63 protein-coding genes and 1 pseudogene are annotated in these 82,866 nt (G+C 38.9%); 38 read left to right on the forward strand and 26 right to left on the reverse strand.

Translation table 11 applies throughout. The features are described from left to right. The first annotated feature begins 361 nt into the window (after nt 1-361). The 4 genes from AC2JBO_RS03345 to AC2JBO_RS03360 all read left to right on the forward strand — a co-directional run bounded on the left by AC2JBO_RS03345 (nt 362) and on the right by AC2JBO_RS03360 (nt 5,015). Nucleotides 362-823 carry an NHLP leader peptide family RiPP precursor gene (locus tag AC2JBO_RS03345; protein WP_496952204.1) on the forward strand — a complete coding sequence of 154 codons (462 nt, stop codon included), beginning with the start codon at nt 362-364 and terminating at the stop codon, nt 821-823. 190 nt (nt 824-1,013) lie between these two features. Next, nucleotides 1,014-1,325 carry an NHLP leader peptide family RiPP precursor gene (locus AC2JBO_RS03350; protein ID WP_496952205.1) on the forward strand — a complete coding sequence of 104 codons (312 nt, stop codon included), beginning with the start codon at nt 1,014-1,016 and terminating at the stop codon, nt 1,323-1,325. A 112-nt stretch (nt 1,326-1,437) separates the two neighbouring features. Then, the gene (locus AC2JBO_RS03355; protein ID WP_496952206.1) at nt 1,438-4,737 is read left to right on the forward strand and encodes a type 2 lanthipeptide synthetase LanM family protein; all 3,300 of its coding nucleotides are present in this window, start codon (nt 1,438-1,440) and stop codon (nt 4,735-4,737) included. 14 nt (nt 4,738-4,751) lie between these two features. After that, a complete protein-coding gene (locus AC2JBO_RS03360; RefSeq protein WP_496952207.1) occupies nt 4,752-5,015 on the forward strand; it encodes a hypothetical protein in 264 nt (87 codons plus the stop codon). A gap of 91 nt (nt 5,016-5,106) precedes the next feature. Here AC2JBO_RS03360 and AC2JBO_RS03365 read toward each other — a convergent pair whose 3' ends face one another. The 4 genes from AC2JBO_RS03365 to AC2JBO_RS03380 form a co-directional block, all read right to left on the reverse strand. Beyond that, nucleotides 5,107-5,556 carry a hypothetical protein gene (locus AC2JBO_RS03365; RefSeq protein WP_496952208.1) on the reverse strand — a complete coding sequence of 150 codons (450 nt, stop codon included), beginning with the start codon at nt 5,554-5,556 and terminating at the stop codon, nt 5,107-5,109. A 134-nt stretch (nt 5,557-5,690) separates the two neighbouring features. Then, the gene (locus AC2JBO_RS03370) at nt 5,691-5,981 is read right to left on the reverse strand and encodes a type II toxin-antitoxin system RelE/ParE family toxin (protein WP_496952209.1); all 291 of its coding nucleotides are present in this window, start codon (nt 5,979-5,981) and stop codon (nt 5,691-5,693) included. After that, nucleotides 5,978-6,208, reverse strand: coding sequence for an addiction module protein (locus AC2JBO_RS03375; RefSeq protein ID WP_496952210.1), 231 nt, complete (start codon nt 6,206-6,208; stop codon nt 5,978-5,980). The genes AC2JBO_RS03370 and AC2JBO_RS03375 overlap by 4 nt, the downstream gene beginning before the upstream one ends. Before the next feature lie 49 nt (nt 6,209-6,257). Further along, nucleotides 6,258-6,545: a hypothetical protein gene (locus tag AC2JBO_RS03380; protein ID WP_496952211.1), complete on the reverse strand. Its 288-nt coding sequence runs from the start codon at nt 6,543-6,545 to the stop codon at nt 6,258-6,260. Between the two features lie 118 nt (nt 6,546-6,663). Here AC2JBO_RS03380 and AC2JBO_RS03385 point away from each other — a divergent pair, with 118 nt between their 5' ends. Then, a complete protein-coding gene (locus tag AC2JBO_RS03385) occupies nt 6,664-8,904 on the forward strand; it encodes a peptidase domain-containing ABC transporter (RefSeq protein WP_496952212.1) in 2,241 nt (746 codons plus the stop codon). Nucleotides 8,905-9,458: 554 nt separating this feature from the next. Here AC2JBO_RS03385 and AC2JBO_RS03390 read toward each other — a convergent pair. From AC2JBO_RS03390 to AC2JBO_RS03425, 8 genes are all read right to left on the reverse strand, one after another. Next, on the reverse strand, nt 9,459-9,815 hold the full coding sequence (locus tag AC2JBO_RS03390; RefSeq protein ID WP_496952213.1) for a tetratricopeptide repeat protein: 357 nt from the start codon (nt 9,813-9,815) through the stop codon (nt 9,459-9,461). Between the two features lie 6 nt (nt 9,816-9,821). Beyond that, nucleotides 9,822-11,588, reverse strand: coding sequence for an Hsp70 family protein (locus AC2JBO_RS03395; protein ID WP_496952214.1), 1,767 nt, complete (start codon nt 11,586-11,588; stop codon nt 9,822-9,824). A gap of 111 nt (nt 11,589-11,699) precedes the next feature. Beyond that, nucleotides 11,700-12,482, reverse strand: a complete 783-nt coding sequence (locus AC2JBO_RS03400) for a nucleotide exchange factor GrpE (protein WP_496952215.1) — start codon at nt 12,480-12,482, stop codon at nt 11,700-11,702. A 52-nt stretch (nt 12,483-12,534) separates the two neighbouring features. Continuing rightward, entirely contained in the window at nt 12,535-12,831 is a 297-nt protein-coding gene (locus tag AC2JBO_RS03405; protein WP_496952216.1) for a J domain-containing protein, read from the reverse strand. Between the two features lie 46 nt (nt 12,832-12,877). Continuing rightward, entirely contained in the window at nt 12,878-15,388 is a 2,511-nt protein-coding gene (locus AC2JBO_RS03410; RefSeq protein ID WP_496952217.1) for a tetratricopeptide repeat protein, read from the reverse strand. Nucleotides 15,389-15,427: 39 nt separating this feature from the next. Beyond that, nucleotides 15,428-15,616, reverse strand: a complete 189-nt coding sequence (locus AC2JBO_RS03415; protein WP_496952218.1) for a hypothetical protein — start codon at nt 15,614-15,616, stop codon at nt 15,428-15,430. Between the two features lie 368 nt (nt 15,617-15,984). Then, complete coding sequence (locus tag AC2JBO_RS03420; RefSeq protein WP_496952266.1) at nt 15,985-17,448, reverse strand: GspE/PulE family protein; 1,464 nt, start codon at nt 17,446-17,448, stop codon at nt 15,985-15,987. A gap of 33 nt (nt 17,449-17,481) precedes the next feature. Beyond that, nucleotides 17,482-17,670 (reverse strand): hypothetical protein, encoded by a 189-nt coding sequence (locus AC2JBO_RS03425; RefSeq protein WP_496952219.1) that lies wholly within the window; start codon nt 17,668-17,670, stop codon nt 17,482-17,484. Nucleotides 17,671-18,720: 1,050 nt separating this feature from the next. Between AC2JBO_RS03425 and AC2JBO_RS03430 the strand changes: the two genes are divergently transcribed. The 13 genes and pseudogenes from AC2JBO_RS03430 (at nt 18,721) to AC2JBO_RS03490 (ending at nt 37,412) form a co-directional block, all read left to right on the forward strand. Further along, nucleotides 18,721-19,056 (forward strand): hypothetical protein, encoded by a 336-nt coding sequence (locus AC2JBO_RS03430; protein WP_496952220.1) that lies wholly within the window; start codon nt 18,721-18,723, stop codon nt 19,054-19,056. Between the two features lie 95 nt (nt 19,057-19,151). Further along, nucleotides 19,152-20,219, forward strand: coding sequence for a CHAP domain-containing protein (locus tag AC2JBO_RS03435; RefSeq protein ID WP_496952221.1), 1,068 nt, complete (start codon nt 19,152-19,154; stop codon nt 20,217-20,219). A gap of 320 nt (nt 20,220-20,539) precedes the next feature. Then, nucleotides 20,540-20,791: a hypothetical protein gene (locus tag AC2JBO_RS03440; protein ID WP_496952222.1), complete on the forward strand. Its 252-nt coding sequence runs from the start codon at nt 20,540-20,542 to the stop codon at nt 20,789-20,791. A gap of 311 nt (nt 20,792-21,102) precedes the next feature. After that, complete coding sequence (locus AC2JBO_RS03445) at nt 21,103-22,617, forward strand: hypothetical protein (RefSeq protein ID WP_496952223.1); 1,515 nt, start codon at nt 21,103-21,105, stop codon at nt 22,615-22,617. Between the two features lie 53 nt (nt 22,618-22,670). Continuing rightward, complete coding sequence (locus tag AC2JBO_RS03450; protein WP_496952224.1) at nt 22,671-23,894, forward strand: DUF1822 family protein; 1,224 nt, start codon at nt 22,671-22,673, stop codon at nt 23,892-23,894. Continuing rightward, nucleotides 23,887-26,250 carry a CHASE2 domain-containing protein gene (locus AC2JBO_RS03455; RefSeq protein ID WP_496952225.1) on the forward strand — a complete coding sequence of 788 codons (2,364 nt, stop codon included), beginning with the start codon at nt 23,887-23,889 and terminating at the stop codon, nt 26,248-26,250. The genes AC2JBO_RS03450 and AC2JBO_RS03455 overlap by 8 nt, the downstream gene beginning before the upstream one ends. A gap of 88 nt (nt 26,251-26,338) precedes the next feature. Beyond that, nucleotides 26,339-26,563 (forward strand): annotated as a pseudogene (locus tag AC2JBO_RS03460) (hypothetical protein); the annotation flags it as partial. Between the two features lie 26 nt (nt 26,564-26,589). After that, nucleotides 26,590-27,036, forward strand: coding sequence for a DUF4388 domain-containing protein (locus AC2JBO_RS03465; protein ID WP_496952226.1), 447 nt, complete (start codon nt 26,590-26,592; stop codon nt 27,034-27,036). A 190-nt stretch (nt 27,037-27,226) separates the two neighbouring features. Beyond that, nucleotides 27,227-28,420, forward strand: a complete 1,194-nt coding sequence (locus AC2JBO_RS03470) for a response regulator (RefSeq protein WP_496952227.1) — start codon at nt 27,227-27,229, stop codon at nt 28,418-28,420. A gap of 274 nt (nt 28,421-28,694) precedes the next feature. Continuing rightward, nucleotides 28,695-29,057 (forward strand): response regulator transcription factor, encoded by a 363-nt coding sequence (locus AC2JBO_RS03475; RefSeq protein WP_496952228.1) that lies wholly within the window; start codon nt 28,695-28,697, stop codon nt 29,055-29,057. Between the two features lie 258 nt (nt 29,058-29,315). Next, complete coding sequence (locus AC2JBO_RS03480) at nt 29,316-29,804, forward strand: chemotaxis protein CheW (RefSeq protein ID WP_496952229.1); 489 nt, start codon at nt 29,316-29,318, stop codon at nt 29,802-29,804. Between the two features lie 366 nt (nt 29,805-30,170). Beyond that, nucleotides 30,171-33,584 carry a GAF domain-containing protein gene (locus AC2JBO_RS03485; RefSeq protein WP_496952230.1) on the forward strand — a complete coding sequence of 1,138 codons (3,414 nt, stop codon included), beginning with the start codon at nt 30,171-30,173 and terminating at the stop codon, nt 33,582-33,584. Between the two features lie 114 nt (nt 33,585-33,698). Beyond that, entirely contained in the window at nt 33,699-37,412 is a 3,714-nt protein-coding gene (locus AC2JBO_RS03490; protein ID WP_496952231.1) for a hybrid sensor histidine kinase/response regulator, read from the forward strand. Between the two features lie 428 nt (nt 37,413-37,840). On the opposite strand, the gene AC2JBO_RS03495 is transcribed toward AC2JBO_RS03490, so the two are convergent. From AC2JBO_RS03495 to AC2JBO_RS03505, 3 genes are all read right to left on the reverse strand, one after another. After that, nucleotides 37,841-38,629, reverse strand: a complete 789-nt coding sequence (locus AC2JBO_RS03495; RefSeq protein ID WP_496952232.1) for a DUF4058 family protein — start codon at nt 38,627-38,629, stop codon at nt 37,841-37,843. Between the two features lie 635 nt (nt 38,630-39,264). After that, nucleotides 39,265-39,600 (reverse strand): XisI protein, encoded by a 336-nt coding sequence (locus tag AC2JBO_RS03500; RefSeq protein ID WP_496952233.1) that lies wholly within the window; start codon nt 39,598-39,600, stop codon nt 39,265-39,267. After that, nucleotides 39,588-39,944 carry an element excision factor XisH family protein gene (locus AC2JBO_RS03505; protein WP_496952234.1) on the reverse strand — a complete coding sequence of 119 codons (357 nt, stop codon included), beginning with the start codon at nt 39,942-39,944 and terminating at the stop codon, nt 39,588-39,590. Before AC2JBO_RS03505 ends, AC2JBO_RS03500 begins: the two co-directional genes overlap by 13 nt. 265 nt (nt 39,945-40,209) lie before the next feature. Here AC2JBO_RS03505 and AC2JBO_RS03510 point away from each other — a divergent pair, with 265 nt between their 5' ends. Beyond that, nucleotides 40,210-40,623 (forward strand): hypothetical protein, encoded by a 414-nt coding sequence (locus AC2JBO_RS03510; RefSeq protein ID WP_496952235.1) that lies wholly within the window; start codon nt 40,210-40,212, stop codon nt 40,621-40,623. Nucleotides 40,624-40,670: 47 nt separating this feature from the next. Here AC2JBO_RS03510 and AC2JBO_RS03515 read toward each other — a convergent pair whose 3' ends face one another. The 3 genes from AC2JBO_RS03515 to AC2JBO_RS03525 all read right to left on the reverse strand — a co-directional run bounded on the left by AC2JBO_RS03515 (nt 40,671) and on the right by AC2JBO_RS03525 (nt 45,908). Next, a complete protein-coding gene (locus AC2JBO_RS03515) occupies nt 40,671-43,232 on the reverse strand; it encodes a CHAT domain-containing protein (RefSeq protein WP_496952236.1) in 2,562 nt (853 codons plus the stop codon). A 315-nt stretch (nt 43,233-43,547) separates the two neighbouring features. After that, the gene (locus tag AC2JBO_RS03520; RefSeq protein WP_496952237.1) at nt 43,548-44,693 is read right to left on the reverse strand and encodes a DUF1822 family protein; all 1,146 of its coding nucleotides are present in this window, start codon (nt 44,691-44,693) and stop codon (nt 43,548-43,550) included. 18 nt (nt 44,694-44,711) lie between these two features. Beyond that, nucleotides 44,712-45,908 (reverse strand): sigma-70 family RNA polymerase sigma factor, encoded by a 1,197-nt coding sequence (locus tag AC2JBO_RS03525; protein ID WP_496952238.1) that lies wholly within the window; start codon nt 45,906-45,908, stop codon nt 44,712-44,714. 375 nt (nt 45,909-46,283) lie between these two features. Between AC2JBO_RS03525 and AC2JBO_RS03530 the strand changes: the two genes are divergently transcribed. Together AC2JBO_RS03530 and AC2JBO_RS03535 are read left to right on the forward strand one after the other, a co-directional pair. After that, nucleotides 46,284-48,020, forward strand: a complete 1,737-nt coding sequence (locus AC2JBO_RS03530; RefSeq protein ID WP_496952239.1) for a C2 family cysteine protease — start codon at nt 46,284-46,286, stop codon at nt 48,018-48,020. Between the two features lie 97 nt (nt 48,021-48,117). After that, nucleotides 48,118-48,630 (forward strand): hypothetical protein, encoded by a 513-nt coding sequence (locus AC2JBO_RS03535; protein ID WP_496952240.1) that lies wholly within the window; start codon nt 48,118-48,120, stop codon nt 48,628-48,630. A gap of 293 nt (nt 48,631-48,923) precedes the next feature. Here AC2JBO_RS03535 and AC2JBO_RS03540 read toward each other — a convergent pair whose 3' ends face one another. Next, entirely contained in the window at nt 48,924-49,196 is a 273-nt protein-coding gene (locus AC2JBO_RS03540; RefSeq protein WP_496952241.1) for a hypothetical protein, read from the reverse strand. A 45-nt stretch (nt 49,197-49,241) separates the two neighbouring features. After that, nucleotides 49,242-51,191, reverse strand: a complete 1,950-nt coding sequence (locus AC2JBO_RS03545) for a serine hydrolase (RefSeq protein WP_496952242.1) — start codon at nt 51,189-51,191, stop codon at nt 49,242-49,244. Between the two features lie 198 nt (nt 51,192-51,389). Here AC2JBO_RS03545 and AC2JBO_RS03550 point away from each other — a divergent pair, with 198 nt between their 5' ends. The 4 genes from AC2JBO_RS03550 to AC2JBO_RS03565 all read left to right on the forward strand — a co-directional run bounded on the left by AC2JBO_RS03550 (nt 51,390) and on the right by AC2JBO_RS03565 (nt 57,829). Beyond that, on the forward strand, nt 51,390-51,521 hold the full coding sequence (locus AC2JBO_RS03550; RefSeq protein WP_496952243.1) for a hypothetical protein: 132 nt from the start codon (nt 51,390-51,392) through the stop codon (nt 51,519-51,521). Between the two features lie 830 nt (nt 51,522-52,351). Next, nucleotides 52,352-53,095 carry a calcium-binding protein gene (locus AC2JBO_RS03555; protein WP_496952244.1) on the forward strand — a complete coding sequence of 248 codons (744 nt, stop codon included), beginning with the start codon at nt 52,352-52,354 and terminating at the stop codon, nt 53,093-53,095. 575 nt (nt 53,096-53,670) lie between these two features. Next, complete coding sequence (locus AC2JBO_RS03560; RefSeq protein ID WP_496952245.1) at nt 53,671-57,525, forward strand: two-partner secretion domain-containing protein; 3,855 nt, start codon at nt 53,671-53,673, stop codon at nt 57,523-57,525. Between the two features lie 148 nt (nt 57,526-57,673). Continuing rightward, on the forward strand, nt 57,674-57,829 hold the full coding sequence (locus AC2JBO_RS03565; protein WP_496952246.1) for a hypothetical protein: 156 nt from the start codon (nt 57,674-57,676) through the stop codon (nt 57,827-57,829). 185 nt (nt 57,830-58,014) lie between these two features. Here the strand turns inward: AC2JBO_RS03565 and AC2JBO_RS03570 are convergent, their stop codons facing one another. Further along, nucleotides 58,015-60,612 (reverse strand): CHAT domain-containing protein, encoded by a 2,598-nt coding sequence (locus tag AC2JBO_RS03570; RefSeq protein WP_496952247.1) that lies wholly within the window; start codon nt 60,610-60,612, stop codon nt 58,015-58,017. A gap of 58 nt (nt 60,613-60,670) precedes the next feature. Then, nucleotides 60,671-60,895, reverse strand: a complete 225-nt coding sequence (locus AC2JBO_RS03575) for a hypothetical protein (RefSeq protein ID WP_496952248.1) — start codon at nt 60,893-60,895, stop codon at nt 60,671-60,673. A 336-nt stretch (nt 60,896-61,231) separates the two neighbouring features. On the opposite strand from AC2JBO_RS03575, the gene AC2JBO_RS03580 reads away from it, so the two are divergent. Together AC2JBO_RS03580 and AC2JBO_RS03585 are read left to right on the forward strand one after the other, a co-directional pair. Continuing rightward, the gene (locus AC2JBO_RS03580; protein ID WP_496952249.1) at nt 61,232-61,825 is read left to right on the forward strand and encodes a CAP domain-containing protein; all 594 of its coding nucleotides are present in this window, start codon (nt 61,232-61,234) and stop codon (nt 61,823-61,825) included. Nucleotides 61,826-61,981: 156 nt separating this feature from the next. Next, a complete protein-coding gene (locus tag AC2JBO_RS03585) occupies nt 61,982-62,530 on the forward strand; it encodes a hypothetical protein (RefSeq protein WP_496952250.1) in 549 nt (182 codons plus the stop codon). Nucleotides 62,531-62,731: 201 nt separating this feature from the next. Here the strand turns inward: AC2JBO_RS03585 and AC2JBO_RS03590 are convergent, their stop codons facing one another. Beyond that, nucleotides 62,732-66,481 (reverse strand): two-partner secretion domain-containing protein, encoded by a 3,750-nt coding sequence (locus AC2JBO_RS03590; RefSeq protein ID WP_496952251.1) that lies wholly within the window; start codon nt 66,479-66,481, stop codon nt 62,732-62,734. Nucleotides 66,482-66,783: 302 nt separating this feature from the next. Here AC2JBO_RS03590 and AC2JBO_RS03595 point away from each other — a divergent pair, with 302 nt between their 5' ends. The 6 genes from AC2JBO_RS03595 to AC2JBO_RS03620 all read left to right on the forward strand — a co-directional run bounded on the left by AC2JBO_RS03595 (nt 66,784) and on the right by AC2JBO_RS03620 (nt 76,477). After that, entirely contained in the window at nt 66,784-67,446 is a 663-nt protein-coding gene (locus AC2JBO_RS03595; protein ID WP_496952252.1) for a peptidylprolyl isomerase, read from the forward strand. Nucleotides 67,447-67,532: 86 nt separating this feature from the next. Next, nucleotides 67,533-70,481 (forward strand): peptidase domain-containing ABC transporter, encoded by a 2,949-nt coding sequence (locus AC2JBO_RS03600; protein WP_496952253.1) that lies wholly within the window; start codon nt 67,533-67,535, stop codon nt 70,479-70,481. A 297-nt stretch (nt 70,482-70,778) separates the two neighbouring features. Beyond that, nucleotides 70,779-72,287: a beta-barrel domain-containing protein gene (locus tag AC2JBO_RS03605; protein WP_496952254.1), complete on the forward strand. Its 1,509-nt coding sequence runs from the start codon at nt 70,779-70,781 to the stop codon at nt 72,285-72,287. A gap of 97 nt (nt 72,288-72,384) precedes the next feature. Beyond that, nucleotides 72,385-74,727 (forward strand): CHASE2 domain-containing protein, encoded by a 2,343-nt coding sequence (locus AC2JBO_RS03610; protein WP_496952255.1) that lies wholly within the window; start codon nt 72,385-72,387, stop codon nt 74,725-74,727. 32 nt (nt 74,728-74,759) lie between these two features. Beyond that, nucleotides 74,760-75,542 carry a DUF928 domain-containing protein gene (locus tag AC2JBO_RS03615; protein WP_496952256.1) on the forward strand — a complete coding sequence of 261 codons (783 nt, stop codon included), beginning with the start codon at nt 74,760-74,762 and terminating at the stop codon, nt 75,540-75,542. 302 nt (nt 75,543-75,844) lie between these two features. Further along, nucleotides 75,845-76,477 (forward strand): YdcF family protein, encoded by a 633-nt coding sequence (locus AC2JBO_RS03620; protein ID WP_496952257.1) that lies wholly within the window; start codon nt 75,845-75,847, stop codon nt 76,475-76,477. A 49-nt stretch (nt 76,478-76,526) separates the two neighbouring features. Here AC2JBO_RS03620 and AC2JBO_RS03625 read toward each other — a convergent pair whose 3' ends face one another. After that, nucleotides 76,527-76,676 carry a hypothetical protein gene (locus AC2JBO_RS03625; RefSeq protein WP_496952258.1) on the reverse strand — a complete coding sequence of 50 codons (150 nt, stop codon included), beginning with the start codon at nt 76,674-76,676 and terminating at the stop codon, nt 76,527-76,529. Between the two features lie 219 nt (nt 76,677-76,895). Between AC2JBO_RS03625 and AC2JBO_RS03630 the strand changes: the two genes are divergently transcribed. Continuing rightward, nucleotides 76,896-77,897 (forward strand): hypothetical protein, encoded by a 1,002-nt coding sequence (locus AC2JBO_RS03630; protein WP_496952259.1) that lies wholly within the window; start codon nt 76,896-76,898, stop codon nt 77,895-77,897. Nucleotides 77,898-77,909: 12 nt separating this feature from the next. Further along, nucleotides 77,910-78,452 carry a hypothetical protein gene (locus tag AC2JBO_RS03635; RefSeq protein WP_496952260.1) on the forward strand — a complete coding sequence of 181 codons (543 nt, stop codon included), beginning with the start codon at nt 77,910-77,912 and terminating at the stop codon, nt 78,450-78,452. Nucleotides 78,453-78,654: 202 nt separating this feature from the next. Here AC2JBO_RS03635 and AC2JBO_RS03640 read toward each other — a convergent pair whose 3' ends face one another. Beyond that, nucleotides 78,655-78,828 carry a hypothetical protein gene (locus AC2JBO_RS03640; protein ID WP_496952261.1) on the reverse strand — a complete coding sequence of 58 codons (174 nt, stop codon included), beginning with the start codon at nt 78,826-78,828 and terminating at the stop codon, nt 78,655-78,657. 165 nt (nt 78,829-78,993) lie between these two features. On the opposite strand from AC2JBO_RS03640, the gene AC2JBO_RS03645 reads away from it, so the two are divergent. After that, on the forward strand, nt 78,994-79,605 hold the full coding sequence (locus tag AC2JBO_RS03645; RefSeq protein ID WP_496952262.1) for an HAD family hydrolase: 612 nt from the start codon (nt 78,994-78,996) through the stop codon (nt 79,603-79,605). 100 nt (nt 79,606-79,705) lie between these two features. Here AC2JBO_RS03645 and AC2JBO_RS03650 read toward each other — a convergent pair whose 3' ends face one another. After that, nucleotides 79,706-79,924 (reverse strand): Tn3 family transposase, encoded by a 219-nt coding sequence (locus AC2JBO_RS03650; protein WP_496952263.1) that lies wholly within the window; start codon nt 79,922-79,924, stop codon nt 79,706-79,708. Between the two features lie 266 nt (nt 79,925-80,190). Here AC2JBO_RS03650 and AC2JBO_RS03655 point away from each other — a divergent pair, with 266 nt between their 5' ends. Continuing rightward, entirely contained in the window at nt 80,191-80,889 is a 699-nt protein-coding gene (locus AC2JBO_RS03655) for a response regulator (RefSeq protein ID WP_496952264.1), read from the forward strand. 13 nt (nt 80,890-80,902) lie between these two features. Then, nucleotides 80,903-82,837, forward strand: coding sequence for a CHASE2 domain-containing protein (locus AC2JBO_RS03660; protein ID WP_496952265.1), 1,935 nt, complete (start codon nt 80,903-80,905; stop codon nt 82,835-82,837). The last annotated feature ends 29 nt before the right edge of the window (nt 82,838-82,866 follow it).

Consider the following 82,866-nt stretch of genomic DNA (forward strand, 5'->3'; position numbering starts at 1 on the left):
TGGGGTCAGAAACCCCATCTGAACTTACCTTCTGCCCTCTGCCCTCTGCCTTCTGCCTTCGTTCATGCAACCTTAGACCTAGATTTTTGAAAATATTTGCTTCTCAACTACCAAAAACCTTATCCAGCGGACGGTTTTGAGCATTAATTTTACCTTTATTGTAAAAAACTTTGCGATTTACTGAAACTTCTTGTCGGGTGGGCATCCCTGCCCGCCCTTATCCCTTATGTACTCCACCTAAACGGGAAGCGCTATAAAAATTTTTTCTATATAAATAGTCATCCGCCATTTACCTAGGCGCTAGAAAAGTTAGTGGCTCGATCATTTCCTCAAATACTCAAAACCAAGCTTGGATGAGGCTTTGGTAATTTCTAACCAAATATTTTTAGACAATCTGGGTTCAGGGTTGCATAAACAAGTTGGCGCCTCAGTAGTAGGAAGTAGAGAGCCAAATAAATCAAGTTTTGGCGCTCCTACTAAACCATTAATACACATCAAACAAGGATTGAATATGTCTCAATTATCTCACGACTTCCAAGCCGATATTATTGCTAAGTATTGGAAAGATGAAGCATTTAAGCAAGAGTTATTAAGCAACCCAAATGTAGCATTAAAAGCATTAGGAGTAGAGGTTTCCTCAAACATTGAAGTACAAGTTGTTGAGGAAACAGCCAATAAAGTTTACTTGGTACTACCTGTTAAACCTTCTGTTCTTGCTTCAAGAGAATTAAGCGACGAACAACTCGAAGCTGTTGCAGGTGGAAGAATGGCTGATAAAACCAGCGTAGTAACGTCGGAAGGTGTTACTAGATGTTGCTGGTAAGTAGACAATAGCTCCTAACTTTTAAGCGCTAAAACTGACCCAAATATAGATATTAAAATACGTTTGAGTCAGTTTTCTCCTTCCGTTGCATAAACAAGTTCAACCCTCAGTAGTAGAAAGTAGACAGCCAAGTAAATCAAGTTATGGCGCTCCTACTAAACAATTAATACACATCAAACAAGGATTAAATATGTCTCAACTATCTCACGATCTCCAAGCTGAAATTGTTGCTAAATCTTGGAAAGATGAAGCATTTAAGCAAGAGTTGTTAAGCAATCCAAATGCAACATTAAGAGCATTAGGAGTAGAAGTTCCCTCAAATATTGAAGTAAAAGTGATTGAGGAAACAGCAAATCAAGTTTACTTGGTACTACCTGTTAAACCTTCTGTTCTTGCTTCAAGAGAATTAAGCGACGAGCAACTCGAAGCCGTTGCAGGTGGAAGAATGGCTGATAAAACAAGTTCAGTCACATCCGAAGGTGTCACTAAATGTTGTTGGTAAGCATCAAATAGCACCAACATTATTCAATAGCAATTGACCCAGAGATTCCTTCCAAAACACCTCTGGGTCGTTTTTTCTAGCCATGCTTTCTACTTAACTATTAACGATTATCATGAAATTTTCACAGCAAGAGCTAATTCAAATTATCGCCAAAGCTAGTACTATTAGCGAGCGCCTAGGCAATGATTTTATTATTAATACCACACAAATTAACAATAAGCAAATTAATTCTCGTTTAGAAACTTGGCGCCAAGTTGTTGCTCAAGGAAATTCAGAAAAATTTGCCAAGCGTCTCGCGTGGAATGGTTTAGATATCGATACTATTGCCCCCATACTAGGCAGCATTGATTTTGCTGAAAATGCACTTTTACCTCGGTGGGCAGAAACTTTACAGGAAATTATCGAAATTGCTTCTCAAAAACAATGGAAACAGGAAGAAAGATCAAAGGTTCATCGCTGCTTTATTGCTGAAGACCCTCTTCCCTTTGAGGATATTTATATACCTTTTATTCAAGTTGCTCAAAATAAATTAAATCAGCAAATTAATGAATTAGAAGCTCAAGGATATAGCTTACAAAAGCTTCTGAGTGATAACGCTGTTAACAGCTTAGAGCATGGTTTGCTTAAGCGCGTAGCTAAATTATGTGCTGGAACGCTAGCACTAGAATTTTCAATTTTTCGTTCATTTCAACAACCTTCACTTAATCGGTTAATAGCAATAAAGCAAGGGACTTGCGGTAAAGAGCAGTATCAAAAATTTGTTGAAAAGCTTCTTAGTGATGGACTGAAGTCTTTTTTCCAAGAATATAGCGTTTTAGCTCGCTTAGTGGCAGTTGCAGTTGATTTTTGGGTTGATGCAACAACAGAATTTTTGCAACGTTTGGCATCTGACTTGCAAGACATTCAACAAACTTTTCAAGCAGGTGAAAGTGACTTGGGGCAAATTATTACCATTGAATCTGCACTTTCTGATTCGCATAATCAAGGGCGCCATGTTATTGCTTTGACCTTTGCTTCTGGATTAAAGTTGATTTACAAACCTAAAGACTTAGGTATAGAAGTTGCCTATTTTCACTTACTCGATTGGTGTAATCATCAAGGTGTTCCCTTACCTTTTAAAATAATCAAAGTTCTCAATCGCTCTACCTATGGTTGGGTAGAATTTGTCGAACACTTGCCCTGTGATTCGGAGGTAGCAGCGCAGCGTTTTTATCAACGGGCTGGAATGCTTACCTGTATCCTTTATATCTTAGCGGGTACTGACTGTCATTACGAAAATTTAATTGCTAGTGGCAAGCATCTAGTTCTCATAGACCCAGAGATGCTAATGCAACCAAGAGAACGGGAAGAAAAAGCTTTTGGGGATGGGGAAGCGCAGGCAGAATCAATTGCCAAACAGCTAGTTTTTGATTCGGTGTTAAGTACTGGTATGCTACCGCGTTGGGAATTCGAGCAAAATAACCAAGCTGCTTATGACATCAGTGGTTTGGGAGGTGTTGGCGAACAGAAGATTAATTACCGCGCGCGGCAATGGCGAGATATAAATACAGATAATATGGAACTTGTAATTAGCGAGTCGGTTTCTTTACCATCCCAAGCTAATACTCCTATTTTGAATGGTACACCTTTATCGCCAAATGATTATGTTAGCGAACTGGTGAACGGTTTTCAGTTGATGTATCGCTTTTTGATGCAAAAGCAAGCAGCACTTCTAGATAGTGAGAGTCCTTTGGCAAACTTTATTGATCAGCGCGTGCGCTTTGTGTGTCGCCCTACCCAAGTTTACACTGTTTTACTCAATCAAACCTTCGACCCAAAATATTTACGTGATGGAGCAGACTGGAGTATTGCATTGGATGTTCTCAGTCGAGGGTTTTTGGTAAGTGAGGAAAAAGCGCCATTATTGCCTATACTTGCTGTGGAAAAGCAGGCAATGGAACAGCTAGATATTCCCTTTTTCACAATTGCTTGCAATAGCGATGGAATGACTGTTGCTCCTAACCAAATTATTGAGCAATGCTTTCAAGAGCCTAGCTATAACCGTGTAATTGAGTCCATCCAAACCTTGAGCGAATGCAATCTCAATCAACAACTAGCAATAATTAAAAGTTCCCTATATTCGCGCGTTGCTAGAATTAATATAACTGCCTCTAAAGATGAGGAATTAACAGATACTATTGTCTCCTTAACTCAGGAACAATTAATTCAACAAGCAGTAAAAATTGCCAACGAATTACAACAAAGGGCTATTTATGCTGCCGATGGTGGCGCCACCTGGATTGGAATGACATACATTCATGATGCCCAACGCTTCCAGTTTCAGCCTATCGGCTATAACTTGGGAGACGGTTGTGCTGGTGTTGCCTTATTTTTAGCTGCTTTGGAAAAAATCACTCCTGGTGCTGGATTTAGGGACTTGGCACTAAGTGCTTTGCTTCCTATTCGTCAGATGTTACAAAATTCTCAATCTCACTCTGTAATTGCCAAGAAAATTGGTATGGGTGGAGCAGTGGGGTTAGGTTCTCTTATATATGCATTAGTACGGAGCAGTCAATTTTTGGCGGAACCGACTCTTTTAGAAGATGCCAAACAAGTTGCAAGTTTAATTACTCCTGACTTAATTACCAGTGACCACTGTTTTGATATTACCGTAGGTTCTGCTGGCACAATTTTAGGACTGTTAGTTTTATATGATGCTATTGGCGAATCTTCTGTTTTGGAACTAGCTTCTTCATGTGGCGAACATTTACTCAACCACCGCACCACCAGCGATTCAGGCTTTAAAACTTGGGCTACTATCAATTGCAAGCTAATAACTGGATTTTCTCATGGAGCAGCAGGAATTGCTTGCGCTTTATTACGACTATATCAAACAACCCAGCGTACTGATTTTTTACAAGCAGCTTTAGAAGCAATTGAATACGAACGGCAAGTATTTTCCCCAACCGCAGGCAACTGGCCTGATTTTAGACCTCATGCTATTGTTGACGGCAAACCAACATTTAATATTAGCTGGTGTCATGGCGCCCCTGGTATTGGTTTGAGTCGTTTGGATAGTTTAGCGATTATAGACACCTCGGAAATTCGCCAAGAAATTGAAATTGCTTTGCAAACAACGCAAAAGTGTAGCTGGCAGGAAATAGATAACCTTTGCTGTGGTAATTTGGGACGCATTGACGTACTGCTCACAGCATCACTCAAACTTAATCGTCCTGAATTACTAGAAAAAATTCACAAACAAGTTAGCTGGATTGTTAATAGAGCAGAACGAGAAGGTACTTTTTGTATTTCTCCCCAACTTCCCAGAGATGCTTACACACCCGGCTTTTTTCAAGGAGTAGCAGGGATTGGTTATGAACTCTTACGGTTAGCACATCCAGATTTACTCCCCTCAGTACTTTTGTTTAATTAGGGAGACATAAATAAATGAAAGATGAAAATCGTGCGTTATTCCGTACTGATGCAATCCGCCAGTATACTCAAAGTAAAGAAAACTCCGTACTACCGCGAATTGCCTCCCCTCGTAGCTTTATCTTTTTATGGAGTCTGTTAGGAATGTTAAGTTTGTTAGGAGTTGCCAGCATCTCGGCTTTATTTACGAAACTATCAGTATGTACTTCCGAGAATGCTGTGATTATTCCTACAAATAAAAATCAACAAACTGCTGTCGGGTGCGCGCGGCACAATTAAAGACCCCTCTCCAAACCTCTCCCCTTGATCGGGGAGAGGCTTTAAATCTGACTCGGATAATTTACTCTCCCAATTGCCGCAAAAAATGCAATTACTTCTTCACGGGTATCTGCTTGGATAGTAAGCTTTGATGGTTTTGAGTGCAACCAATTGTGTACTTTTTCAACTTCGTTCTCTCTGCCCGCAAGTGTAACTGTGTACTCATTGCTGGAGAGGTGGAGTTTTTCCAGTCATCCCAGAAGCTACCAATATCTAAAGCTTCTTCCGCCCATTTACCCATTAACCGAGCTAACCAAGCATGAACCGCAGGAGCTAGTTCTAACCACTGTTCTAAGTCATCAGCATCATAAGCCCGTACCGATGCCCATATTCCCTGACTTTTCTTGTCCCTCTCCCACTTATCCTTGTTACCCCATCGTCGGGGAGTGACGAAAATAAAGGTGGTTTCAGCAGGAAGCAGTCCTAGAGGATTCTTAACACGCTTATCATAATCATCATCTGCTTTCCCCTTAACATCTTTGTCAACTCCAAGTTCCCACACCGAATAGCCATTAGGAACAAAACTATTTCCTAATGGTGCGTCTACGATGCCATCGTAAAAAAAACAGTTAGATTCTTCTTTATAACCAAGTTCAACAATTTAGTACGTCTGCTGCACAAATTTCATTACTTTTTCTATCTACGATTTTTCCAGTATCCAGGTTCTCGACTGCAATGCATTACTGCTAAGATAAGAATATAGTCTTGCTCAATTGTGTAAAGGATTCCATACGGAAAACGACGTGCCATACATCGGCGCACATCCTCGTCAATTACAGCGTAACGTGTAGGTGACTCTCTAATTCGATAGATTGCATCCTCTATAGCGTCGATGAATGCTTGTGCCACCTCAACCCGTTGCTCTGTGTAATATTTAACATCCTCAGCATATTCTGTGAGAGCTTCGGGATGAAATACATATTTCATGGCTCTAGCAACCGCCTTACTTGAGCAAGAGCCTCTTCTCCTGAAATTGGTTGCACAGAACCAGAGCGAATTTCTGAACGCCGTTTAAGAGCTTCAGTCATCCAAGCTGCTTGGATTGTTGGTTCAGTATCAAACTCCAAGCTTTCAACTAGCTTTTGGGCTAATAACGCCCTAGATGCACTAGGAAGTGCTAGGAGTTCTTCTGTCAGTTGATCAATTGATTTCATGAAACCTCACAGCGCTCTAAGTGCTATTATACAGGATAGCAGTTTCTACTTAAATGCAGTATACAAGGGCGGGCAAGGATGCCCGCTCCACAAGAAGCTCATCTGTATCTACTTGATTGATAAATGCTAGAAACAAAAACACAGGCGCCCCCTTCCCAAAAAAACGGCTGCGGGTGAAGGCGGTCGCTTTATCGATTACTGTTGCAAAACTAAGAATAACATTTAAAGCATGTTGTCGCCAAACAAATTCACCAGTGCGAAAATCAATTTCTATTTCTTGGGGTTGTTTTCCTGTCACCAGATAAATAGCCGTCATTCCCAAACTATAAGGTTGCATAAACAAGCTGAAGCCTTAGTAGTAGAGATTAGGCAACCAAATATCCAGAGCGCGGATGTAGAAGCACGCGAAGGGTAATATTGCTGTTGCCGTTGTAAATTATGTAATACGTAAGCTTATGAAAGCTGTTGGAAATCAAAAAGTGCGCGGTCGCTACCAAAAAACTATTGCTTGGCTGAAACAAAGTTGTTCTTCGTTTTTTCAAAAAACAGGGATAAATAACCTGCTGCGTCGTCGAGTTCCTATCAGGTTGCAATTGAGCGAAGTTGAATGTGGCGCCGCCTGTCTAGCAATGATTCTTAGTTACTACGGGCGTAATACAAAGGTTGCAGAATGTTACGAGCGCTTGGGTATTGGTCGAGATGGTGTTACAGCGCGCGCAATTTCTAACGTTGCTCGCAGTTACGGTTTACGTGTTAAAGCATACTCTATAGAAACTGTAGATTTTCAATACATACAACTACCAGCTATTATACATTGGGATTTTGACCACTTTATAGTTGTAGAGCGTTGGTCATCAAAAAAGGTTGATGTTATAGACCCGTCTCGCGGACGGCGCCAGTTGAGTGCTGCTGAATTTAATGCTAGCTTCACTGGTATAGTTTTGACATTTGAGCCTGGTGTCCAATTCCAAGGACAAAGAGCAAAAAAACACTTATCTTGGAGCAACTTTCTCATCCAGTATATATTGCAAGCACCTGGCTTACTCCTCCAAATTCTTGGCACTTCACTATTATTGCAAGTTTTCGGGCTAGCGCTGCCTATTTTTACCAAGATACTTGTAGATTACATTTTGCCGCTTCATATCGCTGGTGTAATGACAATGCTTGGCATCGGCACCACTATCTTAATTTTAACTCAAGTAGTAACCAGCTATTTGCGTGCTGCACTGCTTATTCATTTGCAAGCGCGGCTTGATACCCAAACAATGTTAGGCTTCTTCGACCATTTGCTCTCACTACCATTTCGGTTTTTTGAACAGCGGACAACAGGCGACCTGTTAATGCGACTTGGGAGCAATGCCGTAATTCGTGAAACACTTACTAGTCAAACAATATCACTTGTTTTAGATGGTACTTTTGTCCTTGGTTATCTGACACTTTTACTAATTCAGGAACCGTTATTTGGTATTGCCGTCCTGGTAGCAGGATTATTGCAAATAGCTTTGTTGCTGGGGACAACACCTCAAGTACACCACCTGGTACAACGAGACTTAGTAGCGCAGTCTGAGTCCAACAGTTACATGGTAGAAGCTTTGAGGGGAATTGAAACCCTGAAAGCATCAGGTTCTGAAGAACGTGCCTTTGATTATTGGTCAAATCTATTTTTTAAACAGTTAAATGTCTCGCTACAAAAAAGCCACTTATCAGCTAAGATTGACACCGTAATGCTAGCGCTTCGTACCTTTTCGCCAATCTTTCTTTTGTGGTTTGGAGGGTTACGTGTGCTTGAAGGAACAATGAGCTTGGGGACAATGTTAGCACTAAATGCTCTTGCTAATTCCTTTTTAATGCCGCTAGCAACTTTGGTATCAAGCGGTCAACAATTACAGTTAGTTGGCGGACATTTAGAGCGATTAGCTGATGTTTTGGAAGCAGAACCAGAACAAGATATACAGGTAGTTGAAACTGCACCACCCCTCACTGGTCGAATTGAGTTACAACAGGTTAGTTTTCGTTACGACCCAAACTCTCGCGACATGTTGCGCGATATTTCAGTTATTATTGAACCCGAACAAAAAGTAGCGCTGGTTGGTCGTTCTGGTTCTGGTAAAAGCACTTTTGCCAAACTTTTACTGGGCATCTACACACCAACTCAAGGTGAAATTCTCTACGATGATATTCCTTTGCACAAATTGAACTACCGCACTCTGCGGAGCCAGTTTGGTATCGTACTGCAAGAGTCATTTTTATTTAGCAGTTCTATTCGTCACAACATTACTGCCAATAACCCTAACTTATCACTAGAAGAGGTAATGGAGGCAGCCAAATTAGCAAGCATTCACGATGACATTGTGCAAATGCCTATGGGTTATGAAACCAAAATTTCTGAGGGAGGAAGTGGATTATCAGGAGGACAGCGACAACGGTTATCAATAGCTCGTGCCTTAGCACATAAGCCAGTTATCCTTTTAATGGATGAAGCAACTAGTCATTTGGATGTGGTTACAGAAAGTTTGGTCGAGCAAAACATCAGCAATCTCTCATGTACACGAATTGCGATTGCCCACAGACTTAGTACTATTCGCAATGCTGATGTAATTTTGGTTTTTGATGCAGGTACTATTGTTGAACGAGGTTCTCATGAGGAGCTATTAGCGTTGGGTGGTCATTATGCGGCATTAGTAAATAATCAATAGTAATCACCAATCAATCTAAATTCATGCATTTAATATTCATACACCCACCGAAGCTACAGCATTAGAGTAGCCCAAGAAATAAATTATCCCGTAGGATAGGCGTCTCGCCTGTCCTAGAATACTGATGGGCAGGCGGGACACCTACCCTACAACATTTACTTTGGGATATTTTTTTAATTGGAAGACTCTTATACCCTGTTTTCTATACTATTGAGTTTTCTTAAAATTGTTGGGCGGTCGCTATCTAAAGAGCTTATTAGATTAGCAATCCCAATTGTTGCCCGCCGTAGTTCTGACCGTTTGATTCAACAATTTGCTGAAGTTTATTAAATTCCATTGTTATTTACTCTACTTGATTACTTTTATATAGTACTAAATTATGATAATATTTATGCACTAATTAGTCAACTAATTTATATCGAAAAAAGCTGTATAAAAATATGCTTCAAAGTTATTGTGTTTCAGAAATTCACATTTTCTTGTGGGGTGGGCATCCTTGCCCGCCTTTATGTACTCCATCAGAACAGGACGTTATAAGATGCTTCGTTCGCGACTCATGACATAAGTTCAATCATTTGTAGGCAATTAGAAGCGATGGCATTTTGGGGATCAAGCTTGAGGGAAAGGCGCCATTCGGAGATGGCTTCAGGAAATTTACCTTGTAATGCCGCTAATTTACCAGCTAAGGCATGAAAGTCTGCATTACTGTAATACAAAGCAATGGCGCCGTTGTTGTATGTTTGTGCTTCTGAATAATTTCCTTGTGATAGTAAATATAGTGCCTGTCTGTGATACCAGATAGCTTGGTCATGAAGACGAATTAAATCAGATAAATCTGCTTTGCAACGTCTACAAGTTGGAGATGGGGGAGATGATGGACGATAAACGGCGCCACAGACAGGACATTTCATAATTTTTTATTCTTCCTCATCGTTATTGGCATAGTAAAGAAAGTCTTCCAGTTCTTGTTGTAATTCGGGTAAATCAGTACTATTATTAGTTATTGCATCTTCAATTTGGTCTAATAAGTCTTGTAATTCTTCTGCTTGTTCTGCGTCTAGGGTTTTTAGTAGTTTTTTGGCGTCGTCTAAAAGTGCTGCTAATTCTGGGTCTATTTCTGCCTCATCGCTTACAGTTTCTGCGGAGACTTCAATAGTTTCATCACTTTCAAATTCAAATAATGACTCTAAATCTGCTCTTGCTTTCGTCAGTTCATGACTAGAAAGTTTCTGCATACCTGCATTATTGACTACTAGTGTTCCTTGTTGCCCTTTGCCTTTCTCGGTGGTGGTAACGGTAAGGATACCATTTAGGTCAAAGTCAAAGTGAACTTCGATTTGAATATCTCCTGCTGGTTTAGGTGGTAAGTTCTCTACTTTATAGGAACCAAGAGGAACATTTTCCTCAGCCATCGTATTTTCACCTTGAAAAACTTCGATTTCCACGATTTCTTGCTTGTCGGTGACAGTGGAATAAATATGGGAGCGGGAAACGGGAACAACGCTGTTGCGGGGAATAATTACACTAAAGTAACCTGGCATAATACCCATTGGTGTAGGTACAGCCGCAGCAATTCCCAAAGAGTGAGGAATTACATCTACAAGAATAGCATCTACAGATTCACCTACTAGTACCCCAGCTTGTAAAGCGGCGCCTAAAGCTACACAAAGGTCTGGTTGAATGCCATCTGTAGGAGCTTGACCTAGATGCTTCTCAATCATTTCTTGCACAAGGGGAATGCGTGTAGAACCACCAACTAGGATAATGCGGTCAATTTGTTCAGGTTCTAGATTAGCATCTGAAAGCGCGCGGTCAATTGCCTCTAAGGTTTCTTCTAATAGTGGACGAATCAATTTTTCAAAATCAGTTCGAGCGACTTCTGTCTCTAAATGTAGTGCAGTTTTGCCTTTACTACCCAAAAATGCTTCCCGAACTGTGCCAAAAGCATGGGAACTCAAGTCAATTTTTAACTGCTCTGCGGCACGAAGTAAACGCGCTTGGGTAGCTGCATCATCCGGCACATCAATATTATGCTGTTTCCGAAATAAATCTGCTAAATGAAGTTGCAAAAGCCTGTCAAAATCGTCTCCACCTAGGCGGTTATTGCCATGACTCGCTAATACTTCTGTGACTTCGCCTGTAATTTCCACAACTGACACGTCAAAAGTACCACCTCCCAAGTCATAAACTACGACCCGTTCAGTTTCTTCTGAGCGCAAATCATAAGCTAAAGCTGCTGCTGTTGGTTCATTGATAATTTGCAGTACTTCCAAACCAGCAATTTCGCCAGCAGTTTTAGTTGCTTGCCGTTGAGCATCTGTAAAGTAAGCTGGAACTGTAATTACTGCTTGGGTAATTGTTGAGTCTAAAACATTTTCTGCCCGTTGTTTCAACGCGCGGAGAATAATAGCGGAAACTTCATGAGGTAAATATTCTTTATCTCCTAAACTGGTTTTGTGTTCAGTTCCCATCCAACGCTTGATTGACTTTACAGTACGTTCAGGCGCCGCAGCGTACTGACGAAGTGCTTCACGTCCCACCAACAGCTTACCTGTATCACTAAATCCCACACAGGAAGGTAATATCAAGTCCCCATCTTCTCCAGGCAATACGCGCACCTGTCCGTTTTCGACAATCGCTACTTCAGAATTTGTTGTGCCTAAGTCAATACCAACTGCTTTCATAAGATTTAAAATTTAATTAAAACTTAAAAGTTATTTGCTTCTAGTCTTAGCTGATTCAACATTCAAATATAAGGATACAAGAGATTGACCATTAAATCGCGCGCTCAAGTTTCAAGATTGTTTCCTCATTGCTTGTGTCGCGACAATTACCTGTGCTTCTCTAAGTACAACATCGCCCCATAAATAACCTCGTACTACTTCTTGAATCACGGTATTATCTATGACATCTGCTTTTTCTTCACGACCTACAGCATACATCGTCTGGGAGTCAAAAGGTTTTCCTATAGATATGATAGGAGTAACACGGCGTTGTCGTAATATCTCCAAAAGTGAGCGTCTAATTAACTCCACTCCCTTTTGATTGCTGGTAATGATTTCGCTTAATGACTCTGATACTGGTGTTTCTTTAGCCACTTCAGACTCAGTTCCTGCCCCAAAAAACCATGTTCCAAATTTTTCCCAAAAGCTTTTCTGTTGAACATCTTTTGGCGCCGAGGAAACAGATGATGCATCTAATTCCCCTTGCCAATAAGTACAAGCTCTATCCAAAGCATCGACAATACCCAACAAATCTTTGAGTAGCTTTTCTTGCTGTTTATCAAATTGACTATTAGCCTGTTTTTGGCTTTCTTCTAGACGTGTTTGCAGTTGTTCTTTATCTGCACGAGTTATTTCCAATGCTTGCTGTAAAGCATCTTGACTAGAGCGCAATAATTTACCCTGTTGCTTGACTTCATGGCGTAAAGCAGTCCACTCTGCAACCATTTGATAGGGATCAAAGGTTGGATATGGACTTTGAGCTTCTGGTACTTCTCCTAAATATTCAGGAGATGTTTGTTCTGATTGTAGATATTCTAGAAATTTGGCAAATAAAGCTTCTTTGTCAGTTGTCATTTGTTCTTGCTAAATAATTAGTGAGAAAATTAGTTAAAAATTAGTCACAAAATTAGAAGGTGGCACGAATTAAATCATCAAGGCTAATTTCTAATTGAGCGATTGCTTTTTCTTGCACCTGCTTTAATATTTCTGGATTTAGTTGTGCTTCCAAGGGACGCATTTTCAAAAAATCATCTTGTTGATTTGTCTCTCCTTTACGAAGTGCCTCATAAGCTGCTCGAATTGCCTTAAACTCTTCTGGATACGTATGAGCAGGAAATTCGCGCAGCTTGGCATGATACGCCGCTTTAATTTCGGCGCCTGTTGCTCCTGAAGATACACCTAATCGTTCGTAGTGTGACATCATAAATCAATTTAGAATTAGCTTGATCAAAATGGTTGATTAGTTTCAGTTAAAACAATTCCTGAAAACCTCCTCTTGTTCTACCCTTCAGTTTTTTACGCTTAGGAGGTGAGTTTCTAAATATAAAATCAAAGTCATCATCGTCGTCATCGTCGTCATCTTCATCATCTTCATCAAAGTCAGGCATCCTATTTAACATCATTTGCTTAAGTTCTGGAAGCATTCGTTCAAACTCAGCTTTGGGAATTTTATTGCCAAGTAATTTTTTGAGCATCCCTTCTAACAAATCATCCATATCATCCATATCGAGATTGTCAAATTGATCTGGGTCTGGCATAGCGCTAATAGCTTCTTTATTTGAGAGATAGGCCTGTTCAGAACGAAATGCTTGTAAGGCTTTGGCATCTTGGAGGCGCCGAGCTATTTCAAATGCTTGTTGTTTAAATTCTTCGTATTTTGGATGTTCGACATCGTATGTAGTAGCTTTAGCTAATAGCAGCAAAGGATTTTGAGGTTCCCGACGCAGTGCTTCATCTAATGCAGGTACAAGGGTTCTAATTGAGCCAAAATGGCGCGCTTGAAGTTGAATATTGGAGAGCGTCGAACCTGGTTGGGGTATGGTGTCAAGGTAGCTACGTACAGGAGACTCTAGCTTTTGAGGATTATTTTCTTTAACAGCTAAGACAACTAAATAGGCAACTCTGGCTTCTGGATGTTCTGTTGATAAGTTGAACAATTTTTGTAAATACTGATTTGTTAGAGCAGCGATACCTTTTTCACGCTTGGCGAAGAGATGAATCGAAAGAGCAATTGCCTGCAATACTGGAATTTGCTCGTTTCCAGATAATTTGTTGAGAAGACTTTCCCATGCATCAACCGCTTCTTTCTGGTTTAGTAAAACTCGGCCACCAGAATTTGGCTCACTTTTGACTGCATCCATGAATATTTGACAAGCGCGTACAGCTGAGTCTTTTTGATCTTTGCCCTTGATTAGACGGCTGAATAAAGGATAACTCAATGTAGATAACGCATCTATCCAAGGTAATATTTCTACTTCTGTTTCAATTTCAAAGTCGCCGAAGTGCTTCCCAAAACGGCGCCGAGCTTCATTAAGTGCTTGTTTGTCTCCAACTTCATCCAAACAATTTAGCAAAGTTCCGTAAGCTTCTCCATATCGACACCCGCTTTCAATGGCTTGGGTAATTAGTGTAATTGCTTCGGTATAATTTTCATCCAAGGCAGCTATTAGTCCCTTGCGTGCCAATACTTCTTTTGATGTGGGACAGATGCGTTCTGCTTGTTGCAAAGCTCCTAAAGCCGCGCGACTGCGATCTAGTGCCATGTAGGCATCTGCCATCCAGCAGTGAAGATGAGCTAAGGTTGGTTTTAATCGTGTATCTGGCCATTCTTGGGGTTTTTGTTTCCCTTCCTGCTCCAACCACCGCAAAAATTGGGTTAAAACACGTGGGCGTTCTTGGTCAGAATCATTAGCGTCCAACACTTCTAACAAATTGACTGCCAATTGGGGGTTAAAGGGTTTCTCAGTTAATAAAGGGCGCCAGAAAAGTTCAGCACATTCAGTTTGTTCTTGATTAAGTGCTTGTTGACCTGCAAGAGTAAATAGTGATGAACGCAAGTTCTTTAATTCTGAGAAGCGAGTTGAGCGCTTTTCCATCTTTAGCAACACATGGGCAGCATCATGATGATTGTCATTATTAATAAGCTGTACAATAGTGAACACAGATAGTGCATCTAGACTAACTGAATTTTCTCGTTCCAAATTTCGGGGATCAAGGGGTGGTTCTCCAGTATGAGCTTGTTGGGCAATTGCCAATCGCGCTAAAATTGGGTGTTCTAGATACTTTGGTTTGCCGAAGGTCTGTTTGGATGACTCTAACCCCAAGATATTTGCTGCCGCGTTCCAATTACCACCAACTTGTTGGCTATAAACAACCCAAGCTATTGGTAAATCTCCTGGTGTAACAGGCGCCTTAATTTTTTGAAAAGATGTCAAAGCGGCTTCTGGTTGTCCATGTTTTAGGGCAAGCACTCCGCGTACCCAGTGAAGTTGGGCAGCGCTAAAAGCTATCTTGTGTTTGTTGATTAACTGCTCAACTGTGCCAATATCTCCTTTGAGCAATAGAAGTTTGAGATAACAAATGCTGTAGTCCTTGGTGAGTGTCCCTGCTTCAAAAGCATCACGGAGCAATTTCAGGGCTGCATCTAATTTATTCAACTCCAGCATACACCGGGCTTGCCAGTAGTACACCTCTTTGCGTAAACCCAATTCAAGAGAGCGTTCAAAGGATTTTTCTGCCTGTTTATAATCTTGCTTTTGGAATTCCTGCTGACCCCGCAAAAACCAAATCTCTGATTCTTTGGGACTGAATGTTAACTCAGGATGCGAACGCTGAACTTTTTTAATTTCTTCTAATGCCTGCCGATATTTTTTTTGGTTCAGCAATTCTTGTAGCTGCATCCCAAAGGATTTTTCAGTTAGCTGTGTCCCTGTACTAGATGCCTGTGGTTGTGAGCGATGTTTGGACTGATGTTTAGCCACTGGATTTTCTTCCTAATATTTTCATACTTTCCCCCTCTTTTATGAAAGGGTGGCTTTAACTGCTCTTAGTTTCATATTAGTACGATTAGTACTAAAATCGTATGAATTTTTATAGCAAGCGTATTTTATTTTTGAAATACTTACTATACATAGGCTCTGTCCATTGTTTAGTTTTATTAATAAATTTTTATAACCCATCAGGGCATCTTCTTCTTGTGGAGCGGGCATCCCGGAGCGCCTCCTTATATCTTGCACCTACACCCGCGCGTGGGTGAGACTATACGAACAAAGCCAGACGGGCGCAGGCTTAAAACGCCTGTTTATCATATTATTGATACAAGTATATGTTTATTGAAAATAGAAAAATTAAGTATTAATACGTTGGTGCAAGATGTGAGATAGTGGTTATACTTGACTGCTCCTGTATCGTTACCCAAAAAGTAATAACCAATTCCTATCTCGCGATATGCGCCAAAATATGAGGGTCGTAAAATTTGCGGGCAAACATCCAAATATTAGGACGGGCAAGGATGCCCATTCCACTCTTATGTGCCCATCCCAGAAGACAAGATGGTTGATTTAATTTTTGGAAGTTCTTAAGAAGCATTCAAAAATGCTACTTGTCCCATACGTTGCCCAGAAGCTGATTTTTTGTACAATGCGCTCTGTGGTAATACTCGACGAACTTCTTCGATGGTTGTTAAACCTGTGATGACTTTATTAATGGCGGCAATACGGAAAGATTCAAAACGGTTATCGTTGAGATGATGGTGTAATTGTGTCATTGTGCCTTCATAAATAATTTGGCGTACTGTCTCATCAACGTTTAATAACTCAATTACTGCTTCTCGTCCTAAATATCCTGAGTTAAAGCATTTAGGGCAACCTTTTCCTCGTCTCCATTGCTCTGGTTGCGCTTCATCCCAATTTATTCCTAGCACTTTTAAATCAGATTCTGTGGGTGTACATGGTTCTGCACAGTGGGGACATACTCGACGCACTAAGCGTTGTGCTACCACACCTAGTAATGCATCGCTAACTAAACCAGGGTCAGGGCCAATATCTTTAAGACGAGGAATGGCGCCAACTGCATCGTTAGTATGTAATGTAGTTAGTACCAAATGTCCTGTAAGTGCTGCACGTACTGCTGTTTCTGCTGTTTCCGCATCTCGAATTTCTCCCAGCATTATTACGTCTGGGTCTTGCCGTAAAATCGCGCGTAAACCTGCTGCAAAAGTCATTCCTGCTGCATCACAAACTTGAGTTTGGGTAATACCAGGAAGAACATATTCAACAGGGTCTTCTACCGTAACGATATTAACTGAGTCGGTAGCTATTGCTTGCAAGCTGGTGTACAAAGTGCTGGTTTTTCCTGAACCAGTTGGTCCAGTCATTATAATCATTCCTTGAGGTTGATGTAACCAGCTTTCGTAAATGGGACGAGTACGAGCAGTAAATCCTAAATCATTAATAGTTTGAAAAGAGTTTCGCTGTCTTAATAGTCGCAGTACAGCTTTTTCTGCGGGTTCACCTTTTTTGTCGCTGACACAAGGTAAAGTACTTACACGTAAGTCTAAACCTTGTTCTTGCTGCTGTTGAGTTGCATATTTTTCTCCAATTCTACCATCTTGGGGGCGCCTGCTATCTCCAATATCCATGCCGCACATGACTTTCAGCGAAACAATAACTTTGCGACTTACATCAGGTGGTAGGGTAGTAACATGACGTAATATGCCATCAATACGATAGCGAACTCGTAAACCTTCACCTGTTGGTTCAAGGTGAATATCACTAGCACGGTTACGCAAAGCAGATGAAATAATAGTTTTGATGCGCTCAATTTGGTCATCAGTACGTGAAAGATAAAGTTCAGCAATTTCAGTTATATTTTCTTGTTCGACTTCCCCTGTCAGGGGATTTATAGTATTGTCCCCATTAATGCGCTTGCTATCTAAATTTTGTAATCTATACCAATCGCTGTAACTTTTTTCACTGATAGTAATAACTTTGATGTTAGTGCCAAGACGTTGACATAGCTGTAAATAAACTTCTTTGGTGATTTTTACAGGACACCCTAAGTAGTAACAATTTTGCTAAAGTAGAAGCGGTACGATAGGAGGGATATTAGAGCGGTCTCTAATTTTACTTTTAAAACGTGAAGCAACGTCAGCATCTAGTAATTCTAGATTAACCATTCCTGATTGAACATCTATTAATGTTTGTAACGCTAATTCGATAGTAAGTTCTTTTTGCTTGAGTTTTTCTATGATTGATACGGACATAAGTACTTTCCTTAAAAGAGATTAAATGATAGTTACTAGTTAGCGATCTCTCGTAAACCTAAATACCAGGAGTCTGTGCATGTACAGCCTTCAATGGTGCAGCAAATCATAGGTTGTGTATAACCTAACTGTATTCAGAAAAGCGATAACGAAACGCACCAAATCTTTAGGAATGGTACATTATGGCTTTTAGTCTAACTTTCCCTATGTTGACAATTTACTAAAATGTATTGTATTCAGCAAGATTGAATTCAATATCAAAAAAATCAGTTTTAATTTCTTCATAAAATATTTATTGGGAATAGCTTTAAGTCAATATGAGGGTGGCACAGTTTTTTTAATTATTTGCTGGAGATATAAGATTGTGCGAGTCGCCAAGGTAGTTCTTGCAAGATAATAAAAGATTAATATCTCCGGGTATCGCGCTAAATTTTAGGTTTTTAATTTAATCATGTTAACTTACATAAGTATATTAAGTAGCAGTAAGTAACATAGATTCAGTTAAATCACATAAGTAACCAATATGAGGTTTCAAAATAAAATTTACCAAATTTTTTCTGTTTAAAAAATAAAATATAGCTATATATTCTGAAAACATACCTAATTGTGGTACTTTCCAATTTAAAAATTTTTGATATGCTCGATAACCCAAGATTTAACAAATACCTAAGTGAACTAAGCTAAAAGTAAAGAGAATTTAAGTATTACGAGCTATTAAAACTGAAATCGAGCTAAAAGTACCAAGTATACAGCTAAATAAAAATCCGAATTATTTCTCATATACAAGATTAAACACTCAGTTTATAGTCGATACATGCAAGCAAAGAGCGATGCTTTTAAACTTTCAAAACACACTGATATTTTTAAGCATGTTTGAATCTTTTTTGCAGGTAGACTGATTCTTACTTCCGCAGCGTTGCCAGCAGTATAAAAATAACTGAGTAAACGAATTAGTTCTTTATCAGGCTATGAAGATTACTCTGCTTATATATATACTAACAACAATGTTACAAGTAAATACAAGCCGATTATACCTCATAACTTTGTTATATGAAAAAAGGCTTTTTTCCGTTTAAAACTTTGTGCCTATTAATTTTATGGGCATCATCTAGCTTATTTTTTTTTACGTCGAAAGTATATGCAGGAGGATACGAAGAAGCAAAACATTCACCGGCTGATGCATCACTTCCTCCAGGTCTAACAAGTGAACAAGAATTAGCTATCAATAAGAGTCCGAAGCAACCTGTCTTGAATTGGAGCAAATGGGGACATCCATACTGGTCAAACAAAAATGTTTGCCGAGAAAACAGTGGTAACATTATTTGCTTTTATCCTCAATCTGTAAAGTACTTAAACTGGAGAATGCCTTCAAAAAGACATAAATAGTTCTTCAAAAAACTTTTTTGACAACAAAAGAGAGTTTTAAGAATCCCAGCGATATTTTCGAGCGAATTAATGAGTTATAAAGGGAGTATTGAATCGTGTTTAAAAAAGCTTTCTGCCTTGTTGCAATAGGAACAGCATCTATTGCATCTCTAATAATTAGCACACCAAAAGCTCAAGCGGCTGAAACATTTTCTATAGACAATAAGGGGTTAAATACAAATTGGAACTTCAGACGTATTGATGGCAATCCAAGAATGTCAATTTGGCAGCGTAGAGATGACGATCCCGACCAACTATTTGATCGATTGCCTGGATATCGTGGTGGTATGCTTTTAAGACATGGTTCTACTGGTAGATGCTTAAATGCCCATTATCTAAGCAACGGAGCAGAAATTAATCTTTGGCCCTGTGATGGCAACGATCCCGATCAAAACTGGAACTTAGTTGATGTTGGGCAAGGTCGAAAGTTGATTAAAAGAGCAGGTACAAACTTATGTATAGATACTCCAACACGAGATGATGGTGGCAAAGTGTATCTGTGGAACTGCGATGGTAATAATGGTAACCAACGCTGGCAGAGTAGTGCAGAGCTACCACCACCTCCACAACCAACTCCAACGCCACAACCAACTCCAACGCCACAACCAACTCCAACACCACAACCAACTCCAAATCCAGGAGTTACTCCATTACTTACACAACAACGTGCCCAATACTTCAAAGACCGTCCTCAGTTTTATACAACTGGAAATATATTTGCTCAATCCCGCTTTGGTTCAAGTCTTGTTAACAATACTGGCTTGACAGAAGGAAATTGCACTTGGTACGCTCATGGTCGTGCAAAAGAGTTAGGTGGCAATGTTAATGCTCTTAATTCAATGAGGGGTAACGCTAATCAGTGGCATACTCAGCTTTCTAATGGGGCGACTATTGTAAGCAGCAATAACGTGCAAGCTGGTGATATTGCACAGTGGATGACAGGTCAATATGGTCATGTGGCTGTAGTTGAGCGTGTCTACACTGAATTTGGTGTTAAAAGAATTGTAGTATCAGAATCTCACTACAGAACAAATTTTGATGGTGGAGGAGAAGGTACATTACATAAAATTACTTATTACACCGCGAATAATCCGACTCGATACATCAGAGTTCCTAAACGCTAAAATGCGAATTTAAGTAAATCTGGCAACAATTTAGTAGGATAGGCATCTGTCCTACTAAATTGTTTAACTAAATAATCTTAAGTAATAACACATAAAAATTTGTAATAATATGAAATAGGAATGCGACTTCATTCTTGCTAAGTATACTGATAAATAAACCTTTATAACGCAAGCTCTTAAATCGTTTGGTTTTTTTAATCAAATAGGAGCCTTATCGCAAGGGTTTGAGCTTAATCTATTTAAATTTAAAATGCATAAATAAATGTTTTTACATACTTACTCCTGATTTAAAGCGATCGTACTACCCACAAATTCTTCCTGTGCAACCTACTCTCTACCCAAAACCTTCAGCAAGTTATTCCAAGCAGCTTGAATTTCCAGATTATCTGGGTACTGAAAACACTGTTTCGCTGAAAAAGCTATCGCATAAAGGTTTGGACAATTGGAATCGCTGTGCAGCCTGTAAACTAGGTTGTTCGAGTATTGGGGCAGTTAGCTTTAAAATAGCAGGACAGATAAACTTGAATAACATCAAAGCCTTACTCATGTTTGATTTTTTACTTCCAATGTAATTACAAATTTTTGCGAATCGTATGACCTAAGTAGTTAACTGTCCAAGGTGCGTTTTAACGAAAAAGTGTCATTCTGAACGCAGTATAGTGCGTAAACGTAGTTTTCCCACAGGGTAGCATTTGCCGCAGGCTAGAATCTTAGAGATGCTTCACTACAGGACTCATGACAAAATTTTTGCTCCCGTCCTAACTCGATTTAATCAAATGTGGCAATGATTTGGGATACAGCGTTATAACTGTATTATTTATACGTTCTATTAAGTACAAACCTGTAACTAATACTGTCTGTGACACTATCCAATCAAGTCAAAATGTTTAATATCATACCTGCACTACCGTACCAACGGCGCCCTATCCACCGTTTCTTTATGTACATGGCTATTGACAATAGACTCAATCATAAAGTAATACGCTGGCAGGCAGACCCACATCTACAACGCAATTTCAATTTATATTACTCGCTGTACGAGGACTTTGCTTTATTGGTGAGTAGCTCTGATGAGCGAGGTATGGTTGAATATTGGTTGGATATGGCGTTGAATAATTTTTCGGCACGGGAAGCATGGCGCCATCTGAGCTTGTATTGTGAAGAAAGTTGTTACCGCGCGGCTTCGCTGGTTTGGAAGGAGGATAAATATAGATGCTGGGAGGAGTATATTTTTTTGGCTCGGTGTTTGGTTTATGATACTGCCAGGTTTCAGGGAATTTTGACGAAGTATAATCCCAGTGATTCGTCGCTTGATGTTTACATTACCGAGGTTTTACGGAAAACTATTAAGGATGAGGCTACTGTTGCTAAGTTTTCTAAGTGGCGCCTGTTATGCAAAAAGAGCGATAAGGAACTTCGCGAAGCATTAGTTAGGTATGGAAGGTTAGAACCGGATATTTCAAGATTTTTGTTTGCTCGCAAGTTTTTTAAGCAGGTTTATCAAGTTAACAAGATTCAAAACCCTGCTATTCAAACTCAGAAACGCTGGGTTGACCCTGATGTTATTGATTTTGGGGAAGCTGCACGGGTTTATAATTCTCAAAAGCTGCTTAAATTGGCGCCTCATCAAGTTGCAGTTGGTGCAGAAGTTTGTGGGGAAGAGGTGGAAAGGTGGATGGAACTATGTATTTCGGCGTTACAGAATTATCCAAAGTCTATTACACCAAGTGTGTCGCTGGAAGCTATGCACGCACAAGGACATGAAGTTGAGGCAAGTGGAAGTGATGTGTATGAGATGACGAGCTATATAAGTAGTTTGTGGAGGCAGACTGATACTATATTGCTTCAGGAGTTACTCAAGTTTAATTCCGAGCAGCAAAAAATAATTTATATGTACTACACTGTGGGATGGAATCAAAACCAAATTGCTGCGAAGTTTGGTGTGACTCAGGGTGCTATTGCTCGGCGCCTTCAAACTATCGAGCGCAGGTTAGTTCAGGCTATTGTTACAGTTAAACAACCTCCACAGTGGGTGAAGCAATATATTACAAGTTGGTTATATTGTAATTATGAAACTCCTGATAATTCAGATTTGATACATACGGCTTTGGTTGCTGGGATAAAAAGATTGAAGCCAGAGTTTCGGGATTTACTGAGTTTTTATTATGCACAAAGGTTAGATGTTGAGGTGGTTGGCGCCCGTTTGGGTGTTAGTTCTGAGGCTGTTGATGGTTTAATTTATCAGGCACAGTGTGAGTTAGAGGTTATTCTGCTGTCTGAGCTTGATGTTTTAATTAGGAAGTTTTTATGCGTTTGGTTGACTAAGCGGTATAAAAATATTCATGAAACTATTATGTCCAGTTGTGAGAAGCAGTTGGTGGAAGTGAGTTGTGAATAGGTTTTTATGGTATTCTTTATTTTGTGCATCAAACCATATCGATGGTGGGCTGAATGTGGAACTATGATGATTTAGAAAGGATAATTAGAAATCAATTATCTTTAGAAATTTCTAGTACGGTACAGCAGGAAGCTCGCGAGAAGTCGCAACGCCATTCTAGTCGGGTTGTACAGTTCGGTGCCTATCTTAATCGCGTTTGTTTGTATACTTTTGTAAATTACTTAAATGATTCTTTTGCACAAGGGCAACCTGTTATTTTTCCTGGTGAAGATGGGTTGTTTGAAGTTTTAGAAGTGATTAATGGTTGTGCTATTGACTTGGGTAGGCGCCGGGTAGTAATTATTCCTTGTGAGACAAGTGATTTTGATTGTTTGTGTGTTCCTCAAGAGTGGATAGATATTCCTAGTTTTGTAGGAGATTATTATTTAGCTGTAACTGTTGATTTAGAAGCGGTTGGTTCGGTGTCTATGATGAAGGTAGAGGGTTTTGCGACGCATCGACAAATTAAACAGTTTGCTAGCTTTAACGATACGGAACGTGTTTATAATTTGGCTGTAGATGAGCTTATTCAAAGTATGACGGTGATGGATGTTACTTGGGAGATGCAAATGCGTGCGAAAATTCCTGAATTACCGTCTCTTTCTACCGATGAGGCTAATAATTTACTTAATATATTAGGGAACAAAGAAATTATTTCTCCGCGTTTGCGTGTGGATATTCCGTTTACTCAATGGGGTGCTATGCTTGCAAATGATGTCTTACGTAGACAATTATATATACGTCGATTTAATAATTTTGCCTCCAGTACAAATAATCTTAACCAATGGCTAAATAATATTTTTGATACAGCTTGGCAATCTTTAGATAATATTTTGAATATAGAATCAAGATTTGCTTTTAATTTTCGTCAGTGTGAATATGCTATTCGTGATTTTTCGGTTGCTGGAGTTAAGCTTATTGATTTAGAAATAGAACTTCTTAATAAATCTGTTGCTTTGCTTGTTGGGGTTATACCAGTTGCGGATGAAGTTGCTGTTCGTGTACAGTTACATGCTGTAAATGGAGATACGTATCTTCCTCCAAATGTTAAATTAGCGCTTCTTTCTATAAGTGGAACTAATTTACAAGAATGTAGCTCGCGTGTACAAGATAATTTTATTCGATTAAAAAGGTTTACTTGTCCTCAAGGTACAGCGTTTCGCATTCGCGTTGCTATGAATAGTTTTAGCTTGACTGAAGATTTTGTCATTGAACCGTTAACTACAAATTATGGCTAAGTTAGTTATCTTAAACTTGGGGAAAGGTAACTTACATTCAGGATTTCCCTTTGTAACAATACAAATTCAAAACGAAGCAGATTTTCAACGTTCTTTCACTCAAGGAAGTTTACCACCTGCTCCTGAAATTTTTGAACTGACTCAGCGTTGGCAATTGCTATATAAACTAATTTATGAAGCGCGCACCATTAATAATAATTTACGAAACTCGCAAGATAATGATATAAAGATTGATGAGACTGATGTTACTAATATATCTGATGTCGATTTTTCTGATATATGTAATAATTTAGAAGGGCAAATTAATATTTGGCTGGCATCTGACGGTTTTCGTAAAATAGAGCAGCAATTACACATCCAGCTAAATACTAGCGAAGAAATAAGGTTTATAATTCAAACTGAAGATAATATTATACGTAAATTACCTTGGAATAGTTGGCACTTTTTTCAGAATTACCCGCGCGCTGAGTTAGGGTTGAGTACTATTGATTTTGAACCAAGTCAATATATTGATACTCACGCTCATCAAGTTAGAATATTAGCAATTTTAGGCGCCAGTTCAAACATAGATATAGAAAGCGACAGAAAAATACTCGCACAGCTACCATCGTCAAAGACTGTTTTTTTAACCCAACCAACTCGTCAGCAATTAGATGAATATTTATGGAATAAACAGGGATGGGATATTTTATTCTTTGCTGGACATAGTAAAAATCAATTCAATGCTGGAGAAATTTGTGTAAGTCCCCAGCTTTCTTTATCTATACTAAAATTAAAAAATGCATTAAAAAAAGCTGTAGCAAATGGATTAAAAATAGCAATTATCAATTCATGTGATGGGTTAGGTTTGGTAGAGCAACTTCAGGATTTAAATATACCTCAAATTATTATAATGCGTGAACCTGTACCTGATAAAGTCGCGCAGGAATTTCTTAAACACTTTTTAAATAACTTTGCTTCTTATGAATCATTTTATCTCTCTGTACGTTACGCGCGCGAAAAGTTGCAAGCATTAGAGAGTGATTTTCCCTGTGCAAGTTGGCTACCTGTTGTCTTCCAAAACCCAGCGGAAATTTCGCCAACTTGGAACTCATTACAAGGTCGCCAAATTACTCAAAGGCGCCCCCCTAAACCTGTACTTAAGTTTAAACTCAATCTCAAGCGTACTTTTGCACTCAGCTTAATAGTGACTAGCGTGTTGATGGCAGCGCGCGCTACCGGAATATTTCAAGCTTGGGAACTATTAGCATTTGATTATTTAATGCAAAACCGTCCCCTTGAACCACCAGATAAACGCTTATTAATTGTAGGTGCAGATGAAAAAGATATTCGGACTTACGGGTATCCCCTTCCTGATTATACGATTGCACAACTAGTAAACAAACTCAAGCAATATCAACCCGCAGCTATTGGGTTAAATATTGTCCGCGATGTCCCAACTCCAAAAAATGACCTTATAGGATACCAAAAATTTGTAAAAGCCTTACAAGATAACCCAAATTTGATTACAGTGTGTGCATTTAACAGCGACAAAGAAAATGTAATCGCACCTCCACCACAGACCAACATCGAGCAAACTGGATTCGTTGATTTATACTCTGATAATTTTCTTTATAATACCCAAATTACTAGACGCTATTTACTGTCACGCAGTGATAATCCAATTAGTCAACCTTCTCCCTGCCAAACAAAATATTCGCTTGCTTTCCAACTTGTATACCGTTATCTCAACAAACACAAAATTCCTGTAAATGTCGTAAATGATACTTGGCAAATTAACAAAACAACTTTACAGCGCTTGCTTTTCAATAGTGGAAATTATCATAATATTGATGATAAAGGCAATCAACTTCTCATTAACTACCGCAATACACTAAATCCTCAAAAAATTGCTCAACAAGTAACCATACGCGATGTCATTAATGCTAACCCAGAGGACTTTGATGCAGCGTGGGTGAAAGACCGTGTGGTATTAATTGGTGTTACTGCTTCTAGTGTCAAAGACCCCCATTACACACCCTATGGAGAAATGCGCTCAATATATATACACGCGCATGTAGTCAGCCAACTCCTTAGTACAGCTTCTGATCATCGTCCGCTGTTATGGTGGATGCCAAAGTGGAAAGAGTTTTTATGGGTGTTTTTCTGGGCATCTACGGGAAGTATTATTGTTTGGCGAGTGAAAGGTATTTATCAAGCTATAGCTCTTGCTACATCAACTATAGGGTTATATGCAATATGTTGGATTATTTTGAGTTTTGGCGGTTGGATACCAATTGTGGCGCCTAATGTGACGTTGTTACTACCCTATTTTGTCGTTAAAACTAATGAGTATATAGAGATTATACGTAGTTAATTTTGTTAAATAAAAACTATAGTAGACAAAGTATACGTATAAATTCTGTTGGCGTTACATCCTTGGACAAGCATAATCGGAATTATACATTCAGGGTAAAACCACCAATAAAGATTATGCAGCGCCAACAGGAGATTTTTCTAGTATAGTTTGCTTTAAGGCGGCTATCGTTGGGATGGAAGAAGCGCTGGGAGAGAAAGCTACAGCAATCGCATTGACTACTGCTGGTCGTGCCTGTGGTAAAAAGTTAGCAGATGATTTGGGGCTAACAGGTCAAGAGCTACCGTTAGACGTGCTAGCTTCAAAACCTGGCTTCTGTTGAATTACCAAAGGATATATATGGCTTTTGTTGGTTACTTATCCAAATTTTATTTGCCCGAGCTATTCCAATTTATACACGATAGTTATAAATCTGGACTACTTACAATTCGTAGTCTTGACAATGATAAAACATCTCATATTTGGTTACAGCAAGGGCGTATTATTGCAGCTGCGGATAACCTCGAAAATCAAGGTTTAATTTCCTTGATTGCTCAACGAGGTTGGATGTCAACAGACAGAGCATTTAAAGCATTTCAATCGTCTCCAGGTAATATAGCGATGGGTTTGTGCTTGAGGTCTCAAGATTTACTCCAAGCTGAACAACTAACTTTATTATTCCGCTCGCAAATAACATCACAAGTTTGTCCGTTGTTTCAACTCAATGATGCTCAGTTTGAATTAAACTCACAAGTCTCTTTACCATATGCTGAAATGACGGGTATTAGTATACCTGCGACCGAATGATAACTATAGATCCTCTACAAGATATCTTCAGAATCAAAATCAGGATTTACACTGATTTGATTAGGGTAATCATTCATTAGTATAGACTATATAAGTAATTGGTGCATCTAACGAAAGGTGATTACATCTGTCTCTAGATAGCCCTAAACAATTTAAAGCGTGGATTGATTGAATTGGAAGGAAATAAAAGATGGTCCATCCGGAAATGATGGTATCAAGTAATTTACTTGATGAATTTAAAACTTGTACTTTATTACAGTACAGCGGCAAGTTAGACATCAAAACGAACAAGGGACATCGATGGACTTTCTTCTATCGCCTGGGAAGAATAGTCTGGGCAACAGGTGGAACACATCCGTTTCGACGCTGGCGCCGACATATGGCACAGTATTGTCCGGAGATCGATGTTGATAAAATCCAATTACGTGCTGAGGACGCGCAAATCGACTACTGGGATTATCGCTTACTAGAAGTTTTACACGAAAAGCAAAAAATTAAACGCGAACAAATCAACTCAATTGTCGAAAGCACGATTGGGGAATTGTTATTTGACCTCGCACAGCAAGCTAATTTCACTCCTATTACTAGCGACCGTAACCAAGATGTAATTTTGGAAACGCCAATGAGTTTCACAAGTGCAGATATGTCGTTAAAGTTCATGCAGGACTCGTGGAAAAGTTGGTCGGATGCAGGATTGGCTTATTTTTATCCTGACAGTGCGCCGATTTTACGAAGACCAGAGCAACTTGAATCTTCTGTTAGTCCAGGGGTTTACAAGAATTTTGTAACGTATATGAACGGTAAATATACCCTCCGGGATTTAGCGTTCAAAATGAAACAAACTGTAATGCCTGTGAGTCGCTCGTTACTTCCTTACGTACTTAAGGGATTTGTTGAGCTGATAGAAGTACCTGACTTACCCCTCAAAATTAGCGAACGCTCACCAAACTCAAAGGCAACCAAAGCATCTTCTAGTCCATTGATTGCTTGTGTGGATGATAGTCCCCAAGTATGTCAAATGCTTGAGCAGATTCTGGTGCCAAGTGGGTTTCGGTTTGTAAAAATTCAAGACCCTTTACAAGCTTTACCAATTTTAATCGAACATAAACCCGACCTCGTTTTCTTAGATTTGGTTATGCCTGTGGCTAGTGGTTATGAGATTTGCGCTCAATTGCGTAGAGTCTCAGTTTTTGCCCATACACCTATAATCATTCTAACTGGCAGCGATGGCCTTTTGGATAGAGTACGCGCGAAGGTTGTTGGTTCAACAGACTTTATTAGTAAGCCTGTGGCAGCAGATAAAGTTATGGCTGTTGTACGTAAGTATGTACACGCTGCTTCTGGTAATAATGGATTGCAACCTGCGTCAACAACACAACAGTAAACTAGTTAACAGAAACTAGCTATAAACTATCTATAGTATGTGAGTTAATACGTGGTTTTACTGAGCCAATTTATGAAGTGATGCGTCACAATTAGAATAAAGACAATTGCGAAATACTGAGTTTAGATATTTTTTATTTTTTATCTTGATTTAGATATTGCGCGCGTATAAATTTGTTTTCGATAGTTAGCTGTGTTTCTTTTAGATTTTACACAAAGCTATTCTAAATAGAGTCATAATTTTTTGTTTTTTTGAAAACTACAGGTGATTGCCAATGAGTACTGTTTTAGTTGTTGAAGACGGCTTAACCGATATGGAGATTCTTTGCCGATACTTACAACAGGCAGGCTTTTCTGTAATTAGCGCCAAAAGTAGCGAAGAAGCGCAAGAAAAGTTAAATATTAATAAACCAGATTTAATTTTTCTTGATGTTATATTGCCAGGTAAAAGCGGTTACGAAATTTGTAGAGAGTTGAAAAATAATCCTAATACTAGCGGCATTCCTGTTGTCTTTTGTTCAACTAAAAATAGCGAGGTTGATAAGATGTGGGGTACAATGCTTGGCGCCGACGCTTATATTTCTAAGCCAATTGACCAGGAAGAACTGACAGGAACCCTAAAGCAATTTGTCAAGTAGTTTATTTACTTTTTGTGTCAAAAGTCTTTATACTATAAACGGGTAAGAACTGTCATTCTCCTAGAAGCGAAGAATCTCTAAGATGCTTCACTACACTGCGTTCCCAGCATGAGAAAGTTTATATTCTACTCGTTTGCAGTATAATGTGAAGACGTAATACTTCGCGCCAAGTCCGGATAGAAGCTTCTTTCCTTCCGAGCTTTGCTTTTGAGTTGGAACAAATTATCGATTTGATAGATATATAGTGAAGGATTAGTGGTGTTAGAAACTAAACTACTAGAAGAAGAAAAATTCTTAACTTTTCATTTAGGTGAGAAAGATACGGCTGTAATTTCTTTATCAAATATTACAGAAGTATTACAAGTATCTCCTTTAGAAATATGTGGTGTGCCACAAATGCCTAGCTGTGTTGCTGGTATTTATAATTGGCGTGGTGAAATGCTATGGCTTATAGATATCGAAGGTATGTTAGGCTATGAGCCATTATCCAGAAGTCATAACATTGCTTCTAAAATGATGGCGGTTGTAGTTAATAACGAAGGAAAATATTTAGGACTTTTAGTTCGTCAGTTGATGGATATTGAATCGCTTGACACGGGTTCTTTAAAACCAGCCAACCTTGATTTATTTTCACGAAAAATCGCTCCTTTCCTATCTGGCTATTTCATTGATGCAAATGAGCAAATGATTATTAGTTTAGATGCGATGGCTATCATTGAATCCTCAATGTGGAATATTCATAAGTAGGGTGCGTGACGCCATAACAATCACGGAACAAAACTGATGAACTAGTAGCGTCATGCACCGCACCAGAGTAAGGTGCGTGAAGGCACCTGATGCGAGCTTCGTTTCAGAATTGTTGGTAGCCTTCACGCACCTAGCCCTGTCAAGGTGTACCACTTGCGTACTAGCTGGAAGCCTTATTTTTACGTTGTACCCCCAACCCTGAAATATAAAATTGAGCGCAAATTTTGTTTTTTGCTTTCAAATTTTAATCAGTGAAAGGCTAAAACCCTTATAAATGGGTAGTACTCATGCTCACCTTGACAGGGCTACCTTCACGCACCCTACTTCCCAACGATTGAAAATTAATAATTTGTAGGTGCTTTTATTATGACAAGTGTGTATCAAGGAAATGGACATAGTTCTGCTGAACAAACTGAAGTAAATAACGCAGATAATGCCATGAAAACACTTTCTAACCATGATGTAGCGGAATTGGCGCCACATTATAGCTCTAGTGTTGATAGTCCTGAACAACAATTCAAGATGTGGCGCCATATGTTCGCGCGTATAACATCGGCAATAAATCAAGCAGAGGATATTAATGCTCTAACTACAACTCTTGTGCAAGAAATCCGGGAAAAACTAGAATGTGACCGTGTTCTTGTTTACTGTTTTAATTCCGAGGATTCTGGAGTTGTTGTTGCTGAATCTAGAAGTAATAAATGGACACCTGCTCATGATGAAGCTTTACCTGCTATTTTGTTTGGTTTGGAAACAAGCACAGAATATTTGGAACCTGTAATTATTCAAGTTGAGGATAATTTAGTTGAGTTGAGAGCTTATCAGATGCAGTTGCTCAACAAATTCCAAGTTAAATCGAGTTTAAGTTTACCTGTTGTTATTGAAGGAAAGGTTTGGGGTTTAGTTGTAGCTCACAGTTGTGCAACCGCACGCTCTTGGCAAGAATCAGAAATTACCTTACTTTCACAGCTTTGCGCCGAATCTAAGAGTAAACTAGTTGGCTTTGAGTATCAAAAGCAACTTAAACGCCAAGAAGAAGAGCATCAGTTCTTCGTTAAAGTTATTGATAAAATTCAACGCACGTCAAGTCTAGACCGAATTTTTCAAAGTTCTACGCAAGAAATTCGCCAAATGCTCCAATGCGATAGAGTCGCTATTTATCGCTTTAACCCCGACTGGAGTGGTGAGTTTGTCGCTGAATCAGTTGCTGGTGGTTGGATGCGTTTAGTTGGGAATGATATCAAAACCGTTTGGGAAGATACTCATCTCCAAGAAACCCAAGGTGGACGTTATAGGCGCCATGAGAACTTGATCGTTGACGACATCTATAAAATGGGTCATGCACCCTGTCACGTTGAGATTCTCGAACAAGTTGGAATTAAAGCATACGCAACAGTTCCTATATTTGCAGAAAATAAACTGTGGGGATTACTAGCAGCTTATCAAAACTCTACTACTCGCTCTTGGCATGAGTGGGAAGTTAAATTACTAGCTCAATTTGCGGCAAATTTTGGCGTTGCGGTAGTGCAAGTTGAGACGCTGCAACAAACACAAGAACAGTCCAAACAACTCGCGCATACTGCTGAAAGTCAACAAAGCTTGATTGCTTTAAATCGTAAAATCGGCGAAGCTTTGATGGCAAGTGTTACAGATACCTCACTATTCGACAGTATTCTTCAAACTACGGTTGTGGATGTTCGTCGCTTGTTAAAGGCAGACCGAACAGTCGTTTATCGTTTTAACGCTGATTGGAGCGGTGAATTTATTGTCGAATCAATCGCTAAAGGTTTGATTCCTTTTAGAAGTAAACCAGAAATTGACCAAGCACTGTTAAAAGAGAACGGTCACTGTGACTCGATACGCAATCTTGCTAATGTCTATAAAAATAAAGACACTCATTTGCAAGATAGTCAAGGTGGTCGCTATAAGCAAAAAACAACTTTTGTTGTCAACAATGTTAAAGAAGCAGGTTTCCCACCCTGCTATATGGAACTTTTGGATCAATTTGAAGCCAAAGCTTATCTCACGGTTCCTATTTTCAGAGAAAATAAACTTTGGGCATTTTTAGCAAGCTACCAACACTCGGCGCCTCGTACATGGGAAGCGTTTGAAGTTACGATGATGGAGCAAGTTGCTGCACTTTTGGGAGCAGCAATCCAACAAGCTGAAACATTCGAGAAATTGCAGCAACAATTGCAAAAAGCGGAAAAATTAGCCCAGTTAGATTCTTCTGTGACTACAATTATTGACAAAATTCGCCAGTTGCTTGATGTTGACTCTATTTTCAGTACAACTACTAAAGAGATTCGTTCTTTGCTAAATGCAGACCGAGTTGCTGTTTTCCAATTCAAACCTGACTGGAGTGGTGAGTTTGTCGCGGAGTCAGTTAATGGTAACTGGGTGCGTTTAGTTGGATCTAACTACAGACAAGTTTGGGCAGATACCTATTTGCAGGAAACTCAGGGTGGACGATATCGTAACCGTGAGTACTTTATTGTCAATGACATATACGCAGTGGGTCATGCTGATTGTCATATTGAAATATTGGAACATTATCAAGCGCGTGCGTATGTAATTGTACCAATTTTCCAAAAAGATAATCTGTGGGGATTACTCGCTGCGTATCAAAATAGCGGTACACGAGAGTGGGAGGAAACAGAAGTTAACTTGTTGCTGCGGGTTAGTGACCAGCTAGGTGTTGCATTGCAGCAAGCAGAGTATTTACAGCAACTCCAAGCACAATCAACACGAGTTGCCGAAGCTGTAGAACGTGAAAAAGAAGCCAAGGAATATCTACAAAAAGGTGCCATGCAACTTCTTTCTGCCGTTCGTCCAGCATTAAACGGGGACTTAACGGTACGGGCGCCAATCAGTGAAGATGAGCTTGGTACAATTGCAGATGCATATAATAATACTCTGCAAGCACTACGTCAAATCGTCGTTCAAGTACAAGCAGCAGCGCAACAAGTCGCGTCAACTTCGAGTCAAAGTAGTGCATCGTTGTCGGGACTGACAAATTTAGCACAACAGCAATCCAAAGAACTAAACGAAGCTTTGGGTGAAATTCAGCAAATGGTAGATTCGACGCAAGCAGTTGTGGGTAACGCTGAATTAGTACAAGTAGCAGTACAGCAAGCTAACCAAACCGTAGAATCGGGTGACGCAGCGATGAACCTGACGGTAGAAGCGATTCAAGGAATTCGCGAGACAGTTTCTCAAACGAGTAAAAAAATTAAGCGTCTTTCTGAATCTTCGCAGAAAATTTCCAAAGTTGTGAACCTGATTAGTAACTTCGCGACTCAAACCAACGTACTTGCGCTGAATGCAGCAATTGAAGCAACACGCGCGGGAGAATACGGTAAAGGATTTGCGGTAGTTGCGGACGAAGTACGCTCGTTGTCGCGTCAGTCAGCTGCAGCAACGATTGAAATCGAGAAACTCGTGCAAGAAATTCAAGAAGAAACAGGTGAAGTTGCGGTTGCAATGGAAACTGGTATTCAACAGGTAGTCGAAGGTACAAACCTTGTTAACCAAACCCGGTTGAGTTTGAATGCAATTGTGGTAGCAACTGCTGAAATTAGTAAGCTATTGCAACAAATTACTGATGCGACACAAGGGCAGATGTTGCAATCTGTATCAGTAACAGCTTCGATGAAAGATGTAGCCAAAATTGCAAATAAGACTTCAGCGGAGGCAAGTAATATTACTACGGTCTTTAATCAACTTTCTGAAATGGCGCAAGAGTTGTTGTCTAGTGCTAGCAAGTTTAAAGTACACTAAGTTAGGAGTTCTATTAGTAAGTCACGCATATTACTTTCGCTTCTTGTAAGGTGCGTGACGCTACTGGTTTATTAGTTTTATTTCGCGATTGTTATAGCGTCACGCACCCTACATATGATTACAGATGCTTCTATTAGAGAGCAGGGTTATATTTACTTTTTAACCGAAGCTCCAGAGTTATTACAGACGATTGAGGAAGAACTTTTTAGTTTGGCTGATGATTACAGCACTGCTAAAGTTCATAACTTGATGCGCGCGACTCACACACTTAAGGGTGGTGCCGCGAATGTTGGACTCGATGTTATTAATAAGGTTGCTCACTCGCTTGAAGATATTTTTAAGGCACTTTATAATCCTGATGTGCCAATTGATGCACAGTTGCAAACGTTATTATTTCAGGCATATGAGTGCTTGCAGTTGCCTGTAACTGCTCAAATCACTAAAACTACTGTTGATAACGACGATATTCTTCAACGTGCGGCTTCAGTGTTTGCTCAGTTGCAAGAAAAACTCGGTGATGCTTTTGGTGCCGAGGTTTATATACCCACTTCGGAAGAGTTGGGGTTTGATATTGTTTTATCAATATTTGAGACGGGTGTTTCGCAACGTATCGATAGTATTGCTAAAATATTGGAGGCGCCACCTGATAATCAAGAACTGGCGGAGTTTTTACGCTCTCAAGCTGAAGTGTTTTTAGGGTTGGCAGAATCTTTAAATTTACCTGGGTTTGGTGCTATTGCCCAAACAATTGTAACTGCATTAGATGTAAACCCTAGAAATGCTCTCTTCATTGCTAAAGCGAGTTCAGAAAATTTACAGCAAGCGCGCACATCGGTGTTAGCAGGAGACCGTACACGTGGGGGTGAACCCTCAACTGCATTACTACAGTTATCTCAAGGTACATCGTGTTCTAATGTAGATAACCAAGTAGATATCCAAGAAAGGGGGGAAGCTATACAAATACAAGATAAATTTGAAGAAACAAGCCGAGTTACAGCTTCATCGAAAGAATCATATTCCCTTAGAAGCGAAGTAGAAAAACTATATAGTTTTATCACAAATCCAGATTCATCTCAAGAAGAACCTTTAAAACCTGCAACTGCTAAATTCTATTTAAAAATAATTCGCTATATTCTGGGATGGTTTAATCACGAATTAAATATTTCTGAAAAAGAATTGACTTTATCTCTATTAATTCCTAAAAAAGGAGTAGATAATGTTGTTGATTATATTGAAAACTGGTTGAGTGAGTTTTGGCTGTTTTTATACGATAAAAATGATACCCCAAGTTTATCAATATATCGTCAAGGGATAATTATGAACGTTTTACTTAGCGTTGCTAAATTTAGATACGCTCTTGTAGACACTGGTTCACCTATTATTGAATTTATCCAAAGTCGAATCAAGCAACTCGCACAAGATTATAAAAATCATCCTCCTGTTACTGCTGCTGAAAAAAATTGGAGCGACAGCCCCAAGTTACAAACTTTACTTGAGATTAAAGAGTTATCTACGGCGCCTGTTGAAGCAACTCAAAGCGGTATTGAAGCTATATGGGGTGATGAAATTACCGCCACGTTTGGTAGTAATGTTGCTGAAACCGCGATTCAAGATACTAACTTTTATCAAGAGGGATTTGTTACTAGCATTGATTCAGATGCTAACACAAAGTTACAAGCAGAAGAATATGAAATTGACGATACGGTTAGTGATACAGTAAGAAATCTTGTCAGTGCAGAGAATAATGTTAGTGTACAGCAAACTGACAAGCCAAAATCACAATCTACAAACAATAATAATCTTCGTCAACGTTCATTTGTAAGAGTTGATGTGGATGGACTGCAACGTCTTAACTATCTTGCGGGAGAACTGTTAATTTATCAAAAACGTCGAACATTGCAAGATGAACAACTACAACAGATTATTGAGCAATTATCTCAACATATTCAAAGACATCAAGCAACAATAAACGAACTACGTGATTTACCGCTTCAGATGCAGTCGCATAAAAACCAAGCGACGACAAAGAAGGTAGAATCTATAGATTTTGATTCGCTGGAAATGGATGACTACAGCGAATTTTATATGACGCTGCATACAGCACAAGAAGAGACGCTGCAATTACAAGAAATAGCAGAGTCACTTGATTTTATACTACGTCAATCGACACAAGTTCATGATAGAAATCAAAATTTAACGATTAATATCATTGATAATATTGTAGAAGCTCGAATGGCACCACTGGCAAATATCTTAAATCGCTTCCCTCAATTAGTAGGCAACTTGGGGAATGTTTACGGAAAGAAAGTTGATGTTAAACTCAGTGGAACTCAAGTACTAGTTGATAAAGCGATTTCTGAAAAGCTCTATGACCCGTTGTTACATTTAGTACGCAATGCATTTGACCACGGTATTGAGGCGCCGGAGATAAGACAACAAAGAGGCAAGTTTGAAATTGGGGTGATTGAAATTCGGGCATATCACCAAGGTAGCCAAACAGTTATTGAAGTCAAAGACGATGGTCAGGGGTTAAACTTCGAGAAGATTCGCTCTAAAGGTGTTGACCTTGGTTTAATTTCTAACACGATTTATCCTACCGAGGAAGAGCTATTAGAACTGTTATTTTCTCCTGGGTTTTCAACGGCTGGTCAAGTTAGCGAAATTTCTGGACGTGGTATAGGTTTGGATATAGTTCAAACCCAGTTAAAAGCTCTCAATGGTTCAATATCAATTTATTCTCTCCCCAACCAAGGAACAACGTTCGTACTCAAATTACCATTTTCTATGACTACCGACCAGTTAATGATTGTTCAAGCAGGAGGTGCGGTGTATGCCTTACTGTTAGATAGTATTGAAAAAATCTTGCTGCCATCAAGCGACCAAATCAAAGAATTTGAAGGCAGAAAAGTTCTGCATTGGAATACTGGTAATTTGGAGCGCATGGTAGGCTTGCGTAACTTATCTGACTACTTGTACTATAATGGTTCATTTAGAAGCGGCACCGACTTTAAGCACGGTACTATAGTTCAAGAGCGTGAAGAAGTGGCAAACCCAGTATTGGTGCTGCGGCGCAATCAAGATATATTTGCCTTAGAAGTTGACCAAATTATTGGTGAGCAAGAGCTTGTAATTCGTCCTTTAAATCCAACTATTGCCCCTCCAAAATTTATCTATGGCTGTTCGAGTCTTGCCAATGGTAATCTTGTATTGGTAATTGATGGTTCATTACTTTTAGAAACGAGTGAAATGCAAGCATCGTTAGATGTGGTGTCATTATCAGCATCTTTATCTACGAAGAAAAAAGCTTTGCCGATGTCAGCAACAACATCATCAGTACCAATGCTTGCTCCTTCAAACGAAGATTCTAAGTCTTTTGGAGGCGCCAAGATTTTACCTCAAGCAAAACCAACGAGTAGCAAGAAGAAAAAAGTAGTATTAGTCGTTGATGACGCGATTAGTTTACGGCAAACATTATCTTTAACCTTACAAAAAGCTGGTTATCAGGTTGTACAGGCTCAAAACGGTATCGAAGCAGTAGAACAACTACAGCGTCATCCCGAAATCGAACTAGTTGTTTCAGACTTAGAAATGCCACGTATGAACGGCTTTGAACTACTTTCAAATGTCCGTCAAAACACTACTTTATCTGAAAAACCAGTAATTATTTTGACATCACGTAGTGCAGAAAAACACCGTAAATTAGCCGAAGCATTAGGCGCCACTGCTTATATGACTAAACCATATTTAGAGCATGAGTTCATTGCTACAGTTGATGGCTTAATCGATAATAACGTCGAAGGTTTAACACACTTATTCGTCAAAGTTTAACACCCCGTGGCACAGGCGTCCCCGCCTGTGCAGTAATGGCAACGGATTATAAACGGATGTAACGGATGGTTTATTCTTTTGTTTGTAACGGTAGATAGAGGAATAAAGGGATTTATACTGGGGTTATTTGGTAAAAGTTGAGTTATTATCTCTTGAATTATTGAAGTATTTTTTTGAGATTTATGCTCAATAGGATTTTTGAAGTTATTCTTACTGAGTTTTATTTCTAAGACTGATTCTAATTTTCTAAATAGCTTTGTGGACTTACCTGTTACCTCTAACTCTTGAGTTTTGTTAATGGATGTGGTGTTATCGATATTATTTCCATTTAAACCGTCCCTCTATATTATTGTCTTGTAACCATCGCATTACAGCAACAGCGCATTCGTCACATTTATATGGCTACTCCGAGTCCTATCTCTCCTGCTTCAAGTCCTTAATCCTTGCTCCCGCAACACTTTATCAACCCAAGCAGCATTCGTTTCTGATAAGTTGGGAATTGGTTGACTACTATAATCAAGTCTGAGGTCGTATCCTCCTTGGTCATAGATTTCATGCACTAACTTTTGTAAATCAACCACAGGTTCTGTATCTTCTGAGCGTAAGGGTAAAGGAAACTGGGGAATTCTATCTGGAAGATTAAACGCATAAAATTCTGCTTTTGGACGAGTATCACTTCTGCTGACTAAAATGCGATAATTACTCTCAACTTTTGGACTCAAAATTGGCATTGGTTTTCCTTGAGGGAGTAGGTCAATTTCTACCAAATGAGTTCCACTACTAAACACACTTTGCCGTTTATTTTCGTATTGTAGGCGCCCAACGGCTGATAGCTTATTCTTAGGCGAGAGAATCTCAATGGTTGTAATAACTTCCCCAGTTTCTACTGAGCGAATTTCTAGATAACCTTCGGTTAAAATTTCTGGTATGGGAATTGTTGCTTCTATTGGCTGTGCAGTCGCAGCAGCAACAGCAACACTGGAATCAATAGTATTAGTTGCCTTTTGTACACGTTGTACTGAGACATCAGGAACACCAATTAAAAGAGATTCCTCTCCACTGATTTGATAGACTCGCTCCTCAACAGCAACAATGTACTTAGGTCGAATGTGGGGAGCTAAGTCATTGGCAATTGCGGTAATCAATCTATGGTGAATACCCGACCATAAAGATGGATGCTCCAAATAGGGATTCATTCCAGAAAAGGGAGAAGGCATAGTTGATTCCCTTGTATATTGCCTATAAGCAGGCTAGCAAACATTATTTTATTGTACAATACGTAGAGCCAAATTTAAACGGCGCCTCAAAAGTATGTGTAGTAGTCGTAGCATTACTACAGGCGCCTCGGTTAATAAGCGCCATTCTAGAAGATGACGGCGTGTATGTACGCTTATTTTTCGCAAACAAAATATTTATTACTGTGGGGAAAGAATTGTTAAAACTACGGTAGTATCAAATAGAACGAGCAGCAAATATAAAGCTACAACGTTAACTGCTATTAATTTATAGAATAGGATGTGCAATATAGTTACGCTCCAGATGTCTCCACCTTGTATGCTTTAAGCTTTAATAATTTGAGAACTAAAAAGCGCCGTATAATTGTTTACTCCTCAATAACCACCAGTAAAGTTTCTTACCACAGAGACTTCTAGGGCACAGAGGTGAGAGTCCCAGAGATTTAAAACTGGCGCCTGTTGCATAAACTTGGAAAGCCAAACATGTAAATGTTTAGATGAGTAAGGATAAGAACTTACAACTCTATTAACACGTAATGTTTGTGAGATTTACTATGAAAAAGCTAACGATTATTAGTTCCGCAATTGCATTTTTATGATTGAGTAACGTTGCTACTTTAAGCAACACCATAATCAGTGTATTGCCTTTTAAAAGCAGGTTGTAGCCCTAATACAATATCTTCTCTTGGCACTCCCATTTCAACTAATTCTTCTGCTGGGTTTTGCTCGGTTAAATTCTGCTGAAGCCATATTTTCCCATTTTTAATGTCGAAATGTATTATACTTCTATAAATCCGATTAAAACCTTGCCAACCAACATTCATCCACTGATAATGGTCTCGTTCAGTATCTAAAATCAGTTGTACTTCTACATCTGTATCTGAAGAGTCATCATTAGCGTAACGAGTCACGAGTGTTTTTACGCACTCTCTATATTTCTCTACTTTATCCACTGTACAATCTCCTCATTGGCTGGGTCATATACAATTAGCAATAGCTGATATTGTTTTATCGCCATTTGCGTAAAATCAAACTGAAAAAAGGTTTTGTATGTGTCAATTGGGACAGCTAAGTATAATACTCGTTCTGGTTGAGTTTCTGCCAATGCAAGCCGATAACTTAGAAACTGCCCTAAAGCTGCATAAAAATCTGTTATAGCAGAAGGATTTAAGAAACTTTTAATCTCAATCGCTATTTTTTCATCTCCTTTCTCTGCTGCAACAACTCTATCTGCTGCTAAATCAATCCGAAAGTTAACATTTCCAAACTTGAATTTCAGCGGGTCATCTGTAATCACCCACTACTCTTTTTCCAAAGCTCGCCTTACTGCTTCATGAAAGATATCCTTCGCTGACATGATTGAGTTTTATCAAGAGAATGTTTAAAAGATTATCCACTAATATTCTACATTAATCAAACACTCAGCAGTCAGGCGCCGCCGAAGCGTTGGTTGCCATGTTTTTACCGAAATATAGTAAGCGTGAATATTATATTTGCGTTACCGAAAAATCTGTTATTGGAAATGTAGTTTTGTATATTGAACACAAAATATTAGAGTTACTATGTTAAAACAATCAGTTATATTGGCAGCGTTGGCTACTACTCTTGTTTCTGTTGCTGCAACTGCTCAAAGTTCTGCTCGTTCCGGTTATCGAGTTGTGAATGTCAAAAACTTTGTTACCCAAAATCAATTATCTAATTCAAATCCGAATCAAGTTGCGGTCAAGTTATTCGCTGATACGGAAGAAGCAGAGGGAAGAAAATCAGAAAATGTTGAAGTTAACTATCCAACGCGCGATACGGCTGTAGTATTGATGACTAAGGAAGGTTTGGCTGATGATTCTGTTGCTGCTATACGTCGAAGAGTGGAGATGCAACGTACTCAAAGTAAATGGCAGGTTACTTGGGTTGGGGAGCAGAATAAATGTGCGAGAGGACGCGGAAGTCAAACTTGGAGTAGTAGGCTTTGTTCTTAATTATTAGTTTATTTTAGAACAGGCTTTCTATGCCTGTTCCACAAGAGTTAAAGCCAGTTACCTACTAGGATGTAAGGCGCCCAGAAACTGGGACGGGTATAGTTGGGATATTTGTTTAAAAGTGTAATTTGGGCTTTTCTTAGGGCTTCGGCTTTTGTGACTTTGGTTTTGGCTAGTTCTCGGTAAAATTCTCCTATTAATATGGATGTGGATTTATCGTTGACGTGCCATAGTGATGCTAGTGTACTTCTGGCGCCTGCTTTGAGTGATGCTCCTGCTAACCCTAATGTCGCGCGGTTGTCTCCAGCAGCGGTTTGACATGCGCTTAGTACTAACATTTCTAATGCTTCGGGACGGGTTTCGTCGCGACGACGCAATAAGCTATCAAACTGGGTGACGTTTATTGGGCCGTCGGCTGCTAGGATGAAGGTGTTCTCGGCGCGCGAGCTAAATTGACCGTGGGTTGCTAGATGTAATACGTTATATCCTGAAGCGTTAACTCTGGTTTCTAGGTTTTTACTGTTGAAGTTTTGGTCTAGTAATTGGGTATTGGAAACTCCTGCTTGGGATATTAAATTAAATTCGGACTGAATTTCTGGTAAAGGAGGAAATTGTTTTTTATAATTTTGTGGTGGTTGTATTAATCCACCTGCGAGTACATTCAGTTTTGTTTTTGCTAGGGGTTTAGGTTGAAACAGTTGTAATCCTAAACTTAATGCTACGGCGTATTTTTCAACCAGGTATTTTTGACCGTCGTATAAAGCAGCCATTGGCACGTTTCTTAAGGCGCCATCTAATACAAATACTAGTGTATTTATTTTGTTTTTTTCTAAATCAGATTCATTTGGTTTAATTAACCAGCTATAAACTTCTTGAGAAAGCGCTTGTACATCTTCTGTACGGTCTGGTTCTGTAATATACTCTCGAATTTTTTGGAGAATGCTTTCTACTTCTGCTTGGGATTTTTTGATAGTATAATGACGTAGCGGTTGTTGAGGTATTTTGACGATGATTTGAAGTTGTTCAGGAAGGATAATTGGGTAAATAATTGCAGCTGTGGAATTTCCTTCATCTACAACTTTATCAAGTAGTACTCTTTGCCCCTGTAGACAAGCTTCACGGAAAAAATTATCTAGTTCTGCTAACTGTAGTGCTTCGATACGCGCTCTAGCTTTTTCAAGTGTTTTTTCTGAGGTTTGCTGTGTGGAGAGCAATAAAGCAACTGATTCGCGGTATACTGGTTCTACGTTATCTCGAAAGTTAAATTGTATGTCTTGATTTACTGCTACTAGGTCTGTTCGTAGTTGCTCTAAACTATCTACTGCTGCATCGTATGCGTCAGTTGCTCCTTTTATATCACCTTGTGATTTTAAGATTCTTCCTAATTGCCATTGCCATAAATAAGCTATTTCTGCGGTATTTGTCTCTTTGGCTAAGGTTAGTGCTTTTTCGGTCAGCTCGCGCGCTTGTTTCCATTGCTGTGTTGTTTCATATAAATGGGCTAATTTTCCTAGTGCATAAGCTTCCGCGCGTGTATCACCAATGCTGCGAGATTGTTGTATTGCAGTTGCGAGAAGCGTGGAGGAGACTTCAGGTGGGAGGGAGTGAGCGAAGTTTATTCGAGCGTAAATTGATGCGCGCGATGGGGGAAGTTGTTCTAATTGGTTTTTAATTGCTGGTATTAAAGATTGAGCTTCATTTTTTTGTGTTTCATCTTTTGTTTGAACTAGTAAACTATATTGATTAATTTGGGCTTGAACTTTGATCAAGGGTGAGGGAGATGTTGTATATGTTTGTTGATAGAATGATATAGCTTCTGGTATTTTCTGTTGCGCGCGGGCATTATTACCTAAATTTAGAATAATTGCGGCAGTATAAACGGGAGACTTTATTCGTTGAGATATTTCTAAACTTTTTTGTAAAACGCGGTCAGATTCTTCGAGTTTACCAATTCTTTGTAGTGTGTTACCAAGCGATAGTAACGCTGCTACTTTATCTAGTGAATCTGGTTGAGATTGTAAGGTTTGATTTGTTTGTGCGAGCATTTCGAGCGCACGGCGGTTAAAACCCTGATTTCGTAAAGCTTGAGATTGATTGAGACGCGCTCTGGCTATACTATTTTTATCTCCGATTTTAGTGTAAATTTCCTCCATTTGCTTCCAGGTTAACAGCGCTTGTTCTGCTTGCCCTGTTTCTAACTGTAAACGTCCTTGAATATCTAAACTTTGGGCAAGAACTGGAAGGTTGATATTGTTTTGTGGCGCTTTTTGATATCCTTGTAAGTTTAAACTTTGAGTAATTGTGTTTTGAGCTTGTTTCCAGTCACCTAGCTGTTGATATGTGAGTGAAAGATTACTCAGAGCTACAGCTTGCTCAAGTTTTTTACCTTGCTTTTGATACGAGTCAACAGCTTGCCGTAATACTTGTGCAGCTTCAACATAGCGTCCGCTGTCATATAATAATTTACCAGTTTCTTGTGTTTGCGGTTCTACGTTTTTTAGATAGGGAGTATTTGCAAAAGCTGGTAATAGTTGAACACATAATATAGTAGTTACTATAACAACTACTATAAATTTTAAGTAGGATTTACGTAAAGAAGTTTTTTTCATTCTTATAAACAACTTAATATAGTAATACTCTTTTCTTTTCTTTCTTTGTGTCCTTTGTGCCTTTGTGGTTTTTTACATAAAATTACGATGTTTACAAGTAAATTTAGCTTAATAAAAATACACATTGATTTTGTACTACTAGTCTGTGTCATTAATTTTGGGAAGTTAAGAGGAATGAACCACAAAGACACAAAGGACACGAAGGAAGAATAATTAAGAAGTGAACATACCAAAACTATTGACACAGACTACTACGTTTTTAATATATACCAATGTATTAAAATATATATAAAAAAATATATTAAATTTTCACAATTAAAAACGTAGAATTTCGCGTTCGTAGTTTTCGGGTGTTGGTTCAACTTCCCAAACTATACCCTCTCCAGATTCAAGCATAACTTCAACATACAATAGTTCGACAGGCGCCGTTGCAACGTCTTCATTATTTGTAAACGTTTGTAAATCTTCAGTTAACAGTCTTAACTTAAAACCAAGAGGTATTAAACTTTGTGAATTAAAACTTCGTAATTCAAACCGCCAAACTAGTTCAGAAGCATTACCTTTAGAGAAAATGCGTAATTCGTATGCATTACCCCCTATTAATAGTTGTCGAGACAATCCTATTGTAGATGCATCTCTACTTCGCATACCTGCTGGCGCCGCTATAAATTCGCGCGTTGACCAACCAAGCTGGGTTGCAAAATTTGAAACTCCATTAGTCAGCCACTGTAGAACAGATGTTTGCTGCGTTAAACCTTGTCGTAATTCATACAAACGCTGGCGCCAACCACCGTGTGCGAGCAATGCTCCCCAAAGCTGAAATGGAATTTCTAAACGTGGAAATTTAACGTCTGTTCCTAAACGCTGTAATAAATTTTCAGCTTGAGCTTGGGGTAATGATGGTAGTTCAGATACGGAAGCGCGCGTGACTTCGGGATAATATTGAGTAGTCAGCCACAACACGTTTAAATCTTGAATTAAGTCTTCTGTTTCCAAACTGTAGGTTCGGTCGCTAGGATTATAAACACTCTTAGTTTTGATATTTTGATGGTTTGTGTGGCCATAAACTCTTACCCAACCTTCATCTGGGTTTACCTGTACTGCTAAATAGTAATCACCAACCCATTCAGGAATGTCTATCCACTCTTGCGGTACACGCAGTTCATCACTGTCCATTGCTAAAGTTGGTATTAACACTAAACGCGCGCTACCAAAACTAATAGCTGTACCGTTGACAAATTCCCAAATACTAGCCAATGCTACATTATTAGGATAAACCTTTGGAGTCACAGAAAATTCTTCACCCAACATGCATAAAAATGCATCCAAACACAGTTGGTTAATTAAAGCACGCTGACTGGCGCCTGCGGTTGAGAACTTTTGTTCCGGTGCAGTGGATGTTGGAGGAATTTCCAGAATGTGTTCGTTATCAAGTAAAGAGGGGGAAGATGCGCTAAACATAATTTTGTTGACTCCATTTTAATTATCTGCTAGGTAATTAGTATGGCCGTGATAATTTTTGAGCCATTCCTCCAAGCTTTTGCTTACCGCATCTAGTACGTTCGATGTGGGATTAATATGCACGTTGTTTGTACTCCACTGAGTTAAAGCTACTAACAACGCGCGCTTAATGCTTGTCAAACGCCGAGATACAGTGTACTGCTTCATTTCCAGCTTTTCGGCAATTTGCTGCTGAGTTAGCTGTTGTTGGTAATAGACTTGCAGTAGTTGCTGTGACTGTGTATCAAGTGCTGCTATGGCATCAGTCAAAACTCGGGTTAGCTCGACTTGAAGATTATGCCTATCTATATATTCTTCTTGCGTAATAACTTTCATCAGTAACGACGTATCTTCCGAAGCTGGTAACACATCAAGTAAATTACCAGTTTCTTGCCCTGTAAACGTAGCATCAGCAGAAACCATTTTTGGGAACAGATAGTTACGTGCAGCTACACAGCAAGCACCTATCCATTTTTCCAAATTTTCTGGGGTTGCTTTAGAAGTAGATGACAACTGACTCAACTGAATAACATTATATAAGTCAGCTATTGATTGCCAAGTTGAAGTACCAGGTTTATTCAGAGCGCGAGTTTTCTTACCTTCTGTTGCGTATATTTCCTTGAAACATTCCCAAGCTAGAAGGTAGCTCTCAATAATTTGACTGTTATAGCCCGCATTCGTCAAGGCGCCTATCAAGCGTTTACGGCTAATTTTGTGCAGTAATGACCAGTCGCTACAAATATCAGCTTCGTGATGTAACCGTAAGGAGTCTTTGATAAAACCCTCAAAAGCTAATTCGGCATAACTTTTTAAACTACTCCCAAGTTCTGAGTTGAAGTTTTTTAGTATTTTGGGAACGCGCGCGATAGCGATTTGAAAGCAGTCAGCTATGCTAGATTGACTTTTAAAGTTCAGCGCCATTTTTTTTGCCGTCCAGTAGCACACCTCCTGTAAGTACGCGGAAATATGTGCCACTGCAAGAGGATTTGATTCAGCTTGCCATATTTTATGCCAATAAACTGCCCAAAACCTGTCTGTTTGCGTTTGTGGTGATTGTTCCAAGCAATATTTTATACTACGCCGCAATTTAGCATCGGTTGCCCAAGTGCTAAACCTATCTGCATCGAATAGCAGAAAGGTAGAAAATATTTCGATAATGCCCTGCCTAGGTTGCATGAAAAAAAATATATATAAGGTTTTAAATTTAGTGACTTGGTAATCAATTTTAACCTATTTGCATAGTTATGCTTAACTGTACAGTTCTTCGGGTTCATCTAGATACTTCAAAATTTTTTTTGAGTACGTGCATAAAGTGAAAAAAGGCTTCGTATATAGGGATAACGGAGAGGTTAATGCAAGCGATAGTTTGAAGAATCTACCGCTCAAACCTTTCCTACATGCTGAAGTTTTTATCTGTATTCCAAAATACATATTTTTGTCTCATAACATGCTGTTAGTTGATATCTGCATCCAACTAGTAGTACTTCGTGTCTAATTTTTACTTTTTTGCCCTCAGATTCCACCAATTACGCAGTATTAAGGATTCCATCAATGTTTAATCAATCACAGTCTTCTTTTCGTCAAGATACACTCAATACTAATCTTAATACTTCTGCTGCAAACTTGTCAGCTTCTTCAAAGGGTTTAGATACGAAATTATCTGGTTTAAATCTTCAAAGTAGTGCTAGTTTAAATAATCTTAGCTCGAATATTTTAAAAGCTAATGGTAGCTATGCATTGGCAGATAGTAACAATACCATGTCTACTGCGACAGCTTGGGCGCCGTTAAATGGCTATTTTGCATATGGAGAAAGTATTGGAGGTTCTGATACAAACGATTATTTTAGTTTTAGCTTAAATGGCACTAGTAACTTGAGTATGGTAATGTCGGGATTGAGTGCTGATGTTGATATTCGTTTGCTTGATGCGAATGGAAATCAAATAGCGCTTTCTAACAATAGTGGAACTCATAGTATAGGTGGTAATGCTTATAAAGTAGGTATATCCGAAGCTTTCGACGTTACGCTCAATGCAGGTAGTTATTACTTTAAAGTTAGTTCTTATGACGGTGGTGTAACTGATTATAAGATGAACTTTTTGGCAAAACCAGTTACATATGGCTCAGATTGGTATAGTCAAAACCTTAAGGATAGTGGTATTAAGAATTGGGCACGTGAATTTGGCAGCGATGGTAAATTAGGACGTAATGAAATGATGTTGATAATGCGGAGTGCATTAGATGGAGGTACTATTGATGCCAACGAGTTAAGCGACTTGCGTAAAATTGTTAGCAGCTTTCAGATGGATGATTATGTGAAAAACTTATCTACAAAGGTTGCTTTTGGTAGTAGTGCTAACGCCTTTTATCAAGGAGAAAGTCTAGGTAACTTGGTAGCTGGTAGTTCTGCAACACATCTTGATAAATTAATAGGCAAGTGGTTTTTAGGTAATGACTTACCTTCTACTAGTAAATCTTCAGGTGGAACAGTTAGCTATGGTTTAGCAAACACAAGTGGGCTGTCTGGTCGTAACCAAGTATTATTTGGTAAAGATAGCACTAGTAGCCAAGTTAATATGAGTACTTCAGATATCAAACAAGGTTCTTTGGGTGATTGTTATTTCTTGTCTTCGTTAGGCGCCCTTGCTGGTAACAGCCAACATGGTGTAGCTTCAATAAATAATATGTTTATTGATAATGGCGATGGTACATTCACAGTTCGCTTCTACGGTCAAAACGATGGAAAAGTGACTACAGGTGCCGAATATGTTACCGTCAACCAATATTTATCAGGAAGCCTAGCAGGTTATGATAATCAAAATACAGGTTTGTGGGTAGCTTTAGCAGAAAAAGCTTATACTCAATTTTCTGAATTAGGTATTTCTCAGCGCAGTACTACAGCTAATAATTACGGTAGTATTGAATATGGTTGGGGCTTCCGAGTCATGAATGCAATTACTGGTGTCACCCAAGGTGGTGTGTATGCGAACTACTCTAAAGTTGGGTCGGCAACACCATTAGGAGGTTTCCTAAGTTTATCAGACATTGCTAGCCGTTTAAATCAGGGATGGGCGATGACAGCAGATACAGTCGGCTCAGATAAAGCTGTAAAAGCAGGAATAGTTGGAGGTCATGAGTATGTAGTTGTAAGTGCTAATACCTCGAATGGAACGCTTACACTTTATAATCCTTGGGGTTCAACATCCGCAGAGCGTGGTGAAACTAATGGTTATAAGACTATTTCCTACAATGATTTTAAGAATGTTTTTGATGTGATTAATGTTGGTTAGGTAGATATGCCGTTATGCTTTTAATTTGAATGATGGGACGCCTGGGGACAGCCGTCCCACAAGAGTGCAAGAGTTTTATTAGAGGATTTATTTGTATATGTATCAATGGCAAATTAGTCTTGCAATCGCTAGTTTAACTAGTTTGGCTTTAATAATTTACGCGCGTAACTATCAAGCAGTAGGCAAAGTAGTTCCATCATCAATTGAAAAAACAATGCAAAATACACCTCCGAGTCAAGTTAAAGTCAGTCCATCATTAAATTTACAGATTTGGCAGAATGACCCGAAAAGACCTTTAAGCGGTGCGTCTTTTATTGGTAGTCAACTTGGTTTCGCTACTATAGACTTTATTTTGGAAAATACAACCGAAAAACCAATTACTATCGACCTTGAGAAAATAGAAGTTCGCAGCTTGAATTCAAAGTCAAATCAGCCATTAATGTCTTTACCTACTAAAAGTATAACACTTGGAGGTTTGGAATATGCTCCTCAGCGCTACCAATTAAGTAATCAAGATGGTTATCGTAGTGGAGAATTTGAGGCAATTGTTGTTTATATATTAGATGGTAAACAATATATATTACGTTCGGCACCTGTTTCCGCGCGTTAAAGATGAAGGGACTTTACTAATTCAAAAATCTATAAACTGTTCTTGTGGGGTGGGCATCCTTGCCCGCTCTATATTTATAATGATCAAGCTACTGGCAACGGATGATAAACGGATGTAACGGATAAGTCATTGGTTACAAACAATATATAGTGGTTCGTGTCATAAGTTTTGGTGTGTTGGAAAAACGAACCGCAAAGGACGCAAAGGGCGCAAAGAAAGAATTGAGAAGAAAGAACATACCAAAATTAATCACACAGACCACTAGTTATTAAATTTGAGGTGTTGGGTAAATATCATGATTTTGTTATGACCATTTCTAAAAAAGCTATTTTCACTACCACTAGTTTAATTGGATATGTGGCGCCAATTGACTGAAGTTGGGGTTTCCAAGCTCGCAGGAAGTTTTCATGAGTTTGGGTAAATTCTGCGTGAGCTTTACTAAAATAGTCTTCTATATATTGCAGGCGCCGTTCGGGTGGAACTTCGCCATATTTCAACATATAATGTGTATGTTTGGTTTGCTCGTCATAACGAGTTTTAACTATGATGTATTTTTTGTGTGCCAATGGGTTTAGCTGTAATGCTGCAACATTTTGATAGGTTTTAATTTATTAAAATAAGTCAAACGACGGCCAATTAGTAACTTTGCTTCTAATGTTCCACATGAGTTGGTCGAGGTCGCTACCGAAGCTTGAATTTTGACTACGAGTATTAACTAGCACTGCCCATGAGAAACTATCGCTGGTGTTAACTAGAAATGCCTGTTCTCCTGGTAAACTGCCATTGTGCCAACGGTTATTGGTGCCTATATTTATAGCCCATCCTTTAGCGTAACTAGGGTTAACACTTGAGCCTAGATACATAGTAGCGATTGTACTAGCACTAAGAATGTCTGGTTTGGAATTTAAACCATCTACCTGCACTGCCAACCTTACTAAATCAATCGGTTTCGCAATCCAACCGCCATGAGCATCCATCCGCGCAACTTTCATATTATAGGGGTTTTCACCACCTTGACCATAATAAGTAACTTCATTGGCTTTTTTCTCAGCTAGGGTATCACCACCAATTTGCATATTGGTGACACCACATGGTAAGAGGATATTACTTTTCACATAATTTTCGTATGTTTGTCCTGTCACCTGTTCAATTACCCGTCCCAAAACACAGAAACCAAAATTAGAGTAAGCGTATTTAGTCCCCGGTGTGTTATCTAAAGGACGGTTATCTAAAACCCAACTAATTAATTGTGTGTGATTCATTGAGGGATTTGAAAACATTGGGTCATTATTATCGTTAGACCAACCACCGCCTAAATGGCTGAGTAAATGTTCTACAGTGATGTTTTCAACGTTGGTTTTATAGGGAGTTGTGCCGTAAGTGGTGCCTAAAATACCACCTTGACCGAAAATGCGATCGCTTAATTTTAGCTTGCCTTGTTCCACCAGTTTCATAACGGCGATAGCGGTAATTGGTTTTGATACGCTGGCAATGCGGAAGCGGTGACGCGGTGCAACTCTTTGACCCGTCGATTTGTCAGCCAAACCATAAGTTTTGGCTAACACCAAGCGCTCATCTTTCGCAATGGCGAAGGAAAGACCGGGAACATCATAACTTTGCATAAAGTTAGCAACAATTTGATCGATAGCTTGTAGTTCCGAAGACTTATAACCGTCTTGACTTTCCCAGATAGCAGCATATCTGTCTTGACCATTGACAGTGTAACCATTTACCCATATAGGTCTATAGCCTTGATAAAAATAGCGTTCAAATTCGTCTTGGTATTCTTGGGAACTCATGGAGTGACGCGCGACCCAAGCACCACTGCTAGATTTTTCCCAGATAGCAGCATATCTATCTTCACCATTGAGACTATAGCCACTGACTTTCACTAAGCGGTATTTTTCTGCTGTGAACTTGTTAAATTCACTTTGATATTGTGCGGAGGTCATTCCATGACGTGCTACCCATGCAGGTGCATTTGCTGTTTTTTCAAAAATAACAGCATAAAAATCTTGATTACCGACAGTGTAAGCGCTCAGGTCTACAGGTCGAAAACCTAGGGCTGTGAACTTGTTGAATTCACTTTGATATTGCGCCGAAGTCAACCTATGACGTGCCACCCAAGCTGGTGCATTCGTTGTTTTTTCAAAAATAACAGCATAAAAATCTTGATAACCTACCGCATAACCACTAACCTGCACTGGACGATATCCTAGGGCTGTGAACTTGTCGAATTCATTTTGATATTGTGCTAATGTCAACCCATGACGTGCCACCCAAACTGGTGCATTCGTTGTTTTTTCAAAGATAACAGCATAAAAGTCTTGATTATCCACAGCATAACCACTCAGCTGCACTGGGCGATAACCAAGGGAAGTAAACTTGTCAAATTCACTTTGATATTGTGCCGAAGTCAACCGATGACGAGCTACCCATGCAGATGTAGCTGCTAGTGCTACGGGGTGTTGATTGGGCAAGAAATCACCAAGTACCACTGCGGCTGAACTCATCGCTATTATCTGCATAAATTGCCGACGGCTTTTTAAAGACCAATTCATATTAAGTATTATCCTATCTTGCGCTTCTTTTCCGTTGCTTCTTACGATTGCTTTTTCGATTTATGCACGCTTGTCACTTTAATATTTTTGAACTATAAGTTGGGGGTGTCGGCTCAATAAATCTAGTCATTAGGGTCACAAATTTGTCGTGAAGCCTTGTCTACCCTGACATTATTCTTGAGATAATCCCTTAACCAATTGCAGCCCCGAACAATCATCTGCTGTTCAATTTCCGGCGCCGAAGCAGTCCAAATTTCAACTTTGGCATCATCGCTGACAGAAACAAAGGTTTTACCATCCGGGTTGAAGCTGACATTCCAAAATGCATAATCCTGTTAAGCTATCGTTACATTTTTTGGCATCAGTACGGCTATTGCAACGACTGATTCCAATAATTGGCGTTAATTGTCCTTAAAACCTAATCAGATATAACTGGTTAGCCCCTGTTTCTTCGCTTACATATACGAAGGGCAATTGAGAATTATGCAGCAATAAAATAATTTATGTATCTGTAAAAACGTTCATTACGGTTGCTATTTGCTACGATTTGTAACTATTTTGATATTTGCGCGCGTTGATTACAGGCGCCTAGAATTAATCGGCAGGGTCTAAACCCAAAACCCATGAATTTGGTATTTAATATCATAATCAACGCGCGCAGCCTGCCAAATACAATTGGGGTTTCATGTGTTTGTTTGGATTCTCTTCCTACGGTGTACACACAAGTCGGGGTAAACTATAAAAACAAAGGATTTCAGGGAGCATCTACTGTGGATAACCCAAGGGGGCTAAGGCTAATAATATGCATCTTCATATAGAAATGGTATTACATCCGTTAGTCATCCGTTGCTAATCTCCTTATCCACCAAAACTATTGATATGGAGTACTACCTTATATTTGTAACGGGCAAGGATGACAGTTCCACAAAATGCCCATTCCACAAGATGACAGTTCCACAAGATGACTATTCCACAAGACTTCAAAAAATTCTACAAGATATCCAAAAAAATTTTTACCCTAACTGCATAAACTAAAAAACCTACCGTATAGGGTGAAAGAAGAGAGGTTCACGAGTTCAGCAGAAGAATGATAAACATAGCTTGATGTGAACCAAACTTTATACACACAACTTTAAATGGTCTAGAAGGAGAAATAAATTATGGCTACTATCAACGGTAACTGGTACAGCGAAACCCTTTATGGTACTGACAGCAATGATGTTATTAAAGGTTATCCAACATCTGGTTATGGTTCTGGTTATGACGACTATGACGGACAAGATACTTTGTACGGTTATGGCGGCGACGATATTATGTACGGTGGTAATCAAAATGACATCCTGTACGGTGGAAGCGGTAACGATACTCTGTATGGTGGTTTGAATCCAAAGTACTCTGGTGATGATATCCTCTACGGTGAATCTGGTAATGACGTACTTTATGGTGGCGCCGGCAATGACTATCTTGATGGTGGTACTGGCAATGACTGGCTTTACGGTGAAGAAGGTAACGACTTACTTTATGGTGGGTCTGGCAACGATTATCTATCAGGTGGCGCCGGTGATGACTTTGTTAATGGCTACCAAGCTTGGAGTTACGGTGAAAAAGATACCTTAAGTGGTGGTGCTGGTAAAGATACCTTTGGACTCGGTTACAACGGTTCTTGGAGTGAAGTTGGTTACTATGGTGACGGTAAAAATGGATACGCTACTATTACTGATTTCAAATGGCAAGAAGGTGATAAAGTCCGGTTGGGTGGCAGCAAGAGCGATTACACTGTTAACTATAATGAAAACATGAGCGGTTCCGGAGCATTAGATACGACTTTGTACTACAAAGGTGATTTAATCGCTGTCTTCCAAGATAACACCAGCTTTGTACTTAGCTTGGATGCTATCTTCTAAATTTGAGCTTCGTTTGATGAGAGATTTCGCTTAATTTTACATGTGTAGAGACTATATTTATACAGTCTCTACATTTTTTATTTCTTGCGAATGGCACTAAGCTAGAAATCATGGTGTCCTTCAAATGTAAAGATATATAACATATTACGTAAACTTTACTGACTCTACAGACATATATTTAACTTACTCAGAGGAAAGATTATGCCTAAGAGCAAAGATAAGGTGATATCGGGTAATCAAGACAAGAAACCCAGAACCACATACAAACAGCGACTTTTAAATTATCCGCATATGTACTGTAACTATTGTGTTTTTTGATTAATGATTTTTTACATGTTCCCTGACTTTTAATATGTTACTTTAAAGTTTATATTTTTAATTATGGTGGCTTATGCCAACTTACATAGGACTTACGATACTGTCACAATCATGAGTTGGTGCGTGACGCTACAAGTCTTGTATCTACTTTGAAATTCTGGGGTAGCGTCACGCACCCTACGATTTTAATCTGCCAAGGAGCGTAAGTCCTGTTACAGATAAAGGGAATGTAAATTATTAGAAGCGCTTATATCAAAATGAAAAATCAATCTGTGAAGTTTTACAAACTTGGTTTATACAGCTTAGGTAATGTGATAGTATTTATAGCTGCTTCCTACCCTGTGCTTGCAGATGTTACACCTGATGCAACGCTCCCTGTTAACTCAACAGTTTCAACTCAAGGAACTATTAAGGTAATAGGAGGTGGAACGCAGAGGGAAAGTAATTTATTTCATAGTTTCAAAGATTTTTCTTTTTCTACGCTGACTCCTGAGATAACAGGAAATACGGCATTTTTTAATAATGATTTAAGCATTAAAAATATCGTTACGCGCGTAACAGGTGGGTTGCCGTCTAATATAGATGGCGTTATTAAAGCGAATGGTTCGGCTAATTTATTTATCTTAAACCCTGCGGGGATTCTTTTTGGACAAAACGCGCGTCTAGATATTGGTGGTTCTTTTGTTGGTACTACGGCAAATAGTATCAAGTTTGCAGATGGCACAATGTTTGCTGCTACTCCTAACTCTCAACCACTGTTAACTATATCTACACCGATTGGATTACAATTAGACCAAAGTTCAAATAATCCGGTTGTAAATAGCGGTGATTTAGCGGTTAATTCAGGACAAAATTTAACTTTGCTAGGTGGTGCGGTTGTTAATACTGGGCGCCTAATAGCACCAGGTGGAGAAGTAGCTTTAATATCGCTTCCCAATGCAGCAGATATCAGCTTAGTAACTGGTAGTGTTACTGGGTTAGAGTTACAAGGGAATGGAGAAATAAATAAAGTATCACTATCACCGTTATTAATAAACCTGCCTACTAATATAAACGGTGAAGTTGAATTATCTGGACTTGCGATACCAAACCAAGCTGGGACAACTATCACGACAGGTAATATCGATGTATCGAGTCAACAGGGTGGAAGTGTAAAAATATTAGGTCATCAAGTTGGTTTATATCCAGGCGCCAAAATTAATGCATCTGGTGATACGGGCGGTGGTAAAGTATTTGTGGGTGGGGACTATAAAGGTGGTGGGAGTTTCAATGCAAATGCAACTTATATTAGTCCAAAGGCAATAGTTCAAGCAAATGCCATAAATACAGGTAATGGTGGACAAATTATTGTGTGGAGTAACGAGTCCACGCGCGCTTATGGAACTTTAGAAGCAAAGGGTGGTTTGTTTGGGAATGGGGGTTTTATTGAAACCTCTAGCGCAAATTTCTTAGATGTTGCTGGTATTAATGTTAATGCAAGTGCGACAAATGGTATTAGTGGAACTTGGTTGCTTGACCCGCGCAATATCTTACTAGCATATCAAAGTTATGAGAATGGTAGTTTTAACAATGATAATCCTAATGTGTTTACAGCTACGAGTGATAATGCAGTTGTTGCTATCTATGATGTTGAAAAACAACTTGAAGCTGGTACGAGTGTAACTCTTAGCACAGGTAATACAGGAAATCAAGAAGGTAATATTTCATCAATAACTGATGGTTTTGGAATTACAAAAACAACTGCAAGTCCAGTAACTTTGACTTTACAGGCAGCAAATGATATTACTTTAGGAGGAGAAAACGGTTTTGGATTTAAATCACAAAATGGGGTGTTTAATGTAATTCTCCAAGCTGGAGGTAATATATCTACAACTAAAGGTGGCTTTGAAACAAGAGGTGGAAATTTTCAAGCTACGGCTGGGCGTAATATATCTATGAATGAAGGTGGTTTTGAAACAAGAGGTGGAAATTTTCAAGCTACGGCTGGGCGTAATATATCTATAAATGGAGGTGCTGTTGAAACTAGGGGTGGAAATTTTCAAGCTACAGCTGGAGATAATATATTTATAAGTGCTGGAGACATAAAAACTGGGGGCGGAAATTTTCAAACCACGGCTAGAGGTAATATATCTATAAGCGATATTGGTATGCAAACTAGTGGTGGACAGTTTCAGGCAACTGCTCTTGGTAATATCTCTATAAGCAAAGCTGGCCTTCAAACTAACGGTGGAGAGTTGAAGGCAACGGCTGTTGATACCATTTTTCTCCAAGATTTAGGTTTTAATAGCGATAATATTACTGCCAATAACGCGGCGCCGATGCAACTTCAAGCAAATACAATTGATTTTAACGGTGCTGGTCTTAATAGTAAGGCAGAAGGTTCGGGTAATGCAGCTTCACTAATTATCAATACACCAAATTTGACTTTAAGTAGCTCAGGTATTGGAAGTTTAACTACTGGTAATGGTAAAGCTGGTAATATTACAATTACAAGCGATACTATTAGGCTACTTAAAGAGGCGGGAATTGAAAGTAATACAGAAGGCGCAGGACTTGCAGGTAATGTAACTATCAATACGAATCAATTAAGTGTAGAAAATAGTAGTGGGGTTAAAAGTTATACATTAGGGTCTGGAAATGCTGGCATTATTAACATTAACACTGACTCGCTATTTATATCAAACCAAGCGGGGATAATTACCGATACAGGTATAGTTGAGATAGAAGGACGACAGCGAATAGTGGATAATACAGGAAATGCTGGAGAAATTAATATTACAGCAAATCGTGTTTTAATGACTAATGATTCAGGAATAACAAGTGAAACTGCATCTCTAGGTCAAGCTGGAATAATAAACCTTAAAACAGACTCTTTAGAATTGCGGAACAATGCCAATATTACAACTAGTACCTTTTTTGATAGAAGATTTACCGGAAATGCTGGCGCCATCAATATTACAGCAAAGTCAGTCCTTTTTGAGAATGATGTACCTGGAGTAAATAGCGGTTTAGGTAGTGTGACGCGCGGTCGAGGTAATGGCGGTACAATTGTATTAAATACTGATAAAGCAGTACTTCGCAACCGAGGTGGAATTTCAATTAGCACAGATGGAGAAGGTGATGCAGGTACACTATTTTTAACAGCAAATTCTCTGGTGTTAGAAAATGCAGGTATTACAAGTGAAGATAAGGGTTTTGGCAGAGGTGGAAACCTTAATATTAAAGTTAATGGAGAAATGGTTTTACGTAATGCGAGTATTTCTGTTTCCGCAAAACCTGATTCCAACGGTAATTTAAATAGTTCTGTCAGTAGTGCAGGTAATATTGACGTAAAAGCAAACTCGCTTTCCCTTGACCAAGGGTTTATTGAAGGTGAAACAACATCTGGGAATGGTGGTGACATTACTCTAAATATACAAGATATACTATCACTACGGCGCCAGAGTCGGATATCAACGACAGCAGGAACCGCTCAATCTGGTGGTAATGGTGGCAATATTAATATCAACACAAAATTTATTATTGCTTATCCCAACGAAAACACAGACATTACAGCGAATGCTTTCAATGGTTCCGGTGGAAGCGTGAAAATAGACGCTACAGCCATATTCGGCGCCGCACCACTGAGTAGAGAGCAGTTAGAAAGATTACGTCCAGGTGATTTAAATCCAGGATTTTTGCGAACAAACGACATTACAGCAGTATCTCAAACCAACCCATCATTGAGTGGAGTAGTAACTATTAACACACCTGATGTAGACCCAAGTCGCGGTTTAGTAGAGTTACCATCAGGTTTAGTAGATGCATCGCAACAAATAGCATCAAGTTGTAACCCAGGAACTCGCGCGCGCGGTACTTCTTTCACTATAACTGGACGTAGCGGAATGGCGCCGACTCCCACAGAACCATTACAAGCAGAAGTGCAAACAGGTAGGTGGATAACATCAAATGCTGTAACTAGTAAACAAACTGGTAACATCTCTAGTGCTGCCAATAATAATGTAGTGGAAGCGCAGCACTGGGTTAAAGATAAAAATGGTGATGTGGTGTTGGTCGCGCGGGCGCCTGTTTCACAGAGAAGTTTGTTAGGCTCTCATAACTTGTGCCATTAAAAAACCGTAGGATAGGCGTCTCGCCTGTCCTACTACCTATGTCTCAGATATTTGTAGTTAATTCCCACCTCGGTAGAGACGTTACGTGTAACGTCTCTACGACGAATCCCAGGAAATTGTATGTGTAGTAGATATTGTATTGATGCTAATGCCGCCAGCTTTTCCTACACCAGTTTCTCGCAAATCATTAAATATCCCGCTGACAAATCCAGAGTCATCACCCCCATCTAAAGAGATATATTTAGAAGTATTAATAATTGCACTACCTGCGTTTCCCTGTCCAAAAGTTGTAACTAGTAGTTGACCACCATTAGCAAGCGATAGTGAGTCACTATTAATACGGATATTTCCACCTTGTCCGAAAGCATTTTCAAATACAGCATTTACGACTCCAGTAAAAGAACCATCAATTGTGATTTTTCACGGAAGCTAAATATAAAATAATCTTGAATATGACTTACACGTTGAAAATCGCATTATTAACAATATTTAAAGCCAATTTCCAACTAATATATAAGGTGCCCAAAAACCAGGACGACTATAATTAGGGTATTCTTTGAATAATTTTACTTGGGCACGACGTAAAGCTTCGGCTTTTGTCACTTTATTTTTGGCTAATTCACGGTAAAACTCCCCAATTAAAATAGCTGTGGATTTATCGTTAATATGCCACAGTGAAGCTAATGTACTACGTGCCCCTGCTTTAATGGATGCTCCCGCTAGACCTAGTGTGGCACGATTATCGCCCGATGCAGTTTGGCAAGCACTTAAAACTAACATTTCTAGGGTTTGCGCGCGTGTTTCTCCTTGATGACGCAGTAAACTATCGAACTGCAAGACGTTGATTGGACCATCGTTTGCTAGTATAAAAGTATCTTCGGGACGAGAACTAAATTGTCCGTGGGTGGCTAAATGCAAGACATTTAAGGGCGTTGTGTTTACGTTTTTTTCTAAGGTTTTGCTGGTAAAATCTTTATCAAGCAGTTGTTTGGTAGATATTCCCGCTTGGGCAATTAGATTAAACTCAGATTTTATTCCTAGTAAGGGTGGAAACTTGGAGTATGCTTGTGGTGGCTGAACTAACCCAGCAGCTAGAACATTGAGTGGTTCTTTTGCTAAAGATTTAGGAGCAAGTAATTGCAGTCCTAAACTTAAAGCAACAGAATATTTTTCTACTAGATACTTTTGACCATCGTATAATGCTGCCATTGGTATATTTCGCAAGGCGCCATCTAGTATAAAAACGAGTGTATTCACTTCACTCTTCGCAAAATCTGACTCAATTTCTGGTCGAATTAACCAGCTATAGACCTCTTGTGACAGCGTTTTTACTTCTTCTGTTAGGTCGGGTTCTAAAAAATACTCCCGAAGTTTTGCTAATTTGCTTTCTATTTCTTGTTGAGGAATATTAACTTTGTATGATTTGAGTTTTTGTTGGGGAATTTTGACGATGACTTGTAGTTGATTGGGTAAAATTATTGGATAAATAATTGCGCTGGTTGGATTATTTTTGTCTACAACTTTATCAAGCACTACTGTTTGAGCATTAATACAAGCTTGACGAAAGAAATTATCTAGTTCTGCAAGTTGTAACGATTCGATTCTTTGTCTAGCTTTTTCTAGATTTTCTGTTTTTGGATTAGACTCTGAAGATGTTAATAGTAGTTCTACAGATTGTCTGTATATGGGTTCAACACTTTCCTTAAAGTCAAATTGTATATTGCGATTGGCTGCAACTAAATCGCTGCGAAGTAATTGCAATTCACTAATTGCAGTATCATAGGCACTCAGGGCGCCATTTATATCTCCCTGTTGTTTCAATAACCTTCCTAATTGCCAATTCCAGCGATAGGATATATCTGGTGCGTTAATAGTTTGTGTTAAAACTAAAGCCTTGGAAGTCAAGTTTTGAGCATTTGCCCATTCTTGAGTTCGTTCGTACAAATTACCCAACGTGCCAAGTGCATAAGATTCTGCACGTTTATCTGATAAAATTCTAGCAATTTCGACCGAATCAGCAAGTATTTTGGCTGCATCAGTAGTTTTATTTGCCATTTTTACTAAGTTTTGTGCTAGATAGATTCGCGCATAAACTGCTGATTGACTGGGAGGTAAATTCGCAATTTGCGTTTGTATTTGCGGTAATATTGTCTCAACTGCCGATTGTTGTTTGGTACTCAGAAGCAAACTTATCTGATTTATTTTTGCTTGAACTTGAGTAATAGTATCGGGTGCGGCTTGAGCAGCTTGTTGATAATAAGTTAAAGCTGCTTTTGTATCTTGTTGTGACCTTGCAGTATTACCGAGACTGAATAGTGTGGCGCTTATTTCTGGAGTTAACTGTAAACTTTGGGCTATTTCTAAGCTTTGCTGCAGAACTTGACGGGACTGTTGTAAATCTCCCGCTAATTGTAAAGCGTCTCCCAAAGAACGTAGCTCGACCGCTTTGGTCAGGGATTTAGGCTGTAATTGTAATTTTGCCTTTAATTCGGTTAATAAATTGATAGAGCGTCGATAAAATCCTAATACTTGTAATGCTTGAGCTTGGTTGATGCGACTACCAACGGTGCCGCTTTGATTATCGATTTGTTTGTATATTGCTTCCGCGCGCTGCCAAGTTAAGAGTGCTTGTTCAGCTTGTCCTAATTCTAATTGAATACTGCCTTGAATATCTAATGTTTGGGCTAAAACCATAGGACTTTGTTTGATGTTTTCTTGCAGTTTCAAACTTTCTGTCACTGCTAAATTTGCTTCTTGCCACAATCCCATTTTTTGGTAGGCTAGGGCAAGATTGCTTAATCCCACAGCTTGCTGTAATTTGTTACCTTGAATGCGATAATTGTCAATAGCTTGTTGCAAAACTTTAACCGCATCGGCATATTTACCTGCATCATACAGTATTTTGCCTTGTTGCAATAAATCACCAGAATTTTGCTTTGCATATAGATATATTGAATTTTGGGAATTAGAAAAATAAATTGTTTGACCTTTGGCAATAACGGAAGAAGTAATGCATATTAAAGAACTTATCAATGCAAGACTAATTAAAGATTTCCATTTATTCTTAAATTTGTTAAGCTTAATCATAGTTTTTTAAGATTGTATTAAATTTTCATGTTGCTGTACAGGTGTGCTAATCATATTATCAAGATGTGGCGCCACAACTATATGCTGCTTGCTGTGAATAATTATGAAAATTACTCGCAGAAACTTGTGCAACCAACTCGACTTCTCCACGGGAATTAACAACTAAACCCTGTGCTTCTACAATTGGTTCTGAGGTAGGTTTTGTAGTTAGTTCTTCATTTTTGTGGCAGAATATACAAATACCATAGCAGGTGCCAAAAATCTCTCTAGCAAAATCAGCCAACTTTTTGGCATATCTGACCCTCCTCGCATCTATTAGCAACTAGTTTTATAGAAGTATTCTTTATTAATCCATATTAAGATAAAATACGGATACAAAATACAAATAAAAACTTAAGATTAATTATCAAATTAATTTGGCGCCGATATAGATATTTAGATAGTTCAAAAGTATTAAAATGACTCATAGTGCATAAGCCGGAAAAGCAATCGTAAGAATTTATGGAAGAGAGGTTAACTTCAAAAGAGCAGTCATCATTTATAGCTGCGTTTTTTGACATAAATTCTTAATTATTCAATCTAAAATTCTTTTTCAAGTCAGCAAACTTAAGGAGATATAATGCTCAGACGTACTTTACTTTGTGTTTCGGTACTAGCTTTATCTGCTACTACGATTAGTTCTAGCTTAATTAGCCATTATAATAAGGCTCAAGCTCAACTCCCAAAACCGTCACGTACTCTCATTCCGCGCTCCGATTTGCATAAATATAAGCCTTTCATTAGAAATCGTAATGCTAATGGGCAAAATTCAGATTTAGCCCAAATACAACAAAATGTATATGACCAAGTTAATCAGTATCGAGCTTCTAAAGGTCTGGCGCCTCTTCAAATAGATGCTCGCATAAATGAACAAGTGCAAGCATATGCTCAACAAATGGCTAGTGCTGGAAAACCTCTCAATCATCAAGGACTTGAGCAACGATGGCAAGCAGTATCACAAACCATTCCTCACAATAGTTATGCATACTACGAAAATGAGTATTATTGCTTTGGTTGTAATAGTGACCCTGCAACATCAGCAGTCCAGTGGTGGTTGAATAGTCCCGGTCATCTAAATAATATTTTGAGTCAAACTGAACTAACTGGAATCGGAGTTGCCGTAAATGACAAAGGCGAATACTATTTCGCGCAAATGTTTATTCATGCTCAGTAAGATTTACTTTTAAAAATATTCAACCAAATCGTGTTTATAAAATCAAAGTCCAAGGTTGCAAATCACGCTTTTTAGGGAGTTCAAGCTGCTCTCCCTGGAGCGATAATTCTGTGACTACTAGATGATCTATCAACAAGAATGCAAGGAGAAAGTATTATGTATGATGAGTTTTCCCGTCGTCAATTTTTAAAAGCAGGTGTCGGTTTCATTGGTGGAGCCGCAGGTACAGTCTTGCTTGGTGATTTCTCTACCGTTGTTTTAGCTCAATCCAGTGGAGTACAAGATAGATGGCGCTTCTGTCATAAATGTCAAGCGATGTTTTACAACGGTTATGATAATAAAGGAGCTTGTGCTGCGGGTGGTAGCCATGAACCAAAAGGGTTTGAGTTTGCTCTTCCCTATGGTGGTTCGCCAACACAAAAAGCACAGGATAATTGGCGCTTTTGTCGTAAATGCCAAGCAATGTTTTTCAATGGATATCCCAATAAAGGAACTTGCCCTGCGGGTGGTACTCATAAAGCAGCTGGATATAATTTTGTTCTTCCACATGATATCTCGCCAACATCAACAACACAGGAAGAATGGCGCTTCTGTCATAAGTGTCAAGTAATGTTTTACAACGGTTATGATAATAGAGGAGCTTGTGCTGCGGGTGGCGCTCATGAAGGAGCTGGGCATAACTTTGTTCTTCCACACTACCCATAAATGAAAGCAGATTTGGGTTACGACGCCAAACAAAATTTTTGATTGAGTATCAAATATAACAAAAACGTCAATTAGGGACTTCCAAATAAAAAAATCTCCAATATTTTCTTGTGGAATGGGCGTCCCGCCCGTTCATTCAAATGAGGTGTTTGCTTGGATGCCCACCCCACATTCCGGGAGAATTAAATTTTTGGAAGTCCCTTAGGGAGATATTGCTGCATTACAGCTAAATGCTGCTTGCTGCGAAGAATAATGAAAATTATCACCAGAAACTTGTGCAACCAACTCAACTTCTCCACTGGAATCAAGTACCCAACCTTGTGCTTCCACAATTGCTTCTGAGTTTTGTTTTGTGGCGATTTGTTCTTTCATTTCCCTTGTTTGCTGATTTGGGTCATTTGGCAGCGTTAGCCAGTTATTTATTATTGCACGTTTGCGTAATGGTTCATAAGGATTTTCTGGTATTCCTCCCCTTCCAGTAGAGATAAATTTACTGGCAGTTTGCCCCCTTCTGGGAGTGCAACCTTGAGCTATTTGCTGGGATGCGTCAACTAGGTTGTTTGGTAATTCGATTAAACCGCGACTAGGTTCAGTTTCAGGTCGTTCAATCAAAACTTGTCCCTGCGCTCCGTTTTTAGAACTAGCTGTAATATCGCTAGTAGTGGGGGATTCTTTAGAGCGTGCTTCTATTCCAAAAATGCCTTGATTCCTCCTAATCTTGACGCTACCACCCCTACCATCAAAAGCATTCGCAGTAATATCGCTGTTTTCAAAAGGAACAGCAACGATAAATCTTGAATTAATATCAATGTTGCCTCCATCACCGCCAAATTGATCGTTACCAGCTGTTGTAGAAATTTTACTGCGATTGCGTAGCAATAATAACTCTTGCAAGTTCAAGGTAATATTACCACCGATATTGCTGCGAGTTTCGGCGGTAATACTTCCATTCTCAAGGGAAAGTATACCTGCTGCTAGTTCAATGTTACCGCTAATTCCTTCTCCCTGGCTGTCAACGGCGATTTTCGCACCATCTCGAATAGTTAGAGTTCTAGGGTCAATGAAGATATTACCACCGTTGCCAGTGGAACCGGGAGTTGTGTTCGCATATAAACCACTACCGGGATTTGAGAGATTAATATTACTAGCTGCATTAATGGTAATATTGCCAGCTTGTCCCTTACTAGAGGTGTTAGTGAGTAATTGTCCACCACTAGAAACATTCAAACTATCGACATTTAACTGAATATTTCCTGCTTTACCGTTACCACTGGTGCTTGCTGCTAATTGAGCGCTGTCTTTAATTATAAGAGAGTTTGCATTAACAGTAATATTACCACCATCTCCACCTGGTAAAATTTGAGGCACAGCAGTAAGTCCATTAAGGATAATAGTGTATTTATTCTGCTCAACACCGTTGCCAACCCAACCACTTAAGGGTAAACTTCCCCCTTTTCCAGTAGCGCCACTAATTTCTGTGGGAGTAAGAAAACTAAAAATTTCACCTCCATTACTAACAGCAGTTACAGGGTATTGGCTAACAGCTAGATAATAAGTTCCAGGGTTTTTAGGGGTCAACGAATTCTTTTCTGGTAAAGATGATTGGAAAATATAATTTGTATCAATATCATCATTGGCGTATACACCAAAGCCGTTGCTATCAAAAAGGAATAGCCGAGTATCACTCACTTGGGAGAGAAGTGTTGTTGCTGAAAAGGTTTGATTTCCCTGCAATTCAATCCGATATAGGTCTACATCATTAGTACTATCGAGACTACCAGAAATTTTTTCAACAGAAATTCCAACAACTGTGGGAATAGTTTGAGCCGTGCTGGGTAATTGTCCAGTTTCGCCTATTTCGGCAACTGTTGTAAATTTTAGCGGTAGGGTAATAGCTGAAGCTTGAGTACTGGCGAAAATACCTGTGTTTTTACCTGATATAGTAATTTGTTTAATAGGTTTATCGGGACTACCCAGGTAAATATCACCAGCTTTCCCACTTCCTACTGTGCTGGTAACAATCTGCGCTCCATTAGCCAGTAACAGAACAGGAGTACTCAGCCTAATAGTGCCGCCGTTGCCATCAGAATTAGGTGTAGTGTTAGAAAATAGTCCACTGGCAGGACTGATTTGGTCATTGAAAATAGGCAAATAGGATATTCTCGGTTGCTGTTGTTCAAAAAAGTTTGGATCACTGTCCACAATATCAATTTTTTCACTGGCATTGATTGTGATATTACCTGCGTTGCCTCCATCAAAGCCAAAGGTAGATGTTAGCAACTTGGCGCCACCTGTAATTTTTAGGGTCTGGGTATCTAGGGTGATATTACCACCTATAGCACTACCGCTTGTTCCAGCATTTAAAACGGCTGCATCTGATAATTGTAAAGTCTTCGTTGTAATTCTGATATCACCTGCTTTAGTAGTAGCTCCAGAATTAGCACTACTTCGTATACTACTATATGCCAGTAAGGTGGCATCAGGGTAGACAGGAATAGTTACGAGTCCAGAAATATTAACAGCATCAGTGGCATTAATTTCAATATCACCTCCTTTCCCTTCAGCAGAGGTTGTGGAAACTAACTGAGAACCATTAAGTAGCGATAAAGAAGGCGCCTGCATACTAATTTTGCCAGCATCTCCTTTGCCACCAGAGTTACTATATATAGAACTTCTATCACTGATAACAATGGAGTTTCCCGCCTGAAACGAAATGTTTCCTGCGCCACTGCGCTCGCTAATTGCTTCACTATCAAATGTGACTTCTTTTGTAATTAAAATTGAGTCTCCGGCTTCTAGAGATATCCCACCACCAGCACCCCTACCATAAGCAACATCACTATAAATACCACCATGATCTACAAAAGAAATAGAACCATTTGCCTTCAGTGAAATATTTCCAGCATCTCCCAAGCCTGAAGGAGTGCTAGTAGAAATACTGCTTGTATCAAAAGAGATAGAGCCGTTTGCTTTCAATGAAATATTCCCTGAGTTTCCCTCTCCATAAGTAACACTAGCAACGCCACTATTGCGAAAAAACATAGAGCCAGTACTTTGCAACAATATATTTCCAGCGTCTCCTCTACCGTTGGTTTGACTGCTTATAAAGCTGTTTAATAAATCTAGGTTACGAGTGTCAATTTTGATGCCTCCACCGCCATCAGCGGTTGTATTCAGATCGGCGTTGTTTAATAAAGCATCGGCTCGCGCTATATTATCAGGAAGACTCAAACTCACATGATTACCATCAACCTTCAAATCAACTGTCCCCTCACCTGCTACTCCTGCTAGTTCAATTCTTCCACCAGGAGCGATTAATTTAAATTGGTTGGCGCCGATCTGCCCTCCAGCAAAAATCAAGCTGCTTTTTGGAGTAACTCTCAGTTCAGAACTGGGTTGTCCTTGGAGCGTAATTTCTCCTGGTTGCTTGTTGCCATATTGTAAACCAATGGGAACTTTAATACTTAGCAAAGACATCTGTTGCGGATTAATTGCACTAAATTCGCTCTGATCGTCAAACTTGAAACTGTTCGCTGTACTCACTACAAATGAACCACCCACATCTAACCTCGCGTTTTGTCCAAATATAATCCCATTGGGATTGATTAAAAAAAGATTTACATTTTTATTCTGTGTACTAATTAAACCATCAATTATAGATTTATTACCACCAGTCACACGAGAGAGAATATTTTGAATATTGGGATTGCTTTGAAAAATAGCTGTTTCGTTAGTATTAAGATTAAACTGACTAAAACTATGAAATAAATTATTACCGACAGTTTGCCCCAACGATTGGGGAATTGTGTAATTTGAACCCGTCAAAGTTGCTGGAGTTCCCAAAGAGCCATCCAAGGTAATATTTTGTGCGTAGGCTTTAGTGCCAGGATATACAAAGACAACAGCAGGCGCCAAAAATCTTGACAGCCAAATCAGCAAAAGTTTTGGCATATGTATATGACCTTCCTCGCAACAGTAACTTTAAACTGCTCGGTTCGCTTCTGAGAATTTATGCAAAATGATACAGAAATTTACATACTAAGGAATGTAACAAAAACTTAACATTGGCATACAGCAAATGACGAATGGGCTTTAAAGAATCAAAATTGTATATAAATAAATATCACCAGAGTTTTTACCGTGGTAAATTACATTCAAAAATGAAACACATGTCGGAATCTAGTAAAATGCCTGCATATTTTTACAAACCAATCGTATAAACCAGCGTAAGGGATAGTACTGAGGGGTAAATTATGAATGCGCCAGTTTTACAAGTCGGTGAGCAAGCTGTTCACGCAGATGAACTACCTGTAATGCTGAACCGCTATCAAATGATGTCGCAGGTTCGACGAGGTTTGGTTATTGACCAGGCTATAGCTAATATACCTTGTAATGAGTCAGAAAGGATTGTGGCGATTACAGAGTTTGAAAAACATAATCATGGTATGAAGTTAGAAGCTATGGAGGAGATAGCTATTCGCAATTTTAAGATATATAAATTTAAAATGATTAATTTTGGTAACAAAGTTGAGTCATATTTTTTAAAAACTAAGGCAAGATTTGACCAAGTTATTTATTCTGTTATTCGCGTTAAAGACCAAGGTCTTGCTTCGGAGATATATTTTCGTATTCAAGCTGGAGAACAGTCTTTTTCTGAATTAGCGCGCGAGTTTTCTCAAGGTTTAGAAGCATATACTGGGGGTATATTAGGACCTGTTGCTCTGGGTCAAGTACACCCGGTTATTGGTAGGGTGTTAGCTGTAAGTAAACCCGGTCAACTTTGGGCGCCTCATAATATAGAGGGTAATTTTGTAATTATTCGGCTTGAAAAGAGTATACCAGCTAGGCTCGATGATGTTATGCGGCGCCGATTGATTGATGAACTATTTGAAAATTGGCTCAACCAACATATTTAATTTAAGGTTGCATAAATTTCTATTACATACGTATAAAACGGCATGATGCTTATAAAAGAAGGACGACAGCAATGGTTTCCCGTGTAATGACATCTACGCAAGTTGATATAGAAGAGTTTCTCGCGGGTGTATTTCCTTTTAATAACTTGTCTAAAAATGCTTTAGATAACTTATCTACAAAAGCTGAGTTCCTACGCTACCGCCTTGGACAGGTTATTACCGCGCGTGAAGCGATGCCCCAATATATTAGTATTATCTATGAAGGACAGGCACGTCTTTTAGGTTATGACCCTCGTAATGATAAAGCTACTACTTTAAAATTACTGAGTGCAGGAGAGGTGTTTGGCTGGGTCAGTCATCTGCGTTCTTGTCCATGCGAAACTGTTATTGCTTCGACTGAAGTTGTTTGTCTCAATATTAAAAGCGCTGATTTTTTAAGTTTATTACAACAAAATTCATCTTTTACGGAAGCATTATATAATCACGCTGGATGGATTGAAGTATATGATTTGTTAGGAGAGGAACTTAGCCGACGAGCTTCTGGAGAGACTGACTTAGTAAAGCTTACGCGCGATGTTATTGAAAGTGATGCTGTACAGGTATTATCTGCGCGGAAGTTTTATAAGCAGTTAGACTCAGACTTTTTATGGCTAGTTAGTGGTAGTTCACAAGCTGAGTTTGCTGTTGGTAGTCGTATTGAATGTCAAGATGCTAACCAAAACATTTCTGCAAGAGGTTTTTTACGCTTGTTGGGTGTGCGTCGTGATGCATTGGAGAAGATAAGTACTGAAGTACTTACTACGGGTATTTCTTCATCTACTACTTCAAGTATAGATTTAGCTCGTGTTCCTTATGCTCCTGATACAGTTATAGATGCTGAGTCTACTAAGCATAAGAAGTATCCTTATATACGAGGTAAGGGTCAGCAGGATACTGCTTTGGCTTGCTTTCAAATGCTGTGTCTGTATTTTAATATGCCGTTTCGTCGCGATATGTTACGTCGAATAGTCGCGAAACAAATACAGCATACAGGAGTATCACTTCAATTTTGCGGCGCCGTGGCAGAATTGATGGGGTTAACAACACAAATGGTGAAGGTTCCTGCTACTGCGGTAAGTCGTTTGCAACCCCCAGTGATGATTTCTTGGCAAGAGAGTTTTGCAATTATTTACAAAAGCAGTCCCCAAGAATTAGTTATAGCTGTTCCAGAGACGGGGGTGATACGTCGCAAAACGCGCGACTTTATTGAGACTTGGGGTACAGAAGGTGAAGTGTTGCTTTTTCAACCGACAAAACAAACGCCTCAGTCTCGGTTTAGTTTGCGCTGGTTTGTACCTGCGATGCGACGCTACCGTAAAGTATTAATCGAGGTTTTAATTGCTTCGATTGTTGTACAGGTGTTTGGATTAGTCAATCCTTTAGCAACACAAGTAATTATTGATAAAGTTATTGTTGGTAATAGTCCAGATAGCTTGGAAGTATTTGGTATTTTCCTAATTGTTGTCGCAGTTGTCGAAGCTATATTGACCGCTATTCGCACGCAGTTGTTTGTAGATACGACTAATCGCATTGATTTATCTCTCGGTTCGGAAGTTATCAATCATCTTTTACGTTTGCCTTTATCTTACTTTGAACGGCGCCCAGTTGGGGAATTAGCGACGCGCGTCAACGAGCTAGAAAATATTCGCCAATTTCTCACGGGCACAGCACTTACTGTTGTGATGGATGCTGTATTCTCTGTGGTGTATATCTTGGTGATGGTTATTTACAGTCCGGTGTTAACGCTTGTGGCACTCGCAACAGTACCTTTGTTTGCACTGCTCAACTTGATGGTATCACCTATTATTAGGCGCCAACTGCAAGATAAAGCCGAACGTAACAGCGAAACACATTCCTATCTTGTCGAAATGATGGGGGGAATGCAAACGGTTAAAGCGCAGAATTTAGAAATGCGTTCGCGGTGGCAGTGGCAAGACAAGTACGCGCGTTATATCAGTGCTGGTTTCAAAACCATCTCAACGCAAACTACCGCTAGTTCCATCAGCAACTTTCTCAACAAGTTTTCTACTTTATTGGTACTTTGGGTTGGCGCCTATCTAGTTTTAAACCAACAATTAACTTTAGGACAACTTATCGCCTTTCGTATCTTATCAAATTATGTAACCAGTCCGTTACTTCGATTAGTACAACTGTGGCAAAATTTCCAAGAAACAGCTTTATCTTTACAAAGATTAGCGGATATTCTTGACACACCCCAAGAAACTGAAACCGATAATCAAAATATCCTTATGCCAGCAATTCAAGGAAGCGTTCGTTATGATAATCTTTCCTTTAGCTTCCGTCAGGGTGGTACGTTGCAATTATGTAACATTAACTTGGATATTTCCGCTGGCGCCTTTATTGGTATAGTTGGACAAAGCGGTTCTGGTAAAAGCACGCTATTAAAATTATTACCAAGATTATACGAACCTCAAGCAGGTAAGATTTTAATCGATGGTTATGATATCAGCAAAGTTGAACTGTATTCACTTAGGCGCCAGATAGGTGTAGTGCTACAAGATACCTTACTTTTTGATGGTACAGTACGCGATAACATTGCCCTTGCTTATCCAGATGCTAGCGATGATGAAATTATAGCTGCTGCAAAAGTCGCATTTGCTCACGATTTTATTATGAACCTGCCTAACGGTTATAACACCCAAGTTGGTGAACGTGGTTCTAATTTATCTGGTGGACAAAAACAACGTGTAGCTATCGCACGTACTGTTTTACAAAATCCTCAAATTTTGATATTAGATGAAGCTACTAGTGCATTAGATTATAACGCTGAATCACAAGTTTGCCGTAATTTAGCAACTGCGTTTAAGAATAAGACTGTGTTTTTTATTACTCATCGGCTTGGTACTATTCGCAATGCTGATACTATTTTAATGATGGATAATGGCGCCGTTGTTGAGCAGGGTACTCATGAAGAGTTAATGTCGTATAAAGGTTATTATTACTGTTTATATAAGCAACAAGATTCTCAGTTATAAGTGCTGAGTGCTGAGTGCTGAGTGCTGAGTAAGGTGGGCAGTGCCCACCTAGCCCTGTCAAGGTGTACCACTTGCGTACTAGCTGGAAGCCTTATTTTTACGTTGTACCCCCAACCCTGAAATATAAAATTGAGCGCAAATTTTGTTTTTTGCTTTCAAATTTTAATCAGTGAAAGGCTAAAACCCTTATAAATGGGTAGTACTCATGCTCACCTTGACAGGGCTAGCAGTGCCCACCCTACAATCTAAAATCCAAAATCCATTCATGTCCCTATACCGGGAAAATCCAAAATCAAAATGGCTATTCAATTTGACCAACCTGTTTTATTACAACAATCTCCTATCTGGTCGCGCGCGATTGCTTGGGGTATTGTTGGGATTACTACGTTTACTGTAGTTTGGGCTTCTGTTTTTAAAATTGAAGAATCGATTCCTGCTACTGGTAAACTGGAACCAAAGGCAACTGTGCAAGAAATTCAGGCGCCTGTTGGTGGTGTAGTTAAGGATATATATGTAAAAGATGGCGAAGCTGTTAAGAAGGGTCAAGTATTAATTAACTTTGAAGATACTTCTTCTCAAGCACAGCTAACTTCGTTACATAAAGCGCGCGCTTCGCTGGTTCTACAAAAAAATGCAGTTCAACTGGAAACTGATTTTTATCGTTCGCAAATTCAAACTGTAGGACAAGCTGTAGTATCACCTCAAGAAGTGACGCAAAAATCTACTTTACTGGGAATTAAACCAGAATTAGCTTTTTTGATGAAAAGTCGAGCAGCTTATGCAGCAGAAAATCAACTTTATCGCGCGCATTTACAAGGTTCTACGACTGGTGTTAATTTTACTCCAGAGCAACAGTTACGTTTAAAAAGTCGTCAAACTGAGTTAGAGTCTCGTGTTGAAGGTGTTAAATTAGAAACAGGTCAAATACAGCAGCAATTATTACAAACTGAAGCTCAGTTAACTAGTGCGAAACAATTACTGAATATTAATCAAAATATTCTCAATAAATTTGCACCTTTAGCAAAAGCAGGAGCAATTTCTCAAATTCAGTATTTGAAACAGCAGCAAGATGTTAGCACAAAACAAGCTGAAGTTACACGTTTGACAAAAGAAAAGCAAAGATTGCAGCTAGCATTTGCAGGAAGTAATGAAAAAGTTCGCAATACAACCGCTGTATCACAAGAAGATACATTCTCTAAAATTACAGTTAATGATAAAAGTATTGCGGAAATAGACAGTCAATTATCTAAATTAATTTTAGAAAATCAAAAGCGTCTTTACGAAATTAATAGTCAAATTGCGGAAATAGATAGTAAATTAACTCAAACTAAAGAAACTTTGAAATACCAAAAAATTAAGTCCCCTGTCGAAGGAAATATTTTTGAACTAAAAGCCAAATCATCAGGGTTTGTGGCAAATTCCAGCGAACCAATTTTGAAAATAGTTCCCAAAGACAATTTAATCGCCAAAGTGTATATTACTAACCGAGATATTGGTTTTGTCAAGGAAGGTCAAAAAGTAGACGTTCGCATTGACTCGTTTCCCTTCCAAGAATACGGTGACATCAAGGGTGAATTACTAGAAATTGGTTCAGATGCTTTACCACCCGACCAAGTATATCCTTACTGGCGTTTTCCTGCTAAAGTGCGTTTAGATGGACAAGCCTTATTAATCAACAACCGTCAAGTTGCTTTACAATCAGGTATGTCAATCAACGCCAATATTAAACTACGCAAGCGAACTATTATTAGTATCTTTACAGATTTCCTAGTTCAGAAAGCCGAAAGCTTAAAATATGTAAGGTAGGGTGCGTGACGCTACCAACAATCTGACAACGAAGCGCAAGTCTAATAGCGTCACGCACCTTACGAGTTAAGAATGTAGATGTAGGAGTGCTTTCATTGTGGGTAAGCTAGTTATTTTAAAATTAGGAGAGGGAAATTTTGAGCAGGGTTTTCACGTCACGCTGCAAATAGGTGACGAAAATGTCCGTCCGGTAGTGGAAATTACAGGAGAATTACCACCTGACCCTGATATCAAACGCTATTATCATCAGTGGCAATCAATTTACCGTAGTCTCAATTTACCCGGTCGTCCTATTGGTATACCTAAGCAAACTATAAAAACTGCCACTATTGATGATTGCCAAAAAGCTGCTCAAGAACTAAACGCGCGCTTTAATTGTTGGTTAGCTTCTGAGCCGTTTCGTCGTATTCGCGAGAAATGGTTAGAAAAACTTTTACCTGAAGATAATATTCGTGTACTGCTACAAACTCAAGATTTATGGCTTAAAAAACTACCTTGGCATTTATGGGATTTATTAGAACGGTATCCGAAAGCAGAAGTAGCATTAAGTACACCTAGTTATGAACAGGTTAGCCGCTCTTTACCAGAATCAAAGGCGGCAAAAGTTCTAGCAATATTGGGTAACAGCGATGGAATTGATACAAAAACCGACCGTAAAATCCTTGAAGAGTTACCTTTGACGGATACTACGTTTTTAGTTGAACCAGAATGTAAAGACTTAACGAATCAATTATGGGAGCAAAACTGGCAAATTTTGTTCTTCGCTGGACATAGTTCTAGTCAGGATAGCTGTGATACTGGGAAGATTTACATTAATCAAACTGAGAGTTTGACAATTGGTCAATTAAAGTATGCACTCAAAAAAGCAGTTGAAAGAGGTTTACAACTGGCTATTTTCAACTCTTGTGATGGTTTGGGGTTAGCGCGCGAGTTTGCAGATTTGCAAATACCCCAAATTATAGTTATGCGTGAACCTGTACCTGACAAGGTAGCGCAAGAATTTTTGAAGTATTTTTTAGAAGCGATGATCAGGGGTGAGTCACTATATTTGGCTGTACGTGAAGCAAGAGAACGGTTACAAGGAATAGAAAATAAGTTTCCCTGCGCTAGCTGGTTGCCTATTATTTGTCAAAACCCTGCTGATATACCGTTTACTTGGAATTCTCTCATCAAAACGCCTGATATTCCTATATCAGAAAAACCTGTAAAACGCGCTCCTAACTTGGTTGCTTTCTCGTTGATGTTGCTTTTAAGCTTGGCTACTACTGGGCTAGTTATGGGAGTAAGATATTTAGGAGTTTTACAACCATTGGAACTTGCAGCATTTGATGTGTTACTACGCTCACGTCCTACTGAAAAACCAGATTCTCGCTTGTTAGTAATAACTGCTACTGAGGAAGATGTGCAGACACAACGTACTGAGGAACAACGCGGTTCTTGGTCTGATAAAGCATTAAGCGAAGTTTTAGAAAAAGTTGAAGCACTACAACCGCAAGCTATTGGTATAGATTTATATAGAGATTACGCTGTTAGTAAAAATTATTCTCAGTTAGCAAAACGACTCCGAGAAAGTGAAAATATAATAGCTGTTTGTCAAGTTAATGACTCCCAAAAACGAATAATAGGTGTTGCACCACCACCAGAAGTCTCAAGCGACCGTTTAGGGTTTAGTAATACTCTCAACGATACTGATAATATAGTACGTCGTCATTATTTGGCATTAACTCCTCCTCCTTCCTCACCTTGCGGCGCCTCTTATTCTTTGAGTGTACAGCTAGCACTGCGTTATTTATATACTAAGGGAGTAAAACTTGAATATACAAAAGACGGTGCGTGGCAACTTGGAAAGCTCTTAATAAATCCTTTAGAAGCACATACGGGAGGATATCAAGGTATTAATGCTCTGGGACATCAAATATTGCTGAATTACCGCGCGTCTCCAACAATTGAAGCTATTGCCCCACAAATTACTGTAAAATCAGTGCTTGCTGGTAAATTAAATGCAGCGACAGTTAAAGACCGTATAGTTCTTATTGGTACAACCGCAGAAACTTTTCCTGATTATTGGTTAACTCCTTATATAAATAATGAAACGTATTCTCAAGAAGTACCAGGGGTAATACTGCAAGCACAAATGGTCAGTCAATTAATCAGTGCTGCCTTAGATGGAAGACCTTTGCTATCAACTTGGTCTATTGAGAATGAAACAATTTGGATTTTTTTGTGGTCTAGCTTAGGGTACGTTACAGCCTATTTTCTCAGACAATCGACTTATTTGCTAATATGCTTTGGAATTTGTATAATTTTTATATGTGGAAGTTGTTTTGTCCTTTTAATTTTATTTAGTTCTTGGGTTCCACTAGTTCCTGCTGTCCTTGGTTTATTAAGTAGTCCAATGGTTGTATTCTTCTTTTCAAAATCTTTTCCAAATCAAAACTAAAACTTATTATTTTGTTACAAAAAGGTGTACTTATGAAAAACAATTTTAGAAAAATACAGCTAACAGCTATATTAAGTTTCATAACTCTATTCAGCAGCATTGTTAGCTCAGTATATTGGACGGTGCCTACAGTTGCAAGAAACACCCCGATTAAATTTGTCCCACCTCCTGCTCCACCAGATAGAGGCGCCGCAGGTACGCGCGGAGGTGCAGCAAGTCGCGGTTGCAGCAGTGAACAGCCAATGACTGCATTAGTACCTGTATACGAAGAAACAACAACTCAAGCAAGTCCAGTTACTAAGGTTTGGGGTTTAACAACTGCCGAACTTCCAACTTTTTGGTTTTTTATCCCTTATCAAAAAGCATCAATTAAAAATATGGAGTTTGTTGTCAAAGACGAGACAACTAAACCAAGTAAAACAATATACCGTGGTTCTGTGACACCTCCAGCGGCGCCGGGAATTATGAATATCAAACTGCCATCAGTAAATTCTTTACAAGTAGGTAAAACATATAACTGGTTTTTGAAGCTAAAAGTAGATTGCAACCCACAGCTACCAGCACAACTCGAATATGTAGAAGGATGGGTACAACGAGTTAACCCAAATTCTAAACTTGCGGATAATCTTAAAGGCGCCACACCACAGCAAAAAGCCGCGCTGTATGCTGAAAACAGTATTTGGCACGACGCTCTAACGACATTGGCAGAGCTTCGCATTGATAAACCAAAGGATACAGCGTTAATGGCTGAATGGAACAGCTTACTCAAGTCCGTTGGTTTGGATAACTTGGCAAATCAACCGCTTATTAAATAACCTACAACTTATTTGTAGTAGTTGCGGATGGTCAGATTCCCGACAAATGAACGCTCGCGTCGGGAATCTTAATGGAAGGTTCAAAAGCACTATTTTGGAAAGATTGTTTACTTAATTACAAAAAATATAACCAGTACATCTAGCTAATGACTGAGTTTTTTGGTAAAAAATCAAGTTAGAATGATTTCAACACGTTGTATATTGAACGGATAGAATACATCTGATTCTTTCGTTTATGATAAGGAAGAATCGTAAATTGACGAAGTAAAAGATAAAAATAGTAAATCGGTCATTTTTAACTTATGCTTCTAAAATATCACATTCAACAACAATGCCTTGCATTCACTTTGCTTGTTACTGTATTTGTTATCTTGCCTTCAGTAGTAACCGCATTTAGCATATATTTCTACAACACCAAAAATAAGCTAAAATCGGCTGATGCGGCAATTGTACTGGGAGCAGAAGTTTGGCAAGACAAACCATCTCCTGTTTTTAGAGAACGAATTAATCATGCAATAAACCTGTATCAAAAAGGAAAGGTTAGTAGCATAATTTTTACTGGTGGAATTGGCGAAAATAAAGATATAGCAGAAGCAACCGCTGGTCAGCGTTATGCGATAGCGCGCGGAGTCAGAGAATCAGATATCTTAATTGAAACTAAATCTCGGACAACCCTCCAAAACCTGAAAAATGCAAAAGAAGTTGCGTCAGAGCAGGAGTTGTCTGAATTTATTATTGTCAGCGACCCCTTACATTTAAAACGAGCCACATTAATGGCACGAGATTTAGGTATGAATGCATATCCATCTGGTACACCGACTACCCGCTACCGAAGTATGGAAAGCAAGCTGAAGTTTTTGGTGCGAGAAACCTCTGCCTACTTTTTTTATTTGGCATCCACTATCCAACATTTGAAAAAATTGAAATCTCCTTAACATTAACGAAAAATCTAACCCCTTCCCTTGTAGGATACAGAAGAGCGATTCAGGGGTGGCGCCCATCATTTAATAAAAACAGACGTGTAGAGACGTGTTCACGGAGTGTACCGCAGGTAAATTTTACGTCTCTACATTCGGGTAAATCACGCAAAATCGTTAGACCTGCTTCATAAGGAGCTTGTAATAGTTTGGACACAGAAGCGTCAGTTATTATGGTTCTTGCGTAGCATAGATGACGAAACTTCAATACCTTCATACGAGAGGGCGCCTTGCTCCCGATATCGAGAACCAAAGTTGCACAGCTTCGAGGCAACTAGCATTTATTGATTCTTAACAAAAAAAATTTATTTCCTGTCCAAAGAAATGTATTATTCTTTGATGAAAGTTATTGATTCGAGTTGCGGAGCGATGAAAAATGCTCGAATGGGTGATTAATCCTTGGATACTGCTAGCGGAGGGGAAAATAGTAGAAGTTAAAAAAGAAGAAATACCAGAGGTTGCTAGGGTTGGAGATGAGATGATGACCTCTCAAGGTAGGGGTCAGATTGTTGCCTTGGGAGCAAATTTCCCCGATGCAAAGTTAATTTCACTCATAGATAGGCGCCTACCGAAACAAGGATATGAGGAGTTAGTGGGAAAGAACCAACAAAAAATCGACGAACTTTTAGTTCAAATGAGAAGAGCGGATGTTGACGAATTTGAGTTGAAAAAACTGCATTCCAGCTTGCTGGAACTACTAAATCAACGCTCACAGCGTACAGTGACTCGAATATACAAACAAGGGGGGAAAGAATATGAGGTAGGGCAAGAATACAGTCCACGTTATCCTACCGAAGCTCCAGAAATAATTGGGAAACAGAAGTATGAGCAATTAGTGAGAGAATGGCAGGAGTACCAGTGGCAATTACAACAGCGTCGTTACGAGGGTATGAAAAACCATCCTCAAGGAACTGATCTGGGTGATTGGGAACGATACCAACATTATATGGCTGAACGCGGCCGTGGGGCTTTGGAAGAGCCAATGAGATTTGAAGCATGGGTAAGGCTAAGTCGAGAAAAACCCTCTGCTCCTAAACGTAAGCTAGGAGAAGATATAATTGTAAAAGGGGAGTGGGGTAATTTTAAGTCAAAGGTTTATGGACACGCTGTAATTGAGCATGGTGCGCGAAGACTCGCATCGGAACTTCAAGACCGTGCCTGTAATACAGGTAAACCTCAAGGGCATTGGAAGGACGATCAATTTATAATTGAAGCTGAACTGTTAACACCTTTGGAGCCTGGTGAACATGTTATCAATATGGGTAAGCCTGCTGGTAATATATATCTTCCCGATAGCACAGCCCTTGAAGGTGTAATGATTGTCAAAGTTATCCGTAGTAGAGATTTAACATTAAAAACAGCATATCCTTTTTGTTGAGGTAGTTAGAAGATGAGTCAAACCTTTAAAATATCTTCCTATTGGGAAAAGTTAAACGAACCTAATTATTTTTTTGAGATAGTAGATGCGAATAAAATTTTCATATCCTTAAGCTATTTCCTTTCGCGTTATCAAGGACAATTTATTATCAGTTTTCAAGAGCATGACGCTTGCTTTTCACTGCGTCCTGATTTATCTACTATATTTGAAGATATTCCTCTTGTGTTAGAAAAACTGACTCATGATACACAGTCACCAGTAGAGTTTAATTTTTTTGAACAGGGTACAGATGTGGGAATGTTAATGGAGCGTCAAGGTGATATCATCAAAGTTCGTTTTGAGACAAGCGAAGCTTCGGCTATGAAGTTTAAGTTTTTGCCTGATACCAATATTTTAGTTTCAGCATGGGAATTTTTAGCGCAATGGCTCCAATTTATTAGGACAATACTAGATGCGATAGTGGAGCTACAACCAGAACTTGTTCTGGATGAAAGTTATAAACAATATACAATGCACCTTACGGCTGTGGAAGAACATATTGCAGTAAAAATTTAGTTATGAACAAATATTTATAAAAAGAAGATATTATAATAGATTATAGTTTAATTGGCTAGCCTTAGTCAATTTAAATTCGCCTTCAAAAATTGATATTCAATGCGTAAGTCCTGTTGTATGTCAAGAACGACTGGCAGAACCACGCACGGCGAGAACAGTCTAAATATACTTATCAAATGCGTTTTATAGTTTATTTGTTCTATTAAAAGGTGCTGGGGAAACTTCTATTAGGAGTGCCTGGTAGCGCAGGACACAACAACATAAAGGCGCCACTTCTGCGTTCGATATAATTTGCGCTCATTTGTAGTTGTAAAGTTACTATTGCTTGCTGCAAGAGTTCCGCCCTGGCAATAACATCATCTGTTTTCGCAGGCATTGATTGCAGAATTAAGAATATTGTTCTCGTATTAATAATTTGCAGCAATCTGAAAATTTGTTGTCAGCAGGTTAACAGCTAGCTACTTCATATCGGGAGCATCCAATGAATGGAAGAATGTTAGAAGTTTAAGCTTCGTTTACTGATTTTGAAGGAGGAAGGCTTATGACAGCAACAGAATTTTCTCAAACAGGTATTACTTTACTCACACAATCTTACAAAGCATTGATTTTTGACTGTGATGGAACGCTTGCAAATACTTTACCCGTACACTTCCAAGCATGGTCTGCATCTTTGAAGAAGTTTGGCGCCCAGTTGACTAAGGAATGGTTTTATCAACACTGTGGAACTTCTGCATTAGAGATGATTGAGTTACTTAACAGCCAGTTTTACTATGAGCTTGATTCAGCTTTAGTCAATGCCGAGCGAAAAAAATATTATCAATCTATGATTCATACAGTCGAAGAAATCCAAGAAATTGCAGAAATAGCGCGCGCTAATTACGGTAAAGTACCGATGGCTGTTGCGTCTGGTGGTGAAGGTGCTATTGTGCAGGCAACTCTTGAGATTTTGAAACTTCGTCATTTGTTTGACACAGTTGTTAGTGTTGATGATGTCGGCAAAGGCAAACCTGAACCAGATATTTTTCTGCTTGCAGCTAAACGTTTAGGGGTTGCTCCCGAAGATTGTATTGTCTACGAAGATAGTAATAGCGGGTTAGAAGCTGCACAAAGAGCCGGAATGCGTTTTGTTGATGTGCGTGCTTTAGGACAATAATTTCAGTTCAATTGGCAGGAACGTCCCAAAACGGGTTTATTGTACGCGCTCGGAATGAGCGCAAGTCTTCAAACCCTTACCGTACAATAGTTGTAGCCAATTAAAATTTAGATTTTTTCACTCTCAAAGAGCGTAAATTATCAAGGGTACTTGCCGAGTTCAAATTCCAAACATAATCACCAGTTAGATTTATATGTTCCCACCCCATTGGTGATAAATGTTGCAAATATGTGTCCGGAATAACCATACCATCCGACTTCAACCAATTAACCGCATTCTCCAAATACACTTTTGTACTTACTGAGTGACAGCTTTGCAATTTTTTTTACCTTTTATGATTGCAACATCCTGCATCAGCCTTTAAGAAAATACGTATTGCAATTGTAAGCAAAAGAACTTATGAAGTCAGCATTTTTATCCAAAAATATTAGTAAATCAGAGTTTGCACTTTTGTGCATTCTCTGAAATGTCTGAGCTGTATAGAATACACATATATAAGCGGTAGTTAGTTTTGGTTATCTATCTATATAGCTATATAACAAAAAATGAAGAAAGTATAAATGCTAAGTATTTTAGTAAAAAAACATGATACGAGTAGACATAGCCCAATTAACGATGCATTTGAGGTTAACGATGGAAGAAATAATTAAGATTCTTGTTGTTGATGACCATCAATTAATTTTGGCAGGAACTGTAAATATTTTGTCGCATCACTTTCAGAATGCAGAAATATTTAAAGCTAAGACAGCTTCGGAGGTAAATGAATATCTGAAGAACTCGAAGTTTGACTTGATTGTTATGGATTTGTCTATTCCTGACAAAACTGGTGATACTGCCTCAATAGAGACAGGAATTAATCTCCTGCAGCAAGTGCTAGATGATTACGATACACAAAATATTTTAGTCCAAACAAGTTACGTAAAAGCGTTAGTACGCATTAAGCATGATATTGACAATCATCAAGGTGGATTTGCAATTGCAGATAAAGCACTCTCAGAACATGAAATGTTAGTGCGACTAAATTTAGCACTTCAAGGAGCGACACATACTAAAGAGATAAGAACTGGAATTGAGCTTCAACCTAATTGGCTTAAAGTTTTATGTTTGGCTTTTGAAAAAGGATTAACTGATACGGCTATTTCTAAAGAAATGCATGTAACAAGACGTACAGTACGAAATTACTGGATTAAAATTCAAGATGTGCTTGGTATATATCCTGAAGATGGTCAAAGTCTACGAATTCAAACAGAAATTCGTGCCCGTGAAGAAGGATTAATCGGTTAAGGAGTATAAGTAAATGCGTGTGCAATGGCGTAGACTTTGTGCAAAATTTAAAATATGGCGTTATGCAGCGTCTTCCGGATTAACAGTTTTGATGGTAATTATCTTTATCCGTATGAATGGTTTGTTGCAAGTGCCAGAATTGACATTATTTGATACATTTTTACATCTGCGTTTGCCAGAAGCTACTGATGAGCATGTAGTAATTGTCGGTATTAATGAAGATGATATTAACAAGGTAGGTAAGTATCCTATTCCTGATGGAGAAATTGCTGAATTACTTGATAAGCTAGCAACTTATCAACCCCGTGCTATTGGACTGGATATTTTTAAAAACGTCTCAATTGAACCAGGACATGACAAACTGGTTAAAACCTTTAAAGAATATAAAAATATATTCGGTATCAATAAGGTTTTGGAACCTTCAATTCCAGCACCAGATTCCATTCCTTCCGACCGTATTGGATTTGCAGATGTCAACCCTGATATTGATGGTAAATATCGGCGATATATTTTATATACACCAGACCCAAAAGAATGGGAAAATCAGAAGCAAGACCATTTCTCATTAGCTCTACAGCTTGCTAAAGCTTACCTAAAACCGAAAGGCTATACTTATGAAAATGGCATAAACGACCAAAATACTATACGATTTGGAAAAGTTGAATTACCTCGTGTAGTATCAAATTTTGGTGGATATGTTGATAAAGATGATACTGGTGAGCTAAAAATATTAGTCAACTTTAGAAGTGGGGATAAACCATTTCGTATTTTCTCGCTCAATGAAATTAAGACGGGTAGGACGAGTCAAGGTAAAATAGACCCTAAATGGTTGCGCGATAAGATTATCCTTGTTGGTAATGTTTCTCCTAGTGGAGGTGATAGAGTACATACCCTAGCAGTTTCTGAACAGAAAATTCCTGGTTTAATGTATGGAGTTGAATACCACGCACATGCTACTAGCCAAATTATTAATGCTGTTTTAAATAATCGTCGTCCGATGCTAACATCATGGGCAGAATCTTGGGAGTATATATGGATAGTTGTTTGGGGAGTTATCTCAATTAATATTGGACGCTCTAGACAATTAATCTGGGAAAAATTAATATTTGTTGCTGGAATAAGCTTTTCATTGATGATATTTGGTTACATCATTCTGTTATTTTACGGAACTTGGATTCCTATAATTCCATGTTTATTTACTTTAATAATAAATGTAGCACTCAGTCCATTATATCAGCATGAAAAACTTTTGCGCTCCATAATTAATGAACGGCAACGTACTATTGATAGTAAAATGAATACTATTGACCATACATTTCGTGTTATTCACAATGGACCGTTACAAACTCTTGCGTATGGGCTAAAACATTTAAAACAGAAAGAGTTACCTCAAAATGAATTAATTCAAGTTTTTGAAAAACTCAATAAAGAAATTCGAGCGCTTGGGGAAGATTTAAAGCAAGAAGCACTGACAGATAATAAAGTTTTACGATTAGGTAATGGGTTAAAAATAAATTTAAATAATAAGATACACGATTTATTTTATGAGGTATTTAGCAGTACTATTGAACGTGATGATTTAGAATATTTTCAAACACTTAAGATTAAATCGCGTATATTTGACCCAATAGATGAAAAATATTTAAATATGGAATATAAAAGAAAATTATGTCTTTTTTTAGAGGAAAGTTTATGTAATGTGGGTAAACACGCGCGTGGGGTCAAACGTGTAGAAGCATCAGGAACTTACTTAGACGGATTCTATACACTTTGTATCAAAGATAATGGTTTAGGATTACTGACATTAGCAGAAAATAAGGGTACACAAGATTCTCAAAATCTAGCACAAATTTTAAATGGAAGCTTTAAACGTAAACAGATAAAACCACATGGTGTATTATGCGAATTAAGCTGGCAATTAACCACTTTTGTTCAAGGAAAGCATTAAATATGATTTTTATACGCAGAATAGTAAGT

Source organism: Calothrix sp. CBUCES-K 9914 (assembly GCF_059640475.1).

What these genes read in the sequence shown, in the direction of transcription:
- AC2JBO_RS03630 (WP_496952259.1), top strand. Translation starts at nt 76,896, where the DNA reads ATGCTCGAATGGGTGATTAATCCTTGGATACTGCTAGCGGAGGGGAAA.
- AC2JBO_RS03450 (WP_496952224.1), top strand. Translation starts at nt 22,671, where the DNA reads ATGTGGAACTATGATGATTTAGAAAGGATAATTAGAAATCAATTATCT.
- AC2JBO_RS03405 (WP_496952216.1), bottom strand. Translation starts at nt 12,831, where the DNA reads ATGATGTCACACTACGAACGATTAGGTGTATCTTCAGGAGCAACAGGC.
- AC2JBO_RS03375 (WP_496952210.1), bottom strand. Translation starts at nt 6,208, where the DNA reads ATGAAATCAATTGATCAACTGACAGAAGAACTCCTAGCACTTCCTAGT.
- AC2JBO_RS03585 (WP_496952250.1), top strand. Translation starts at nt 61,982, where the DNA reads ATGTATGATGAGTTTTCCCGTCGTCAATTTTTAAAAGCAGGTGTCGGT.
- AC2JBO_RS03355 (WP_496952206.1), top strand. Translation starts at nt 1,438, where the DNA reads ATGAAATTTTCACAGCAAGAGCTAATTCAAATTATCGCCAAAGCTAGT.
- AC2JBO_RS03400 (WP_496952215.1), bottom strand. Translation starts at nt 12,482, where the DNA reads ATGACAACTGACAAAGAAGCTTTATTTGCCAAATTTCTAGAATATCTA.
- AC2JBO_RS03385 (WP_496952212.1), top strand. Translation starts at nt 6,664, where the DNA reads ATGAAAGCTGTTGGAAATCAAAAAGTGCGCGGTCGCTACCAAAAAACT.
- AC2JBO_RS03590 (WP_496952251.1), bottom strand. Translation starts at nt 66,481, where the DNA reads ATGCCAAAACTTTTGCTGATTTGGCTGTCAAGATTTTTGGCGCCTGCT.
- AC2JBO_RS03560 (WP_496952245.1), top strand. Translation starts at nt 53,671, where the DNA reads ATGAAAAATCAATCTGTGAAGTTTTACAAACTTGGTTTATACAGCTTA.
- AC2JBO_RS03465 (WP_496952226.1), top strand. Translation starts at nt 26,590, where the DNA reads ATGGCTTTTGTTGGTTACTTATCCAAATTTTATTTGCCCGAGCTATTC.
- AC2JBO_RS03640 (WP_496952261.1), bottom strand. Translation starts at nt 78,828, where the DNA reads ATGCCTGCGAAAACAGATGATGTTATTGCCAGGGCGGAACTCTTGCAG.
- AC2JBO_RS03495 (WP_496952232.1), bottom strand. Translation starts at nt 38,629, where the DNA reads ATGCCTTCTCCCTTTTCTGGAATGAATCCCTATTTGGAGCATCCATCT.
- AC2JBO_RS03485 (WP_496952230.1), top strand. Translation starts at nt 30,171, where the DNA reads ATGACAAGTGTGTATCAAGGAAATGGACATAGTTCTGCTGAACAAACT.
- AC2JBO_RS03635 (WP_496952260.1), top strand. Translation starts at nt 77,910, where the DNA reads ATGAGTCAAACCTTTAAAATATCTTCCTATTGGGAAAAGTTAAACGAA.
- AC2JBO_RS03395 (WP_496952214.1), bottom strand. Translation starts at nt 11,588, where the DNA reads ATGAAAGCAGTTGGTATTGACTTAGGCACAACAAATTCTGAAGTAGCG.
- AC2JBO_RS03425 (WP_496952219.1), bottom strand. Translation starts at nt 17,670, where the DNA reads ATGTCCGTATCAATCATAGAAAAACTCAAGCAAAAAGAACTTACTATC.
- AC2JBO_RS03510 (WP_496952235.1), top strand. Translation starts at nt 40,210, where the DNA reads ATGTTAAAACAATCAGTTATATTGGCAGCGTTGGCTACTACTCTTGTT.
- AC2JBO_RS03545 (WP_496952242.1), bottom strand. Translation starts at nt 51,191, where the DNA reads ATGAATTGGTCTTTAAAAAGCCGTCGGCAATTTATGCAGATAATAGCG.
- AC2JBO_RS03360 (WP_496952207.1), top strand. Translation starts at nt 4,752, where the DNA reads ATGAAAGATGAAAATCGTGCGTTATTCCGTACTGATGCAATCCGCCAG.
- AC2JBO_RS03645 (WP_496952262.1), top strand. Translation starts at nt 78,994, where the DNA reads ATGACAGCAACAGAATTTTCTCAAACAGGTATTACTTTACTCACACAA.
- AC2JBO_RS03515 (WP_496952236.1), bottom strand. Translation starts at nt 43,232, where the DNA reads ATGAAAAAAACTTCTTTACGTAAATCCTACTTAAAATTTATAGTAGTT.
- AC2JBO_RS03390 (WP_496952213.1), bottom strand. Translation starts at nt 9,815, where the DNA reads ATGAAATGTCCTGTCTGTGGCGCCGTTTATCGTCCATCATCTCCCCCA.
- AC2JBO_RS03380 (WP_496952211.1), bottom strand. Translation starts at nt 6,545, where the DNA reads ATGCAACCTTATAGTTTGGGAATGACGGCTATTTATCTGGTGACAGGA.
- AC2JBO_RS03660 (WP_496952265.1), top strand. Translation starts at nt 80,903, where the DNA reads ATGCGTGTGCAATGGCGTAGACTTTGTGCAAAATTTAAAATATGGCGT.
- AC2JBO_RS03615 (WP_496952256.1), top strand. Translation starts at nt 74,760, where the DNA reads ATGAAAAACAATTTTAGAAAAATACAGCTAACAGCTATATTAAGTTTC.
- AC2JBO_RS03415 (WP_496952218.1), bottom strand. Translation starts at nt 15,616, where the DNA reads ATGCCCGCTCCACAAGAAGAAGATGCCCTGATGGGTTATAAAAATTTA.
- AC2JBO_RS03605 (WP_496952254.1), top strand. Translation starts at nt 70,779, where the DNA reads ATGGCTATTCAATTTGACCAACCTGTTTTATTACAACAATCTCCTATC.
- AC2JBO_RS03475 (WP_496952228.1), top strand. Translation starts at nt 28,695, where the DNA reads ATGAGTACTGTTTTAGTTGTTGAAGACGGCTTAACCGATATGGAGATT.
- AC2JBO_RS03565 (WP_496952246.1), top strand. Translation starts at nt 57,674, where the DNA reads ATGCCGCCAGCTTTTCCTACACCAGTTTCTCGCAAATCATTAAATATC.
- AC2JBO_RS03520 (WP_496952237.1), bottom strand. Translation starts at nt 44,693, where the DNA reads ATGTTTAGCGCATCTTCCCCCTCTTTACTTGATAACGAACACATTCTG.
- AC2JBO_RS03470 (WP_496952227.1), top strand. Translation starts at nt 27,227, where the DNA reads ATGGTCCATCCGGAAATGATGGTATCAAGTAATTTACTTGATGAATTT.
- AC2JBO_RS03455 (WP_496952225.1), top strand. Translation starts at nt 23,887, where the DNA reads ATGGCTAAGTTAGTTATCTTAAACTTGGGGAAAGGTAACTTACATTCA.
- AC2JBO_RS03595 (WP_496952252.1), top strand. Translation starts at nt 66,784, where the DNA reads ATGAATGCGCCAGTTTTACAAGTCGGTGAGCAAGCTGTTCACGCAGAT.
- AC2JBO_RS03530 (WP_496952239.1), top strand. Translation starts at nt 46,284, where the DNA reads ATGTTTAATCAATCACAGTCTTCTTTTCGTCAAGATACACTCAATACT.
- AC2JBO_RS03570 (WP_496952247.1), bottom strand. Translation starts at nt 60,612, where the DNA reads ATGATTAAGCTTAACAAATTTAAGAATAAATGGAAATCTTTAATTAGT.
- AC2JBO_RS03600 (WP_496952253.1), top strand. Translation starts at nt 67,533, where the DNA reads ATGACATCTACGCAAGTTGATATAGAAGAGTTTCTCGCGGGTGTATTT.
- AC2JBO_RS03525 (WP_496952238.1), bottom strand. Translation starts at nt 45,908, where the DNA reads ATGCAACCTAGGCAGGGCATTATCGAAATATTTTCTACCTTTCTGCTA.
- AC2JBO_RS03490 (WP_496952231.1), top strand. Translation starts at nt 33,699, where the DNA reads ATGATTACAGATGCTTCTATTAGAGAGCAGGGTTATATTTACTTTTTA.
- AC2JBO_RS03555 (WP_496952244.1), top strand. Translation starts at nt 52,352, where the DNA reads ATGGCTACTATCAACGGTAACTGGTACAGCGAAACCCTTTATGGTACT.
- AC2JBO_RS03620 (WP_496952257.1), top strand. Translation starts at nt 75,845, where the DNA reads ATGCTTCTAAAATATCACATTCAACAACAATGCCTTGCATTCACTTTG.
- AC2JBO_RS03445 (WP_496952223.1), top strand. Translation starts at nt 21,103, where the DNA reads ATGTTTAATATCATACCTGCACTACCGTACCAACGGCGCCCTATCCAC.
- AC2JBO_RS03655 (WP_496952264.1), top strand. Translation starts at nt 80,191, where the DNA reads ATGATACGAGTAGACATAGCCCAATTAACGATGCATTTGAGGTTAACG.
- AC2JBO_RS03430 (WP_496952220.1), top strand. Translation starts at nt 18,721, where the DNA reads ATGAAAAAAGGCTTTTTTCCGTTTAAAACTTTGTGCCTATTAATTTTA.
- AC2JBO_RS03350 (WP_496952205.1), top strand. Translation starts at nt 1,014, where the DNA reads ATGTCTCAACTATCTCACGATCTCCAAGCTGAAATTGTTGCTAAATCT.
- AC2JBO_RS03580 (WP_496952249.1), top strand. Translation starts at nt 61,232, where the DNA reads ATGCTCAGACGTACTTTACTTTGTGTTTCGGTACTAGCTTTATCTGCT.
- AC2JBO_RS03535 (WP_496952240.1), top strand. Translation starts at nt 48,118, where the DNA reads ATGTATCAATGGCAAATTAGTCTTGCAATCGCTAGTTTAACTAGTTTG.
- AC2JBO_RS03370 (WP_496952209.1), bottom strand. Translation starts at nt 5,981, where the DNA reads ATGAAATATGTATTTCATCCCGAAGCTCTCACAGAATATGCTGAGGAT.